Raw genomic sequence first — 115,343 nt, 5'->3', positions numbered from 1 at the left:
AAATAATTTTTGATGAAGGGATGCGCCGATATATACAAGACTATTACAAGAATGGAGATCGTGTTTACATCTTGACTTTTGCATCTCAAGAAAGTATTTATCCGGAAATTTATGAAGAAATGAATACGGTCTTAAAAAGCTTCCGTTTAAAATAAATGAGTAAATATATTCAGTTTAATAAGTTGAAATATACAAATCTCATCTTATGAACTATAAAGTTAAATTAAAAAATGAATCCATTTTTTGAAGGGATTTTTATTTTAAGTAACTTATGTAAATGCAAAAAAATGAAAAAGAAATAAGCGGGGTAAGTATTCAAATTCCCGTCAAAATAACCTTGACGGCATTAGAAAAAGTTTTAAAAGAAAAACTGGTAGGTTATCAAATACAGAAAGAAGAGGCAAAAGGACAACAATACGGAGAAATTTTAGCGATAAACCTTAGCAACGGTAAACCCGGTTTTGACGTTTGCATTAGGCAACAAGTATTAATGAAAACGGTGTTGTTTAAAAATAAAACAATAAGTTTTAGTTTTCAGTTGAAGTTTGATTTCGACGAAGAACAGCAAGAAATCATCATCAAGGATTATCAGGTGGAAGGTGAACAAAAAGCCTGGTTTACCAATCGGCTTTTAAAAGCAATGATGACGTTGCTGATGAAGAAAAAACTCTCCGGCAACTCTAAACTTTTTCTCACTCCCAAAATCTCCGAGTTTTTACAACAAATTAATCAAAAGCTCGAAAATATCATCGAAGTGAAAAAAGGCGTTCAGTTGTTTGGAACGATTAATGATTTTAAGATTCAGAATTTGTATTTTAAAGAAGATGCTGTTGTGGTTTTAGTGAAGCTTGAAGGAAATTTAGCTGCGGAAGTTTCTGAAATAGAACTCCCTAATTAGAAAAATCTACTTATATTTAAACGTGATTTAATGCTAAACTTTTGAAATTCAAACTCAACATCCCGGAACCTTGCCATGAAGACTGGCAGCAAATGTCGCCAACCCAAAAAGGGAAGTTTTGTGCGAGCTGCCAAAAAGAGGTGATTGATTTTACCAAACTATCTGCCTCAGAAATTGCCCGAAAAACAAAAAATGCAAAACAACTTTGCGGTCGATTTATATCAACACAGTTGGAGCAAGAATATATTTCGTCTACTCAAAACTCACTTTCCAGATTAGGAATTGCTTTAGGCTTAGGGTCAATAATTGCTGTGGCTCAACCAGGTTTAGCACAAGAAAAGAAAAATAATCAAGCAAAAGTTCAAACTCAAAAAGATTTTCAGCTTCAGGAGGAAATAACTCAGTCAAGTCATCAAAAAGATTCGATAATCATAAAAGGAACTGTAACCGATGAAGAAGATGTGCCACTTCCCGGTGTGAATGTAATTCAACAAAATACAGCTCACGGAACTCAAACAGACTTTGATGGTAGTTTTTTACTCAAAATTTCAGAAGAGAATTTTGAAAATGAAGAAACTATTATTTTTTCTTATGTAGGTTATGAACATTATATTTTAAAATTGGATTTAATTGATGAAAACCGATTGCAAAAAATTGATGTGATGATGGTTGAAGATTCTACTTTTATAGGCGAAATAATTGTAAGCAAACCCAACATCTTCCAACGGTTTTTAAATCTCTTCCGCAATAAAGAAAATAAACGCTATTATTAGATGCAAAAAATCTCTTGGGGAATTATAGGTTGTGGCGATGTTGCTGAAGTAAAAAGCGGACCTGCATTTCAAAAATGTGAATATTCAGAATTAGTATGCGTGATGCGCAGAAACTCTGTAAAAGCAAAAAAGTAGAGAAATGAATCATAATTCAACTCCGCTTCAAGATCGACAATTTGGAGAAGGCAGTTATTTGCGTCCGCAATTATTACAATTGGTGAATTCAGAAAACATTTTAATTGAAGATATAAGAATTGAAAATGCGCCGTTTTGGTGTGTTCATTTATTGAAGTGTAAAAGCGCCACTTTGCGCGGCTTATCATACGATTCGCACAACAGCAATAATGACGGCATCGATTTAGAATATACGAGCGATGTTTTAATCGAAGACGTTACTTTCGATAATGGCGATGACAATGTAGCTATAAAAGCCGGCAGAGATGATGAAGGAAGAGCAAATGCAGCGACACCTTCAGAAAATATTGTAATGCGTAATTGTTTGCTGAAAGGTTTACACGCTTTTGTAATTGGGAGTGAAATGAGCGCGGGCGTGCGAAACGTATTTGTACAGAATTGCAAAGCGCACGGCTACCTAAAACGCGGAATTTACTTTAAAACCAATCCCGATCGTGGTGGTTATATCAAAGATATTTACATCGATAACCTGAAATTCGATAAAACCGAAGATCTTTTTTACATCACTTCGTTCTATCACGGCGAAGGCGAGGGGCATAATTCAAAAATCTCTGATATTTACATCAATAATATTAAGTGTGAAGAAGCCACAGGAACAGCCGTAGTGATTCAAGGTTTTGAAGATAGCAAGGTCGAGAATGTTCAGCTTCAAAATATAAAAATAAAGAAAGCAAAAAACGGAACCTCGATTACCAACACTAAAAATGTGGTTGTCGATAACCTGATTATTGATAAAGAAGCGGGAGTGCCAACTGCCGCCGGGAAGGATGTTGGTGAAAAAAGTAATTAGAATAAACGACAATTGTTGGATTATTTCTAATTTCAGCACTTAAAATGTTTAGATGAAAAGATTACAAGACAAGATAGCGGTAGTAACCGGAGGAAATGGAGTTTTAGGAGGAGCAATTGCTAAAGGTTTTGCTGCGGAAGGAGCGAAGGTGGGCATTATGGGAAGAACCGAAGCTACCGTAAATCAAAAAGTTGAAGAAATAAAAGCTGATGGCGGAGATGCATTTGCTTTGGTAGCCGATGTATTAAATCGAGAAAAGCTGGAAGCTTGCAAGAAAAGTGTTCTCCAAAATTATGGAAAGGTAGATATTTTGGTAAATGCTGCGGGAGGAAATGTAAATGGAGCCGTAATTACTCCGGAGCAATCGATTTTCGATCTAAATATAGAAGACTTTGATAAGGTAAATCATTTAAATTTTAAAGGAACTTTATTACCTACGTTAGTTTTTGCTAAAGAAATGGTCGAGCAGAAAAAAGGAAGTATTATTAATATCTCTTCGATGGCTGCTCAACGAGCCTTAACGCGTGTGTTAGGCTATGCAGCAACAAAAGCTGCGGTAGATAATTTTACCAAGTGGTTAGCCGTAGAAATGAATCAGAAATATGGGGATGGCATTCGCGTAAATGCTATTGCTCCAGGATTTTTTATAGGAGAACAGAATCGTGATCTATTATTAAATAAAGACGGAAGTTTAACCGCGAGAGGAAATACAATAGTCACCCAAACACCAATGGCTCGTTTTGGTAAACCAGAAGAATTGCAAGGCGCTGCCAATTGGTTAGCCAGCGATGAAGCTTCTTTTGTTACCGGTATTGTCGTACCGATCGATGGTGGTTTTGGCGCGTTTAGTGGCGTTTAAATCTCCCGAAAAACTTTACCGAAAAACTGAAAGGTTTCTTTAGCTTTTTCGATCGCTTGCGTTTGTTCTTCCGCAGAGAAATCTTTCTTTTTTAAGTCTTTGGTAAATTTTCTCCAACTATCTACGCTTTGACGTTTTCCGTTGAAGAAATGATGCTCTTCAATACTAGAAAGTTGCTCACATTCTTTAATGTTCTTAGAGATCATCATTCCGCCCAGAGAAGAACCTTCAACCACATACCAAGCGCCTAAAGCTTCAGCATCGGTATTGATAGTGAAATCGTGTTGGTAGTTTTCAGAAATGCTAAGATCTACATTTAATTCAGCTAGATCTTTCGCTAAATTTTCTGTTTTGTCTGAAGTATAATCAGGAAGTTGAGCTTCAATTTTATCTTCAGTGATTTTATAAGCTACATAATTTTGAAGTAACAGTTTCTTGTATTGTTCAACAGAAATACTGTGCTTCATTATTAAATCTGCCGTATTCTCACCTTCAATTTTTTCGTGTAACTCTTGGGTTGCCGCTCTTAATTTTTCTAGCATTTATTTTTCTTTCTCTCCTTCTTGAAGCTTAATTAAATCGATGTTTTCTCTAATTTTATTGATGTTAATTTTCTGTTCTTCGGTATCGACATCAATTTTATCTAGGTAATTATAAATTTGATTAACAGCGATTTTATTTTTTCTTATTTTTTCTCTTAGTTCATCTTGCGTGATCATATTAAAAACAACTTGTTTGAAGAGCGGCTCTAATTTTTCAGCAAGATTATTCATGTGTTTTTTTAAGATGAAACCAGAAGCTCCAGAAAGTATGGTGTTTGCGGCCATCTCATCATCATCGATAGTTCCTGTAATAAATATAAAAGGAATATTAGGATCGTGAGCCTTAGCTTCCTCTAAGATATCTAAACCTGTACAGGTAGGTAAATTGTAATCAGATAGAATTACATCGGGCACGAAGCTTTGTAATTCTCTGGTAAAATCAGGAAGATTATCGACGATTTTAATTTCAAAATTCTCTACAAAGCTTTTGATCTGAATTTCAATTAGCTCGGCATCGGTTTTATAATCTTCGATTAATAATATTCTAAGTTTGGTTGTAATCATAGCTTTTCTTTAGTCGCAAAATTATTTTTCGCTAACATCAATATAAAAATAGAACTGCGCACCTTCATTAATTTGGGAAGTAGCCCAAATTTCTCCTTCGTGTTTGTCTATTACTTTTTTTACAGTTGCAAGCCCTATGCCAGATCCTTTAAAATCTTTGCTAGAGTTAGCACGCGAAAATACATCGAAAATTTTGTTTTTGAAACTAGGGTCGAAGCCTACACCATTATCTTTAACAAAATAAATATGCTTATTGCGTTCTGTGTGAAAACCGATAGAAACTTTAGGTTCTTTTGTTTTAGATGAATATTTAACTGCATTAGATATTAAATTGCCAAAAACCTGAGAGATCATGCGTTTATCGGCAGTAATTTCTGGTAAATTTTCATCAACCTGAATAGAAGTAAACGGATATTCTGTTTCTATGTTTTGAGAAGATATAATTCCTTCTACAAGCTTTTTTGTAGAGAAAGTAGTTAAGTTAAGGTTGTTTTGCCCAACTTTAGCATAGGTTAAAATATCTTCGATAAGTAAATCCATTTCTTCTGCAGAAGAAAGAATGGTTTTTAGTGCATTTTTCCCGTAGTCGTCTAATTTATCTAAATAGTTATTAATAAGTATTCTAGAATAACCGTCGATACCTCTTAAAGGCGCTCTTAGATCGTGAGACACACTGTAACTAAAGGTTTCTAACTCTTTATTTACTTCAACTAAACTATCGTTAAGATTTTTAATCTCGTCTTTTTGTTTTCTAACCAATACGTGAGTAATGGTGTCTTGTAAGTTGCTTGCAGCTTCTATATCGTAGCTTTCCCAAGCATTGGCGATTCCGGAAACTTTCTGCGTCCATCGCTCAAACGATTTCCTAGGATGTAAAAATTGCACGCCGTCTTTTACATAACCTTGTTTTTCTGGATTACCACCCCAATCTACAGTGGTAGATGCTTCTGGTCTAAACCAAAGTAAATAGGTTTCTTCGTTACTAATTTTAATGCTTAAAACTCCAGAAGCAGTAGCTGTGAAATTTTGTGCTTTTTCGTAATAGCGACTAATTTGCTTAGTTTGAAAAACACTACCCGATTGTTTTTTAATTACCTTGTTAATGATTTTTTTTACCTGCTTTTCAGTAGGAGTTTTACCTACTAAAGTGATTTCATTTTCATTGAATAACGCCCCGCCGCTACAGTTGATAAGATCTGTAAATTTAGGTGAAAACTTTGTTAGGGCTTGTGTGAAATTAGAAATCGAATTCATTTGAATAAGAAGTTGTTTTCTTATTTTTTCTGATGAATTGATGTTCTCTAAAAACGTATTACTTTCTTTTAACGCTAATTTATTAGAAAATACTTGCGCTAAAAACTTACAAGATTGTCTTTGGTGGTAATTGATGAATTTAGGCTGATAGTGATGACAAGCTATTAATCCCCAAAGATCACCGTTTAAAATTACAGCAACTGTAAGCGAAGCTCCCACGTTCATATTTTTTAAATATTCAATATGAATAGGAGAGACGCCACGTAATTCACTTTTTGAAAGGTTTATTTTTTCTTTTAACTCCGGAAACAAGGGTGCAGGTTGATAATTAACATCGCTAATCATTCTAACACCTTGTTTTAAGAATATTTGTCTTGCCGGTTTAGGAATATCAGTCGCCGGGTAGTGAAGACCTAACCAACTTTCTAGGTTTTCTTCTTTTACTTCAGCAATCACTTCACCGTTCCATTCTTCATCAAAATGATACATCATAACGCGATCGTAACCGTACAGATCTTTAATGAGCGAAACGGCTTGATGACACATAACTTTTACAGGATCTGTATCTTTTATTTCTTTTAGAATCTTAGTTAATTCTTCTTGAAATAAAATTGGGCTCAAGGTTTCACCAAAAGGCTCAATATCGATAACAAGTTTTTCATCTTCTGTAAGATGAGGAATTGCTAAATATTGCTGATTTTTAAAACTTACTTCTCTCGGATATAAATTTTGTTTTGCTTCAATTTTAGAGAAAAGTGTACGAACCTCTTCTTCAGAAAATAATTTTTCTAAAGGATTACCCACTAATTCTTGTGGCGAAAAACCTAACAAATTTATAGCGTTACTACTCGCTTGAAGTATTTTGTTTTCTTGGTAGTTTACCGTTAAAATTACTCCGTGTTGTTGCGATTGTTCTATAATATGTATAGGCTCACGATCACAATTGGTTATATCAACATTTTGTTGTTGAGGTGTGGGTGTGATGTTCATTAATTTGCTTTGATTTTGAAATAAAAAGTACTTCCTACACCTTTTTGTGAATCTACCCAAATTGTTCCTTCGTGTAGCTGAACAATTTTTTCGACGTGTGCTAAACCAACTCCAGTACCTTCATATTTTTCTTTAGTTCTTACTCTACTAAAAATAGTAAAAATATTTTTTTGATCTTCTTCAGAAATACCGATACCATTATCCATCACAGAGAAAACCCAATAATTACCTTCTTTAAACGAAGAAATTCTAATTTCGGGTTTACGATCTTTATCGATGTATTTTAAAGCATTGCTTAGAAGGTTTTGAAATAAAAGTCTTAATTCTATTTTGTAGGCCTTTACTTTTGGTAAATTACCAATATTCACCGTGGCATTTGTATCTTTAATTCTCTTACCAAGATCGTATTTAACTACTTCTGCTAATTCTTTGGTATCGACTGTCGATTTTTTAGTATTTCTACCAATTCTAGAATGTTCTAATAGAGCTTTAATTTGATTTGATAATCGGTCTGATGCTTCATCGATGTAAGAAATATAGTTTTTCCCTTTTTCATCTAAATTATCTGCATAGAGTTTACCTAGAACATCACTACCAAATTTAATCGTGGCCAAAGGTTCTTGTAAATCGTGAGAACAGATAGAAACAAATTGTTCTAAATCTTTATTTGCTCTTTCTAGATCTGCTTTTTGTTCTTTTAATTTTTCTTGAGCATTTTTAACTTCAGAAATATCTACACAGGTAAATCTGTTGTTAATGGCATCTCCTTTTTCATTATATTCAATGTTAGAATAAAGAATAATCGGGATTTTATCACCTTCTTTGGTAAGCATTTCCATCTCTATATTCTTTAATTCTCCATCTTCTTTAAATACCTTATTTAGTTGAACGGCTTTAAGCTTTGTTTCATCATCATAAAGTTCAAAAATAGGTTTGCCAACAACTTCTTCTTTGGTGTCGTAACCTAATCTGTAAATCGCTTCTTCGTTACATTGTACGATTTCTGAAGTATTTGGGTTAACACTAAAGTGCATGACCGGATCTTCTTCGTAGAAAGACTTATATCGCTTTTCGCTAGCAACCAGTTTTTCTTTGGCGCGTTGTAATGATTCTATATCGACAAAAGTGATCACTACACCATCAATTTTATCTTCAGAATTTACAAAAGGAGAGATTCTTCTTAAATAATGTCTGCCTTCCTTAGAAGTAATGTTTCTTTCTAAAGTTTTACCGGTTTCTATCGATTTTTTACATCGAGACACTAATCCGCGACCTTTATTTTTACCAAAGTTGGTTACAAAATTATCGATCGGTCTACCAACATCTGAATTTAATAAACTGAAATGCTTTTGAATTGCCGGTGTAAATTTTCGAATTCTTAAATCTTCATCTAAGAAAATCACCCCAATTTCTGTACTTTCAAGCAGGTTATTCATATCGGCATTTAACTCTGCCAAATCATCCATTTTTTGGATGTTCTCAGCATTTACCGTGTTAATTTCTTCATTTACACTCTGCAGCTCTTCGTTGGTGCTTTGTAATTCTTCGTTAGAAGCTAATAACTCTTCGTTGGCAGCTTGTAACTCTTCGTTACTGGTTTCAATTTCTTCTAGTGAAGTATGTAATTCTTCTTTCGTCTTTTTAAGTTCATCTTCCAGCTCGTTAATGTATTCTTGCGAGCGACTATCGACTGTAATTTTTTCTGAAACAGCGATATTATCTAGTTTTACTTCTTTTTCAATAAAAGTAACCACGAAGTTAATTTCGTTGTCTAGATTATTTTGTCTGAAAGGTTTAACGATAAGATCAAGCGCTTTTTCTTGATCGTTATCTTTAAATGTAGCACTTTTATAGAGTATCTTTCGATTCTCTTTTTTTGCTTTTTTTAAGGTAGCTTGTAAAATATGTTGCAAGCCTTCATCTAACATTTTGTTCAGGTTTGTGGTAAAACCTTTTACAGGAAGATTGGCATATTTTCTAAACTCGCCAATGGCTTCTAAAATATTAAATTGTTCGTCTATAAAAACACTTGCGCCTCCAAATTGTTCTAAGATGGCTTCACTAAGTTCTGAGGTGAATTTTCGTTTAAGAGCGGTTTCTCGGCGATCGAATTTTGTTTGTCTTTTGTTTTCTGGACGATTATAATTTTTTCTTGGTTTTAAGCTGTCGTTATTTAATCTTCTTCTAGGAGAAACATTACGGTAGATTTTCCATTTTCTACTAATTTCGTCAAAATGTTCACGATGGGAGTTTACCGTTTCGCTCGTTCCTAAAATTAAAAAGCCGTTTTCTTTTAAAGCGTAATGAAGTACATTTAAAGTTTTATGCTGAATGCTCTGCTGAAAGTAAATCAACAGGTTTCGACATAAAATCATATCCATATTACTAAATGGCGGATTTTTTATAATGTTATGCTGAGAGAAAATTACCATTCTTCTTATTTTCTCTACAACTTGATATCCATCACTATGTTTAATGAAGTATTTTTTTACTAATTCTGTGTCGATATCGGCAATCGTACTTTCAGAATAAACTCCGTTACCACCAATTTCTAAATGTTGTTTAGCAATATCTGTGGCAAAAATTTTAACTTTTAAGTCTTTGTTTTGTTTTCTTAATTCTTCGTTAATGTACATTGCCAAAGAGTAAGCTTCTTCACCGGTGCTACAAGCTACATCCCAAACTTTTAAAGTCTCCCCATCGTCTTTGCGCTCAATAATTTCTGGGATTAGATCATCAGAAAGAATTTCCCAAACTCGCGGATCTCTAAAAAACTTGGTCACCCCAATTAAAAATTCTTTAAAAAGTATAGAAACTTCGTCAGGATTAGTTTGTAGTAATCGATAATATTCTTTAAATGTTTCACATTTACAAACATTTACACGTCGCGCAACTCTTCTGGCAAGCGTAGAAAATTTATATTCACTAAAATCTAATCCGGTATTCTCGTTAATATAGTCTAGAATTTTTGTGAGTACTTGTTCGTCGTAGTTTTCAAGCTCTCCGTTTAGTTGGATAGCTTCAGAAGCTTCTATAAATCGATTAATTTCGCTACCCATTTCTTCAGCAGGTAAAATATAATCTACCATCCCGGAGTTTATCGCGCTTTTAGGCATTCCATCAAATTTTGCCTGTTCAGGATCTTGTACCATAACCATCCCGTCGGCTTCTTTAATGGCTTTAACACCACGCGTGCCGTCGCTTCCTGTTCCGCTTAAAATTACTGCGATCGCACGATCTTTTTTATAGTCTGCAAGAGAATCTAAAAATAGATCTATAGGAAGATTTAGTTTTTGGTTTTTTGGTTTTTCAGATAAATGCAGAATGCCGTCTTCAATCGTTAAATTGTTAACCGGCGGAATAAGATAGATCTTACTCGGCTCTACTTCAGAATTATCGGTGATTTGTTCAATAGGTAATTTAGCCGTTTTAGCTAACAATTCTCCCATCATACTTTTATAATCGGGAGATAAATGCTGAATAACAATATAAGAATTCTGGTCGTTATCAGGTAAATTACTAAAAAAAGCTTTTAACGCTTCTAATCCTCCGGCACTAGCTCCAACAGCAATTAATCTGGATTGAAGGTTTTTCTTTTTATTAGTTTGTATAGTTTTGTGTTCTTGTGTTTTTGTCATTGTAGCAAAAAATCGCGAAATTTTGGTCGACTAAAATAAATGAAACGTAAAAATAACGAAATAAAAAAATAAGTTAATGCAGTAGATGCTTATATTAATAACTTATTTAACATATTTTAAGATTTCTTTAACTAATGTTCAAATTAATAATTTTTATGAAGAATAAATTAATATTACCCATAATTGTTGCTGTGTTAATAAGCTGCAAAACAGATAAAACCGAAGAAAATATGCAAGAAGAAGAAAAGACAGAAAATGTTTTTTTAACTGAATGGAAAGGTGAGTATAATGGCGTTCCTGCGTTCGATAAGATGGAGCTTTCTCAGCTAAAACCGGCGATACAAAAAGCGATGGAAAATCATTTAGAAGAAATAGATCGTATAGCCAATTTAGAAAGTGAACCCACTTTTGAGAATACCATTGTAGCGATGGAAAAAGCCGGAAAAGACTTAGATCGCGTATTCACCTATTATGGTATTTATAGTAGTAATATTTCTTCAGAAGAGTTTCGCGAAATTCAACAAGAATTAGCTCCGGAAATTTCAAACTATCGTTCTCAAATTTCTCAAAATGAAAAACTTTTTCAGCGTATCAAATCGGTTTACGATAAGTCACAAGAAGAAAAACTTTCACCGCAACAACAACGCGTGATCGAGTTGGTGTACAAAAATTTTGAAATGGACGGTGCCAATTTAAATGAAGAAGATAAAAAACGTTACGCTGAAATTGAAAAGCAGTTATCTGAGTTGTATACTCAGTTTTCTTCAAATGTATTAGCAGATGAAGAAGGTTATGTTACATTTTTCTCTGAAGAAGAAGCGGAGGGTTTACCTGAATCTTATTTAAAATCGGCCAAAGTAGCAGCAAAAGAAAACGGTGGCGAAAAAATGTATGCGGTAACCAATACCCGTTCTTCGATGGATCCCTTTTTAACTTATGCCGACAATCGTGAATTACGTAAAGAAGTTTGGCAAAAATATTATGCACGTGGTAATAACGGAGATGAATATGATAATAATAAAATTATCAAAAAAATACTTAAACTAAGAGATGAGCGCGTGGCATTAATGGGGTATGAAAACTATGCGCAATGGCGTTTGCAAGATCGTATGGCTAAAAACCCTGAAAATGCTATGGATTTAATGATGAAGGTTTGGCCGGCAGCTTTAGCTAGAGTAGAAGAAGAGGTAAGTGAAATGGAAACTTTAGCAAAAAATGAAGGTGAAAATATTACTATCGAGCCTTGGGATTATCGTTATTATATGGAAAAAGTTCGTCAAGAAAAATACGATCTTGATAGCGAAGAAGTAAAGCAATATTTAGAACTCAATAATTTAAGAAAAGCTATTTTTTATGTAGCGGGAGAATTATTTAATTACGAATTCAATCCGGTGGCAGAAGGGAGTGTTCCAGTTTTTCATGAAGATGTAAAAGTTTGGGAAGTAAAAGATAAAGACTCTGGTGAGTTGGTAGGTTTATGGTATTTAGATCCTTATGCCAGAAAAGGGAAACGCTCCGGAGCTTGGGCTACTACTTACCGTAGTCGTACAGCATTAAACGGTAATCAACCGGTGTTGGCTTCTAATAATTCTAATTTTGTAGAGCCGGCCGCAGGAGAGCCAACTTTGGTTTCTTGGGACGATGCCGAAACTTTTTTCCACGAATTTGGTCACGCGCTGCACTTTCTTTCCGCAGATGTAAAATATCCGACTTTAAATGGAGGAGTTCGTGATTATACCGAGTTTCAATCGCAATTATTAGAACGTTGGTTATCGACCGATGTGGTGATCAATAAATTTTTAAAACACTACAAAACCGGAGAGCCAATGCCGGCAGAATTGGTAGCTAAGATCAAGAAAGCTTCAACATTTAATCAAGGTTTTGCCACCACAGAATATCTAGCTTCAGCCTTAATGGATATGAAATTCCATACCACCGACCCTGCTGAAATTACAGATATTCAAGAATTCGAAAAACAACAACTCGATGCTCTTGGTATGCCAAAAGAACTGCCGATGCGTCACCGTTCAACTCAATTTGGTCACGTGTTTTCTGGTGAAGGTTATGCCACCGGTTACTACGGTTATTTATGGGCAGATGTGTTGACTTCTGATGCGGCAGAAGCTTTTGCAGAAGCTCCGGGAGGTTTTTACGATAAAGAAACAGCGCATAAATTAAAACGCTTTTTATTTGCTCCAAGAAATGCAGTAGATCCGGCAGAAGCTTACCGACAATTTAGAGGTCGCGATGCCAATATCGATGCCTTAATGCGAGATCGCGGTTTTCCGGTAAAGTAAAATGTTTCTCGTTGCGCTCGAGCGGGCTATCCGTTACAAGTACGCAACTTAAAATCTTCAACTAATCAACCTCAAAAAAGCTTCTTTTAGTCGCTTCTTTGAGGTTTTTATTTGAATAGACTTCAAGTTTTACGGGCTTTTCACTTCTATCCCTAGCGCGTTTTAGGTATTAGGGAAAATAGGTTTTAGGGAGTAGGATTTAGGTAATAGGTGATATCCTGAAAAGAATTTTTTACAAATTTTATGCAGTAAAAAATTCAATAGCCGTTAAGCATCATAATAAGTTGTCGTCACCCTGAACTTGATTCAGGGTCATATCATAAATATTTTTTTTCAAATAAGTGTGAGATTCCGGATCAAGTCCGGAATGACGAAAGTATCTGTTTTTACAAATTACAGATAATTAAAATTCAAAAATTACTCTGTAATATACTTGTTTACTAATTCGATGTATTTTCGTTTGGCATCATCTCTAGATAAACCCCGTATTTGAAACATTGCATTCATTTTAAATGCTCCGATCAAACGGCTATCTAAACTTTCTTCTTGATGTATCGAGTTATCTTCTGTTGCTCTTTTATAATAAGCATAAAAATGTAAACGTACATCTGGCGGAAAACGTAATTCTGTTTTCGATGCGCGTTTATAAGCTTCTTTAAATTCTAAGTCTAGTTTGCTTTTCGCAGCACTCATTAAACTTTGGCTATTACGGTTAAACCACCTTTTACTTTCTGGTTAAGCTCTACTTCGAGTTTAGTGCCAATAGGTAAGAACACATCTACACGAGAACCAAATTTTATAAATCCGCTGTCACTACCTTGTACAACTTCTTGTCCTTCTTTAGCGTAATTCACAATACGTTTTGCTAACGCACCGGCAATTTGTCGGTATAAAATTTCACCTACAGATTCGTTTTTTACCACAACGGTAGTTCGTTCGTTCTCTTCGCTCGATTTTGGGTGCCAAGCAACCAAATATTTGCCGGGATGGTATTTACTAAAAACTACTTTACCGTTAATTGGGTGTCGAGTTACATGAACATTTATAGGTGACATAAAGACAGAAACCTGTAAACGTTTTTCTTTAAAATATTCTTTTTCAAAAACTTCTTCAATAACAACTACTTTACCATCTACTGGCGCAACAATGTTGTGATCGCTTACTAAAGTTCGTCGCTTAGGATTTCTAAAAAACTGAAGGATAAGCAAAAACATAATAATGCTAGCCGCTAAAATAAGCTGATTGAGCCAGCTAATTTCAATAAAAGCATAGGAAAGTACATTGATTAAAATGCAAATAGCGATGGTAACGCCTAAAATTTTATAACCTTCTTTATGAAACATAGTTTTTAAATAATTAATAAGTAAGCATATACAAAAGTACCGGCAAATAAAATACTATCTAATCGGTCTAAAAGTCCGCCGTGTCCTGGCATAATCGTTCCGCTGTCTTTAACGTTGGCTTGTCTTTTTAACTTAGATTGAATTAAATCACCACAAGTACCAAAAACGCTCACTAAGATAGAAATTATTAGCCAAGTTTGATAATCTAAAGTCTTCGTAAAATAAGCTACGCCAAAACTAGCAATCATTGCAAATACGAGTCCGCCTAAGAAACCTTCAACAGTTTTATTAGGAGAAATTCTTTCGTATAGTTTTATTTTTCCGAAGTTTTTACCCACTAAGTAGGCAAAAGAATCGTTAAACCATACTAAAAAGAACACTCCAATCAATATAAAAGGAGAATATGTTCCGTTTTCATACGGTATAAGAGTAAGAAAAATGATAGAGGATATAAGATAAAATAGCGTTAAAATATATTTTTTACCTTCAAAAAGCGGAATTTCATGAATGATGATTAAATCTTTCAGCAATAAAACTTTTACAAAAATAGTGATGATAAGCAGCGTGATCACTGCATAATCTTGTATTTTGAGAATACCAAAAACAACAAGCGTCACTAATAAAACGATGTAATTAAGGTAGCTGTTAAGTTTTAGTAAGTTTTGTAATTCGTAAAGGCAAATAATCCCAAATGCAAAAAATAAAGCTATAAAGCTATATTCGTGAAATAGAATAGCAGAGATTAAAATAACTACATACAAAGCACCCGAAAGAGTTCTTTTTAAAAGTTCATTCATAAAATTATAAGTCTTCTAACAGGAGTAAATATACATTTTTAGAAGTACTCCCATAACTCATAAAGTCACTTTCTTGTTTATCTTCAAAAGTTTTAATGGTGGTTATGTTGGATGGAATCTTGTTTTTACTCTTTGATTTTATACCTCGTAAACCTTCACCGATCGTATCGACCAGTTGGCTTGTAGTTGCCAAAATAATGAAGTTGTGAGGTATTTCTGCTAATTTTTTTTCTTTAATTTGGTTAGAGCTTATCAATAAAGCTCCGGTATTGGCAATTAAATATTCACAAGTGGAGAGAAAAAAAATCGCCTCGCCATTAAATGTGAAATCTAAATTAAAGTCTTTAAAAGTTTGTTTTAAGTTATTGTCAAAGCAGCAGCATTCAGCATTTTTCCAATCATTTTCATCTAAAATCTGACCGAAAACCTGTTTTACTTCATTTTGATCTTGGCAGTACAAAAATTTACCGCCGTTATTTTTAAAGTGATAGACAAAGTTCTCATCTGTCGGTAGCTCTGGCTCCGGCATATATTTGCTTCGTGCATCATCTTTTTGATCCTCTTCTTTGTCTGATTTAGATTTGGATGAAAATAATTTTCTAAATAGACTCATATATTGCTTTGGGGTAATTAACTTTTTTACTTTAGACTTAACCAAATATAAAAAATCTTGATTGTACCTAAGGCAAAATCAAGATTTTTTAAGTAATTATTAGTTTTTAGGGCTTACATTTTCTGAATTATCAGGAACATTATTTGCTTGAGAATTTTGAGACCCTTGAACCTCTTCAGGACTTTGATCTGTTAGCTTTTTTTCTTCACCGTTTGTCTTAGCAAAAGGTCTATCTCCAAAAATTCTTTGTAAATCATCTTTAAAAATAACCTCTTTGTCAAGAAGGATCTCAGCTAATTCTGTAAGCTTGTCTTTGTGTTTGGTAAGCAGATCGATCGCTCGTTGATATTGCGCTTCAATAATATTAGAAATCTCTTTATCAATTAATTCTGCTGTAGTTTCACTGTAAGGTTTTGCAAAACTGTATTCATTTTGTCCAGTAGAATCGTAATAAGTAAGGTTACCGATTTTATCATTTAAACCGTAGATGGTAACCATCGCTTTCGCTTGTTTAGTCACTTTTTCTAAGTCACTTAAAGCTCCGGTAGAAATTTTATCGAAAATTACTTTCTCAGCCGCACGACCACCCATGGTAGCACACATTTCATCTAACATTTGCTCTGTACGAACAATAAGGCGTTCTTCCGGTAAATACCAAGCCGCTCCTAATGATTGGCCTCGAGGTACAATAGTAACTTTTACTAGTGGTGCTGCGTGTTCTAGCATCCAACTTACCGTTGCGTGACCAGCTTCGTGAAAGGCAATTGCTTTTTTCTCTTCTGGAGTGATAATTTTATTTTTCTTTTCTAAACCACCAACAATTCTATCGACAGCATCTAAGAAATCTTGTTTACCAACGGCTTTATTTCCTTTACGAGCAGCAATTAAAGCAGCTTCGTTACAAACGTTAGCAATATCTGCTCCCGAGAATCCCGGTGTTTGTTTTGCTAAAAATTCAGTATCTAATTCGTCTGCCACTTTTTTTAGCGGACGCAAATGAACTTCGAATATTTCTTGACGTTCTCTCACGTCTGGTAAGTCTACGTAAATCTGACGGTCAAAACGTCCGGCACGCATTAGGGCTTTATCTAAAACATCTGCACGGTTAGTTGCAGCCAATACAATTACGTTGGTATTCGTGCCAAAACCATCCATTTCTGTAAGCAGCTGGTTAAGCGTGTTTTCTCTTTCGTCGTTAGAACCAGACATATTGTTTTTACCACGAGCTCTACCAATAGCATCGATCTCATCAATAAAAATAATAGCCGGAGATTTTTCTTTTGCTTGTTTGAATAAATCTCTTACACGAGAAGCTCCAACACCAACAAACATCTCTACGAAATCTGAACCTGAAAGTGAAAAGAATGGCACTTTTGCTTCACCGGCAACAGCTTTTGCAAGTAATGTTTTACCGGTTCCCGGAGGTCCTACTAATAAAGCTCCTTTAGGTATTTTACCACCTAATGAGGTATATTTTTCGGGTTGTTTTAAGAAATCTACAATCTCTTGAACTTCTTCTTTGGCACCTTCTAAACCGGCAACATCTTTAAAAGAAGTTTTTACGTCGGTGTTTTGGTCAAATAACTTGGCTTTAGATTTGCCGATGTTGAAGATCTGACCTCCTGCGCCACCACCGGCACCACCGCTCATTCTTCTCATAATAAAGATCCAAATACCAAATAGTAAAATAAATGGTAATAGCGTGAAAAGAATATCTGTCCAATAATTTTGATGAGTTTCAAATTCTAAATTGGCAGCGAGGTTATTTTCATTTTTAATTTCGTTGAAGTTATTCTGAAAATTTTGAAGATCACCAATCTCAAAACTATAATCGGGTTGGTCTCCCGCCGGAAGAAATTCTTTTTCCTGAGTTTTTTTATGTTCTTCTTTAGCTTCAGCAGCTTCAGTAAGGTAAACGTTGGCCGTTCTGTCGTTAATCACAACCACTCTTTTTACATCGCCATCTCTTAAATAATTTTCAAATTCAGAAATGTTACTTTTTGCCGGTTCGTTAAAACCCATTCCGCCAAAAAAATTAAGTCCTAAGAAAATTAGGACGATCCCGATGTAAATCCAATAAGAATTAAATTTAGGTTTATTATTACCCGGTTTCTTTTTATTTTGCTCTTTAGCCATTGGTATATTTTCTAATAGAAATTTTAGTAATTGGTTTCAATAGTAGTGGTTTTTGCGTCTCCCCACAAACTTTCGATATCGTAATATTCTCTAATGTGTTTTTGGAAAACGTGAACTACTATATTTACGTAGTCAATAAGTACCCATTCTGCATTCTCGGTACCTTCTACGTGCCAAGGTTTGTCTTTAATTGCCTTGCTCACGGTTTTTTGGATAGAGTTTACAATGGCGTTTACTTGTGTGTTTGAAGTACCATTGCAAATAATGAAATAGTCACAAACCGTATTATCAATTTCTCTTAAATCTAAGATCTGAATATCTTTTCCTTTAACCTCTTCAATCCCCTTCAGTATATGTGTAATCAGTTGGTCTGCGTTATTTTCTTTTTTTACCATTAAATTTTAATTATTTTACGCAAAGTTATTATTTTTTGCGCTTTTTTTGCGTGCTTATTTAAACATTATTTCAAGCGCTCTCAATTAATCTCACATGCGAAGTATCAAAGTCCTTGCCACCGATTCTACCAACTTGTTTTTAAGAGAACTTTTTAGAGACCAGCCCGACATCGAAAATTGCTATGTAGTTACCGAAGAACAAACCAAAGGCAAGGGGCAAATGGGAGCTTCTTGGACGGCCAAAAAAGGAGAAAACCTTACGTTCAGCATACTTTTAAACGATCTGCATCTAAAAATAGAAGAGCAATTTAAGTTAAGCGCAATCGTTGCTTGTAGTATTGTTGAAGTATTAAAAAAACACCAAATCCCGAAACTGAAGATAAAATGGCCAAACGACATATTGGCAGAAAACTTTAAGATCTGCGGAATTTTAATTGAAAATATCTTAATTAATGGCAGAGTAGGGAGCTCGATCATCGGGATTGGCTTAAACGTGAACCAGACCGATTACGGAAATTTAGCGCAAGCTTCTTCCTTAAAAAAACTTACCGGTGTTCATTTTGATCTAGAATATTTATTGAAGCAACTCACAACTACGGTTGAAAAAAATATCTACGATAAAAAAGATTGGAGTATTGAAGCGATCTTGGCAGAATATTACACTCATTTATTTCGGTTAGAAAAAGCTTCAACCTTCGAATTTCCCGACGGAAGAAGAAAAACAGGCATCATTAAAAAAGTCTCCAAACAAGGACGATTAGTCGTGTTGTTTGAAGACCAAGTAGAATTAGAGTTTGATATAAAAGAAATTAAATTACTCTATTAGAGCTTTCCTAAATTCTCGCTCAATGTATTTATAAATTTCTTTAGTGGCGCTTTAACCATCATCGCCATCATCGCATTAAATTCACCATCAAAAACCAGCTGAACTTTACTAGTATTTGCATCGACCTCTTGAATATCTGCTTTTAGAGTGAAAGCAAATTTATCGCTCATCGAACCTAAGGTTGCAGCATGATAAGGCGTTTTATCTTGCATTTTTAAACCAATTACCGGCATCCCTTTCAACTGAAAAAGAAAACTATCGTCTCCTTTAATTTCAAATTTTTCGATGCTTTCGGGCATAATCTTTTCGTAGTTATGCACGTTGGTTAAAAATTCAAAAACCTCTTGTTGGCTTTTATTTACCGTTGTTGTTTCGCTTTCTAAATGCATAGTTTTTATTTTGGTGACCAATTAGCAGGATCTTGTCTCCAGCTTCTTAAGGTAGAGGCTTCATCTTTATTTAAATAACTAGTTTCTACGGCTTGCTCAATAAGATGTTCGTAGTTACTCAACACATTTACGTGTAAATGTTCTTTTTCAAAATTTTCTTCAGCAACATCAAAACCGTAAGAAAAAATAGCGATCATCCCTTTTACAGTAGCATTAGCTTCTTTTAAAGCTTTTACTGCATTTAAACTACTTTTTCCGGTGCTTATTAGATCTTCAATAACCACAACGTGCTGCCCGCTTTCTAAATGACCTTCGATCTGGTTTTGTCGTCCGTGTTTTTTTGCTTCAGGTCTAACATAAACAAACGGTAAACCTAAATACTCGGCAACTAACATTCCGATCCCAATGGCTCCTGTAGCTACACCGGCAATTACATCGGGCTTTCCGTAGATCTTTTCTACTTGCTTTGCGATGTTTTCTCGAATGTAATTTCGAATTGGCGGATACGATAAAACGATACGGTTATCGCAATAGATTGGAGATTTCCATCCGCTTGCCCAAGTAAAAGGTTCTTGCGGATTTAATTTTATTGCTTTAATTTGCAATAAAAGTTCGGCTGTTTTTTTGGCTGTTTCTTTTTCTAAAATCATACTGCAAATGTATAAAGTTTTTGTGAATGACGTGCCAATAATTCTTTCAACAGAAAAAGAAATTGGAACTCAATATACATCGATTCCTATTAAAAAGGTGAAGATAAAAAAGTTAATTAAGAAAGTGGCTAAAGGCGAGTTACTTTATGTTAACCTGTATCACAAAAAGGAAGAGAAGCTTTTAAAACACTTAAAGAAAAAGCTAAAAACGATTGTTGCCGGTGGTGGTTTGGTGTATAATCCTAAAGGCGAAATTTTATTTATTTACCGTAACGATCGTTGGGATTTGCCCAAAGGAAAAGCTGAAAAGAAAGAAACTATTGAAGAAACTGCTATTCGTGAAGTAGAAGAAGAAACAATGGTGGAAGGACTAGAAATTAGTCAGTTTTTAAAAACTACCTATCATATTTTAAAACGAAAAGGGAAGTATAAGCTGAAGGAAACTTTCTGGTTTGAGATGACGACCGATTTTGATGGTGAATTAATTCCGCAGGAAAAAGAAGGCATCACCAAAGTCGAATGGAAAGACTTTGAAAAAAGCCAAGAAGCGCTCAAGCAATCTTATGAAAATATAAAACTTTTGTTCCCGAAAGAATATTTAATTCAGCATCCTAAAAATCGGGTATCGTAAATGTGACTTTTCGTAATGTTCAGAATGTTTATGGATCCAATCTAATTGGCTGTACCAATTTTTGCTGAAGTTTCGATCTGCTTTTTTAATCGAATCAAAATTGCGTTTTAATATAGAATCTGTACTCAAAATTTGCAACGCTTTATCTTCAAAAACATAAGGTGAAAAATGCTCTTTTTGCTGAAGAACGGTGTCGAAAAAATTCCAGTTGAAAAAAGAATCATTAGCGATAGGTTCTAAAGTTTCTAATAAATAACGAATTCCCTCTTGTTGAGTTGAAACAACAAAATCACCAGCTCTAAATCTCACTTTTTCTGTATAAGCTTCAACTTTGGTATCGTAATGTTGGTAATGACCTTCGTAAGCGTTTTGTCTCGTTTTATAGTCGGTTATTTTATAAGCTTCTACATTAAAAATAGTGTCTTTTTCGAGCCTTTGCATTTCAATATGATTTGCTTTTAATAAATCGATCACTTGCCACCAGCCTTGCGGAATCACATAAGCTTTCGGTACATTTACCGTGTCCTTTGGTTGAAAATAATTGTAGTACGTCACCTCTTTGGTGTAAGGTTTGTTTCGGTTGTATTGTAAACGATCTAAACCGGTTACTTCACTTTTTACAAGGGTATCTTGATAGCCTTTAAATTGTAAGGTTGAAGTTTTGCTGCTATCTATTTCATAATTCAAAAAATACTCTTTTGCAGCGGCAAATTGTGTTTTATTGTTCGCTCTCGCTTTTAAAATTTTAGTTGAATTTTTATCGATAATGCTAATGGTGGTTTTCATAAATTCATAAGTACCTTCTACACGTTGAGCGTAAGGTTTGAGCATATGCGTTTCGAGCATCATTCCTAAGCTATTAAACATGGTAGCATATCCTGTTGAATATCTTGACGAGTCGTTAAATTGAGCAAAACCAACTTCCGGACTTTCGTTAAAGACATTTACATAAGGTGTGATAGGCCAGTTTTTATTAGCTAAACTATCTTCTAAAGCCGGCATAAATTCTTGATGCAGGTAATTGCCTAATTCACCATTTAATTTATTATGTTGGGTAAGTAAATGGGTTAACGTATATTCATAATCGGCGCCGTTACTCACGTGATTATCAATAAAAACATCTGGATCTAAAGCTTGAAAAATTTTATAGAAAGCTTTGGTGTTTTTGGTATCTGCTTTTACAAAATCTCGATTAAGGTCGTAGTTTCTGGCATTGCCTCTAAAACCATAAGATGCCGGTCCGTTTTGATTGGTTCGAGTAGAGGTATTCCTATTTAAAGCACCACCAATATTATAAACAGGAATGGTAGCAATAATTGTATTTTTAGGAATTGGTATCGAATCTTGCGCTAAATCTCTAAACAATAACATCGTGGCATCGATTCCGTCACTCTCGCCAGGATGAATTCCGTTATTAATAAGTAGCACTTGTTTTTCTTCAGGAAAATATTCCGGATCAAATTCGGCATCAGGATTAAAAATGACTAAATGAAGCGGTTTTCCACTATCGGTTTCACCATATTCTATAAATGAAACACTAGAAAAAGCATCGTCTAATTCAGCATAAAAACGAATCACCTCATTATAGGTGGCAGTTTCTTTTCCTTGAGATTTCTCATAGGTTGTACTTAAATCATATTCTTTTACCAATTTATATTTAGAAAGGTCGCAACTGTAAAGTGTTATTAGTAAAATAGATAAAAGCAAATACCGCATAGATAGAATAATTGGTTGTAGATTTCAAAAATACGAAGATTATACTTCTAATTGAAAAGTTATTAAATCGTGAATTAACCAAACCTGTAAAAACCTGTTAAACATATATTAATGTGGTGCTTAGGTTTTAACTTCCTTGAGTTATCAATTATTTTAGAGCAAAATACTACAATGATGAAAAAACTACCACTAATTTTATCGAGTTTTCTTTGCTCGACTTTGCTCCTAACAAGTTGCATGGGAGAACGTAAAGTTTCTTCTGAAACAAAAAAAGAAATAGCTGAAGACAGCACTTACACGACCGTAGAAACTGCTATTGGAGAACTAATGCTTCCTCCGGCATTTAATACAGAATCTGTTCGTTTAGAAAGTAAGATTATTAATTGGGATCAGCGGGAATCACCAACTGCTCCTAACGGATTTACCGTCACTCGTTTTACCGATGATCTAGAGCATCCTCGTTGGACGTACATCGCAGATAATGGCGATTATTTTGTAGCTGAAACCAATGATGCCAGCAAAAGTGCAAACAGAATTACGATGTTTCGTGATAATGATGGCGACGGTTACCCAGATGAGAGTTTTGCATTTTTAGAAGACCTTAATCAACCCTTTGGGATGTTGATCTTAGATGGTTATTTCTATGTCGCTAATGTCGATGAGTTGGTAAAATTTCCTTATGAAGAAGGCCAAACTAAAATCACTGCAGAACCAGAAGTGGTGATCGATCTCCCTGCCGGAGGTTATAACCACCACTGGACGCGTAATATTATTACCAATAAAGACCAATCAAAAATATACATTACAGTTGGTTCTTCAAGTAACGTGGGCGAACACGGTATGGAAAAAGAGAAACGAAGAGCGAATATATTAGAAATTAATCCTGACGGAACTGGCGAAAAAGTTTATGCTGCTGGTTTAAGAAACCCGGTAGGTATCGATTGGAATCCAGTGACCGGAGAACTTTGGGCAGCGGTTAACGAACGCGATAAATTAGGCGATAATTTAGTATCCGATTATGCAACAAGCGTGAAAGAAGGTGGTTGGTATGGATGGCCATATTCTTATTATGGGCAAATAAAAGATCCGCGTTGGGAAGACGATCCGCATCAAGATATGGTTGATAAAGCCATCGTTCCAGATGTTCCTTTAGGTTCGCATACAGCTTCTTTAGGTATTGAATTTTATACAAAAGATAAATTTCCGCAGAAATATAAAAACGGAGCATTTATCGGTCAGCACGGTTCTTGGAACAGGTCTAAACTTGCCGGTTATAAAGTAGTTTTTATTCCTTTCGATGCTGAAGGAAATCCACAAGAGCCAGAAGATTTCTTAACCGGTTTTATCGCCAATGAAGATGGTTCTGAGGTTCACGGTCGGCCCGTAGGCGTTACGCAAACTCCAGACGGTTCGTTGTTAGTGAACGATGATGATGCCGGAATCATTTGGAAAGTTTCATACGAATAAACATTAATTCAATTCCCAAATAAATTTGAAATATTACGCAATTACCGCTCTAATTTTAGGTATTTGCTCTATTAACTTACAGGCTCAAGAAGAAAATCTTGAGCCTGTTTTAGATAGTACAGCATTGCCGCAAGTTATTTTAAAAGGAACCAGCATACAAGCTGAACTCAAACAAACTCCCGCCGCTGTCAATCAACTTCAACAAGAAGAACTTAACAGAAATTCTCCAACGCTTTTAAGTGCTTCATTTAATCGTGTTCCCGGAGTTTACACGCAAGAAGGAGCTTTAAATACCAATCGAATTACTATTCGCGGTATCGGTGCTCGCGCGCAATACGGCACTAATCGACTCAAAGCTTATTTTAACGAAATTCCGATTACCACAGGCGATGGGCAAACTGCCATCAACGACATAGATTTAGAAGCTATCGAAAGTGTAGAAATTATTAAAGGACCAAATTCTAGTTTATATGGTTCCGGTTTAGGTGGTGTTTTGCATCTTTTTGCTTACGAGCCGGGTAAAGAACGATCTTTCGCAAAAATTTCCAGTAGCTTCGGAAGTTATCAAATGCAAAAAAACACGCTGAGCGTAGGTTATACAGATGAAAAAAAATCACTTTTTGCGACTTATAATCATTTGCAAAGTGAAGGTTATCGCGACAATTCTGATTACGATCGAAAATCGTTCCATTTTAACGGAACGATCTATTCAGGCGAGCATTCCGCTTTAAGTTTCCTCGGAAATTTTACACGTTTAAAAGCTTTTATCCCTAGTTCTATTGGCAAAACTGCATTTGAAGAAAATCCTGAATCTGCCGCTTTTACTTGGCGTTCTGCGCAAGGTTACGAATCTTACGATCGTTTTGTGATGGGTCTTTCGTACACGCAGCATTTTACTGAGAATTTTGAAAATACGACTAGTGTTTTTATCAATAGCAGAGATGCTTACGAGCCGAGACCCTTCGATATTTTAAAAGAAAATAGTTTTGGTTTAGGCGCAAGAACTCGTTTTAATTATAGCACCAAATTGTTTTCTTTTCCTGCGGAAGCAAGTCTGGGCGCAGAATTTTTAAGTGAAAATTACGACGGAAGCAATTATGAAAATTTATATGAAGATTTTCCCGATCAAGGAAGTGTTCGTGGCAATCAAATAACCAATTTTGAACAAGATAGAAATTACTATAATCTATTTGCGCAGTTGAATTTACAAGTTCTTCCGAAGTTAAAATTAGTAGGAGGTTTAAATGCGAATGTAACCGATTATAGTTTAACCGATTTTTATGCGGAAGATGACATCGACCAAACCGGCGATTACCAGTTTGAAACGATTTGGTCACCAAGAGTCGCCGCTTTATATGAATTAACTTCCACTAAAAATTTGTATGTAAATGTTTCAAAAGGATTTTCAACTCCAACGGTCGATGAAACTCTAACTCCGCAAGGTTTAATTAATACCACGCTAAAACCTGAAATCGGTTGGAATTATGAAGTTGGGTTTAAAGGGAATTGGTTTAAAAATTTATATTCAGAAATTGCTATTTATTCTATTCAGGTGAATGATCTCTTGGTTGCAGAACGCGTGGCAGAAGATCAATATGTAGGAGCTAATGCCGGGAAAACCGATCATAACGGTATTGAAGTTTTGCTGAAATATAACTGGCAACTTTCTCCAAAAATCAGCCTACAGCCTTACGCATCGGCAAATTTCAATTTCTATAAGTTTGATGAATTTGTAGATGAAGGAGAAGATTACAGTGGCAACGACCTCACCGGAGTTCCCGATCAAAAAATAAATCTAGGAATCGATCTCGTCACCGAAAGCGGATTCCGATTTTTTAGCAATGCTTTATTCGTTTCAGAAATACCTCTGAATGACGCGAATTCTTTATTCAGCGAAAATTATCAGCTCATCAATTTAAAAGCTGCTTATGATTTTAAGCTGTTTCAAGATTTTGAAATTAATCTAAATGTCGGAGTCAATAATTTGTTAGACGAACATTATGCGGTAAGCATTTTACCCAATGCGGTAGGTTTTGGTAATAGCGAACCACGCTACTATTATCCTGGGAACGATCGCAATTTTTACGGCGGAGTAGGAGTGAAGTATTTGTTTTAAGTTAACATTTATAAAGCGTCACCCCAAAACTGATTTGGGGTCTCATCCAGATTTTTTAAAGAATTATGTTGATGCGATGCTGAATCGAGTTCAGCATGACGTACAGTTGAATATATATTTAATAGAGTGCAATACGTCACCCTAAACTTGATTTAGGGTCTCATCCAGATATTTCAGAATTATATTTTTGTAATTTAGAAATCGAAGAGTCAACGGAGTTAATTAAGTTCAACCTCTAATTTTCAATCAGTATATTTATTTAATAATCCGAAATCGAAAGGCGTCCATAAGCAAGCTTTTAGCTTAGCTTCTTTGAATGCAGAATTTACCCAAGTATTACAAGTGAAAAAACAATTGTAACTTCCGTTAGCTTGGTGAAAGTAAAATAAAATATTTTTTTTATATTTTATTCAATTTAATTATATATTAGCAGCAGTTGTTTTCCGAGTAGATCGGACAACATAAAATTTAGCTTGTTTATTATGAATATTCAAATAATATATACATTACTATCAATTTTGTTTTTTAATTTAGGGTTTTCTCAAGTTGATTCAGAAATTAATTTTATTTCATCAGATTCAATCGAAAATTACATTAAAGTCAAAAATCTTTCTTTTGAGAATCAAGATATTTACGTTCTGAAAAACTTAGAAAGTTTTAAAACTTATAGTCAAGGTTACTTAAAATCTCCAGTAATTTATGTATTTAACTCTAAAGGTAATTATCTAGATTTTATCCATAATGCAAACGCAGAAAAAAAACTTTCAAATTTTAAAAAGATAAATCGTAAACCGAATAAAGATTATCCTGATTTAAAATTTTGGAGAGAAAAATTGATTCACTTCAATTCAAAACAAATATTAGAAGAGCGTAATTCTGATTTTTATTTCGTACTTAATTGGGGTTTTCTACATAATGATGAAGAAAGTATAGAATTGATAAACCATTGGTATGATGTATTAAAAAGACATCAAGATAATGGTGAAAATATTAAAGTAGTTTTGTTGAATATCGATTTACAGGATCAATGGGATTTGTCACAAGAATCTCGTGAAAACGTATTGAAGATTGTTAACGCCTGGAAAAAGAAATGAAAAAAATCATCTTATTATTTTATCTAATAGCATTACCAATTTTTGCTCAAGAAGAATACACCTACAATTTTAAAAATTCAGATTCTTTAGATGCTTATATTGAAAGGTACGAACTTCCATTTCAAGAAGAAGATATTTATATCACTAAAGATTTTGAAAATAGTTTTAGACCTTATTCTGAATCTAAATTTCTTCGTTCGCCTAGAATTTACGTATTTAATGCGGAAGGGCAGTTTTTAGAGTCTATAAACAATATAACTTCAGAAAAGAAATTAGCGAATTTTAAAAAAATTAGAAAAAGGCCAGAGAAAAATGAGCCTAGCCTAGATTTTTGGACCTCAAAAATTGTTCACTATAAAACTGGAAATGATTACGAAGATCCCAAAAATTACGATTATACATTTGTAGTGAATTGGGATCTGATTGAAAGTGAACAAACAGAACAACTTATAGAAATTTATAGTGAATGGTACAATGTGCTTTTGCGACAAAAAGCAAAAGGAGAAAATATTCAAATCATCTTGTTGAATATCGATTTGCAAGAGCGTTGGGAGCTTTCACCTTATATGCGAAAATTTGTGCTAGAAAATGTGAATCGAAGTTGGGGTGAATAAATTCTAAAGTGATGAAGTATTTATTTATCATTAGTTTTTTATTTACTGCTTGTTATTCTATAACTGCTCAAAATGCGGTGTTTAAAACCAATATTCAGCTTATGGAGCTGGAAGAATTAAAAGCAGAAATTTTTGAGAGCGAAAAAGAATACAAAATAGCTTTTATATTCGATCAATTTTGTCTGGCAAGTAGAGATATTTTTCCGGATTTAGATAAATTGTATAAAAATTCAACTCAAAAAAACTTTGATCTATTTGTTGTTACAAATAACAAAGAAAAAAAACAGCAAGATTTAGAAGACCATCTTTTTTATTATGGTTATGAAGAGCCATTTTATATTATAAAAGATAAGCCGTTGTTGGGGTTTTTTAAAAAGACGATTCTAAATATTTGTGATAGTTGTGATTATAAAGAAATGGGATATTCAGATTTTATTGTATTTAATGAAAATAATGAAGTTCTCGTACAAACCAATTACAACCAAACTAAAGAAGAGCACATTTCGATTTTGAAAAAGTATATGCAGTAATTTTTAATCGCTTAATATAACCGTCACCTTAAACTTGATTTGTGGTCTCATCCAGATATTTGAGAATTATATTGATGCGATGCTGAATCAAGTTCAGCATGACGAAGAGTTGAATTTATATTTAATGGAATACAATACGTCACCCTAAACTTGATTTAGGATCTCATCCAGATTTTTAAGAATTATATTGATATGATGCTGAAATCGAGTTCAGCATAATGTATTTTTCTAACCTCTAACCTCTAACCTCTAACCACTAACCACTTTCCTAAACCCTAACTGCATCGGGAACCAGTAAGGTGTAATCCCCATTATTTCGAATCACATCTCGAACAATGGAAGAAGAAATATAACTTTTACCGCTAGAAGTAAGTAAGAAAACGGTTTCAATTTTTTGAAGTTTTCGATTGGTGTGTGCGATGGCTTTTTCAAACTCGAAATCGGCAGGGTTTCGAAGTCCACGTAAGATGAAATCTGCATTTTCTTTCATACAGAAATCTACGGTTAAGCCCTCATAAGTTTTTACTTTAATTTTCGGTTCATCTTTAAAAGTCTCTTCTAAAAACTGAAGACGTCGTTCCAGCGAAAACATATATTTTTTGTCGGCATTTACACCGATAGCCAAGATAATTTCATCAAAAAGTTTGAGTCCGCGTTCAATGATATCGTAATGTCCTAAGGTTAAAGGGTCAAAAGAACCCGGGAAAACCGCTCGTTTCATAATTTTTATTTTAGTGATGTGATGCTGAAATTAGTTTCAACACAACGTTACTTTTTTCTTTAGTTGGAATTTTAAAAATAATTTCAACCAAACATTTTTAGTGAAGATAAGCAATTCTTAAGAATGCGAAGCTTCGATCACATTGGTAAATAAATCTTTAAGGCTAATGCCGGCTGCTTTGGCTTGCTGCGGTAAAATACTCGCTTCACTTAAACCGGGATTAGTATTTACTTCTAAAAAGTGAGGTTCTCCTTCGTGAAAAATAAATTCAGCTCTCGTAAGGCCTTTTAACTTCAACACCTGAAAAATACGCTTGGCTTGGTTTTGTACTTTTATACGATCTTCTTCAGAAATATTCGCCGGGGTAATTTCTTTCGACATTCCTAAATATTTCGCTTCATAATCGAAAAATTCATTTTCAGAAATAATCTCGGTCACCGGTAATGGTAAAACTTCTCCTTTATATTGGATCACTCCTACAGAAACTTCGGTTCCATCTAGAAATGATTCAATAATTACTTCTTCATCTTCTTCAAAAGAAAAATTAATCGCTGCTGCGAGGTCTTCTTTTTTCTTCACTTTAGAAATTCCGAAGCTACTTCCGGCTTTATTCGCTTTTACAAAACAAGGTAAACCAACTCGATCAATAATTTCATCTTCGTGGTATTCATCACCTTTATTTAAAAAATAATTTTTTGCCGTTTTAATACCATAAGCGCGAAGAATACTTATACAATCACGTTTATTAAACGTAAGTGCCGCTTGATAATAATCGCAAGCCGTTTGCGGGATATTGAGCATTTCTAGATAACCCTGAAAAATTCCGTCTTCTCCCGGCGTACCGTGAATAATGTTAAAAACGCTATCGAAAGTGATTTTTTCATTATCAATTTCAACAGAAAAATCGGCTTTATTAATCTGCAATTTCTCACCATTATCGAGCACGATAAACCAACCCTCTTCTAAAATATGAGCGCGGTAAGGCTCAAATAAATCTCGATCGGTATGTTTATAAACCAACTCACCGCTATTTAGAGAAATTTTGTATTCGCTAGAATAGCCGCCCATGGCGATGGCAATTTTTCTTTTCATCATAAACTTTTTATCTGCTCGTTACGTTTGTAAAATAAGCCGTGTATTATTTATCACAAAAATACAGGTGTTTTTATATCTTTGTGCAATAATTTATCAATAATAATGAGCTTTTTTAAATTCATTTTCAGCAAGACATTTCTAATTCAAATTGGTATCGCTATTGTTGTGATCGTTGTGTTAGTTTTGGGAGCCATGCAATGGCTAGACAGTACCACTAATCACGACCAACGAATAGAAGTGCCCGATTTATCGAGATTGTCGTTAGATATCGTCGATAAAAAATTAGAAGAGATGGATTTAAGAAAAGTGATCTTAGATTCTGCTAATTATAATCCAGATTTTCCTAAATATTCGGTGATCGAGCAAACGCCTGAAGCCGGACAATATGTAAAAGAAAATCGAAAAATTTATATTAAGCTCAATCCTTCAGACTATCCAAAACTGGAGATTCCCGAATTTGAAAGAATTACCAAACGCCAGATCGAATCGAAATTATTATCCTTAGGTTTTGAAATTGGCGAAATTTCTTTTAAACCCGATTTTGCAGAAAATGTAGTATTAGAATTATCTTATAAAGGCAAACCTCTAAAAGCCGGTGATAAAGTGAGAAAAACTGCTAAGATCGATATGGTTTTAGGAGACGGAACTCAAAATTATAATAGTGTAGAGTAGTTGAATATATGATCGAAGAAGGAAAAATAGAAGAAGATAACGGCAGCGACGATTTATACGAACATTATAGTTTTACCGCATCTAAAGGACAAGAACCTTTAAGAGTAGATAAATTTTTAATGAATTTTGTGGAGAATGCGACTCGAAATAAAGTTCAGCAAGCCGCTAAAAACGGAAATGTATTTGTAAACGGAAACACCGTAAAACAAAACTACCGCGTAAAAGCCGGCGATGAGGTAAAGGTGCTTTTTGAGCATCCGCCGTATGAATATTTGTTGACGCCAGAAGATATTCCGTTAGATGTAGTTTACGAAGATGATGCGCTTTTAGTCGTTAATAAACCGGCAGGAATGGTGGTGCATCCCGGTCACGGTAATTATTCGGGAACGCTAATTAATGCGTTAGTTTATCATTTTGAGAATTTACCGAATAACAGTAGCGAACGTCCCGGTTTGGTACATCGAATCGATAAAGATACCAGCGGACTCCTAGTTGTCGCCAAAACCGAAAACGCGATGACGCACCTTACGCAGCAATTTTTTCATAAAACCAGCGAGCGTGAATATGTCGCTTTGGTTTGGGGAAATGTAGAAGATGATGAAGGCACGATCGAAGGCAATATTGGTAGGAACCCAAAAAATCGTTTGCAAAATATCGTGTTTGAAGGTGATGAAGCCGAAAACGGAAAACCTGCCGTTACGCACTACAAAGTTTTAGAACGATTTGGATATGTTACTTTGGTTTCTTGTAAGTTAGAAACAGGGAGAACGCACCAAATTCGTGTGCATATGAAATATATTGGCCATACGCTTTTTAATGATGAACGTTATGGCGGTGAAAAAATCTTAAAAGGAACCTCTTTTACCAAGTACAAACAATTTGTAGATAATTGTTTTAAAGTATTGCCGCGTCAAGCATTACACGCAAAAACATTAGGTTTTGAACACCCAACCACCAAAAAATGGATGAGCTTTAATACCGATATTCCAGATGATATTCAGCAGTGTATCGAGAAGTGGCGCAACTATGCAAAAAACCAAAAAGAAGTATTGTAAAATGCTTCTTTTTTAATTTTACTAACCACTAACCACTAACCACTAACCACTAACCACTAACCACTAACCACTAACCACTAATCTGGGCAATACCCTCCGTAAACTTCGGGTCGGGCTATTCGCGCTACACGGTAGCTTGCTACTATCCCTATTGCAAAAAAATTCAGCGAAAATTAATGTGATAGTTTTTGATAATGATTTGATTGTTAAAAATCACGAAAATCGATAGGCTTTTGCTATCAATAATTTTATTTTTACTTCAAAATTAAATTGATGAAAATAGTAGTTTCACCTGCAAAATCTTTAGATCAAGAAAGTAAATTACCAACTACTCGTGGTACACAACCTAAGTTTGTAGAACAGGCTGCAAAAATAAATCGAAAATTAGCCAGAATGTCGAAGAAAGAGATTTTTGAGCTTATGGGAATCAGCGATAAGTTAGCCGATTTAAATTACACTCGTTACCAAGAATTTGAAGAAGAGCATACTAAGAAAAATTCACGCCCCGCAGCTTACATGTTTGCAGGTGATGTTTATACCGGTTTAGACGCTTATACTATCGAAGAAAGCAAGATCGATTTATTACAAAATACACTAAGAATTTTATCGGGAATGTATGGTATTTTGCGTCCGTTAGATTTAATTCAACCCTATCGATTAGAAATGGGAACCAAGCTTTCTATCGAAACTCATGAAAATCTCTATGAAGTTTGGCAAGAGCAAGTAACTCAATCATTAAATGATGAGCTAGAAGATGATGAACTTTTTATAAACCTTGCCAGTAACGAATATTTTAAAGCGGTCAATAAAAAGAATTTAAAAGCAGAAGTGATTTCTCCGGTATTTAAAGACTTTAAAAATGGTAAATTAAAAATTATCAGTTTTTATGCTAAAAAAGCAAGAGGTTCAATGTCTAGATATATTATCGATACCAATGCTAAAACCTTAAATGATCTTAAAGGTTTCGATTATGATGGTTATAAATTTAGTGAAGAACATACTCAAAAAGAAAACGAACCTGTTTTTATTAGGTAGTTGTAAGTTAGATTAATAATTTAAGGTAGGTCCTATAGATCTATTAGAAATTAAAGGCTTTTATTCTTTGTATGAAATTCAGAAAGGCTATCCGTTAACAGTTTATGTACATAAAGATGATGAAGATATTAGTTTTTGCGGTCCAATAGGATTAGTTGATGAATTAAATAAGAAAGAAAAGCAATTTCTAGAGAAACACTTTCAAGAGGAAATGAATAAATAAAAATAGAGTTAGCAAACATATCCTAATATCCTAACTCTTTTTTATTAGATAATGCATTGGCCTTATTCACGAAGAAGGAAGCACGATCTTCATAATAATCTGAATGTAATGCTTCATTCAATACATCGATGGCTTCATCATTTTTATCATTATTTAATAAGAAGTAAGATTTGGTTACACTCAATGCGTGGTATAATGAATCGTTTTTGTTGACTTTATTAAACAATTCAAGCGCTTCATCAACATTGCCTTCTTCAGCTAAAACAAAGCCTTCGGTAATAATTTCTTCTGTATCAATATATTCAACCTTTTCTTGACTAAAGGTGTAAAGTGAAGACAATAAAATTGTCGACGCAAGTAGAGTTTTTCTCATAAGTAGTAGTTGAGGTTAACGGCTACTAATATATTAAAATGTTATAGAATTCTTAATTTTTTAAAGATTTTTTTAATACGTTACAGATCTAAAAAAAAGCGATGCTGAATTCAGCATCGCTTTTTTAGTTTATAATAAAGACCAGATTTATAGGTTACCTGTAAGTGTAAGTTACTTCAGTAACATCGGTACTTTCTGTAGAAGTGGCTGTAATTATAGCAGCGATAGGATAATTATCACTATTATATGTATAATCTATGTGGACTTCGTATTGAGTTAATCCTTCGGCATTCTCAAAGATCATACTAGTAATGTTGTTATAAGGAAGAAGGTTTCTTGCTTTGATAATTTCTTCAGCTTGCAAACCGAAATTCAAGTCAACACTGTCTAAAACATCTAAAATTCCGGCAGCCTTCAATGTATAAAAATAAGCGCTTGGGTTAGTGTCGTAAGTAATTGTTCCATATAAAGTTTGTTCAGGATAGCTGGTGTCATCAATAACTTCAATATTTTCAACATTTCCGTTGTCGTAGTAAGATATAATTTGCCCTACTTCAAATGCATCGTAAGGAGCCTGGTACAATTCACTCATACTTATGGTTTCGTTATTATCGGTATAAGAATTTAGATCTCCAGATTCTTGGTAATTTAAAAAGACCGCACCATCAGAATTATTTCCGCTAGTAACTTTGCCATCTTGGTCATAATTAATATTTACGGTTTCTGTACCTTCGTTATTAGGTAATTCAATTACAATCTTTTCTAAGTAAAGTTCTGCAGCGTCTTCATTTACTTCTTCAAATTCATCTTCAGTAGAGTCTGAACAAGAAAAGAATAGCATCGAAAAGCTTAAAAGGTAAATTGTGTAAAATTTTTTCATAATAAATCTTGTTAAAAAATGATGCCAAATATATTATAAGTATTTGTATTTATCTTACGGTTACCCGTAAATATTTTATAGAACTCTCAATGAATAATAAATCACTAAAATGAAAATTTTAGGCTTATCATTAATCAAAAACAAAAACCGCCATTTTTCGTGAGAAAAATGGCGGTTATATCTAAAATTTTTTTCAATCGAATATTAAGTCTGGATCACTCCTAAATTAAAATCTTTAGTGATCGGAGCGTGGTTGGCAGCTTCTATTCCGGTTGAAATCCATTTCCGGGTATCCAATGGGTCGATCACGGCATCGGTCCAAATACGTGCTGCTGCGTAATACGGACTTATTTGCTTATCGTAATCTGCTTTAATTTTATCGTAAAGTTCTTTTTCTTTCTCTTCCGTAATTTCTTCTCCTTTTTTCTTCAAAGCCGCAGTTTCAATCTGGAGTAAAACTTTTGCAGCAGAATTTCCGCTCATTACCGCTAATTCAGCGGTTGGCCAAGCCACAATTAATCTCGGGTCGTAGGCTTTTCCGCACATCGCATAATTTCCGGCTCCGTAAGAATTCCCTACCACAACTGTGAATTTAGGAACAACTGAATTACTCACCGCATTCACCATTTTTGCACCATCTTTAATAATACCACCGTGTTCACTTTTACTTCCTACCATAAAACCAGTCACATCTTGTAAAAACACTAACGGAATTTTCTTTTGGTTACAATTGGCAATAAATCGAGTAGCTTTATCTGCCGAATCAGAATAAATTACTCCGCCAAACTGCATTTCAGTAGGTTTAGTTTTTGCAGCGGTGGTTTTTACGATTTTACGTTGGTTGGCAACAATCCCGACAGCCCAACCATCAATTCTGGCATAACCTGTAATTATAGTTTGCCCATAACCGGCTTTATACTCTTCAAATTCAGAATTATCAATCAAACGATTAATAATTTCCATCATATCGTATTGGTCACTTCTTTTAGCGGGTAAATGACCAAAAATCTCTTTCGGATCTAATTTTGGTTTCGCCGTCTTTTTTCGGTTAAAACCGGCAGTATCTGCATCACCGATTTTATCCATAATATTTTTAATCTTGGTGAGCGCATCTTTATCATCTTCGGCCTTATAATCGGTTACGCCGCTTACTTCACAATGCGTTGTGGCTCCGCCCAAAGATTCATTATCAATACTTTCTCCAATGGCAGCTTTTACCAAATAACTTCCTGCCAAGAAAATACTTCCTGTTTTTTCAACGATCAAAGCCTCGTCGCTCATGATCGGTAAATACGCACCGCCGGCAACACAACTTCCCATCACGGCAGCAATTTGAGTGATTCCCATGCTGCTCATTACCGCGTTATTTCTAAAAATTCTTCCGAAATGCTCTTTGTCCGGAAAAATTTCATCTTGCATTGGCAGGTAAACACCGGCGCTATCTACCAAGTAAATAATCGGTAATTTATTTTCGATCGAGATTTCTTGCGCACGTAGATTTTTCTTTCCGGTAATCGGGAACCAAGCTCCGGCTTTTACCGTAGCATCATTCGCCACCACGATTACCTGTTTACCAGAAACCTTACCAATTTTTACCACCACGCCCCCACTAGGGCAACCGCCGTGTTCTTGGTACATTCCGTCGCCGGCAAAAGCACCAATTTCTACAGCATCTTCAGGATTGTCCAGTAAGAAATTAATACGCTCGCGTGCGGTCATTTTGCCTTTTGCGTGGTGTTTTTCAATGCGTTTTTCGCCACCGCCTAATTTTACTTTGGCGAGCCTGCTGCGCAAATCTGAAACTAATAATTTATTATGATCTTCGTTTTTGTTGAATTTTAAATCCATTCACTAATATTTTTAGGGCGTGTCCCTAACGGGTCGGGCTTTCGCTACTCGCTTTTTTATTTTATTTAAAATAAAAAGAGCTTAAACATGCCGCTCAATCCCTCACGCTTTTCTATTTTTGGTAACGAAAATACAAAAAGCTTATCATTTTTATAACTAAATTTTAAAGCAAAAAGTGAGAAATTTATAAAAATGAAGAGTAAAAGCTGAGATTTAATTTCAATTTCTTAATAAAGAAGAAAACTATTAATAATATTATAAATTTGTAATTGCTTTTTGTAAGACCTTAAACAAGATAAATATGAGTATGAATAAAAACACAGTGTTGGCTTGGGCCACATTTATAATGATAATTGTAGGTTTAGGTTTAATTGCACTTGCGGCATTTAAATATAGAGAAATAGCCGGTTATGGTTTTGGTGCGGTAGGTGTTGGTTTTTTAGCAGTCGCTTGGGTTTTTAACGCCTTAAAAGGAAGAGTATAATCATATAGCGTTTATTACTAAATAATAACTATAAATCGATCACCCAGAATTATATATATGAAAGAACAACTCATTAGACACTTAGAAGGAGGAGAGGCTTTTACACCTTTAGATCAAATTCTAGAAGAAGTAGAATACGATCAACTAGGAGTGAGGCCCGATGGATTACCTTATTCGTTTTACGAGTTGTTTTATCACATAGTTTTTGCCCAACAAGATATTCTAAATTACATTTTAGATGAAGATTACTTGGCACCACAATGGCCAGATGGTTATTGGTGTAAAGTACAATGCCCAAAAAATGAGCAAGCTTGGCAAGATTTAAAAAATAAGTTTTTTAAAGAACGAAAGGAGCTTATCGAGCTCATCGAAAGACCGGAAACTAATTTAAATACCACGATTAAAAATAGTAAAGAGCATACGCTTTTTAGAGAAATTATGCTTATTGTAGAGCATAATGCTTACCATACCGGTCAGTTATTAGTAGTGCTTAGACTACTAGATCTATATTCTTAAGAAAATAGAATTTCGGTTATTCTAAATTTGTATTTTTGCGTTAGCGATAGTAGCGGCATCCTTTTTTTGCTTTTATAAGTCGCAAAAAAAGATATAGCGAATAGCGCGGTGCGCAGCAAACGCCATTTAAAATTTTATAAACTAACAGAAGAAAAGAAATATGTCAGACGATAAGAAAGTGATTTTCTCGATGTCGGGAGTGACAAAAACGTATAAAAACGCAAATACTCCTGTTTTAAAGAACATTTATTTAAGCTTTTTTTACGGAGCTAAAATTGGAATTTTAGGTCTAAATGGTTCCGGTAAATCGACTTTATTAAGAATTATTGCCGGAGAAGAAAAAAACTATCAAGGTGATGTGGTTTTTTCTCAAGGGTATTCGGTAGGTTATTTAGAGCAAGAACCAAAACTTGACGAAGAAAAAACGGTTTTAGAAGTAGTTAAAGAAGGTGTTGCCGGAACGGTTGCTATTTTGGATGAATACAACTCGATCAACGATCAATTTGGCTTACCAGAAGTTTACGAAGATGCCGATAAGATGCAAAAGTTAATGGATCGTCAGGCGCAATTGCAAGATGAGATCGATGCTTCTAATGCTTGGGAAATCGATACTAAATTAGAGATTGCTATGGATGCGTTGCGTACTCCGGAAGCCGATAAGAAAATAGGGGTACTTTCTGGTGGTGAGCGTCGTCGTGTGGCACTTTGCCGTTTGTTATTACAAGAACCGGATATTTTATTACTTGATGAGCCTACCAACCACTTAGATGCTGAGTCGGTACATTGGTTAGAGCATCATTTACAACAATATAAAGGAACGGTGATCGCGGTAACGCACGACCGTTATTTCTTAGATAATGTAGCGGGCTGGATTTTAGAATTAGATCGTGGAGAAGGAATCCCATGGAAAGGAAATTACTCTTCTTGGTTAGATCAAAAATCTAAGCGTATGGCGCAAGAGCAAAAAGCAGCTTCTAAACGCCAAAAAACTTTAGAGCGAGAGTTAGAATGGGTTAAAATGGCGCCGAAAGGAAGACAAGCTAAACAAAAAGCACGTTTAAATAATTATGATAAGTTAGCGAGCCAAGACCAAAAACAAATGGATGAAAAGCTAGAAATTTTCATCCCGAATGGTCCGCGTTTAGGTACGAATGTGATCGAGGCGAATGGCGTAAGTAAAGCTTTTGGCGATAAATTATTATATGAAGATTTAAACTTTAAACTTCCGCAAGCAGGTATTGTTGGAATTATTGGTCCGAATGGTGCCGGTAAAACCACTATTTTTAAAATGATCATGGGAGAAGAGCAACCCGATCAAGGAGATTTTAAAGTAGGAGAGACGGCAAAGATCGCGTATGTAGATCAAAGTCATTCAAATATCGATCCTGAAAAAACGATCTGGCAAAACTTTAGCGATGAGCAAGAATTAATTATGATGGGCGGTCGAGAAGTAAATTCTAGAGCTTACTTAAGTAGATTTAACTTTAGCGGTAGCGAGCAGAATAAAAAGGTGAATATGCTTTCTGGTGGTGAGCGTAACCGTCTTCACTTAGCGATGACATTAAAGGAAGAAGGTAACGTTTTATTATTAGATGAGCCTACCAACGATTTAGATGTAAATACGCTTCGAGCTTTAGAAGAAGGTTTAGAGAATTTTGCCGGTTGTGCGGTAGTTATTTCTCACGACCGTTGGTTCTTAGATCGTATTTGTACGCACATTTTAGCTTTTGAAGGTGATTCTCAGGTATATTTCTTTGAAGGTAGCTTCTCTGATTATGAAGAGAATAAAAAGAAACGTTTAGGTGGCGATGTGATGCCAAAACGTATTAAGTATAAAAAGCTTACGAGATAGTTTTAAAATAGAATTCAAACAAAAAATCCCGATCATTTCGATCGGGATTTTTTTATTCGTTTGAAACACTTTCGCCATCTTCAACAAAAGCTTTAAAATCTTTCATATATTTTAGTGATTGCTTTTTAAAAGCCCCGGGCATTAGAAAACCCATCACTTTCATGGCGAAGCTATTAAATAAAAACTCGCATTCAACAATCCATCGTGTTTGGTAAGCGTTGAGTTCTTGAAAATAATTTTGTTGAGTGTTTTGTATACCTTTTGTGTCGTAGGTAGCGTGAAATTCGGTAGGCAATTTCTTTTTAATTACCGTCTGTATCATCGTCATCTCCCGTTTTCCCATCTTGTAATGAAGCTCAATTTTCGAGCCTTCTTCACCGGTATCACCAGAGATAGGAATTGCACCTAATAGTCCGTTTTGCCAATGTTTTAAATTATGGATGTTGTCTAGTTTTTCCAACACCTCTTCTCTAGGTTTATCGATAATTATTTCTGTGGAGTACTTCATTTGTTTACTAGCAGTTGGTCGCTAAAATTAGTAAAAACCACGAGAAATGCTACAATAATTCAAAATCTTACATAAGAACAATATCTATATTACTCTAGAAAAGTGGTTTGTTATACTTAAACTTTCGATATAGCGTTAATTAATTGCTTGTAAAACCTTTATTATTTTTTATTTTTGACCTCTTTTTAAGAAGAAATCACATGAAAAAAATTTCACTTCTTTTATTTTGCTTATTCGCAGTTGGTTTAATTACCGCGCAGCAATCACAAGATGTTTTGTTAACTATCGACGGAAAGCCCGTTTATGCCAAAGAGTTTAAACGCGTGTTCTCTAAAAATCTATCGATTATTGAAGAAGATGAAAAACAAGATGTCGATGAATATTTAGATCTTTTTATCGATTATAAATTAAAGGTGATTGAGGCTGAAGATTTAAAACTCGATACACTTCCTACATTTACCGGAGAATATAATATCTACAAAAAACAATTGGCAAGAAAGTTTATTAACCAAAGTGAAGTTTCTAGTCAGTTGTTAGAAGAAGCTTACGATCGCCTTCAGCAAGAAGTGAACGCTAGTCACATTTTATTCAACCTAGCTGCAGACGCTTCCCCGGAAGATACATTAAAAGTTTATGAGCAAGCGCTAAAAGTTAGAAATGAGATTTTAGCATCAGACAAAGATTTTTCAAGCTTTGCTAAAAAGTACAGTGAAGATCCTTCAGCAAGACAAAATGGTGGCGATTTAGGATGGTTTGGTGTTTTTAATATGGTTTATCCTTTTGAAAGTGGCGCTTACGAAACTGAAGTTGGAGAAATATCTATGCCGGTAAGAAGTAAGTTTGGTTACCATTTAGTAAAAGTGAATGATAAGCGTAAGAATGAAGGAGAAGTAACTGTAGCGCATATTATGATCGAATCTGGTAAAGACGATGAAGCTGCAAAAGAACAGATCGAAAAATTATATACACAACTACAAGAAGGTGCTCAATTTGAAGATTTAGCCAAGCAATACAGCGACGATAAGAACACGGCTGTAAACGGAGGAAAATTAAATACTTTTAAGCGAGGACGATTAAATTCTGAAAAATTTGAAGATGCTGCCTTTTCTTTGAGTGGAGAAGGAGAAATCTCGAAACCTATTCAATCAAAATACGGTTGGCATATTATCAAGTTATTAAAGAAAGATGCTGTTGGTACTTTTGAGCAAGAAAAATTTATCTTAGAAAGAAACATCAAGAAAGATAGTCGTGCACAACTTATTGCTTCAGAAGTGTTGGCGAAAATTAAATCGACTTATAATTTAAAAGAAGACGATTCAGATTTATCGTATTTCAAAAAGAACATCGAGAAAAATATTACTGCAGAACCTTGGGAAGACAGAGAGCTAACTTCTATTCCGCAGAAAGATCTAATCAGCATTAAACAAGAAGGAAAAACATATGCAGATTTTGCCAAATATGTAGCCTCAAGACAAAAACAATCTACAAAATTTAAAAATACAAATGATGCTTTAGAAGCTTGGTACGAAGATTTTAAAGATGGTTTTTATAGAGAGTACCATCGTGAACATTTAGAAGAAGTAGATCAAGAATATGCACACGTGATTGAAGAATATAAAAACGGTCTGTTATTATTCGATTTAATGGAAAAGAAAGTTTGGAATGCCGCTAAAGAAGATTCTATAGCGCTTCAAAACTATTACCAAAAGCATCAATCAGATTTTGTGAGTTCTCCTAAAATTGAAGGAGTAATTGCTTCAGCTTCTAATAAATCGCTACTTAAAAAAGCGCGTAAAGCTTTGAAGAAAAATGAGCTTGAAGAGGTGAAAGAGAACTTTGAAGAGGTGATTTTCAATTCAGGTGAATTTGGTATTAACGATAGCTCATTACCCGAAAATTTTAAAGTGAAAGAAGGAGTTAGTAAGATCTACCAAAATAATGGTACGTATGTTGTTGTGAAGGTGAATGAAGTTGAAAAAGCAGAAACTTTAACTTTTGAAGAATCTAAAGGTCAAGTAATTTCGGCTTATCAAAACGAGTTAGAAGATCGTTGGATTGCTTCTTTACGAGCAAAACATAAGGTAGATGTAAATAAAGCTACGTTAGCAAAACTGAAGAAAGAATTTGAATAAGCTTCACAGCTACATATTAGGAGTTTTTATTACGACAATATTAGTGGGGTGCGATTACTTTCAACCGGAAGATCCGCGAACCCCATTGGCTAGGGTTAATCAAAACTTTTTGTATCAAGAAGATATTAAAAGTATGTTGCCTAGCGATATCTCTTCAGAAGATAGTGCGGTTTTTGTAAATAATTACATTAAAAACTGGGCGACCGAGCAATTATTACTAGATCAAGCCAAACTTAATTTGCCTAACCAGAAGCAAAAAGAATTTGATGCTTTAGTAAAAGATTATCGAAATGAGTTGTATATAGAAGCCTATAAAGATCTAATACTTTCGGGCAAGATCGATACTGTTTTTCAAGAAGAAGAACTTCAAAAATATTATGAAGAGAATACCAATAACTTCAAACTAAATCAAGATCTACTCAAATTTAGATACATCTATTTGAATAAAAAATTTCCGGAGTTCGATAAAATAAAAGCACAGTTTACACGCTTTGATAAAGAAGATCAAATACAATTAGACAAAGAGACTTTAAAATTTAAAGCCTATTCGTTAAACGATTCGGTTTGGGTAAGCGGTAGAGATTTTTTCCGTCAGTTACCTATTCTTAAAGATGAAGAGAGCAAAGATATTTTAAAAGAAGATAAGTTTTTGCAACAAGCAGATTCTTTAGGCGTATATTTGATTAAAATTGAAGAAGTGTTGCTAAGAAATGAAAATGCTCCGTTCGAATATGCAAAGCCAACCATAAAACAAATACTTCTCAATAGAAAGAAAATAAAATTGTCGAAAGATTTTGAAAAAGAGATTACTAAAGATGCACTTAAAAACAATAAATTTGAAATTTACAACTAAATTATACTTACTCGCATTTACATTGGTAACGTTTGTTCAGGCAAATGCCCAAACTACAGAGCAAGATTCAACCTTAACCATTACCGATAAAGATAATATCTCACGTGTTAGCGTTAAGAAAATAGATTCTGTAAAGCCTTTTTCAAGAAGAAAAGCAGATGGTATTGCCGCAGTAATTGGCGATTATCTAATTTTAGATAGTGATATTACCAAAATGCGTGAAGACGCCGAAACTCAAGGTGTTTCTGCTTCAGAAATTACCAATTGCCAGTTAGCCGGTCGTTTAATGGAAAATAAACTTTATGCGCATCATGCTATGCAAGATTCTACCATTGTGGTGAGCGATGCAGAAATTAGTAACATGACAGACCAACAAGTTTCTAGAATGGTAAGCCAGATAGGAAGTATGGAAAAGTTACTTGATTTCTACAGAAAAGAAGATGAGCAAGGCTTACGTGATGAGTTATTCAAGATCAATAAAGAAAGAAGATTAGCCAGCGTGATGCAGGATAAAATTATTGAAGAAGTAGAAATTACTCCGGAAGAAGTGAGAGAATTTTTCAATAGAATTCCTGAAGATGAGCGTCCTAAATTTGGAGACGAAGTAGAAATCGCTCAATTAGTTATTAAGCCGGAAGTTCCTAAAGAAGAAGAAGACAAAGTAGTAGAGCGTTTAAATGAAATGCGAGCAGATATTTTAGACGGAGCTAGTTTTGCAACCAAAGCGGTTCTTTATTCTGAAGACGCTACCAGTTCTCGCGGTGGGCAAATGACGATCACTAGAGAAGACCCACTTGATAAAGATTTTAAACAAGTAGCCTTTAGTTTACGTGCCGGTGAAGTAAGTAAACCTTTTAAGTCTGAATTTGGTTACCATATTATTCAGCTAGATAAAGTACGCGGACAAAAATTAGATATTCGTCATATTATCATAATTCCTAAAGTAACTGAAAAAACAGTTCAAGAGGCAAAAGAAAAAATTGAAGGTATTCGTGAAGAAATTGTAAGCGGAGAAATTACTTTCGATGCTGCTGCTCGTAAATATTCAGATGAAAAAGAAACACGTGGTGACGGTGGTCAATTAATTAATCCGAAATCTGGCGATACTCGTTTTGAATTAACCGATGTAGATCCTTTAATTTATGAGAAAGTGAACAATCTTGAAGAAGATGAAGTTTCCCTAGTTTTAATGGATCAAAACAGAACCGGTCAAAAGTTCTTTAAAATTATTACTTTAACGCAACGTTACCCAGAGCATATCGCAGATTATTCTAAAGATTATACAAAAATTAAAGAATTAGCTTTACGTGAAAAGCAGTTTGAAGCGATAGAGAAGTGGCAAAACGAAAAAATTAAAGAGACTTACATTAAGATCAACGGAGATTATAAAAACTGTGAGTTTAACAGTAACTGGTTAAAAAACTAAACAAAACAATTGTATGTCAGACGTTAAAGCGGTAGAACAATTTGTAAATAAATACGCCGACCTAAAAACCGAAATTTCAAAGAAAATTATTGGTCAAGAAAAAGTAGTAAACGAGATTTTACTATCAATTTTTGCCGGTGGTCACGCGTTACTAATAGGAGTTCCCGGTTTAGCAAAGACATTAATGGTAAATACCATTTCGCAAGCTTTAGGCTTAGATTTTAAGCGTATACAATTTACGCCAGATTTAATGCCGAGTGATATTTTAGGTTCAGAAATTTTAGATGAAAGCAGAAACTTTAAATTTATTAAAGGTCCTGTTTTTTCTAACATCATTTTAGCCGATGAGATTAACCGTACGCCACCAAAAACGCAAGCTGCTTTATTAGAGGCAATGCAAGAAAAATCGGTTACGGTTGCCGGTACCAATTATCAATTGGCGAAACCTTATTTTGTTTTGGCAACACAAAACCCAATTGAGCAAGAAGGTACATATCCGTTACCAGAAGCACAATTAGACCGTTTTATGTTCTCTATCTTTTTACAGTATCCTACGTTTCAAGAGGAAATAGATGTGGTAAAAAGTACAACGGCCGATAAAAATGTGACCATAAATCCTTTATTTACTGCGGAAGAAATCGTGAACTTTCAACAACTTATTAGAAAAATCCCGGTAGCAGATAATGTGATTGAATATGCAGTGAAGTTGGTAGCGAAAACCCGTCCTAATGGTGAATACGCGCCAAATATCGTAAAAGAATTTGTCGATTGGGGAGCAGGGCCAAGAGCTTCTCAAAACTTAATTTTGGCAGCAAAAGCGAACGCAGCTACAAAGGGTAAATTTTCTCCCGATATTGAAGATGTTCAAGCAGTAGCAGAAGGTATTTTGCGCCACCGTATGATTAAAAACTACAAAGCTGAAGCAGAAGGCTTAACCGAAGAGAAAATTATAGCAGAACTTCTGTAATTTTATTTAGACTCAAATCAAATTATATTATTTTTCTATAACGTTATAGATGATTTGTTTAATTACGAATTTTATGAACTATTACGTTTTATGAATATGATAATTTAAATTGTTTAAATTATCAATATGTTAATGTAATTCGCTGTAATCTTATTTTTTCTGAATATAATTAATGAATTTACAATTTCACTGGTTTTTTTTAGGTGTTTATTCCTAAAACGTGATTATTTTCAAAATTCATTAAAAATCTGTATTTTCGCAGACGTTCAAAAAATTAATAAGACCTATGGCATACGATATTGATATGATCAAAAAGGTTTATGCTCAAATGGCAGAGCGTGTAGAAAAAGCACGTGAAGTTGTTGGTAAACCTTTAACCCTTTCAGAAAAAATCCTTTATTCTCACCTTTGGGATGTTGAAGCAGAAAAAGCTTACGAGCGTGGCGCAGACTACGTGAATTTCTCTCCAGACAGAATTGCTTGTCAAGATGCTACCGCACAGATGGCATTACTTCAATTTATGCAAGCCGGTAAACCAAAAGTAGAAGTACCTACAACGGTTCACTGTGATCACTTAATTCAAGCAAAACAAGGAGCTGCAAAAGATTTAAAAAGAGCTAACGAAACCAGTAACGAGGTTTTCGATTTCTTAGGTTCTGTTTCTAACAAATATGGTATTGGTTTCTGGAAACCGGGAGCTGGTATTATTCACCAAGTAGTTTTAGAAAACTATGCTTTCCCAGGAGGAATGATGATTGGTACCGATTCTCACACGGTAAACGCCGGTGGTTTAGGTATGGTTGCAGTAGGTGTTGGTGGTGCAGATGCTGTAGATGTAATGGCAGGAATGCCTTGGGAGCTTAAATTCCCTAAATTAATAGGTGTAAAATTAACCGGAAAACTTAATGGTTGGACGGCTGCAAAAGATGTGATCTTAAAAGTAGCTGGTATTTTAACTGTAAAAGGTGGTACCGGAGCAATTATAGAATATTTTGGCGAAGGCGCAAGATCGATGTCTTGTACCGGTAAAGGAACCATTTGTAATATGGGAGCAGAAGTTGGAGCAACCACTTCTACTTTTGGTTACGATGATTCTATGGAGCGTTTCTTAAGAGCAACAGATCGTAACGATGTGGCAGACGCTGCTAACGAAGTACGTGAGCACTTAACAGGAGACGATGAGGTTTACGCTAACCCAGAGCAATATTTTGATGAGGTAATTGAAATTAACCTTTCAGAATTACGTCCGCACTTAAACGGACCGTTTACTCCAGATTTAGCGACGCCAATTTCAGAAATGCAAGAAAAAGCAAAAGAAAACGATTGGCCAATTAAAGTAGATTGGGGTCTAATTGGTTCTTGTACGAACTCTTCTTACGAAGATTTAACAAGAGCAGCTTCTATTGCGCAACAAGCATTAGACAAAAAATTAAAACCAAAATCAGATTTCGGTATTAACCCGGGTTCTGAGCAAATTCGATTTACTGCAGAGCGTGACGGTTTATTACAGATTTTTGAAGATCTTGACGCAACTGTATTTACAAACGCTTGTGGTCCTTGTATTGGTCAATGGGATCGTAGCGACCGTAAAGATGAAGAGAAAAATACAATTGTACACTCATTTAACCGTAACTTTTCTAAACGTGCAGATGGTAACCCAAATACACACGCATTTGTAGGTTCTCCAGAAATGGTTGCAGCAATCGCAATTTCTGGTCGTTTAGATTTCGATCCTACTCGTGATAAGTTAATGAACGAAGATGGTGAAGAAGTAATGTTAGACGAGCCACAAGGTATCGAATTACCAACTAACGGTTTCGAAGTAGAAGATGCAGGTTATGTAGCTCCTATGGAAGATGGTAGTAGTGTAGAAGTAAAAGTAGCAGAAGACAGTGAACGTTTAGAGTTACTTACACCTTTTGAGCCTTGGGATGGTGAAAATTTATTAGGAGCTAAATTATTAATTAAAGCTCACGGTAAATGTACGACCGACCATATTTCTATGGCCGGACCATGGTTACGTTACAGAGGTCACTTAGATAATATCTCTAACAACTGTTTAATTGGAGCGGTAAACGCTTTCAATATGAAAACAAACTTTGTAAAAAGTCAGTTAACAGGAGAATACGGTGGTGTGCCAGATACACAACGAGAGTATAAAGAAAAAGGAATCCCAACAGTAGTTGTAGGAGATCATAACTACGGTGAAGGATCTTCTCGTGAGCACGCAGCGATGGAGCCAAGACATTTAGGTGTTAAGGTGGTGATCGTAAAATCTTTTGCTCGTATTCACGAAACGAACTTGAAAAAACAAGGAATGTTAGGTTTAACTTTTGCAAATGAAAGCGATTACGATCTAATCCAAGAAGACGATACGTTCAACTTTATCGATCTTGAAGATTTTGCTGAAGGAAAACAACTTACTGTTGAAGTAGTTCACGCAGATGGTACAAAAGATGTGATCAAAACAAATCACACGTACAACTCTAACCAAATTGAATGGTACAAAGAAGGTTCTGCACTTAACTTAATTAAAAAGTTAAACGCATAAGCTATTCTTTTTAGATAAATAAAAACTCCTGCTGAAAAGCAGGAGTTTTTTGTTTATAGTTAAAAATTAAGTTTTAATGAAATTCAACTTCTAGAATGTTAGGTTTTCCTTTTTTACCTTCGTTGGAAATAAAAATTCTATTGTCAGGACTTATGGTAATTCCTTCAGGCTGATAAAACTCGTTTTCATTTAATTGATAAAGCTTTCTAAGGTTTCCTTCTTTATCTGAAATTAAAAACTTAGGTTGAGCCCCGTCTAAGTAATAAATTTCTTCTGCATTATTGGTAAAGGTGAGTGCAGAAGGTCTCATCAGTTTATGAGTTTTCTTTACCGCTAAGTTTTTAAATATTTCATCTTTCAAATCAATTTTATATTTCGGTAAAAATTGAAATTTTTTTGTGACTAGGTCAAAAGCATAGATTCCTTTAAAGGCTTTTTCTTTGTGTTTTTCATCTTTTACCGCAAGTAATAACCGATTATAATCCTTATCTAAGGTTAGGCCTTCTACATTTCGTGAATCGTCGTTAAATGTGGCGTATTCTGTTACAGTGGGAGAAGTAAGATAATTTTCTACTCTAAATAAAATTCCATCACTTCTTAATACATAAGCGTCATTTTCAAAAACAACAATATCTTCATAGTCGCCTTTATTTGCAAAATCTATTTTATTTTCTAGTTGAGAGGTTTTCAGGTTGTAAATAAAAATCGTCCCGTCTTCATCTTGAATGCAGGCAATTTTATTGTTTCCTATCCAAGATATACCGGAAACTTCTTCTAAAATTTCTGGAAGTTCCCAACGATTAACAATGGTATATTCATAATTTTTCTTAGGTTGCTCCCACGTTTTACTGTTAAATGCAAATACCGTTAATCCGATAAGTAAAAAAAGTCCTAGAATAATTTTTAATTCAGTTTTCATAGCTGTTGTTTTTTAATCCCAAACTGGGATATTATTTATTAGATTTCCGTTTTCGTCAAAAAGCTTTTTTACTTCTGTAAAGCTCTGTTCTATTTCTAATTGGTAGTAAGTTTTTTTATTGATGTGTATTTGTTCTATTTTATCTAGCTGATGTAATTCAAAATTATCACTTAGTTTTTTTTGTATTTTTTTTGGAAGTTGGCAATACGAACACTCTTTTTTATACTTTAAAAGTTCTCCTTTTTTATTGAAGACAGCAGTGTGTTCTATAGAAGCCAGTTCAAACTCTGCTTCAAAGTTTTCATTTTTCATTTCCCATTCTAAGGCTTTTGTGCTTTGAAAGTTAGATTGAAAAGTGCTTGCAACAATAGAAGGTACTGTAGTAAAAGCGTGATCATCTTCTTCTTTACAGGATACTAGAAGTAAGAATATGCTTAAGCAATAGAATAATTTCATCGTTTCTGTTTTTAAATCTGATGCTAAATTGCGAAACGAATCTGGAAACAATTTGGAAAAGTAATTTGTAGGACTTTAAAAATTGTTTTAAAACGACACTGTAAATATGTGTTTGTTTTGATATGCGTAGGTAAGCTTCAAGTCATATTTTTCAGCAATTGCTTTGGCGATGGCTAAACCTAACCCTGTTGAGTTTTTACGGGTATTAACTTTATAAAATCTGGAAAATAATTGTTGCTCGTCTAATTTACCAGTTTCAGCTATATTTTCGATATTTATTTTTTCGCCTTCAATAGAAATTTTTACAATTGAATTTAAAGTAGCGTGAACTATCGCATTTTTGATAAGATTGGTAAACAAAATAATAGCCAAATCTTTATTAATGTGTTTTTGAATAAGGTTTTTTCCGACTATACTAATTTCAATATTTCTATGTTTTGCAAAGTCTAAAAAATCATTTACAATTTGATGTATAGTTTCAGTAATATTTAAATTTTCTTCTTCTACAAATTGTTTATTATCGATTTTAGAGAGTAAAAGTAAGGCTTGGTTTAAACGCGTCATTCGCTCCAGATTTTCTAAGACTGAAGCTAATAATTCTATATTTTTTGGTGAAAGTTCCTCTTTTTCTGCAAGTAATTCTAATTTATTCAGGCTAATGGCGAGCGGAGTTTGCAATTCATGAGAAGCATTTTCTATAAATTGCTTTTGAGCCTTATAACTATCTATAGATTTTTGTAATAATTTTTTTATTTGATGGTTGAGTAGTTGAAATTCTTCAATGTTGGTATTTTCGAAATCAATGCCTTGTTCTTTTTCAATATTAAAGTTTTTTAGTTTAGTTAAAACTGAATAAAATGGTTGCCATAAACGCCTTAGAACCCAATTGTTTAACAATAATATACCGACAACTAATCCAATGTAAAGCCATAAAATAGAGTAAAAAAGATCCTCAATCAAATCATCTTCTTCTACCATTGAGGTGATTACTTTTAATTTATAATATTTGCCATCTTGTCTAAATGCTGTTTCTAGAAGTCTAACGGGTTCGTAGTCTTTCTCATTCAGCATATACATTAACGTATCTCGATAAGAATCTTTTACTTCTTTAATTTGTGAGTAGGAGGTTGGATGAATAGTGTAATATCCATCTTCAAAACTAGTTTTATGAAGAATAGATGGTTCTTTTTTGGCTTTATTAATGACAAGAATTTTTTGATTTTCAAGCCCATCGTCTAAGCTATCGTAAATTTCGTCCAGCATCTGAAAATAGAAAATCACGGTAAATATTAAAAGGGCGAATAATAAAATCGCCGCAAAATATTTGGTGGTATAATTCAGTAGTTTCATAAACTTACTAACTTATAGCCAATCCCATAAATAGCTTTTACCTCTATTTGCGCTTGATGATCTTTTAATTTTTTTCTCAGGTTTTTAATTTGAGAATAAATAAAATCAAAACTATCGGTTTGATCAATATGATCGCCCCAAACGTGTTCAGCTAAAGCAGTTTTATTCACCAAGCGGTTTCTGTTAGAAGTAAGGTAAAAAAGAATATCAAATTCTTTTCTATTCAACAATAATTCTTCTCCCTCAATAAAAGCTATTCTGTCTTCTATATTTATCTTTAGGTTTTCAATTTGTATAAAGGTATTGCCTTTCAAATTTCTTCTTCTAAAAACAGCTTTGATTCGTGCATTTAGTTCAGCCATATGAAAAGGTTTTGGCAGATAGTCGTCGGCACCTAAATGAAGCCCTTCCAATTTATCATCTAAAGAGTTTTTGGCAGAAACGATAATTACACCATCTGAAATCCTTCTCTTTTTAAGCTCCTTTAAAATTTCTAATCCGTTTTTACCGGGAAGTGAAATATCTAACAAAATGCAATCATATTCGTAGACACCAATTTTTAGAAATGCCGAATCATAATCGGTAGCAGTTTCTACTAAATAGTCTTCTTTTTCTAAGGTTTGCTTCATATTCTGAAGCATTTCTTCTTCATCTTCTATAATTAAAACTTTCATAGAAATTAAATTTCATACAAAGATACTTTCAAAACTGGAAAGAAATGGGAAAAGTAAACCGATAAAATTATTCCCAATTTATTTCAGATTTGTGTTTTTCTTTTGAAACGAATTAAAAAATATTATACTATGAAAATTTTAAAAAGTTTTATCGTTTTATTAATGGTTGGTTTTACTATGAATGCTCAAGACATAAGTTCTTCTGAAGTACCAACTGCGATTCAATCCCATTTCAACAAAGCATATAAAAACGCAACCGATATTGAATGGGAAAAAGAAATGGATCATTACCAAGTAGAATTTGAAATTGATCGAATGGATTATGAAGTTTGGTACACATCTGATGGGAAGCAAGTAAAACTAGAAAAAGAATTACAACCCAATGAATTACCTAACGTTATAACAACTGCAGTTAAAAAGAAGTATAGCGATTACAGTATTGACGATTGTGAACTTCGTGAAGAAAACGGAAATGTTATTTATTTGTTAGAGTTAGAAAAATGGTTTGATGAAATTGAGGTGATCTACGACGCCAACGCCAAATTACTGAAAGAAATAAAATAGCAATTTAAACTGAAAAAACTCATTGGTAAATAATATCAATGAGTTTTTTTATGATTTAAACTGAAGTTAAACACGATCCGGCCAATGGTTAGGTAACTCACCACTAAAGCCCATTTGCGGTAAGTTATCGATTGTTTTGATGTCTTCAGCATTTAATTGAAAATCAAAAATGTCAAAATTATGTTCGATGCGTTCTGGTGTTGAAGATTTTGGGATTACTAATGCGTTGTGTTCTAAAATCCAGCGTAAGCAAATTTGCGCTACAGATTTGTTGTATTTCTTCGCAATGGCTTTTATTTCTTCACTTTCAAAAACCTTTCCTCGAGCTAAAGGAGACCAAGCTTCAATTAAAATGTTTTTTTCTTTACAATAGCGAGTTAATTCAGGTTGCCAGTATCCGGGATGAAATTCAATTTGATTAATCACTGGTTTAATTTCTGCAGCTTCAAGCAAAGGTTCTAAATGTTCTGGCCAAAAATTGCTAACACCAATATTTTTGATCTTTCCTTCTTTTACTAACTCTTCCATTGCACGCCAGCTATCGTTGTTTGCTTTTTGCCAATTTTCATAGTTTTTAGCGTTTGCCGGCCAGTGGATTAAGTATAAATCGATATAATCGAGATCAAGCTTTGCTAAAGATGTTTCAAAAGCTTTCTTAGTACTTTCATAACCTAAATTTTCTCGCCAAAGCTTAGTAGTGATCATCAGTTCTTCTCGAGCGATGCCACTTTGCTTAATGGCCTTACCGACAGCTTCTTCATTTTCATATTTTGCTGCCGTGTCGATTAAACGATAACCGGTTTCAATGGCTTTTTTTACCGCAGCAATACCTTCATCTTCTTGAGCTTTATAAGTACCAAAGCCAATAGCGGGTATTTTGTTTCCGTTGTTGAGTTGATAATATTTCATAGTTTAATTTTTTCAACTTTATATTACTAAAATTTTTTGGTTTATGGTTAAAATAACATCAGACTTAATAAATAATTAAGACTTAAAATTTACCTAAGTTTTATTACTTTGTATAGATGAAGTTTGTACGAAAACATTGGAGCAATATTTTAATTATTTTGGTAATTATTTTGCTTACCATTCCCCAGACCAGGACAGAAATTCAGATTTTTGTAAATCGATTGTTAGCTTCAACCCCTGCAAAAATTGAAGAGAATAATCAGAAAGAATTAACTTCCTATTATTGGCCTTTAGAAGATCCTTACGGTCGTCGAAAAAATCTTGAGAGTTCTAAAAACAAGGTGATTTTTATGAATTATTGGGCAACTTGGTGTCCGCCGTGTATCGCAGAAATGCCAGATCTAGAAAGGCTTTATCAAAAATACCAAGATCAAGTCGATTTTTATTTTGTGACGAATGATGATCCCGAAAAAGTAAGAAGCTTTATGAAAAAATACGAGTATACTTTTCCGGTATATTTTTCTACCGGTAAAAAACCAGAAAACCTATCTTCTAATTCGTTACCTACAACTTATGTGATCGCTAAAAACGGAAAAATCGTATTTGATAAAACAGGAACGGCCAATTGGAACAGCGACCGTTTTACAAGCGTTTTAGATCATTTAATTGCTGAATAAGTGAAATTTTATAGCGATTTAAAAAATGCTTTGATAAAAGCTGAAGAAAATAGACTGCCCATAATTTTTAGATCTTGAGCCATCGTGGTTTCTTCATCTAAATATTGAAATACGTGCTGAATAGAATTTTTTGCGTAAAAATTCTCGAAAATCCATTCGCCCTTTGCATTTTCTTCTTCTAATACTTTTAAAAATATCTTGTCGAAATATTGAAATTTCGCATTATATAAATTATGATGAAAAACTTTATCTTCTTTGATATTCTTTAATAGCTTTTCAATTTTTTTTTCGGTGTGTTTAAATGAATATCCTGTAGAAGCTTTTACCCAACCTCCGGCGGTTCCTATTTTGGTGATTCGGTTGGAGTGATATTTATGAAACGGAAAATTGGTCATCGGGATAATTCCTTTTTCGGTTTCCGTAATTTTATAGTGGTTTAGCTGAAGATATTTTTCGATATACCTTTTCAGTTGTTTATCATAGACATTTTCATCGGTAGTAAATGGAGTGAAAAATGTGTATTCAACAAAAGCTTTGGAAGGAGAGATAGGTAAGACATAAGTAAAACTTGTTGAATATTTCCATTTTAAACGATAATCCATCATCGTGAATTTATCGGTAGAAAAAACGGGTTCTTCAGTTTCGATCATCCAACCTTTAAAATGCTGAAAAATATTGATATAGTCTTTTTGATTACTGAAATATTCTTCGGGAATACGACTATCAAAAACATGGGAAGCTTGATAAGTTTGAGATGGAGTAGAAACCTTAACAGTGTTTTCTTTTTCTTCCGCAGCAATTACTTCTTCGTGAATAAATTCAACAGTAGAAATTTTCTTTAATTCCGCTAAAACATAATTATAGAAATCGATTGACCTGATCATTTTGTAACGATAAGGTTCAAGCTGAAAATCGATTTGTTTACTCGAGGTAATTACTTCTCCAGCCGACCAAGATTTATGAATAATAGATTCCCATTTTCCTTCGCCTTGCTCCCAAAAACACCAAGTTTTGTCGTTTTTGGTTTTTGAAGATAAATCGAGAAGTGCAATTTTTTTATTCTGAAAATATTCATCTCTAGAAAGCGATAAAGCCAATTGTAAACCGGCTAAACCACTGCCAATAATGATATAATTAAATTGATTAGAAATCATTCAAAACAAACTACTTCTTGAAATATTTAAAAGGTACGATTAGCATCCCAAAGTTTTCACCGTGGTCTTTACCTAAATGTTTATGATGCATTTTGTGCGCACGTCTAATACCGCGAGCATACCAGTTATTGGCATTTCTAAACATTTTAAAACGCTGATGTATAAAAATATCGTGCACGGTAAAATAAGCAATACCGTAAGCAAGAATGCCTAAACCAATGGGTAAGGTAAACCAAACATCTTCGTAACGCCAAAGTAAAAAGCAACCAATACTTACCAATGCATAAAACACAAAAAATAAGTCGTTACGCTCCCACCAACTGCCGTGATCTTTATGATGATGATCTTTGTGTAAAGACCATAAAAAACCGTGCATAATGTATTTATGCGTAAACCACGCCATAAATTCCATAAAGAAGAAGGTTCCTAAGAAAATAAGTATCCAATATACAGTTTGCATAGTGTACGTTTATAATTTGGGGTGTTTTCTTTTTTGCACTCGAACTCGTTCAGCTTTAACTTTTGGAGTTGAAAAAGTGAATCTTGCCATAGCGATGATGCAAGCAACAACAAAAAGTGAAAATATAATAGTCATAATTTTTATATTAAGTTTAATCGGCAAGACACGTAACACTGTGCTAAAAGTCCTGCTTTTTGATAGTTAGGAACGCGAACTCTTCTTTTTCTAATTTCTAAAGAAGGTACGGCTTTAAGTTTTTTTAATAATTTAGAAAAATACACATAAGCAGTATAAACTCCAAGTTTTGCTTCTACAGGAAGTTTCACAATTCCACGCAAAGCTTGAGCGAAGTCTTCTTCAATTTCTTGAATTATTTTTTGTTTAGAAGTTTCGTCTAATTGTTCTAGGTTGGTGTTGGGGAAATAACTTCTGCTTAGATCTTCAAAATCTGCTTTTAAGTCTCTTAAAAAGTTCACTTTTTGGAAAGCAGAACCCAATTTCATCGCGTCATTTTTTAATTCGTCATATTTTTGTTGATCGCCTTTTACAAAAACTTTCAAACACATAAGGCCAACAACGTCGGCGCTTCCGTAGATATATTTTTCATATTCTTCTGTTGTGAGGTAAGTAGATTTATGTAAATCCATTCGCATACTGTTCATAAAAGCTTCATACAATTCTGCAGGAATATTGTATTTGTGCACCGTTTCTTGAAAAGCGTTTAAAATTGGATTTAGACTAATTTTATCTGCAATAGCTTTATACATTTCAACTTCAAAATCATTGAAAAGTTTTTCTTTATCGTAGTCGTGAAAAGTATCTACAATCTCATCGGCAAAACGTACAAAACCGTAAATATTATACACGTCTTGACGAATAGACGGTGCTAATAATTTAGTAGCTACAGAAAATGAAGTACTGTAAGAGTTCGTAACGGTTTGGCTGCATTGCCTCGAAACGGAATCAAAAATAGATTTCATAGGGTTATTCGTATTTTTTAATAAGGTCCGAAACTAATTTTCCTGAGATTAAAGCAGGAGGAACGCCCGGTCCCGGTACGGTTAGCTGTCCTGTAAAATACAGACCTTTTACTTTTTTGCTTTTTAATTTTGGTCTTAAAAAAGCCGTTTGTAAAAGGGTGTTGGCTAAGCCATAAGCATTTCCTTTGTAAGAGTTATATTCTTCAATAAAATCGTTAACACAGAAGCTTTTTTTGAATATAATATTTTTTTTAATGTTTTGCTGAGTTATTTTTTCAAATCGATCGATTATTTTATCAAAATAACGTTCTCTTAACGCTTGTTCATCTTTTATTCCCGGAGCTAGCGGAATTAAAAATATACCGGCTTCTTTACCAACAGGAGCCGAATTTTTATCGGTTTTAGAAGGGAAACTCGCGTAGAATAAAGGATCTTCTGGCCATTCATTTACATCATAGATCGCGTGGGCGTGTTTTTCAAAATCGACATCAAAAAATAAGGTGTGGTGTTCTACATTTTCTAATTTTTTATCGAAACCTACATAAAATAAAAGGGAAGAAGGCGCAAAGGTTTTCTTTTCCCAGAATTTTTCTGAATACTGTCTGTATTTCTGATCTAATAAAGTTTCTGAATGATGATAATCGGCACCACTTAACACAATGTCGGCATCGTGTTTTTTTCCGTTAGCGATAATTCTGCAGGCTTTATTATTTTCAACTAAAATCTTTTCGACGTTTTGTTGCGTGTTAAGTTTTACTCCTAACGATTCTGCCAAACGCTGAATACCCAAGATCACTTGATACATCCCGCCTTGCGGATGCCACGTACCTAAACCAAAATCGGCAAAGTTCATAAAATTATAAAATGCCGGAGTGTCACTAGGTTTTGCTCCTAAAAATAGAACCGGAAATTCTAATACCTGAACTAACTTTTTATTTTTAAATTCTTTACGAACCTCTCTAGCAATAGTGCTAAAAAATTTTCCTAATTTTTTAGCGGTTTCTACAGTTACCAGTTCTAACGGTGATTCGCCCGGGCGATAGACTAAATCTTTTATGGCGATATCGTAATTTTCTTTGGCTTGATCGATAAATTTTTTCAACTTTTTTGAACTACCGGGTTCGATACGATCAAATTCTGAATAAATTTTTTCTAAAGTGTCGCCAATGGTAATTTCATCTTCTTTTCCGAAGAAAACTTTGTACGCAGGACTCAGTTTTAAAAGTTGGTAATAATCGGAAGGCTGTTTATTGAAGTCAGCAAAAAAACGTTCAAAAACATCGGGCATCCAATACCAAGTTGGTCCAATATCGAAAGTGAATCCTTCTTTTTTGTATTGCCGTGCTCTCCCGCCAATGGTGTCGTTTTTTTCGAAAATCTCTACTTCGTAGCCTTGTTTTGCCAAGTAGCAAGAGGAAGCCAGTGAGGAGAAGCCGGAGCCGATGATGATGATTTTTTTCATTTATAATTTTCTTACTAATTCTTCTAAAGATTTTAGGGGTTTTATTCTATCTGAAGGGGTTTCTGTAATCGCTTCAGATTTTTTGCCTAACACCCATAATTCAGCATCGATAGTAGAAAGTATTTCGTTATTAAATTGTTCTAAATACTTAGCTTCGTTTACCGGTTTTACAGTAAAATAGCTGATAAATCGAATATTATCGTAAACTTTATTCAGAAATTTTAGATCTTCCATCGGTAAACTTTGTCCTAAATAAATAGCTTGATAACCGTGCAATAAAATCTCGTAATTGGTGTACAAAATGCCTAGATCGTGCACTTCATTTTCTGGCAAGAAAAGCACAAAATTAAGATGTGTTTTTTGCGGTTTTTGCTGCTGAAGATTTTCAATATTTAATAATAACTTCTGCTTAATTAAATTTGAAATAAAATGCTCGTGCACGGGATGAATAGAGTTGGTCTGCCATAAAAGCCCGATGCTTTCTAACAAAGGAATAAATACTTGATGAAAGATCTCGCGAAACGTTTTCGTTTTTAGAAGGCTATTATAAGTGTCGAAAAACAAGTTTTGATCAAAATTGTACATCGACAGCGTAAACGATTTGATAGCGCGATCATTACTGTGATTAGTTGAAGAAATACTCTTTACAAGCTCATTAATTTCTTCATCTTTAAGTTTAGAAATACGCGAGATCTTATAGCCATTTTCATTTAAAAAAGAAATATTTAGTAGTTTTTGAAGATCGTCTAAGCCGTACGTTCGAATATTGGTGTCGGTACGTTGGGGCGTTAAAATGCTATAACGTTTTTCCCACATTCTTAAGGTATGCGCTTTAATACCGCTAAGAACTTCAAGATCTTTTATACTAAATTGTTTCTTTATGTAGGCCATTTTCAGTTATTGTAAAATCAAACCTACTACAAAGAAATTATTTTTGTTTAAAAATTAAGTTAAATAGTTAAACAAAGATTTTTGTTGTTGAATTTAAACTGAAATTTACCTCAATTTTTCAGCAATTAAAGAGGAGAAATATTGAACTCCAGTTTTAATGCAATTTTCATCTACATTGAAATTTGGCGAATGCGGCATCGAAATGATTCCTTTTTTATAACTAGAACCATTAATTAGAAAAATAAGCTCTGAAAAGGTTTTTTAAATATAACTGAAAAATAAAATGTAGTAAGTGAAAATAAATGTGCCCAGGATGGGAGTCGAACCCATACGCCCTAATGGACACATGGCCCTCAACCATGCCTGTCTACCAATTCCAGCACCTGGGCTCAATAAAATAGGGAAATCTTATAGAATAAGAAGAAGTGATCTGGCTGGGGCTCGAACCCAGGACCCTCTCCTTAAAAGGGAGATGCTCTACCAACTGAGCTACCAGATCGTTATTAAAAAGAACTATAATTTTTCAACTAAAAATTATAAAAAATAAAAGTGATCTGGCTGGGGCTCGAACCCAGGACCCTCTCCTTAAAAGGGAGATGCTCTACCAACTGAGCTACCAGATCTCTCCAACATTCTTTTTGCGAATGCGGGTGCAAATATAATGTGTTTTATCAATTTAACAAGGCTATTTTTAGATAAATTTGATAATTCTTAAAAAAAGTTGATTTTTGAATTAAAATTGAAATATGAAAATAGCAGTTTGTGGTTATATGGGTTCTGGTAAAAGTACTGTTAGTCAGTTATTAGCAGAAAAGTTGAAGTGGGATTTTATAGAATTAGATAAAGAAATAGAAAAAAAAGAAAATTTTTCAATTTCTGAGATTTTTGCTCACAAAGGAGAAATTTACTTCAGAAAAAAGGAAACTTTAGTGCTTGAAGAAATTTTATCTCATACCAAAAAAGCTATAATTTCTTTAGGAGGAGGAACGCCTTGCTACGGAAATAATTTAGAGCTTTTAAAAAACGATGAAGAATTAAAGTTGGTTTATTTAAAAGTAACACCACAAAATTTAACGCAGCGTTTATTTAAAGAAAGAGCTAAAAGACCTTTAATTGCTAATTTGGAGAAAGAGAAATTAGAAGAATATGTAAGAAAACATTTATTTGAAAGACAGTTTTATTACCTGCAAAGCGATGTTATAATCGATGCAAATAATAAAACTGTTGAAGATTTAGTGGCAGAGATTAGTAAATTACTCGACTAATACTGCTTTATTGGTTTTTCCGAAGCTCACTTTTATAGTTTCATTAAGCGAAGTAGACAAAGAGAGACCTTTTACATCGGCCTTAACCGGAAATTTTTTATGACTACGATCTACCAAAACGGCAGTTTGAAATTTCTTTAATGGTACTTCTAAGAAATGTTTTACACCGTAGATCAAAGTAGAACCGGAGTTAAGTACATCATCAACTAAAATGAGTGATTTGTTTTGGTAATCTTCAATGGTTAAACTTGTAGAAACACCTTTTAACGGATTTTTCTTATCCATTTTAACCTCACAAAGGCTAAGATTTAAACCTGAGATTTCTTTAAGTTTGTTTGCTAATTTTTCGGCTAAAATGTAACCGTTTTTTGCAATTCCGGCAATGATAATTTCAGATTCGTTAACGTTGCTTTCATAGATTTGAAAAGCCATGCGAGTAACTTTTCGCTCTATTTCTTCGTGATTTAATATGAGTGTATGCTTAGTTGTTACCATCTTCTTTGTTTTGTTCTGTTTGTTCTTCTTCGTTGTCGATATCGAACCAATCGTCTAGTTCTCTTCGGTCTTTTTTAGTAGGCCTTCCTGTACCTTTTTTACGGTAATAATCTTGAGAATATTTAAGTAGATCTAATTTTTCTAAATTCTCTTTCGGAGTAATATCTGTTAAATAAATATTTACCAATTTCGCCCCTACACGAGATGGTGGTAAATCTAGTACTTCTATAATATAGTTAATTTGGTTTTTACGAACTTCAATTTTGTCGGTTGGGTAAACATCTCTCGAAGGCTTTACAATATCTCCATTTACACGAACGTGACCTTTTTTACAAGCATTGGTAGCAATACTTCGGGTTTTAAAATAGCGCACGCACCATAAATATTTATCAATTCGCATATAAAACACTTTTTTTATTCGTTATACAAAAATATAAGAAAATTGTATCTTGCGAGCTAAAATTAAAGCAATGATGAAATACTGGAAATTTTTAATACTTACCGCCTTGGTGATTTTTGTAAGTTGTGGTTCAGATGATGAAGACAACGATACAATTACTGTTGAATTAAGAGAGCCTTCTGAAGTTTATCTTGAAAATATGGATGAGATCGAAACTTATCTTTCTACACACTTTTATAGAGTAGAAGAAACTACCTCTAATCCTATTTTTAAACAAATTGTTTTCGATACGATTGCAGGTGAAAATGAAAACGAAGTTTCTATTATGGATTCTGAAGAATTGATGATGAAAACCGTAGACTATGGTGATCTTACCTACAATTTATATTACCTTAAAATAAGAGAAGGTAATGAAAATGAATATCAGCCAACTTTTGCAGATCGTGCAATTTTAACCTATCGAGGTGAAAATATAGATAGTTTATCTACTCATTTATTTGATGAAACTACAGTGCCGGTTAGTTTTGATTTTCCGGGAACCGGAAGTGGTGGTGTAATTCCTGGTTTTCACGAAGGATTATCTGAATTTAGAGGAGCTAGTGGTTATACAGATAATGGTGATGGAACTTATAATTATAATGATGATTATGGTATTGGAGCAGTTTTTATTCCATCAGGTTTAGGGTATTATTATTCTGCACCAACGGGTTCTGGTATTAATCCTTATGATCCGTTAATTTTTACATTTCAATTATATAGAGGTATTCAGATGGACCACGATGAAGATGGCATTCCTTCTTACATGGAAGATTTAGATAACGATAAAGATTTATACGAAGAAGATGATGATTTTGATGGAGATGGATCTCCAAATTATTTAGATACCGATGATGACGGTGATGGAGTTTTAACTGCTGATGAAATTGAAGTAAACGACGCAAATGGCGACGGAATTATCACAGAAGATGAAATTATTTTTACCGATACTAATAATGACGGTACACCCGATTATTTAGATCCCGATATTGCTATTGAGCCGGAAGAGGAAGAATAAATATTTTTTTGGAAACAAAAAAAGCCTTGCTCGATCGAGCAAGGCTTTTTTATGAATAAAATTTGAGGTAGAATTATTCAACACTTTCACCGTGTTGAGACAAATCTAAACCTTCTAATTCTTTTTCTTCAATTACTCGAATAGGAGTAATTAAATCTACGATCTTGTATAATAGTAAACTTCCGAAGAAAGTAAATACACTTACACAAATAAGCGCGATCATATGATGGGTGAAAACAGTTGTTTCTCCATAAACCAATCCAACATCTTTTGCGAAAACAGCGGTTAAGATCATCCCTGAAACTCCACCAATTCCGTGGCAAGGGAAAACGTCTAGCGTATCATCTAATCCCGATTTATTTTTAATCTGTACGGCATACCAACTAATTACTGCAGAGATAAATCCAATGAAAATACTTTGCCCAATCGTTACAAAACCGGCAGCCGGCGTAATGGCGACTAATCCGACAACTGCACCAATACAGGCTCCGGTAGCCGACATTTTTTTCTTGTTGAACATATCAAAAAAGATCCAAGCGATCATTGCAGCAGCAGAGGCGAAGTTGGTATTCGCAAAAGCACTCACTGCATCTAAATTTGCTCCTAAAGCAGAACCGGCATTAAAACCAAACCATCCAAACCAAAGTAAAGCAGTACCCAAAATAATATAAGGTACTTGCGATGGACTGTGCACATTTTTACGACGCTTACCTAAATAAACAGCTCCTGCTAATGCAGCAAAACCTGCAGACATATGTACCACGGTTCCTCCGGCAAAATCTAATACATCCCAATTTCTTAATAAACCGTCAGGATGCCAGGTCATATGTGCTAAAGGGGTGTAAATAAAGAGAACGAAAAACACCATGAATAAAATATAGCTTCTAAATCGAACGCGCTCAGCGAAACTTCCGGTAATTAATGCGGGAGTGATAATTGCAAATTTCAATTGAAATAAAGCAAATAATAAAAACGGAATCGTTTCAGAAAATTTAGGGTTGGGTGATAATGAAACTCCGTTAAAGTTAAAATAAGTAGTTGGGTCTCCAATAATACCGCCAATACTATCACCAAATGCTAAGCTAAAACCAACGGTTACCCAAAGAATACTTACAACACCTAGCGCCACAAAACTTTGCAGCATGGTCGAGATAATATTCTTTTTATTTACCATTCCGCCGTAGAAGAAGGCAAGACCGGGCGTCATTAATAAAACTAAAGCGGCAGAAACCAACATCCAGGCGGTATCTCCTGTATCGATATTGTTCGCCTCTTCAACAGAACCGGGGATATTAAACAAATTAATAATCACTAAAATTGCAAGTACAATAAAGTAGATCTTTTTTTTCATGGATTAAGTTTTTGTTGTTCTATATGTTAAAAAATCAAGAAAGCAAGATAATAATTAATTGTAAGCATTTGAAATATAGTTGTTCAGGAAAAATTTGTGATTAATAAATTCTGATTTATTTATTCTTTTAGCGAGAATATTTCAGTAATGAAATTTTAAAATGATGATTCTTTATTTTCAGTTTTATTTTTAAAGCACTTTTTATTGAAAAAAATTTTCATCGTCATCTTAATAAGAAAGCATTATTTAGATCTAGCCGTTAAAAATAAATTCTAAACATTTCCGTTTAAGTAGCGTAAATAATTACTTTTGCGGGTATGCCGAAAATTTGGACTTGCATATTTCTATTTTTTCTTTCGCTTCAATCTTTTGCACAGATAGGAGGGAGAAGTACTTATCAGTTTTTAAATCTGGTGGCGAGTCCGCGTCAAGCTGCTTTGGGTGGTAAAAACATTACGATCTACGATTACGATCCGACTTCAGCAATCTATAATCCTTCAACGATCAATCCGGAAATGGATAATAACCTTTCTGTGAACTATGTAAATTATTTAGGCGATGTAAATTATGGTACGGCATCTTACGCTTATTTAATCGATCGGCATACGCAAGTGGTTCATGCCGGCGTAACTTATGTAAACTACGGAAGTTTTAACGGTTATAACGAATTTGGCGAACCTACAGGAGATTTTAGCGGTGGTGAAGTGGCTTTTTCATTGGGTTATGCCTATAATATTCCGTGGACAGATTTCTACATCGGCGCCAATGCAAAATTAATTTCATCTAAACTGGAGCAATACACTTCTTTGGGTGGCGCGCTAGATCTTGGAGTAACTTACTTTTATGAAGATTGGGATTTGGTGGTTTCTGGAGTGGTAAGAAATATTGGTACGCAGTTTACACCTTATAATGAAATTTATGAACGTATACCGCTAGAAGTAGATTTTGGAATTTCCCAATTGGCAGATGGTGTTCCTATTCGTTGGCATATTACCTTAGAAAACATGCAACAATGGAATTTAGCCTTTCGTAATTCTGCCAGAGATGAAACAGATCTTGAAGGTAACGTGATTGCCGATGATCCCGGTTTCTTTAATAATCTTCTTCGCCATACGGTTTTAGGAGCAGAACTCTTTCCTGAAGGTGGTTTTAACCTTCGTTTAGGCTTTAGTTTTAGACGTAGCGAAGAATTAAGAATTCTCGATCAGCGTTCTTTTGCCGGATTAAGTGGTGGTTTTTCGGTGAAGTTTAATAAACTCCGTCTAAGTTATACCTACGCTCGCTATCACGCGGCTTCAAGCTCTAGCTTTTTTGGATTGAATTTAGACCTGAATTAATTAAAACTGAAACCTATATTCATTTTAAAAGCAATATTGTCGTCAAAATCTTCTAATTGATAATTTCCGTAGCGGTAAAAGGCGCCGGCACCAAAAGTAATATAGCCTATATCGAAGTAATTTATTTTTAAAATTCGCGCTAATTCTAAACCTCCTTCCAAGTAAATATCTTCTTTCGTTTTAAAATTGTAAAGCGTATAATCTTTATTTAAATCTCCCCAACCTAAATTGTGATGCACAATAATTTCAGGATTAAATTTTCCGGCTTTAAAAAGTAGCGAACCAAAATTATGACTCAAAAATACATCAACATAACGGTCGCTTAAAAACTCATAAGGCAACATGGTTTGAAAGGTATTTTCGATCACGATCGGGATATCTTCATCATTACTTCCTTCACCGGTAAATAATAAATTTCTAGGCAAAACTTCATCAACATAACCGGCTTGAATGCGGTAAGAAGTTTTTCCTAAGTTCTTTAAAAATACATCTTGTTCAATTCTAGCTTCAATTTTTTGATAGCTGAAATCACCTTCGAGTATATCATCAAAACCTCGCGTATATTGTAAAGTGAGAATAGGGAAATGAGTACCTAAACTGGTTTTTTGAAATGGCGTTTGCACAAAATGTTCGCCATAAGCATAGCGTAATTTGATGGATGCGCTAGTATGGTAAAACGGACTAAAATTGTAATCTGGTGCTTCAAAAATATAATTGTTAAGCGGAGTGATTTTAGCGTGATTCAACTCAATTTCAGTAGTTAAATATTTGAAGCTCCTAAAACCTCCAGTGAAACTGTATTTTTGAATATGATCTACTTTTTCGATTATAAAATCGCGCCAGCCATTAAAGAATTCATCAGAAATTGGTAATCCATAGCTTCCTATTTCTTGAATATCGTCTTGATAAGCCGCTTTTATAAAAATATCGTCGTCTTTAGAAATGGTATATTTTCCGCTAAAACCGTATTTCCATTCGTGATCTTTAAAACCGTAGCCAAAATAACCGCCTAATTCTACATCTTTAATTAATTTTTCGTTCGTGTAAATTCCTAAACCTAAACGATAACCTTCGTGTTTGTTGTAGCCAAAAAGATGCTTAAGGTCGAGATCAAACTTTCCTATAGGTATTTTTCCCTGCGGAAGTTTATTCATATAAGAAATGGCTTTATCAAATTTAAATTCTTCTCCTAAACTATCGACCACGCGATAAGTGATGTTTTCTTGCTCGTTTAAAGGAACAATTCTGTGATTTTCCCAATACAAGCTATCTTTTTTAGGAGCTTGCTCATCTATTTTTAAAACCGTAGCAGAAAAATCTTTGTTGGTTAAGTTAGGTTGAAGGTTAACATTGCGAATGTAACTTTTACCTTCAGCAATAATAAAATCGTTATTTCCGCCAGCATTGGTAGAGAGTTTTAAAGAGTAGTTTAATTGTTCAGGAAACCAAACCTCTTCTGGTAAATATTGATATTGTTGCTGAATTTTTAAATCGATTTTCATCTCTTCAAATGGACTCGCAATTACATTTTGGATCGCGTAATTTTTGGTGTTTATGTAAAGCAAACCTTTTAGACCTTCGATATTTTTACCTTCCTGTGGCTTGAACGATATAAGATGAATGGTATCTTGATGTTGAATAATGGTTTCTTTTAATTCATAATCATATTTGTTTAAAGCGCCATCACTTATCGGGTTTAAAAAATGCATATCGAGTAAATCGATCACTTCATCATAAAAAGAAAAGGGTTGCATATTCGTTGCTAAAGCAGTAAACATCGGGTTTTTAAATCCTGAAACTTTATTGGCAATTACCGTTTCGTTGGTAAGTCTGGGATATTTAAATTCTTTTTTAGTGATCGATTCCATCACTAAAATATGTCCGCCTTTAAAAACTGCATTAAAAGCAGAATCTACCCTTTTTCCGTCGCTTTGTAGATCAAAAATAACTTTGTTGTAATAGTCGTGAGAAAATTCAGGTAAATTTTCAGGATGGTTTTCCCTTCTGTTGGCGATAGCTTTTTCAATAATTGATAATGCAGGATTTCCGCTAGTTAAAATAACTTCATCTAATTGCTCTTCTAAAGGTTTTAAGGTGATCGTCATGGGAGAATCACTTCGATTAACATCAATAATTTTAGTTTCAAAACCAATATAACTTAGCTGAAGAGTGGTTTTATTTTCTTCAGTCACCAAAGAAAATTTCCCGTCAATATCGCTAATCGTTCCTTGCGTGGGTTGATCTTTAAAAATTACATTCACAAAAGCAAGTGGTTCTTGCGTTTCTTCGTTAATTATAAGACCGGTAATTTTTTGTTGCGCAAAACTCGAACATGCAGCTAAGAACAATAGGAGTGAGAGTAGTTTTTTTGCCATAAGAATAAGGAAAAGTTTAACGGAATAATTGATTGGTTTTTTTATATTTTCGCAAGGCTAAGCTATTAAAGCAATAACGTTTTTGATTATAGGTTAGTATGTTTAAAATTTCGTAACGCAAAAATTCAGCCAAAAAAAAACAGGCTAAAAAGCCTGTTCGATCAATTTTTAAGGTTATCGTTAGCAACTTGTACTATGGTTACAATAAGAAGCACCTCCATTTATACTTCCTATTTTATCACATTTACAGCCACCGTCTTTGGTAAAAGAACATTTTGAGCAATTAACACCGCTACAAGTATCGGCACTCATTGAAAGGGAAATCATAAATCTAGAGCTTGCAGATTGACTTTCTACTTCTTGACTTTGTACTTCAACTCTTAAGGTTGTCAACCCGCTTTCTTCATTATCAGCAATAGCTTCAATAAATTCTTTTCCATTAGTATCATTGTAAACGTAAATTATTTCACTATAATTACTTAATCCATCAAATAATGCATTTCTGTTGAAATGCTCTATAATTGTACTTTCTTCTGCTGATAAGTCCCCTAAATCTGAAACAGTTATATCGGTAACATAGTCACAAGAAGCAAATCTATCGCTAGATGGTGATGGGTCTGAAGATTCGAGGTCAAGATTCTTTTCAATAGATTGCTTTTGCAAGGTATCTGCATTATCTTCGCTGCAAGAAAAGAACACTAAAAATCCCATTAATAATAACATAATTTTTTTCATAATAAATAAGTTTTTAGGGTTAATTCCCTTAAAAATAAAAATAAAAATAAAAATATCCAAATAATTATTTGATTTTGAGCAATTTATCAAAAATAATCATTGCTATTGACGGTTATTCATCTACAGGTAAAAGTACCATCGCAAAACAACTCGCAAAAGTTTTAGGTTATGTTTATGTAGATACCGGCGCGATGTATCGTGCAGTCACTTTATATGCCTTGCAACACGATTTAATTTCTAAAGATGAATTTCTAAAAGAAAAATTAATTGAAAGTCTACCCGATATTCAACTTCAATTTCATTTTAATGCTGAAAAAGGTTTTGCTGAAATTTATTTGAATGGTAAAAATGTTGAAGAAAAGATTAGAACCCTAGAAGTTTCTAATTATGTAAGTCAGGTAGCTGCCGTTCCTGAAGTTCGAAAAAAACAAGTCGAGCAACAACATAAATTTGGAAAAGAAAAAGGAATCGTAATGGATGGCCGCGATATTGGTACCGTTGTTTTTCCGGAAGCCGAATTAAAACTATTTATGACCGCTTCTGCCGAAACTCGTGCGCAACGCAGGTATGATGAGCTACTACAAAAAGGAGAGAAAGTTACTTTCGAAGAAGTGTTAGAAAATGTAAAATCTCGAGACCACATTGATTCTACGCGTAAAGACTCACCTTTATTACAAGCCCCAGATGCAGTGGTGATCGATAATTCTGAAATGAGTTTAAACGAGCAATTTGAAAAAATTCTTGCCTTAGCTAAAAACGCGATCGAAAACGCTTAAGATGGCAGAGCAAAAACTCTCCAATTCTTTATTATACGTGATGGCAGTTGGCGCCGGTTTGGTGGTCGCTAATAACTATTACAACCAGCCACTATTAAATTTAATGGCAAAAAGCTTTCAGGTTTCAGAAGCGGCCGTGAGTAATATTCCGTTGTTTACGCAGTTGGGTTATGCGTTTGGTTTGCTGTTTATTATTCCGTTAGGAGATAAATTCAACCGCAAAAAACTTATTCTTTTCGATTTTATTGCGATCATTTCTTCCTTATTAATAGCTGCAATTTCCCCTTCATTATTGGTGTTAACGATCGCTAGTTTCTGTATTGGTTTTTCTTCGGTCGTGCCACAATTGTTTGTGCCAATGGCTGCGCAATTAGCCAATCCTAAAGATAAAGGTCGTGCAATTGGTATTGTGATGAGCGGTTTATTAATAGGTATTTTAGGTAGTCGCTCGATTAGTGGTTATGTAGGTGAATATCTAGGTTGGCGAAGTATGTATTTTATTGCCAGCGGAATCATGCTTTTGTATGCGTTGGTCTTGGTATTTAAACTCCCTTCATTAACTTCAGATTTTAAAGGAAGTTATGCTAAACTCATGCAATCCTTATGGAAATATTTTAAAGCTGAACCTTCGGTACGATTGGCTGCTTTGCGTGGTGGTTTGGGGTTTGCCGGTTTTAGTGCGTTTTGGACCACTTTGGTTTTTCTAATGGAAGATAATTTTAACTATGGAAGCGGGATTGCCGGTATGTTTGGTATTTTAGGAATTGGCGGAGCTTTAGCCGCAACTTGGGCTGGTAAACTTAGCGATAAAATGAATAAAAATCGACTCATTACTATTGCTACTTTGGTGATGGTTTTAGCTTGGGGTGTTTTTGAATTTTCAGGAAATTCGATCATCGGTTTGGTGATCGGCGTTATTTTTATCGATATGGGCTTGCAATCACTTCATATAACCAATCAAAACATCATCTTTTCTAAAAATCCTGAAGCCCGAAATCGAATCAATACCATTTATATGGTGGGGTATTTTATAGGCGGAGCTTTGGGGACAACTACTGGAGCTTATGCTTGGCAATGGTTCCAATGGTCTGGCGTTGCAAGTTTGGGTTTAATTTATACTATTTTAATACTTCTAGTGCATTTAATTTTTAAGCAAAAGACAGTTTGAAGTCTAATATTTTGATAGTCTGTAAGTTAAATTGAATTGGCTTTATTTCGAAAATTAAATTTTATCTCTTTCTAATTGTTTGAATATCAAAAAATAAATTGTACTTTTGCAACCCTTTTCGTGGCATTATTGGAAAGAGAAAAGGAATCTATAAAATTTTTACTAAAACTTCTATGTTTTAGCCGCTTAAATCTTCCGAAGAATATAGAATACAAATTTTTTAATCAGCACTATGGCTGAAGAAACAAAAAATCAAGAAGTTCAGGAAGTAGCAGGTATGGCTACCTCTTCTCAACCTAACGTAGAGAAGCAACAAGAAAATCCTGAAAAGTTTTTAGCAGAGTTTAACTGGCACAATTACGAAGAAGGAATCGATCCTATCGACGATGAAAAGCTAGAAGAATTCGAAAAATTAGTAGCAGAAAATTTCGTAGACACTTTAGATGATGAAGTAGTAGAAGGTACGGTAATCAACATTACAGATCGTGATGCTATTATCGATATCAATGCGAAAAGTGAAGGAGTTATTTCTCTTAACGAATTTCGTTACAACCCAGATTTAAAAGTAGGAGACAAAGTAGAAGTTCTTATCGATGTGCGTGAAGATGCAACAGGACAATTAGTACTTTCTCACCGTAAAGCTCGTGTAATCAAAGCTTGGGATCGCGTTAACGCGGCTCACGAAGAAGGAACAATCGTTAACGGATTCGTTAAATGTCGTACTAAAGGTGGTATGATCGTAGACGTATTTGGTATCGAAGCTTTCTTACCAGGTTCACAGATCGATGTGAAGCCAATTAGAGATTACGATGCTTACGTTGGTAAAACTATGGAATTTAAAGTGGTGAAGATCAACCACGAATTTAAGAACGTAGTTGTTTCTCACAAAGCGCTTATCGAAGCAGATATCGAAGAGCAGAAGAAAGAAATTATCGGTCAATTAGAAAAAGGTCAAGTATTAGAAGGTACTGTGAAGAATATCACTTCTTACGGTGTGTTTGTTGATCTTGGTGGAGTTGACGGATTAGTTCACATTACAGATCTTTCTTGGTCTAGAATCAACCATCCAAACGAGATCGTTGAGTTAGATCAGAAATTGAATGTGGTAATCTTAGACTTCGATGAGGCTAAGACAAGAATTCAATTAGGTCTTAAGCAGTTGAACAAGCATCCTTGGGAAGCTCTTGACGAAGAATTAAAAGTTGGAGATAAAGTAAAAGGTAAAGTAGTTGTAATCGCAGATTACGGTGCATTTATCGAAGTTGCTGAAGGTGTAGAAGGATTAATCCACGTTTCAGAAATGTCTTGGAGCACGCACTTACGTTCAGCTCAAGATTTCGTAAATGTTGGTGATGAGGTAGAAGCGCAAATCTTAACTTTAGATAGAGAAGAGCGTAAAATGTCTCTTGGTATTAAGCAATTAACTCCAGACCCTTGGACAGATATTACTTCTAAATACCCAGTTGGTTCTCGTCACACAGGAGTAGTAAGAAACTTTACTAACTTTGGTGTATTCGTAGAATTAGAAGAAGGTATCGATGGTTTAATTTACATCTCAGACCTTTCTTGGACTAAGAAAATTAAGCACCCATCAGAATTCTGTAACGTAGGAGATAAGTTAGACGTTGTAGTTCTTGAACTTGATGTTGAAGGACGTAAACTAAGCTTAGGTCACAAACAAACAGAAGATAACCCTTGGGATAAATACGAAACTGAATTCGCAGTAGGTACGAAGCACACAGCAACTATCGACGAGATGGTAGATAAAGGTGCAACGATCGAATTTAACGAAGACATTACTGCATTCGTTCCTACACGTCACTTAGAAAAAGAAGACGGTTCTAAATTAGGAAAAGGAGACGAAGCAGAATTCGTAATTATCGAGTTCAATAAAGAATTCAAAAGAGTTGTAGCTTCACATATGTCTATTCACAAGGAAGAAGAGGCAAAAATCGTTAAGCAAGCAGCTAAAAAAGCACAAGAAGATAACAAGCCTACATTAGGTGATGCTAACGCAGATCTTCAAGCTTTAAAAGATAAAATGGAAGGGAAATAATTTTCCCAACATTTAATCCTCAAAATCCCTTTCGTTAATTCGGAAGGGATTTTTTTATGAACTTTGTTTTAAAATAGAAAAATGAAACTTGAGTTTAAACAAATTCAAATAAGCGATAAAGCTAACGTCTTAGTATTATTTAAAGAAGCAGCCGAAAAAATTAGTAAGAAGAACGTCGATCATTGGCAGTATTGGAAAAATCCGCCACAAGAAAAAATAGCTTGGGTAGAAGAAGGGATTCAGAATAAAGAATTTTTCTTCATCACCAATAAAAATGAAGATTTAATAGGAATGGTGAGAATTTTAAATGAAGATCAATTGTATTGGGGAGCACAACAAGAAAAAGCTAAATATGTACATTCGCTAGTCGTCAAAGAAGAGTTTAATGGTAAAGGAATCGGCGCAAAAATTCTTCAAAAGATCGAGACGAAGGCTAAAAAAGATGATTGTAATTATTTAAGACTCGATGCAGATACCAAAAACCCTAAGCTTTGCCATTATTACGAAAATTTAGGATTCAAAAAAGTTGGCGTTAAAGAATTACCCTTATCTACCTACCAGCTCTATCAAAAAGAATTATAACACGTCAACCATCAACTGTCAACTGTAAACTGTAAACTGTATACTGTAAACTTAAAACTGGTCACTATTTTTCTGTTCGAGCCGGGCTTTCCGTTACAAGTACGCAGCAAAAGCCTCAAAAAAATAAAGCCTTTTAAAAAGCTTCTGTCGTCGCTTTCTAAAAGGCAAATTTTTTAAAAAGTTTTGCTTTACGGGCTTTTCACTACAATCCCTAACAGGATTAATAATAAGAAAAACAAACAATTTTTTAATGTTCTCCATTCCTGCAAGGTTTGTATAACCTTGTAGGTTTATAATGTTCAAAATTTATAATCAATACCTACAAGGTCGAAAAGAGACCTTGCAGGATATTTTTTATGTTAGAATTAGAATTCAACTCTGAAAAAATTAAATCTGCTGTGAAGAAGTTGTGAACCTTGTTTTTTCAGTTTCAACTTCATTTTCAGCAGATCTTTCAGAAGTAGATTCTTCTACATCTTCAAAACCTTCCGAGAAGTTTTGGTCGCCAAAAAACTGTGCTTGCATTTGTTGCATGCGTTGCATCATTTTCTTTCTCATTTCCGAAGGATTCATATTTAGCATCGATTCCCCAAAGAAATCATCAAAAGAATTCTCGAAACCAGTACTATTAAAATTTTGCATATGTGCTTGCATCATTTTACGAGCGTTTGCCATTAAGCTATCCATTTCTTGCGGGTTCACTTGACGACCGTTTACCGACGACCAAGAATAGGAGTAGGTCGAGTCTTTTCTAATCAAGTTTCCGTGTTCATCAAATTCTTTATGAACTTCCCAATTACCTTGCGGACTTTTACCTTTTATTTCTTCGTAATTCTTAGAAGATGTTGCTTTTTCAGTTTGTGAAGAACAAGACCAGAAAAAGCCTAAACTCAAAACAACTAATGCTAACTTTTTCATGATATTTACTGTTTTTTTGTAAAATTATTTATCAAAAAAAATACCAAATTAAATTACTGTCAGCTTTTAAAAGATGTAGAACTTCAGAAAAGTTTTAAACCTTAATTAGTGAAAGATTTCTTTAATTTGAGAAATAGTTGAACAACTAAAAATGCAGCAAAACCAAAGATGAGCCCCACAACAAATTCAGCAATTATAGAAGGAATCGCTTCCGGAATTAAATGATGAATAAATTCAACATTATGTACAAAAATTCCTCCCGAAACAAGTATCAACGCGATTGTACCGATAAAAGTTAAACCTTTAATTACTTTGGGAAGTGCAGCTACTAAAAACTTACCTAAATTAAATTTAAGTCCAGATTCTTTATCGCTACTTTCGATAAGTGCATAACCTGCTTCATCCATTCTTACGATTAAGGCTACAATACCATAAACGCCAATAGTAGCAATGATAGCGATGATGCTTACCACAATAATTTGTTCTAAAATAGGCTCACCAACAACAGTACCTAACGTAATGATCACAATTTCTACCGATAAAATAAAATCGGTTAAAATTGCAGATTTTACACGTTCTTTCTCTAAGGCAAGAATCTCTTCTTTGGTTTCTACTTGTTTGAGTTCTTCTTTTTTAGAATCACCGTGATGAGGCACAAAATAATGAAATATTTTCTCGGCACCTTCAAAACCTAAGTAGCAACCGCCAAGCAATAAAATAATGGTAATTGCAATGGGTAAAAACGCGCTTAATAAAAACGCGATAGGTAAAATAATGAGTTTATTTAATAGCGAACCTTTGGTTATTGCCCAAAGCACCGGTATTTCTCTTGAAGAAACAAAACCCGATGCTTTTTCTGCATTTACCGCTAAGTCGTCTCCTAAAATACCGGCTGTTTTTTTTGCCGCTACTTTACTCATCGTAGCGACATCGTCCATTAAAGCAGCAATATCATCTAATATTGCAAAAATTCCTGATGCCATAAAAATGTGTTGATCTAGATTAGTTGATTAAAGCGATCTTACTTTTTTCAATTTAGCTTTCCAGGTTTCTAATTGAACTTTATGTCGTTCTATATTTTTAAGCACGTCGCGCACCATTGGGTTGCTTTCGTCTACATTAGCGAAAAATTGCATGTTATTTTCTAACTGCGTGATCTCTGCTTTTGTTTCTGAAATTTTCTTACGTAAAAAGCTTTCCTCACGCTCAATTTGTCTAGAATCGTCGGCTTCATCTAAGGCTTGTACGCGGTTTTCGTACTTCATCATTTCAGCTTCTTTTCTACCAATGTCTAATTGACTAAATAGCTGATCTAATACTTTGTTGAATTTACCTTCGATGTAACGCTTGTTAAAAGGTACGCGCCCAATTTCTTTCCACTCAGCGATCTTAGCTTTGATTAATTTTAAATCTTCTTCAGGGTTGCCTTGAAGTTCTAAAGATTTTGCAGCATCTAATAATTCTTTCTTTTTATCGAAGGCTTCATTTTCTTCTTTGTTCTCTTCGTTTCTAACGGCGTGAAGTCTATCGAAATAATGATTACAGGCACTTTTAAAACGCTTCCAGATCTTATCGCTGTCTTTTCTAGGGACGTGACCAATTTGCTTCCAGTTAGACTGGATTTTCTTCATAATTGGTGTCGTTGCTTTAAAATCTTCGTTGTCTTTATTGTCTTCAGCAATTTCAACAAGTTCAAGCTTTTTCTCTAGATTTTTGTATTGTTCTTTTTTGAGATTCTTGTAATAAGCGTTTTTCTTTCTGTTAAACGTTCTTACATTTTCTTTAAAAGCCTGCCAAGTTTCTTCATTTACTTTTAAAGGTACTTTTCCTGCTTTAAAGAATTGATCTCTAAGCGCTTCAATTTTTTTAATTTGTTGCTGCGCTTGGTTGTGTGAAGTAATGTCTTTATCAGCAATTTCTTTAATATCGTTGATGATTTGCTGCTTTACTTTTAAATTTTTCTCTTTTACTTTATCAAGATCGGCAAAATGTGCTTGGCGATTTTCATGAATTTTTTTGGTCGCTTCGCTAAATTTCTCCCAAATATCTTCACGGTATTCTTTAGCGACCGGCCCAACATCTTCTTTCCACATTTTATGGAGCATTTGCAATTCTCTAAATGCTCTATTAATGTTGGTTTCTTCTGCTAACTCTTCTGCACGAGCGATCATTTTTAATTTTTGCTCTAGGTTGTGCTTAAAGTCCATATCTCTAAACTCACGATCTAGGTGCAAGAAATCATAAAAGTTTTCTACGTGATGGTGATAAGTGTTCCATACCATTTTGTATTGCTCTCGTGGTACGGGACCGGCTTTTTTCCAACGTTCTTGAAGTTCTTTAAACTGGCTAAAGTTAGCACCCATATCGGCACCGGCACCAATCATCCCTTTTAATTCTTCAATAATCGCTAAACGTTCTTCTAAGTTTTTTTGAAGGTTGTTTTTTAGCTGTTGGTAATGATTATTTCTTTTTTCTTTATAATCGAAATAGATCGAGTTGAATTCTTTCTTGATCGGACTCGAATAATGGAAATCGATAATGTTACCACCTTCTTCTAAGAAATCTTCTTTTTTCTGCTCCATTTCTTCTTCAAACTTCGCATCAAACTCTGTTTTAATTTCTTGAACGTGGTCTCTAATATGCTGAACTTTTTCATTTTTCACTAAAGAAGAAAGTTCTCTCACAAGCTCCGGCATCGACATAGCGTGGTAATCTTTCATTTCGATCCCGTGGCGTTCGTGCGCATCTTCATCTTCGCTATCTTCCGCAATAGCGTTGTCTAGCTCATCTTGGTGAGCATTATCTTCGTTGCTTGCTTTTTCTTCTTTCTCTGCTGAAGTTTCTTGTGCCGTAGCTTCATCTTTTGCTTCTTTGCTGGTAGAATTTAGCTCTTCGTTGGTCGTGTTGGACGGTTCTTTTTGAGACTCGTCGATCATCGATTGTTCTACTTCAGAATGTGTTTCAGGCGTTTTTGCTTCTTCATTTGCAGGTAAAGAAGTTTGCTTTTTGGTATTCTCTTCTTGTGATGGAGATTTTTCTTTATCAGACATATCTTTCAATGTTTAAGTTCATCTTAAATTAGTCTTGAAAGATAGTAACTCCTAAGTTAGTCTGCAAAAAAAAGTATAAATCTTAAAAAAACTCTTGATTAATCTTCGTTCCAAATTTCCCAAGAACGTTCTGCTTGATATTCTAGCATTTTTTGACCATTATAAATTTTACAGCCTTTTACTTTTCCGTTGGCTAAAAAGGTAGTTAGCGGCGGGTTGTACACCAAGTCGTACAATAAGTGACGATGATCTAAAAACTCATACGGTAGTGCGGGAGCTTCATCTAAATTAGGATGCGTTCCTAAGGGCGTACAATTCACAATTAAAAAATGCTTTTCTAACACTTCTTTCGTGATTTGATCGTAAGATAAGTCGTTTTTACTAGGGTTTCGAGAGACAAATTTATATTCGATGCCCAACGATCTTAGTGCGTGAGCAACTGCTTTTGAAGCGCCGCCGGTTCCTAAAATTAAAGCTTCGGTATGTTGTTTTTCGAGTAACGGAAAAAGCGATTTCATAAAGCCAAAACAATCGGTGTTATAACCTACTAGCTTTTTATTTTTTACCTGAATGGTATTTACCGCGCCAATTTTTGCAGCTTGTTCGTCTAATTGATCTAAAAACGGAAGAATAGCTTGTTTGTAGGGGATCGTTACATTTAAACCTTTTAAGTTTTTTTCGTGCGCAACAATCTCTCGAAAATCTGCTAAACTCGGTAAGTCGAAGTTTTGATAGCGAGCGTGAATTTCTTCCGCAGCAAATTTTTTTTCAAAATAACTTTTAGAAAATGAATAAGAAATATTTTTCCCTACTAATCCGTATTTATCCATTTGTATTGGTATTGGCGTTTTTATTTCCGTAGCGTTCTAGACCTAACACTATTAATATTCCCAAAATTATAAAAAATATCGCGATCCAAGTGGTCATATCGGTCAAATGCGGTAAATATCGATCATAGTTATCTAAAACTAGATTTCCGTTAGCGTCTTTTAATAATTCTCCGTTGGCTCGGGTTTTAAAGACTTTTTCTTTCCAAGGCCAAACAACGCCTAACGAACCGGTAATAAAACCAATAATCACCGCATAAGTAATATTTTTGTAATGCTTTAAAACATAACCTAATGCGTGCGATAAGGTAACTAAACCAACTACAGAACCTAAAGTGAATGAGGTTAAAACCTTAAGTAAGTTAGTTCTTTCTTGGTTATCTACAAAAGAAAAATCGAATTTTGCGATATCGGTAAGCGTATCGAAAAGCGCATTTACAGAATCTACGAGTAGTAAAACGTAATTGCCGATAAGAATTAAGATGAAAGAACCTGAAAGTCCCGGAAGCGTCATCCCGGAAACACCTATAATTCCGCAGACAAATACAAACCAGAGATTATCATTCTCGGTAGCGGGTTCCATGAGGCTAATGCCGACGCCGGCTACAATTCCGAAGAAAATAAAGAGCAGATTGTTGAAAGATTTCAATTTAAAATCTTTAGAAATATAATAGATCGAACCGATGATCATCCCGAAGAAAGCCGACCAAACGTATAGCTCAAAATGTTCAATAAGAAAATCGAGTAATTTAGAAACGCTAAAGTAACTAATCACCATTCCTAAAATAAGTAAGCCTAAAAATTTACCATTTACATAATGGTATAAACTTTTAAACCGACCATTGATCAACAACAAAAAAGCTTTGTAATTTACTTTTTGAAGCGAATAAATAAACTCCTCGTAAAAACCGGCCACAAAAGCAACCACACCACCAGAAACGCCGGGAACTTTATTGGCGGCTCCCATGGCTAAACCTTTTAAAACTAAGAATATTTTGTCTTTAAGTGTTCGGGTTTGCTGCATCTTCGTCTGGCTTCTGTTCTGCTAATTTCTCTAAAATAATGATTAAAAAGAAACCGGCAAGCATTAAAAGAATGGCGAATAAAAGTTGAGCATCACCTTCAAAATTAGAAGGTAATACTGATTTATCTTTAAGAACGATCACTTTTTCTTCTATTTGTGTGCTTTCTAAAACTTTTTTCCAAGGCCAGATTTTGTTGAGTGAACCCGTGATAAAACCAGTTAACACAGCTAAAGTGATGTTTCTGTAATGCGCAAAAAGCCATTTTAAAATTTTAGAAAAAGTAAGTAATCCCACAATAGCGCCTAAGCCAACTAACGCAATTTTTTTGAAATCGAAATCGTGAACGGCTTGAGTGATATTTCGGTAAGCGCCCATTAAAACCAAAATAAACGCACCCGATATTCCCGGTAAGATCATCGCACAAACTGCAACCGCGCCACAGATTAATAAATACATATAACTGTCTGAAGAAGCCGCGGGTGGGAGCGAGGTAATGTAATACGCAACTGCAGCTCCGATGATCGCGGCAATAAATGTTGAAATTTTCCATTTATCGATTTGTTTGGCAACAAACCAAATACTGGCTACTACTAACCCAAAAAAGAACGACCAAATAAGTACGGGATGCTCTTTAAGTAAATAATTGGCTAAACGCATAAACGTGAAAACACTAAACAAAATACCAATTAGCAGCGAAACGATAAAACCACCGTTAAGCTGATTCCAGAATGCTTTAAAACCTTGAGATTTCCAGGTTTTAAAAAGTGAAATATCTACATTGCCAATCGTGGTGATTAATTCTTCGTAAATCCCTGAAATAAAAGCTATTGTTCCACCGGAAACTCCCGGGACGGTATCTGCAGCACCCATCGCTACTCCTTTAAGCGCAATAGTGAAGTAATCTTTAAAATTTCGTTGCATATGCTCGTTTAAAAAGTAAAAGTACTAAAATTACTTTTGAAAGGAAGCAGGAATACTTGTTTATGTTACGAATTATGCGTGTTTATCGATCAAGGTTTTTACGCTGTTTCTTTTGAAGATCTCCGGAAATAATTCTTCAATAATAATTGAATATTCTGCATCGATCTTTAGCGCATTTTTTAAATGGTAATAACCACGATCTCCTTGATTTAAACAGAAATATAAACCGGCCAAACGATATTCGATCTCTGCTGTTTCAGGATAAAATTCGATGGCTTGATACATCGTGTCTAAAGCGGTTTCAAATTCACCTAAATTAATAAGTAAATCGCAACGAGTAATCCAGGTTTCTAATTCGTAATTCCCTAATTCGATCGCTTTTTGGTAGCCTTTTTCTGCTTCTTCAACATAATTTAAACGATTGTTGATTTTTGCAAAACGCTTCCAATACAATACATTTTCGCTATCGATACTAATAGCTTTGTTGATGTAATATAGCGCTTTCGGGTAGTTAAGTTTTCTTGAATAAAAATCGGTAATCGCGATCCAGGCTTTGTCTAAAAGCGGATCTTCATCGACTGCTTTAGAATAGAAATCTAAAGCTAACTTCGATTTTTTTAATTTCTCGTAGCATTTACCAATTCTTAAATAAGCAAAAGCAGTAGGATCGTCAAGTTCTAGAGTGATATGATAATTTTCGATCGCTTCTTTTAAACGCCCCATTTTTTCTAGCACTTTTCCTTTTTCCATATAAGCGCCGACAAAATAATCGTCAGAAATAATGGCAAAATCGAAGGCAGCTAAGGCTTTATCGTATTCTTTTAAATCGAAATACTGTTTTCCAACTTGGTGCCAAGCAACTTCAGAATAAGGATGTTTGTCTAAAAATAAATTAAGGTAATCGATCGCTTCTCGGCGTTGCTCTAAAAAGTCGAAACAGTAAATTATATTGTAAAGCGCGGCATAATCGTCGTTTTCTAATTCTAAGCAACGCATAAAATTAAGTTTCGCGTTTTCGTAATCTTCAAGAAACATATATTCCATCGCCATGAGCGAATAGATCTCGGCTTCTTCCGCAGTAAATTCTAAAGCGGTTTCTAGCGTATTGATCGCCATTTCGTGATTATCTTGTTTTGAGAAGATGTTGGCTTTCTGTATATAAATTTCGTCGTTAGAAGGTTCTAACTCGTGCAATTCATTCAATAATAAATCGGCTTCAGTAAGTTTATTCTCGAAGATCAAGATCTCTACCTTAAATAATTTTAAGACGCTCGCATCGGGATGTTGTTCTAAACCAAGCTTCACCGCTTTTTTAGCTAAAGCGAATTTTCCGGTTTCTAAATAGTGAAAAATAATTCCTTCGAACTCATTAGAATCAAAGAATAAAACGTCGTTAGTTTTAAGCATCGATTCGAATTTGGAAAGAGAGAAATTGTGATCTTCGTTTTGACTTAACTGCATACACGAAATTTTACTGATTTCTACTGTATTAAATTTACTTAGTATAACGCTGAATTCTAAAAAAACATGCGTTTGTTGTTAACAAAGTAATTAACAGCCTAATTTTTATAAATTTTATCTAAAATGGCAAGGATGATTTTACAGCCTTTTTCGATCTCTTCTTTTGAAATTGTTAATGGAGGAGTAATTCTTACCGCACGTTTTTCAAATAATAACCAAAAGAGAATGAGTTCGTTATCTTTAGCTTCTAAAATTACTTGATTAGCAATCTCTTCTGAAGAAACGATAGCGGCTAACATTAAACCTTTACCGCGAACTTCTTCGATTAACGGATGCACCAATAGAGTTTTAAACAGCTTTTCTTTTTCAAGTGTTTCTTCAATTAATGAAGTTGAAGTAATTTCTTCTAAGGTGGCTAAGGCTGAAGCTGCGATCAACGGATTGCCGCCAAATGTGGTAATATGTCCCATTTTAGGATTATCGCTGAGAGAATCCATCAACTTTTCGGAAGCAACAAAAGCGCCAACCGGTAAACCACCGGCCATTCCCTTACCGATTACTAAAATGTCGGGAATAATCCCAAAATGTTCGTAAGCAAATAGTTTACCTGTTCTACCAAAACCAGGCTGAATTTCATCTAAGATCAATAACGCACCAACTTCTTCACAACGTTGCTTTACTTTTTTTAGAAAATCATCTTTTGGCTGAATAAATCCGGCGCCACCTTGAATGGTTTCTAAAATAACCGCTGCCGTTTTCTTAGTGATCGTATCTAAACTCGTTTCATCATTAAAATTCAAAAACGAAATTTCCGGTAATAAAGGCTCAAAAGGTTTTTTGCGTTCTTCAAAGTCCATTAAACTTAAAGAACCCATGGTGTTTCCGTGGTAAGCGCGATGTGCTGCAATAATTTCTTGCCTTCCCGTATATCGACGCGCTAATTTTAGAGCGCCTTCGATGGCTTCGGTTCCGCTGTTCACTAAGTAGGTTTTCGCGTTCGGAATATCGACTTTTTTACTTAAAAGCTTTGTGTAATTTACAGCAGGAGATTGCGCATATTCTCCATAAACCATGACGTGCAAATACTTTTCACTTTGCTCTTTGATGGCTTTCACGATTTTTGGGTGTGAATGCCCTAAGCTACAGGCAGAAACTCCGGCAACAAAATCTAAATGTGCTTTACCGTCGGTTGTGTAAATATAACTTCCTTTTGCGCTTGAAACCTCTAAACCTAATGGGTGAGGCGTAGTTTGCGCTTGATATGTTAGAAAATCTTTATTCAATTACTTGCTTTCTTTTTTCTTTTTAAGCGGAATATTTTTCATCTTTTTTTGCTGCGGAATGCTGTCTTTTACGATCTCATCGGTTTCTCGATGCTGAAGCATTTCCGGACTTAAGCGCGAATTTTCATTCAGCAATTCGCCGTCTTCTTCATCGCGTTCTTCAAAGAAATATTCTTCTTCCTTAGGAAGCGGAATGCCTTTGATCTTTGGAAGATTTAGCGGAGCTTCATCTGAAAATAAATCTTGTTTACTTTTTATTTGTTCGTCGCCGCGCCAATTAAAACCTCTCAGTCTACGAGCATTTTCAGGGAAATCACTTTCTTGGTAAAGTATGTTTTCTGCATCGGTATTGTAATAGATGTCAGAAACATTTTTTTCATCAAAAAGAATTTTAATGGAAGAAGAGATCGCTTTGTTAATACCGATCAATGTGCCTTCATCATCAAAACTATAATAAATGGTTTCTGTATTTTTAATGAAATTGGCTTCAGAAAGTTGATTTTCATCATCAAAAAGCCCGTACATTTCTTTTCCTTTTACTTGATTATAACCTTCAATCGAATCTTTTTGGATCATAAAAGCATTATAAAACACTTTTAGCGTATCCATTTTTTCGGTTTTTCGATCGTTAATTAAATGAATGCTATCACCCGTCATTTGGCTGTTTCCCGACCAAACGACCGGTTTGCCGATCATTTGAGTGAGCCCTGTTTTTTCGTTTATATGAATAGAATCACATTTCCCATTCATATCGCTTTTATACATTTTAGAATGATAGAAGCCGCGAATAATTCTGTTTTCCGGTTTACCGGTGATCATTAAAGTGTCGCTATGAATATGAATAGAATCGAGTTCCTGCTTCATCGAGGCGATGGCTCGTTTAGTGATGAATAATGAATCTTTATCCCGAAAAACTTCCGCATAATGACCTCGAATAATCGATTGATTAGCGGTATCGGTAACTTTTATATTATTGGTTGCCGAAGCAAAACTTTCTGCTTGATTAAAATAAATACTGTCACCCTGAAGCTTTCGGTTATCGTAATAAACCGTTGAATTCTTTACAAAATAACCTTTATCATTTCTAGTATCGTAATAACCGCGTTCGCAGTAAATTTTATTGTTTTCGCTAGTAATGGTCGAAGGCCCGTAAAGATAAGCATTACCGGTAGCTGAATAAAAATCGAGCTGTTGCGAGTTGATCACATAATCGGGATTGGTCACCACCACATCTCTTTTGAAGGAATATTTCTCTTGTTCCATAAAATACCTTCCTACAACACTGGTAATCGTACTTGCAGTATCTTTTACTTTACCGCCACTACGGTAAAAAGATTCTTGTTTAATACGGTCGAAAAATAAAGTATCGGTTGTTAGCGTATTGCTTGGTGTGGTGAGTTTTACATCGGTACTGGCAAAAGCAAATTTGGTTTGACCATTATATTCGGCGTAATCACTCGTCATATTAATGGTATCGCCTTGCTTCATTTTTACATTTCCGTAGGCTTTAAAAAAATCTGATTCTTTATAAAAAATGGCTTGATCACACCACACCTCGATCCCTTCGTGATTAAAATAAACCTGATTATCGATCTTGGCTAAAATAAAAGCTCCGGGATATTTCTCTTCGTCTTTATAAGAGCGATCACTGGTATAATCTATTTTTTTAGGTTCAGTTTTTTGAGCGAAACTTATTGCTGAAGTTAGCAATAAGAAACTGAAAAGTATATAGGTAATGAAATTTTTCAACAGCAAAAATTTTATTCAAAAATAAGAATTTGTTTGTTTTGAACTTGTGTTAATCAAAAAACGCTCCAAAATAATTTTTGAAGCGTTTTTTTATATCTTAAATTCAAGAAATTATCTCATAATCGTTTGTTTTCTGTCTGGACCAACAGAAACGATCTTGATCGGCACTTCTAATTCTTTTTCGATAAAAGTGATGTAATCTTTAAATTCTTGAGGAAATTCTGACTCTTCTGTCATTTTAGTTAAGTCTTCTTTCCAACCTTTGATCTCTTTGTAAATAGGAGTAAGGTTTTCTTCTTCAATATTGTAAGGTAAATGTTCTATTTCTTCACCTTTATATTTGTAACCGGTACAAACTTTAAGCGTTTCAAAACCACTTAAAACGTCACCTTTCATCATCATTAATTGCGTCACACCGTTTACTTGAACTGCGTATTTTAAAGCAACTAAATCTAACCAACCGCATCTTCTTGGTCTTCCGGTGGTGGCTCCAAACTCGTTACCAACTTTTGCCATAGTTTTCCCATCTTCATCGAATAATTCAGTAGGGAAAGGTCCGCTTCCTACACGAGTGGTATATGCTTTAAAAATACCAAACACTTCGTTGATCTGGTTTGGTGCTATCCCTAAACCTGTACAAGCTCCGGCAGCTGTAGTGTTACTAGAAGTTACAAACGGGTAGGTACCAAAATCGATATCTAGTAAAGAACCTTGAGCTCCTTCAGCTAAGATCGTTTTGTTTTCTTTTTGTGCGCGGTGCAAATATTCTTCAGAATCGATAAAAGGTAATTTTTTTAAGACTTTAATCGCCTCGAAAAACTCTTTTTCTAATTCTTTTAAGTTATACTGAATATCTACGCCATAGTGAGAGATCATCGACTCGTGCTTATCTGCCAAGTTTCTATATTTCTCTTTCCAATCGTTCATTTCTAAATCACCAATACGTAAACCGTTACGTCCGGTTTTGTCCATATACGTTGGGCCAATACCTTTTAAAGTTGAACCAATTTTAGCTTTACCTTTAGCAGCTTCTGATGCAGCATCTAAAAGTCTGTGTGTCGGTAAGATGATGTGAGCTTTTCTAGAAATTAGCAATTTAGAAACGTAATCTAGATCGAATTTTTCTAAATTGTCTAATTCTTTTTTGAAAATTACAGGATCGATTACTACTCCGTTCCCCACTAAATTAATGGCATCTTTATGAAAAATACCTGAAGGAATCGTGTGTAATACGTGTTTAATGCCGTCAAATTCTAAGGTATGACCAGCGTTAGGACCTCCTTGAAATCTTGCAATAATATTGTAATTAGCGGTGAGTACGTCTACAATTTTACCTTTTCCTTCGTCTCCCCACTGTAGCCCAAGTAGCAAATCTACTGCCATAAATAAAGTTTATTTGGATGTTTTTTTGGTTCCGTAAAAGTATAATGAGTGGTTATTGATGTCGATATCAAAAACCTCCTCTATGGTTTGTTTGATCGATTGAATTCTAGGATCACAAAATTCGATAACTTCACCGGTATCGGTTAAAATTACGTGATCGTGTTGTCTGTCGAAATAAGATTTTTCGTACTGCGCTTGGTTTTTACCAAATTGATGTTTTCTAACCAAACCACACTCCAATAGTAATTCTATCGTGTTGTATAAAGTAGCACGACTTACGCGATAATTTTTATTCTTCATCGTAATGTAAAGCGATTCGATGTCGAAATGCTCGTCACTATCATATATTTCTTGAAGAATAGCAAAACGTTCGGGTGTTTTACGGTGTTTTTTTTCTTCTAAAAACTTCGTAAATACGTTTTTAACTACGGCTTGGTCGTTTTTTTGTTTTTCTGTTTCTTCCATAATTCTGCCTGCAAATTTAAACTTTATTCACGGGTAACCTTATCAATTCCGTTTATTTTTTTCAGACGGTCCATTAATTTTTTCAGAATCGATTTGTTTTTCACAACAACCGTGATCTTTCCTTGGAAAACACTATCGTGACTTTCAAAAGAAATTTTTCGCATATCTACGTGAAGATTGTTAGAAATCTCTTTAGTCACCTCGCTTACCAAGCCTAAATTATCTAAACCATTTAATTTGATCACCGCAGAGAATTCTTGTTGAGAAGAATCGATCCATTTAGCCTGAATAATTCTGTAAGCATAATTACTTTGAAGCTGAATGGCATTAGGACAATCTTTTTTATGCACTTTAATACCTTCGTTCACCGTAATAAAACCAAAAACAGGATCTCCCGGAATCGGGTTACAGCAATTGGCAAGCTTATATTCTAGTTTTTCTTCTTCTGCACCAAAAACTAATTGGTCGTAATTATGAGTGATCTCTTCACGATCGATATCTTGAGGAACACTCGGTTTTCTAATTTTATTTTTGAAAAAAGAAACAAAAGCGTTACTTCTCGATGCCGCAAATTCTTTTAATTTGGTGTTATCGATCGTACCAATACCCACACGATAAAACAGATCTAAACTGGTTTTAAGTTTGAAGTATTTTACCAGTTGCGCAATGGTTTTATCGTTAAACGGAATTTTTTGCGCTTTTAATTTTCTCGTTAAAATCGCTTTCCCGTCTTCTGCAATTAATTTCTTTTCATCTTTTAAAGAAGATTTAATTTTAGAGCGAGCTCTTGCCGTATTAGCAAAATCTAACCAGTTATTGGTCGGTTTCGATTTTTCTGAAGTAATTATATCTACCTGGTCGCCACTTTTTAATTCGTGACTTAAAGGTACAAGTTTCCCATTTACACGAGCTCCACGTGTTTTTAACCCAATTTCGGTATGAATACTAAAAGCAAAATCTAACGGAGTAGCGCCTTTCGGTAACGACTTTAAATCTCCTTTTGGGGTGAATACAAAAATCTCTTTCGAGTAAAGATTCAGTTTAAATTGTTCAACAAAATCTACGGCATTCACCTCGTTGTTTTCTAAAGCTTCCTGTAGTTTATTGAGCCACTGATCTAAATTTTGATCTTCTTGCTCTCCTTCATTTTTGTATTTGTAGTGCGCTGCATAACCTTTTTCAGCAATTTCATTCATGCGTTCACTACGAATTTGTACTTCAACCCAGCGGCCTTTTGGCCCCATTACGGTAATGTGAAGCGCTTCGTAACCGGTAGATTTGGGTGAAGAGATCCAATCGCGTAATCGAGTAGGGTTAGGGCGGAAGTGATCGGTAACGATGGAATAAATTTTCCAAGCGAGAAACTTTTCATCTTCCGGTGTGCTTTTATAAATAATTCTAATCGCAAACTTGTCGTACACTTCGTCGAAAGTGATGTTTTGCTTCAGAATTTTTTTCCGAATAGAAAAAACCGATTTTGGTCTACCTTTTATCTCGTAAGCTAGCTTTTCTTTGTCTAAAGAATCTGAAATGATTTTGCTGAAATCTTGAATGTAAAGATCTTGATCTTCTTTACTTTCTTTCATTTTGGTTAAAATATCTTGATACACTTCTGGTTCAGTATATTTTAAACTTAGATCTTCTAATTCGGTTTTTATATTATAAAGACCGATTCTGTGAGCGAGCGGAGCGTAAATGTAAAGCGTTTCTGAAGCGATCTTTACCTGCTTATCGGCGCGCATCGAATCCATCGTTTGCATATTATGAAGACGATCGGCAATTTTGATGATAATTACCCGAACATCATCATTAAGCGTAAGCAACATCTTCCGGAAGTTTTCTGCTTGTAGAGAAACATCTCGTTCCGGTTTTAGATGACTTATTTTTGTGAGTCCGTCAACAATTCTTGCCACCGTATCACCAAACATTTGTTCAATGTCATTAAGCGTATAATCGGTATCTTCAACAACATCGTGCAACAAAGCCGCTGCAATAGAAGTAGCGTCTAGCCCAATTTCTGAAGCAACGATCTTAGCCACTGCGATCGGGTGAAAAATATAAGCTTCACCAGATTTTCTGCGTTGCTCTTTATGCGCATCTACTGCGGTTTCAAAAGCTTGCCGAATAAGCGTTTTATCGTCATCGGTTAAGGTGCGATAACTTATGCGTAGCAATTCTTTGTATTGCTTGGCAATTCTTTTGTTTTCTTTTTCTATTTCTTCTTCCGTCAAAACCATACGACTAATATACTAAAGTATGCGATTATTTCAGCTTTAAATTCTGAATTCGTTGTAAAAGTGTTGGGTGCGAATAATGAAAGAAAACGTACGCTCGATGTGGCGTAAGGTTACTTAAACTATTACTCGATAACTTTTTAAGACTACTAATTAACGGAGCGCTGCCAAAAGTTTCTTTTGCATAATTATCGGCTTGGTATTCAAACTTTCGGCTTAATAAATTCATTAATAATCCGGTGATTTCTGAAATTGGCGAATATAAAATTCCGAAGGCAATTAAACCGATATGAAAACTCACTTCTTCGACGCCCAAAGCTTTCGAAAGTAGCGGACTACTTACAAATAAAGATAATAACCAAAGTGTGAAGCCGGTAGTAATTATACTGGCAAAAAGGTTGAAGATGATGTGTTTCTTTTTATAATGACCAACTTCGTGGGCAAGAACAGCAACAATTTCATCTTCTTCAAGATCGTTAACTAAGGTATCGAAAAGCGTAATTCTTTTTTCGCTTCCAAAACCTGAAAAATAAGCATTGGCTTTTGTACTTCGTTTAGAACCGTCGATAATAAAAATTTTATCTAGCGTAAAACCAACTGTTTTGGCGTAAGCTTCAATTTTAGTGCGTAAACTGCCATCTTCTAACGGAGTTTGTTTGTTGAAAAGCGGCACGATAAGCTTGCTGTAAAACATATTCATCACCACAGAAAATACGGTAACCAGCGCCCAAGCATAGATCCAAAAATCTTTCCCGGCAAATTGATAGAACCAAATGATCAAAGCTAAAATTCCGCCGCCAAGAACCGCCATCATTAACCAACCTTTAATTTTATCGAAGAAAAAAGTCTTTCTAGTGGTTTTGTTGAAACCGAATTTCTCTTCGATCACGAACGTACTGTAATATGAAAATGGAGTCGTGAGAATATCACTACCGATCATGATAATTCCGAAGAAAATAAGCGCGATCAAAATATCATTATCTGTAATCGATCGAGCAATACCATCAACCCAAGCAAAACCATCTAAAAAGAAAAAAGCCAGCGTTAAAAGCAAAGAAAACCCCGAAGTGAGCATCCCAAATTTATAGCGGGTTTTCTTATAAGCTTGCGAGCGTTCGTATTCGGCTTCATCGTAAACATCCTGAAGTTCTAGAGGCAAATCATCTCCAAAATGCTTGGCGTTTAATGCATCTAAAACTTGATCGACGATAAAATCGAAAAGTAAAATGGCAATAATGATATAAAATACGGTTTGTGCAGTCATATTTTTATAATGAATAATGAATAATGAATAATGAATAATGAATAATGAATAATGAATAATGAATAATGAATAATTCTTTATTTAGAGGACTCGATAATTTTGAATAGAATTTTAAGTATTTCTAAAAGGTCATTATTTAAACCATTAAATTTTTCTTCAGTAATATAATGGGTGTCTTTAAGAAGTCGCAGCCAATAATTTGTTTCTCTAGCTTCTTTATAAGAAATACTCATTTTAGCTCTAAAGTCTTTTTTAGAAATACCTCCAATGGCTTCTTCTACATTTGCTCCAATAGAGGTTCCCGATTTTAAAATTTGCTTAGATAATACATATTCATTTTTCTGAATTAATATTTTATTCAATTCAATTATCTTGATAGCAAAGGCATAACTCTTTTTTGCAATTATATTTTCTTTCATAATTATGAATTTTAATCAATTACAATTTATTAATAATTAAATATTACTAATCACTAATTGAATTTCCGTTGTCTTTTCGCTTCAAAAATGAGAATTCCGGCAGCTACAGAAACATTCATCGAATCGATCTCGCCTTGCATCGGGATATGAATATTTTGAGTTGAATTTACTCGCCATTCTTCACTTAAACCATCAGCTTCCGTTCCCACCACAATCGCTGTGGCTTTTGTAAAATCTTGCTCGGTATAAATTTCAGATTCCTGTAAAATCGCTGAATAAATAGCAATCTCTTTTTCTTTTAAAAACTGAATAATTTCTGAAGTAGTTCCCGTGGCAATTTGATTAGTAAACACACAACCCACGCTCGATCGAATAATATTCGGGTTGTACAAATCTGTTTTTGGGTTAGCAATAATTACCGCATCTACCTTGGCAGCATCGGCGGTACGTAAAATTGCTCCGATATTTCCCGGTTTTTCAGGAGCTTCCGCAATGAGAATTAAAGGTTTTTCAGTTTCAAACTGAATGGCTTCTAAATTGTGCGTTTTAGTTTTTGCTACGGCTAAAATTCCTTCGGTACTGCTTCGGTAGGCGATTTTTTGGTAAACTTCCGCAGTAATTTCGGTAAGTAAATGTTCAGCAAAAGAGAAATTTTTTAGATCATCTTCCGCAAAAACTTCCGGACAAATAAAAACAGCTTCAAATTCATAGTTCGCTTTTAGAGCTAATTGAATTTCCCGAATGCCTTCCACCATAAAAAGTCCTTCTTTCTTTCGGTTTCTCGACTTTTCTTGAAGCTGTAAAAGTTGCTTAATGGTTTTATTTTGAGTACTACTTATTTGCTTGCGCATAGCTTGATTTTCTAGCCGGTAAAGGTAGTGATTTTAGAAAATATAACAGAATAAGCTCTTTTTGAGAATAGCTTATAGTTGATGCTCGCCTTCAAAATAATTTACCAAAAGCGCAACTACATAATTATAACTTTCGATGCCTTGTGGCTGATTGTTGGCTTTTAAATAACCACCATAGAAAATCTTAAAAAAAGGCTCGAGAGGATTTTCGTGTTCTTCCCAAAATTTATTTACTTCCCGGTAGTTTTTTATAATTCCTAAATTCAGCATCCCTATAATATTCTGCGCTTCACAAGGATCTGTCTGGTTTACTTCCCCTAAGCAATACTTCAATGCAAACGTATAACCGACATATTTAAAATAAGGATTCGGGTGATTCATCGTCGTTAAACACGCCATAAAATTAGCTTCATTTTCTTTTGCAAAACCAATTTGATGTCCCATTTCGTGACTCGTAGTACTGGGTAATTTAAACTTCGGAATTTGATTATTGACTTGCGCTTCACCGGTTAGCGGATTCAAATAACCATTAAATCCCATATAAGTTAGCGGAATACTGAATAAGGAAGGTTTTATGCTTCGACCTTGATAAGTTAATTCAGGATAATCATTTTCAATATTATGGTAACCTTCTACCGCAATTTTCCTGATTTCTGAATTTTTAAACTGAAAATCAACTTTTACGGTATCATTACCTACTAAATTTAGATGAAGTTCATTTGCTCTTTGCGCAAGTTGTTTTGTGAAATTTATCAATTCTTCTTGTGAATATTCGTGATCAATTTCTAACGATTGATGTAAAGGAAGTCGGTAATAATTTAACCCCCAAAATGCGTGAAAACAAAAATAGAGAATAGAAAGTGCAGCGAGACCTTCTAACATCCAATGTTTAGGTTTTTTAAAACGTGTTTTTATGCGGAAATAAATCCACCTTATTAAACCAATCACTAAAATACTATATAAAAAGTCACCTAATGAGAAAGGCAGCCAACCTAACGCATATCGCTCTGATTTCGAGATAAACGGATAAATCCCATTACTGTAATAGGTTTCTATCAACCGCGGAAATTTAGCCAAGATCGAAACCAAAGCCACCTGAATTGGCAATAAAAGCGCAAGTATAAAATGATGTCGTTGTTTCACAAGCTAAAAATACAAACTAAAGCTTGGGCGACAAATTTTATAATTGCTTCGAGAAACAATACCTTTGCGAAAATTGAAAATATTATGGTTTAAGCGTCATGCTGAACTTGATTAACTACGTTGAATCTTTGATTTCAGCATCTCATCATATATTTTAAAATTTGTTATGAGACCTTGAATCAAGTTCAAGGTGACGATAATTTACATTAATCATATTTTTAAAATATTATAAAAAACAGAAAAATGAGTCAAGAAATAAGAAATTTAGAACCAAAAGCGGTTTGGAACAAGTTTGCAGATTTAAATGCGGTGCCAAGACCTTCAAAACAAGAAGAGCGTGTAATTGCGTTTATGAAAGAATTTGGAGAGAATTTAGGTTTAGAAACGATCGTCGATCAAGCGGGAAATATAATTATCAAAAAACCGGCTACAGCAGGAATGGAAGACCGTGCGATGATCGTTTTGCAATCGCATTTAGATATGGTTCATCAAAAAAATAACGATACTAATTTCGATTTTGCTACACAAGGTATCGAGATGTATGTCGATGGCGATTGGGTTCGTGCCAATGGAACCACTTTAGGTGCCGATAATGGTTTAGGCGCTGCCGCAGCGATGGCGGTTTTAGAAAGTACGGATATTGCGCATCCGGCGATCGAAGCTTTATTTACGATTGATGAAGAAACAGGAATGACTGGAGCTAAAAATCTCGATAATTCGGTGTTAGAAGGTGAAATCTTATTGAATTTAGATACCGAAGAAGACGATGAAATTGGTATTGGTTGCGCCGGTGGTGTCGATATTACCGCTACTAGAACTTATGCAGAAGAGCAGGTAAGTGGTGAGGTTGAAGCTTTTCAACTTACCGTAAAAGGATTAAATGGCGGTCACTCGGGGATGGATATTATCAAAGGTCTGGGGAATGCCAATAAATTGATGAATCGAATTCTTTACAACTGTTTTGTAGAAGCCGATATTCGTATTGCTGAAGTAAATGGTGGCGGACTAAGAAATGCAATTCCGCGCGAAAGTGTAGCAACGATTGTGGTTGAAAAAGCCAGCAAACCTGCTTTCAAGAAGGCTTTTGAATTGATAAAAACTTCTATTGAAACAGAATTTAAATCGCTAGAAAAAAATCTTACTATTACTGCTGAAGCAACTTCAACTCCGGAAAAAGTGATGGAAAAAGAAGCGCAAGCAGAAATTTTAAAAGCACTCTATGCAGCGCACAATGGCGTTTTTAGAATGAGTCCCGATATTGATGGTTTAGTAGAAACTTCTAACAATGTGGCTAAAGTAAGTATCGCCAATGGTGAAGCTGAAGTTTCTTGTTTAACACGATCTTCTGTAGAATCCGGAAAATGGGATTTAGCTTACAGTCTGCGTGCCGGTTTTGAGTTGGCTGGTTTTAAAGCTCATTTTAGTGGTGATTATCCGGGTTGGGCACCAAATCCAGATTCAGCGATCCTGAAAGTTTTAGATGAATTATACCAAAAACAAACCGGAGAAAAAGCACATATCGCTGCTTGCCATGCCGGCTTGGAATGCGGGATTATCGGAAGCCATTACCCAAAAATGGATATGATCTCTTTCGGACCAACGATTCGTGGAGCGCATTCTCCAGATGAAAGAGCAAGTATTTCTTCTACTCAGAAATTCTGGAAGTTCTTAAAAGAAGTGCTTCAAAACATTCCGAAGAAATAATGTTTTAACTTTCATTGATGTGATGCTGAAATCAAAGATTCAACGTAGTTAATCAAGTTCAGCATTACGAATAAAAAAACTCCCGATCATTTCGGGAGTTTTTTTATAATTATCTTTTGTCACGCTGAGCGGAGTCGAAGTGTTTGCTTGGGTTTTATAATGAATATTTTGGTTTTCTTAGCAGGATGAGATTCCGGATCAAGTCCGGAGTGATGAGCTTTATAATTAAGACTAATCTGAAATAAAATCAATAATTCGAAATTAGATTAGGATTTTGCCTGCTATCCCAAATCCTTAAAATGATAATTTAATTTTTTGTTGTATCGTATTCATAAACAATTAAATAGTCGCGAACAATTTTTGTTCGAGCAGTTTTATGAGTAGTAGGTTTACCAATTTAAGGAAATTCAGCTATTAATTGAATTGCTTCTATAAATAACTTGTTCAATTTCTTACTGTAGGTACGTGATTTATTTCTGTTTATCCAATATAGGAGAATTTCTTTACGATCAAGTTGTGCTGTTAAAGACCAAATTATTTGTTTAGCCATTCTTCAATTTCTTGATTTGCTTTTTGATGAGTTAAAAATTTTCCATCTTTTACTTCTTTTCTAGATTTTTCTATGGAATGATGTTGAGCTTCATTTAATTCAAAAATCTCTTGAGTTTCATTTTCTCGATTCAGGTATTCATATAATTCTTTCAAAAGCGTTTTATCAGATGATAAATTTATCTGTTGAATTAATTTCTTTTTTATCTCTATCGTATTCATAACACAAGCTTTTTCTCTTACTAAGAGAGTTAAAATTAATTTAGAATAGTTAAGTATGCAAATATTAAATAAGCTCCAATGAATTGTTCTTTGGAGCTTTGTATAAATAATCAAAATCTCACCACTCAACTCTCACCACTCAAGTCTACTCAACTATTCATCAAAAATATTCTCGTAAGAATTTCCTTCGGTGGCAAATTGCGCATCACCTTTTACATAGCGATAATGTTTGTCAAGTTTTGCGATCTCTTGAAAATCTTCTTTGTCTAACTCATAACCTACACTTTGTAAATTTTGTTCGATTCTACCTTCATTGGTTGATTTTGGGATCACTGCCGTTCCGCGTAATTCTGCCCATTTAATTAAAATTTGTGCCGGACTTGCATTGTGCTTTTTAGCAATTTTTTGAATGACTTCATTCTCTAATAAAATCGGTTCATCATCAGCTTTCATATCTTCGGTTCTGTCGCCACTTCCTAATGGAGAATATGCGGTAAGGTTGATGCCGTGTTCACTGCAATATTCTAAAAGATCGTTTTGCTGTAAATACGGATGCAATTCAACCTGATTCATTTCCGGCATTTCTGTGGTTTCTTTTCTAAGGTTTTCTAGTTTGGTTGAACTAAAATTAGAAACCCCAACGTGTTTTACCAATCCTTGTTTTTTGGCTTCAAGCATCGCTTCCCAAGTTTCACTTAATGGCACTTCTTCTAACGATAAGAATTGTTCATCTTTTTCAGGAAATTTTACTTCCGGACTAAAAGCAACCGGCCAATGCATTAAATAAAGATCGAGGTAATCTAATTGCAAATCTTTCAAGGTTTGTTTTAATGCAGGGATTACATCTTCTTTTTTGTGTGCATTATTCCATAGTTTAGAAGTTACCCAAACGTCTTCACGTTTTACTTCACCGCTATCAAAAACTTTTTTAAAAGCATTTCCTACTTCATTTTCATTACCGTAAATAGCAGCGCAATCTATATGTCGATACCCATTTTTTAAGGCGTGTTCTACAGCATTTTCAACCATTTTAGGTTCAGATTTCCAAGTTCCTAAACCTACGGCTGGCATTTGATCTCCGTTCTTAAATTTTAAAGTTCTCATTTTTTTGTTTTTGTTTGAAGATAATAGGAAAGCTTAAAACTTCAAAAGCTACGGAAGAGTTTAGCACAACTTTAATAGCGAAACTTAACTAAGGTTAAATTTATTTTCTAGGATGAAATTTCTCTAACACTTCTTTTAAATGTGTACGATCTAAATGCATGTAAATTTCGGTAGTAATAATACTTTCGTGACCTAACATTTGCTGAATGCTTCGCAGATCGGCGCCATTTTCTAATAAATGAGTTGCAAAAGAATGTCGAAACGTATGCGGACTTATTTTCTTTTTCACTCCCGCTTTTACCGCAGTTTGTTTCACAATGGTAAAGATCATGGCGCGCGTGAGCTGTTTGCCTCTTCGGTTTAAAAATAAGGTGTCTTCAAAACCTTTTTGAATAGGAAGATGCACTCGAATTTGATCGATATATAAATTGATGTATTTTACCGTAAGCGGACTTATTGGCACCAACCTTTGCTTGTCGCCCTTCCCAACTACACGAATAAAACCTTCATCAAAATAAAGATCAGAAAGCTTTAGCTTTATTAATTCTGAAACCCGTAAACCACAGCTATACAGAGTTTCTAAAATACAGCGATTCCGTTCACCTTGCGGATGGCTTAAATCGATACTTTTAATTAATCGATCTATTTCTTCTGTAGAAAGTGTATCGGGTAATTTTCTGCCGATCTTTGGGGACTCTATTAATTCTAACGGATTGTCTTTGCGGTAATCTTCGAAAACCAAATAATCAAAAAAGCTGCGTAAGCCCGAAATTATTCTCGATTGTGATCGCGCACTCATCGATTTGGAAACTTCATAAATAAACTCCTGAATTTTTTCTTCGGAAATTTTTAAAGGAGAAATCTGTATTTCGTGCTCTTCAAGATAATTAATGAGTTTAACAATATCGTAGCGATAATTTTCGATAGAATTGGCAGATAAGCCTCTCTCTATGCGCAAGTAATGTTGATAATCGGTAAGTGCATGTTGCCATTTCACGCGTTAAAAATAGAGATTTACAGCTGAATATTTAAGTATATTTTAGTTTTTGCTTCAGAATTTTTTGTGAAATGCTAAGTTACATTTGCATTAAACAAAAAAACAAAAACTATGAAAAAAGTAATTTTAAGTTCGTTATTAGGTTTATTTGCTATTATAGGAGCAAAAGCACAAGCAGACTCAGACTTAGTACAAATTGGAGTAAAAGGTGGAGTAAACTTTGCTAATCTCACCGGAGATGATATTGGTGATACCAAAACAAGAACAAGTTTTAATGCAGGTTTTGTGGCGGAAATACCTTTTAGTGAGCGTTTTTCTATTCAGCCAGAGGTTTTATATTCTGGACAAGGTTTTGATATTGAGGAAATTGACCAAAACAATGAGTTTGATACCGATGACAACGTGGAAGCTCAATTAGATTATATTCAAATACCTTTATTAGCAAAAATCTATTTAGTGAAAGGTTTGAATATCCAAGCAGGTCCTCAAATTGGATTTTTAATTAATGAAGAGATTGATTATCAACCTACCGATGATGCCGGTGATATAGATACTGATGTGGCAGAAGATATCGATTTTAGTTTAGCAGCTGGGGTAGAGTACAAGTTTGATGGTGGTTTCTTTGTTCAAGGAAGATATAATTATGGATTCACTAATGTATTTAAGGAATCAGATCTTTTTGGAGACCCAGATATTAAAAATTCAGTATTTCAAGTAGGAGTAGGGTTTATGTTCTAAACATCCATAAAATATAACTAACCAAAAAAATCAAAAAAAGCCGATTTCTTATGAGATCGGCTTTTTTTTGTTTAAAATGAATTAATAAAGAGTTTAATTTATCAAATTTTTATAAAAATGTGGTTTTCCGTAAAATATCAATAATGTTAAAATTTTTGGTTTAAGTAGTTATAAATTAAACCGTTAATAAGTAAAATGTTAATTAAATTTAAAATTTGTTAATTTTAACTTAACGGTATTCAGTAAAAACGATATATATTTGCTTTGAAATTAAAAACAAATCAAATTTATTATGAAAAAATTTTTACTTATCGCAGCAATCGCTGTTTGTGGAATGACATCTGTAAATGCTCAAACTGAAAAAGGTAATTGGACTTTTGGAGGTAGTAGTACATTCTCATTTAACTCAAATACTCAAAAATCGGAATTTGATGGTGATGAGTTAGAAGGAGAGACTAAAATTTCAAATATTAATTTCTCAGCCGATGCTGGTTATTTCGTGATTGACAACTTATCTGTTGGATTAGAATTTATGGTTTCTAGTAGTAAAGAGACTTATGAAGAGTCTGGTGACGAATCTGAGTTTAAATCTTCTAGTTTTGCTGTATTACCTCAGGCTACTTATTTTTTTAGAAGTGATTCTGATATAGCTCCTTTTGTTGGTGCTAAAGTAGGATATATGTCTGCCGGTGGAGAAGAAGATATCAATAAATATAGTGGTTTAGCTTTTGGAGCTAATGCTGGTTTAGCCTACTTTATTAATAGCAACGTTTCCATTGATTTAATGGTTGAATATCTTAATGCTTCTCTTTCTAATAAAGAAGAAAGTGATTTTGTTCAAAAAAATAGTGCTATCGGAGCAGGTATAGGTTTTTCGATTTATTTCTAATCAATCATCAATTATATTTTTAAAGCGAGAACTTCGGTTCTCGCTTTTTTTATGCTTTAAATGGAAAAAATTGGTAATTAATAAATTGAATGTCCGTAATGCATCATAAAATGTTTCGTCTCCCTGAACTTGATTCAGGGTCTCATCTGATAAGCTTTGATTTTTAGCATTATATGAGATTCTGAAATAAATTCAGAATGACGCAGAAATTAATTATTACAAATAACGGATAATCAATTAATAAAAATGAAATTTCAGCAATTCAGTGAGGCATGATCTAAATTTCACCTAAAAAGATTCTATTTTAAATTTATAATATCTAGAAGCTTATAATGGTCGAATTCAAGTGAAGTAAAATAAATTTCGATTTACAAGTGATCGATTGGTTTTGAAGATTTTATATAGAATAAAAAAAGGGACTTTTTACAGTCCCTCATCCAATTTCTTATAGAATTATATATTTAAAACTTATAGATAAGTCCTAAATTAATATCGTCCATATTTAAACCTACGTTGAAAGAATCTGTAGATTCTGCACCATCAATATCAGGTTTAGCACTTGAGTAACCTAAAATACCAAAAGTAGCTTCTAATGCAAAATGCTCTGAAATGAAATAGTTGATCCCAGGCATAATATCGGCATTGATACCGTTCACTTTGTTATCTGCAATATCTTTAGTATGTCCGTAACCTAAACCTAATTGTCCAAATAAATTAAACTTTTGGTCACTTAAAAAATAATACCTCCCAAATACTCCGATATTGAATGTACTGTTATCTAAAATATCATTACCTGAAGAGTCTTCTGCTTTTTGCTTGCTATAACCAATTTCTGCACCTACAGCAATTTTTTCAGAAATAAAATAACCGAAACGTGGAATAACATTAAATTGATTTTGCTTAGAATCGTCAGGAAGTTTTGTCGTACCAAAACCTACAGAACCAGAAATAAACATATCACCTTCGTTAAAACCGAAGTTTTCAGTTTCTTCTTGAGCTTGTGCTACTGTAAATGCAGCAAAAGCAAATAGAGATAAAATAAATTTTTTCATTTTTATGTTTTTTAAATTTTCGACAAATTTATTCTTTTAAGAAGAAAATAAAAAAATGAAATTTAGCGTGTAATCTTTTAGATTGTTGTTTTTTAAGGATTTAGTGTTATTGTGTTTTGATTATTTAACACGGTTGTTGATTTTTTTTTATATAATAAAGGGTTGATTTTTTATTTCATTTAAATTTTAAGAAAAATGCTAAACCATATGTTATGGTATATTGTAATTGATTTTACGGAAACAACCCATTATCTATTCGAATTAAGTAATAATCCATTAATTTTTAAGTCGGTTATTTATTTTAGTCGATATTAAGATATTTGTTAAGTTTGTAGAAAACACTTTTAACGAACTTATTTTATGAAAAAATTACTTCTACTCTCTATTCTATTGTTAGGCTTTCAATCTGTATTTTCTCAAGCAGAATTTGGTATTTCCGGAGGTTATTTAAATGTTACTGCAGATGGTGCCGACGAAGGTGAATCTGGTTTTTATGCCGGGTTGTATGCAGAGTTGTCATTTAGCAATTCCTTAAAACTTCAGCCCGAATTATTATATGGTAATGTAAGCGACAATAACTTACTTTATTTACCGGTAATGCTTAAATATTATGTAGCCGGTTCAGATTTGAACATTCAGGCAGGGCCGCAGGCTACTTATCTTTTTAACGATTCTGATGATGATAATATTGAGTTTAAAGATCAGTTAGGTTTAGATTTAGGTGTTGGCGTTGGTTACGATATTTTTCATAATATTTATGTTCACGCTCGTTACGGATTTAAAATAGCTCAAGGAAGTGATACATTTTCTTCAGCAGATTTTAATAGCTTTATGGTAGGTCTTTCTGTAGGACTTTAATATCTAAACGCTATGAAAATTTTAATCATTAACGGTCCCAATCTTAATTTACTGGGAGAACGTGAACCGGAGGTTTATGGTAAGCAAACCTTCAACGATTATTTTACTTCGCTTCAATTTAAGTTGAGAGAAGTAGAATTGTCACACTTTCAGTCGAATCACGAGGGAAAAATTATCGATAAATTGCACGAAGCGCGTTTGCATTTTGATGGAGTGGTACTTAACGCTGCTGCTTACACACATACTTCTGTAGCGATTGCCGATGCGGTAAAAGCAATTAACATTCCGGTGGTTGAGGTTCATATTTCTAATACTTCAGCCAGAGAAAATTTCAGAAAACATTCGTATATCGCTCCTTATGCAAGTGGAGTGATTACCGGTTTTGGTATGAAGAGCTACGAACTCGCTGTGTTGAGTTTTGTAGAATTGCCCGAAAAAAATGACTAAAGCTTACTTAAATTGGAGTAGTGGAAAGGATGCAATGTTGGCGTTGCATCAGCTTCAGCAATCACAAGAAATTTCAATTCAAAAATTGGTCACTACCGTAAATGCTGATTTTAATCGGGTTTCGATGCACGGTTTGCCGCTAGAATTATTAGAAAAGCAGGCCGAAAGTTTGCAATTACCGCTGCATCAAATTCCGTTAAGTGGTCAAGTTTCGATGCAAACTTATAACAAAGCGATGCAAGAGCATATCGAGTTGTTAAAAGCTGAGGGGTTTACGCATGCTGTTTTTGGTGATATTTTTCTGGAAGATCTAAAAACCTATCGCGAAGAGCAACTTCAAAAAGTAGAAATACAAGCTGTTTTTCCGCTTTGGAAAAAAGACACCAAAAGTCTGCTTAAAGAATTTATCGATCTCGGTTATAAAGCAATTGTAGTTTGCACTAATGCGAATTATTTAGATGAATCTTTCTGCGGAAGAATGATCGATCACGATTTTGTAAACGATTTACCTCCAAATGTAGATGCTTGCGGTGAAAATGGGGAGTTTCATACGTTTGTTTTCGACGGACCTTTATTTTCTTTTCCTGTTGAATTTGAATTAGGTGAAAAAGTGCTTCGGGATTATGCTCCTTCAGATGAAGATGATTGTCACCAAGAACCACAATCTTGGGATCACAAATTTTGGTATGTAGACTTGTTAGAGTTGAATTAACAATAATTTGCCAATGTTTCAATAAATTAATTTTTTCTTATATCTTTTTAGTTTCCTTTTAACGGTAGATTATTTAGGTTTTTATTTCATTTGTCAAAAATAAAAACTATGATTATGAAGAACAAGAAATTTTTTTTATTACCAATTTTATTTGTAAGTCTATTTTTGGGATCATGTAGCGATGATGATGTAGAAGAAGTTGTAGATAGAATTAGAACGATAGATGATATTCCAGTTAGTGAAACAGCTAGTGTAGACTATTTACCCATAAATATTTTTGAAATCCCTATTGAAACAGATGTGAATTTACGTCAAGCTCTTGAAGATGAAACGGGAACCGATGAAACTATTGAACAAGTTGAAGAAATTCAATTAGACGATTTAGATATTACATTGGTAAGTGCCGATGATCAGGAAAATTTTGATTTTGTAAACTCTGTTACTTTGGGAGTACGAACAGATGATTTAGAATATATGGAAATCGCACATTTAGATGAAGTACCTTCTGGACAAACAATGATTGAACTTTCTACCACAGACGAGTATGTGGATGATTATGCAAAATCTGAAAGTTTGAAGTTAGTGGTCCAATTTGAAAGTGTCGAGGATGCTAATAATTTAGAGATTCGTTTAGATATGGAATTTGATGCAAAAGTAAATCCTTCCTTGTAAGCTAATTAAGGTTATAAAAAATCCCGATGAAAGAAATTTCATCGGGATTTTTTATTGAAAATTATCTGATTTTTAAATATGAATCACTTCATCGTATGCGGCAGCAGTGGCTTCCATAACGGCTTCACTCATGGTTGGGTGTGGGTGAACTGCTTTTAAGATCTCGTGACCGGTAGTTTCTAGTTTTCTAGCGACAACCGCTTCAGCGATCATATCGGTTACGCCGGCACCAATCATATGGCAACCTAACCATTCACCGTATTTTGCATCGTAAATTACTTTTACAAAACCTTCTTTTTTACCGGCAGCACTTGCTTTACCAGAAGCAGAGAACGGGAACTTACCAACTTTAATTTCGTAGCCTTGTTCTTTGGCTTGCTTTTCGGTTAAACCAACGCTTGCAATTTCTGGAGTGGCATAAGTACAACCAGGAATGTTACCGTAGTCTAAAGCTTCGACTTTCATTCCTTTAATTTTTTCAACACAAATAATTCCTTCCGCAGAAGCAACGTGTGCTAAGGCGGGTCCGGCAACTACATCTCCGATAGCATAAACTCCAGGAACGTTAGTTTGGTACCATTCGTTTACAACAATTTTATCTTTATCGGTTTTAATACCAAGATCTTCTAGACCAATATTTTCGATATTTGTTTTAATACCTACTGCAGAAAGTACAACATCTGCTTCAAGAGTTTCTTCTCCTTTTTTGGTTTTTACTTTCGCTTTTACACCATCGCCAGAAGTATCTACACTTTCTACGGCAGAATTAGTCATTACTTTAATTCCTGATTTTTTGAAAGATTTTTCGAATTGCTTAGAAACCTCTTCATCTTCTAACGGAACCAAGTTTGGTAAATATTCAACAATAGTCACTTCAGTTCCCATAGAATTATAGAAATGAGCAAACTCAACACCGATCGCTCCAGAACCAACCACGATCATTTTCTTTGGTTGTTTTTTAAGGTTCATCGCTTCACGGTAACCAATAACCTTTTCACCGTCTTGAGGAAGATTAGGTAATTCTCTAGATTTTGCTCCTGTTGCAACAATAATATGATCTGCTTCGTAATCTTTGGTATTTCCGTCGCTATCTTTAACCGCTACTTTTTTACCCGATTTTAATTTTCCGAAACCGTCAATGACATCAATTTTATTCTTCTTCATTAAGAATTGAACACCTTTGCTCATTCCACCGGCAACATCGCGACTTCTTTTAATTACGGCATCAAAATCTTTATCTACATTATCTGCTTTCAAACCGTAATCTTCAGCATGATTTAAGTAATTAAAAACTTCTGCACTTTTAAGTAAAGCTTTGGTAGGAATACAACCCCAGTTTAAACAAACTCCGCCTAAGTTCTCTTTTTCGATCACTGCGGTTTTAAAACCTAATTGTGAAGCACGAATGGCTGTAACATAGCCTCCCGGGCCACTACCTAAAACTATAATATCGTATTTACTCATATCATTTTTATTTTTAGCTGAATTTAGAATTGCGAATTTAAACAATAATCCCCATAACCAAAAGTATAGACTTAGTTAAGTAGTACTTTTAATTATGGGAATGGAAAATAAAGTAGGTCACTCTGTTATTTCATCTGTTCAATTTGATAACCTTGATCTTGAGCAGAATTAAGCAAATCTTGGTATGTTTCTAGATTATTGTTAGGATCGTTAGCAAAATCTGAAGGTACCACAACTACTCTAAATAATTGATTTTGATAATATTCTGGTGCTAAGGTCGACAAGTCAAAGTTAGAATCTAAGAAAATTCTTACATCAAAAAATGTATGATCAAAATTGTAGACTAATTCTTCACCTGTATTAAAATAGATGGTTTGAGGCATGGGTGTCCAAACATCTACAGGTCCCGAAGGATCAGAAACTGTTGCTTCAGATCTGTAAACCAAAACAGCATCAGATTCAAAAACTTCAATGCCATCATTCTCGAATTCATAAGTAAATTCATTACTGTTGTTAAAGTCTACAGTAAACTCGGTAGTGTATCCTAAAATATTGGTTCCTGGAGGTCCTTGAGGACCACGATCTCCTTCACAACTCGCAAGACCAATGATCGCTATAAAAGCGATGGCTAAAATTTGTATTTTTTTCATCTTTTATATTTATTGGTTAAACTCTATACTTGCAGAATTTACGCAGTAACGTTGCCCGGTTTCTGTAGGACCGTCATCAAAAACGTGACCCACGTGTCCGCCGCAATTACTACATAAAATCTCTGTTCTTATCATCCCAAAGCTGGTGTCTTGTATATATTCTATACTTCCTTCAACCGACTGGTCAAAACTTGGCCAGCCACAATTACTGTTAAATTTTGCTTCACTTTCAAAAAGTACATTTCCGCAGCCGGCACATTTATATTTTCCGTCTTCAAAATGAAGATTATATTTTCCGGTATGTGGAGCTTCAGTTCCTTTTTGTCTTAAAATTCTAAATTGCTCTTCAGAAAGTTGTTCTTTCCATTCTTGTTCAGATTTCTCTACTGAATATTTTTTCATCTTTTCTTATTTAGTTTCCGGTATAAAATCCATTGCATCACCATTCATACAAAAGCGTTTCCCGGTGGTTTCTTTCGGACCATCATTAAAAATGTGTCCTAAATGTCCGCCACATTTTGCGCAAAGTACTTCATTTCTAGTGTAACCTAATTTATTATCGGTAGAATAAAAAATACCGCCGTCAATAGGTCTGTCAAAACTAGGCCATCCGGTTCCGCTTTCAAATTTATGTTTGGTTTTATAAAGCGGATTTTCACAAGCGGCGCAAACAAAAGTACCTGGTTCTTTGATATTATTTAATTTACTAGAGTGAGGTTTTTCAGTCCCAGCTTGTCTTAATATATAATATTCTTCAGAAGATAATTCTTTTTTCCATTCAGCTTCAGTTTTTTGAATTTCAAACTGCTCGGCTTTCGGTTTTTTTTGAGCATTACTTTGGCAGCTGTTAAGGATGAAGGCGAATATTATAAGTAAATATGATAACTTTTTCATCTTTATTTTTAGATAAAACTACAAAGTTTGTGCCGTTTTTGAAATTTAATATTTGTTAAAGCGATGATAAACTTTATTTTTTCAGACGGTCAATTTCGTAGTTTTAACTACCAAAAATTATCAATTATGAATTTTAGAAATCTTAGTGTAGCCGTAGGAATGCTTCTCGTGTTCTTATCGTGTAACCAAAATCCTTTTACAGGAAAGAAAACTTTAGCGGTAGTTCCTAACTCTCAAATTTTGCCAATGGCTTTTCAGCAATACGATCAATTTTTGCAAGAAAACCAAGTTGTAACCGGTACTTCTGAAGCAAGAATGGTAAAAGATGTTGGGCAGAAGATCGCAACCGCTGCAGAGCGTTATTTAAACGCCAACGGTTATCAAGGTTATTTAGAAGATTATCGATGGGAATATAATTTAGTAAATGATGAAGCGGTAAATGCGTGGTGTATGCCCGGAGGTAAAATTGTAGTTTATACCGGTATTTTACCAATTACTCAAGATGAAACCGGTTTGGCGGTGGTTATGGGGCACGAAGTTGCACACGCATTAGCAAATCACGGTCAGCAGCGTATGAGTGCTTCTCAATTGCAACAAGTAGGGGCTGCAGTTGGAGCAGTTGCGGTAAACGAAGAAAATCAACAAATGTTTCAAACCGCTTACGGTTTAGGTACACAGGTAGGAGTGATGTTACCATTTAGTAGAAGTCACGAAACTGAAGCAGATAAAATAGGTTTAACCTTAATGGCAATTGCCGGTTATGATCCTGATGAAGCGGCAGAACTTTGGAGAAGAATGAAAGCCAATAGCGGTGGATCTGCACAGCCTGAGTTTTTAAGTACACACCCTTCTAACGATACCCGAATTAATAATTTAGAAGCTTGGTCTGATGAAGCAAAAGCAGAAGCTCGCAAATATGGAGTGACTAACTTTAAAAGTTAGTAGCTATAAAATTAGCGTAAACAAAAACCCCCGCTAATATTTTAGCGGGGGTTTTGTTTTAATCAAATAAAGCTTTCATTAAAGTGCTGATACCTTTGAAAATTAAAAATATGGCAAGAGCGCAAACAACAATCCCTAAAATGAGAACAGCAATATATAAAGGATGTTCTTTATTATGGAATGCCGAATATAAAATTGAAGGTCCGATAAAAATTGTAGGTAATGCACCGGCTAAATAACGTATTCCTTTTCCTAAAACTTCTTTGTTGGTTCTTTTAGTCATTTTTATTTAAGTTTTTAATCGCTTCACGAACGCTTCCATATTTTTGTAAGGTTTTTTTTGCATCATCGTAATCTATAGAAATTACTTCTTGAATCATTTTGGTACCGCGATCTACCAGTTTCTGATTGCTCAATTGCATATCGACCATTCGATTGCCTTTTACTCTTCCTAATTGGATCATCGTTGTGGTAGTAAGCATATTCAGTACCATTTTTTGAGCGGTTCCTGCCTTCATTCGAGAACTTCCAGTGACAAACTCTGGTCCTACTACAACTTCTACGGGAAATTGAGCAGTTCTTGCTAGCGGACTGTTTTTATTACATGTGATCGCTCCTGTGGCAATTTCATGTTGGTTACACTTTTCTAGCGCCTTTATTACATAAGGTGTAGTGCCTGAAGCCGCAATACCAACAACAACATCTTTTGAAGAAATATTATGTTTCTTTAAATCTTCCCAACCTTGTAGTTCGTGATCTTCAGCATTTTCAACAGCATTTCTAATAGCTTGATCTCCGCCGGCGATAATACCAATCACTAGATCTGCAGAAACTCCAAATGTTGGTGGGCATTCGCTGGCGTCTAGAATACCTAATCTTCCACTAGTTCCCGCGCCAATATAAAATAAGCGACCGCCATTTTTAAGTTGATCTACAATTTTTTGTGTCAAAACTTCAATTTGAGGAAGTTGTTTTTCTACGGCTAAAGCCACTTTTTGATCTTCCGTATTTATATGAGATAAGAGTGATTTTACATCCATTTCTTCTAAATGATCGTAAAGCGACGCTTGTTCGGTGGTTTTAATAAACTCTTCACTCATAATTTAAAATTTAAATTATTTCAAAGTTAAAACTTCCCTTACTATTGAAGTTATTTTTTCTTAAAATTTTATTGAATCTAAGCTTAAAAATTAGACCTGAAATTGACTGTTTTTTTCTGCTGAATCATAAAGTTTAGCTAAAAAAATTGATGCTTTTACCACTTCATTTGACGTTATTGAGCTTTCATTAACATCAAAATCTATCGTGTTTGCTCAGTTTTATGAAAATATTAAGTATTGAAATACAGTGTTTTAAAGGTGTTTTTGAGCTTGGGAATATTTTAACAGTGAATTTGTTTGCGCATTTAAAAATAGTCTATCTTTGCCCCGCGAATTTAAAGACCTAAGCTTTGTTAAAAAGTGTCTTTTAAACTTAGTGTATTGAGAAGAAGTTTTACGAAAATATTAGCTGTGCCGATCTTAACGGGAATTTTCCTTCTATCAGGTTTCTCGAACAAAGAAGAAGCAATTATCGCAAGTGTAACGACCGATAATTTACCGGAATACTATAGCGTAAAAACTGAAGATAGTTTATTGATAGACGATGTTGTCTATCCTGTTCTTAAAAATAGCTACTTAGGATTTAAAGAAGCGATCGCTTTTAAAGAGTCTGGTGGTGATTATAATGTGATCAATCAATTTGGTTATTTAGGAAAATATCAATTTGGTCGAGGTACATTAAAATTAATCGGTATTTACGATACCAAAGATTTTTTAAATAATCCTGCATTACAAGAAGCTGCTTTTTATGCAAATGCTTCTCGAAATAAGTGGATTCTTCGTCGCGATATTAAATGGTACGTTGGTCACACTATTGGCGGAGTAAAAATTACCGAGTCTGGTATTTTAGCAGCAGCACATTTAGCAGGACCGGGAAGTGTAAAGAAATTTTTACGCAGTGGCGGAACTGAAACTTTTTCTGATGCTTTTGGTACAAGTATAAAATATTACTTGAAAAGATTTAAAGGTTACGATACCTCTTTTGTCGAGCCTAACCGTAAAGCCAAAGCCAAAGTGCCAAAATTAAACAATTATTTTACTGCTCTTTCTGAAAAATAAAAATACACGGCTTTTTATGTAAGTCGGTTTTTATTTTTTTCCATTCTTGTACGGTTCGAGTTAAAATTGCTTCAGAAGCTTGGGTAACTTCACAACCAATGCAAAGCGTCGTTTTCGGGTGTAGGGTTTGTAGTAAATCTTCTAAGAATTTCTCGTTACGATAAGGGGTTTCAATAAAAATCTGTGCTTGATTAAGTTCTAAAGAAGTACGTTCTAATTTTTTAATCGCATTTTTACGTTCAGCTTTATCGATAGGCAAATAACCGTTAAAAGCAAAATTTTGACCATTAAGTCCGCTGCTCATCAAGGTAAGAAAAATAGAAGAAGGTCCCACAAGCGGAATTACTCTAATATTTTTTGAATGCGCTAATTTTACAACATCGGCACCGGGATCTGCAATGCCCGGGCAACCGGCTTCACTAATCACGCCCATATCCTTACCTTCTAAACAAGCTGCTAAAAATTCAGGTAGATCTTCAGGTTTCGTGTATTTATTAATAATGCTGAAGTTTAAAGAGGGTTGCGATTTACCGGGAACCATTTTTTTGATAAACCGTCTCGCCGTTTTTTCATTTTCAACAATATAATCGTTTATATCTTCAATTTTCTTTTTTACGCTTAGCGGTAAAACTTCAAGTGGAGCAGAACCTCCTAAATCGTTAGGAATGAGGTATAATTTGCCGGTTTTAAATTCTTGCTGAATGCTATTAGACATGAAACTTAATGATTATTGAATAATTAATCGCTTAATAGTAGCTTGTTCACTTAGGTTTGTCAATTTTACTAAATAAATACCAGCAGTCAAAGTTTGAAGATTAATTTTTCCTGTAGAAGTATGAACTGAAATTTTTTTAATTAATTGCCCTTGTAGCGAGAAAATTTCTATTTGTTGAATAATCTCTTACGCAGTAAAATTAATTATATTTTCTTCGGAAGGATTCGAGAATATTGTAACCGAATTTTTACTGAAATATTCAGTAGCTACATTACTATCCACCACTTTATAAATGTTTCCACTAGAAATACCGGCAACATATAGATTGTTTTGATTGTCTATTCCGAAGGAAGAAAAATTATTTCCGTTGAAAGGTTCAAAATACGTGATATTTCCGGAAGCACCGACCAAGCCGATTTCATCACTGCAAAAATCTGCAAATACATATTGTCCTACCAAATTAGAAAATTCTGAACCTCGATATACAAAACCGCCTGTTACTGAGCATTTAGAAATGCCCGAAGAATTATGCGTATATTCTGCAAACGGAAAAACCAAATCGTTAGTTGGTGGGCAATTGCCAGAATTGTTATAAACGCTACTGCCTTCGTAACAACGCCAGCCATAATTTAAACCTGCTGTGTTATTCGTGTTATTAATTTCTTCAATAGCGTTTTGACCAACATCGGCAATCCAAATATTTCCGGTGGTGTTGTCAAACGAAAACTTCCAAGGGTTTCTTAATCCGTAAGCCCAAATTTCATCTAACGCATTCGCATCGTTTATATATGGATTATCTGTAGGAATGTAAGGTGCAGCAAGATCTACATCTAAGCGTAATAACTTCCCTAAAAGTGAATTTAAATTTTGGGCATTATCGTTCGGGTCGCCACCGCTGCCGCCATCACCAGTTGCGACATAAAGCATTCCGTCTGGTCCAAAAGCAATACAACCACCATTGTGATTGCTGAAGGGTTGCGAAATAGTTAATAAAACCGTTTCAGAAGTCGCATCGGCAATATTTGTATCATTGCTCACTTCAAATTCAGATAAAACTGAATCTCCGTTGTTATCTGAATGATACACGAAAAACCTTCCGTTAGTCGTATAATCAGGATGAAATGCTAAACCTAATAAACCGCGTTAACCGGTGCTGGAAACTTGTGATGAAATATCTAAAAATGGAGTAGGGAGTGTAGTATTGTTCTCAATGATTTTGATGATTCCGCCTTGTTCAACAATAAATTATCGATCGTCACCAGCGTTTTGAATATTTAACGGAGCCGAAAAACCGGTTGCAATTTGTTGAATATCGATTTGTTGAGAAAAACCGAGATAAAAAGAAAATAAAAATTGGAGTAAGGCTAACTTTTTCATAACTAAGAGATTGGTTCTCTTAAAGGTAAGAAAAAATAAGTTAGCTTTTTAATTCTTCAGCAATGATAGTGGTGGCTTCATCAAGCATGTTATACGCATTTTCGAAACCTTGGTAACCGCCTTGGTATGGGTCTGGAACTGCGGCATCTTCCCCGGGAAAAATTTTATCTAAGATCAACGAAACTTTCTGTTCGTCTTTTTCATCTCTGGCGAGCGCAACGACATTTCTGTAATTAGAATTATCCATCACATAGATGTGATCGAACGTATCAAAATCTTTTATTTTAAATTGTCGTCCTAATTGATCGGTAATATCGATACCATATTTATGTGCTACAGAAACCGATCTTGGGTCGGGCGCATCGCCAATATGATAATTAGAGGTTCCTGCAGAATCTACAAAAACCTCTTCTGGATTAACTTTAGACTTAAGAAGACCTTCTGCCAATGGTGATCGGCAAATATTACCTAAGCAAACCATTAACACTTTTGTCTTCATAATTATAGGGTAAGTTTTTTGTTAAGATCTTCTACAAACTTTTTAAACTGCTTATCGGTGGTCGATAGATTATTTACCGTTTTGCAAGCGTGTAAAACCGTTGCGTGATCGCGTTTACCAATTTGTGTGCCGATACTGGCTAAAGAAGCCTTAGTTAATTTTTTAGCAAAGAACATAGCTAATTGTCTCGCTTGAACAATGTGGCGTTTTCTGGTCTTCGATTGTAAAGTTTCCACATCCATCTGGAAGTAATCACTTACAACTTTTTGAATGTATTCTATAGAAACTTCTTTCTTGGTATTCTTAACGTAATTTTCAACGATCTTTTTCGCTAGATCTAACGTAATGTCTTTTTTGTTGAAAGAAGAATGTGCGATTAACGAAATAATGGCACCTTCTAATTCACGAATATTTGTTTTAATGTTATTTGCTAAATATTCAATGATCTCTTCCGGCATTTCGACACCGTCTCTATACAATTTGTTTTTGATAATAGAGATGCGTGTTTCAAAATCTGGATGTTGTAATTCGGCAGAAAGTCCCCATTTAAAACGAGATAATAAACGCTGCTCGATATCTTGCATATCTACCGGCGCTTTATCACTGGTTAAAATCACTTGCTTTCCGTTTTGGTGTAAATGATTGAAAATATGGAAGAATACATCTTGCGTTCCTGCCTTCCCTGATAATAACTGAATATCATCAACGATCAATACATCTATAATTTGATAGAAATGAATAAAATCGTTTCTATTATTTTTCTTAACCGATTCAATATATTGTTGCGTAAATTTTTCAGCAGAAATATAAAGAACTGTTTTTTCAGGATATTTGTCTTTAATCTCTACACCGATCGCATGGGCAAGGTGTGTTTTACCTAAACCAACACCACCAAAAACCAATAACGGGTTGAAAGATGTACCGCCGGGACGGTTAGAAACTGCTAAACCTGCAGATCTTGCCAATCGGTTAGAGTCGCCTTCTAAGAAATTATCGAAACTATAATTAGGGTTAAGTTGAGAATCGATCTTTACATTTCGAATACCGGGAATAATGAACGGATTTTTTAACTCCGGACTTTTATTCTTCAACGGCACATCTACTTCTTGCGAAGAGACATTGCTGCGTTGTGAACTTGGTATTTTTTCGGTAAAAGGTTGCTTGTTACCATAGGTGTTTTCCATCTTGATAACATACACTAATTTTGCCTTTTCTCCTAATTCTTTAGTTAAAGATACCTTTAACAATTTAACGTAGTGTTCTTCTAACCATTCATAGAAAAATTTAGAAGGCACTTGTATACTTAAAGCGTTATCGGTGAGTTTAACTGCTTTGATGGGTTCAAACCAAGTTTTGTAGGCTTGGGGAGTAATGTTATCTTGAATGAAAGACAGACAATTTTCCCAAACTGATTCAGCAGTTCTACTCATAGTTTCTTGTTAAATTTTGTGTTAGATGTTGTATTCAAATGGAAATGAATAGCTTAAAATAAATAAGCGGTTTTTCATTTCAGAGGAACAAATATGTGAACAAAAAAAGTAAAAAAAAAACTCAATAGGTATTGAATTTATTCTTTTTTTTTCTCATACTTAAATTCTCTATAAACATACAAAATCTAATTCATAAAACTTCAGTAAAATTCATGAAATCTTACCAAACTAAAATAAGAGTACGTTACGCAGAAACCGATCAAATGGGCGTGGTACATCACGGTAATTACGCTCAGTATCTGGAAATTGCAAGAATAGAATGGTTAGAACAGTTTGGAGTTTCTTATAAATCGATGGAAGAAGATGGCGTAATGTTACCGGTTTACGAAATGAATTTTAAATACAAAAGACCGGCTCATTTTGATGAACAATTAACCGTAGAAACAAAGCTGGAAGAGAAGCCCGATGTTCGTATAAAATTTAGCTATAAAATCTATCGAGGAGCTGAGTTATTAACAATTGCGAAAACAACCTTGGTTTTTATGGATGCTGAAACTAAAAAGCCAATTTCTTGCCCGGATCATATATTAAAAGCTATCGGATTTTAAACTTTTTCGAAGTTGAAATTGAATTTGAAATTGAATTTGAAAATGAAGTTGAAATCGAATTTGAAGTTGAATTTGAAAATGAAACTGACGTTGAAGTTGAAAAATTTCCGTTCGTCATTCCGGACTTGATCCGGAATCGCATCTTAGTAAGTTCTATAAATTTTTCAGTGTGTTGAAGCTGAAAATTTTCATTTGACAAAAGAAATAAATTCTTTCTAACCTCTAACGACTAATTCATTCTACTTCTTCAATTTTTACGCCGTAGATGCCTTCAAACTTATCGAAGATATTTTCGGCTTCATTTTCACGTACCGAAATAAAAATCTGGCAATCGAGTTCTAGAATTTGATTGGTGACATTAAGGTTCTTTTCCTTGATCACGCGCATTACTTTGTTCATGTCAGGATATTCGCAAGTCACCTTATATTCTGTATTGATCGTCTTGGTTTTAATATCTGAAGCTTCTAAAGCCAGTTGCGCGGTGGTTTTGTAAGCATTGATTAAACCGCCAACTCCTAATTTTACTCCGCCAAAATAGCGAACCACGACTACCAAAATATTGGTAACTTCAAAAGATTGTAACTGACCGTAAATGGGCATACCTGCCGAGTTAGAAGGTTCGCCATCATCATTAGCACGGTAATGATCATAGCGTTTACCAAGTTGCCAAGCATAACACCAATGCCTTGCTTTGTGGTGCTTACTCTTCATTTCTTCTAAAGCTAAATTGATTTCATCTTCATTTTTTACCGGAAAAGCATATCCAAAAAACTTACTGCCTTTATCTTTAAATAAGACTTCTTCGCCGGGTTTAAAAATGGTTTTATAGAGATCTTCTGCTTCCAAAATTATCGAGTTGTGAATGCGACTAAAATAATACTTACCACGGCCAATGCAATACCGATCCAGTTTTTTCTGAGTAATTTTTCTCGAAAAAGAAAAATACCTAATAAAGTAGAAAGTAAAACGATCGCCACATTATTTAGAATAAAAACCGTAGTGCTTGGCATTCCGCTGCGAAGCGCTTGTATAAAAAAGTAAATCGAATAATAATTAGGGACGCCCAATGCAATACCGCCTAAAATTTCTTTATAAGTAAACTTGATCTTCTTTTTGGTAAACTGAATAATCCCGGCAACCGTCCCGATGGTCGCCGCACAAATAAATATGGAAGTAGAAAATAACGCCACATCTTCTTTGGCGACATAATTTTGTTCTAAAAATTTGATGAGCGTTTCTATGATTCCGCTGCCCAAAAAGACGAGTAACGGAAAAATAAGCGTGTTTTTTTCTAGCTTGATCCCGCTTTTTGTTTTTACAGAAGAAAGGTAAACGGCGATGAGGGCTAGAATAATTCCGAAGATCTTTAGAAAACCGGTCGGTTCATCGTAATAAAAAATAACAAATAATATAGGAAGCGCAACACTCATTTTGCTTGCTACAGAAACCGCTGAAAGTCCGCTTTTTTGTGTGGTAATTGCCATTAAATTGAAAACGGTAATAAAAAGCACTCCTAATAGTATAGCACCAAAAATCCAATCTTGCCCAAGCGTATCGTCTATAGAAAATGCACGTTCTAAACCAAAATAACCCGCTACGCAAGCCGTAAAATAATTCACCACAATGGCGTAAAGCGAATTAATACGGAAGCGATCAAGCAATTTGAAAACGACATAAATTGCAGAAGAAGATAATATGCTTAACAGAAGAAAAATCAAAAGAGTGCTGCTTTAACGCTGAATAAATTCACGATATCTTCTTGGCTCGGATCTATGTTCCAAGTATGTATTCCTAAGCTTTTTGCCGCTTCAGTATTTTCTTGTGTGTCGTCGATAAACAAAACTTCATTAGGTTGAAGTTGGTGTTTTTCTAACACAAACTCATAAATATCGGCATTTGGTTTTCTGAAATTGATTTCGTGAGAAAGATAGAATGCATCAAAGCAAGCTTTAAATTCAGCAAAATCTACAATGTTTTCTTTTACCCAAGAAATATGTAAATCGTTGGTGTTGCTAAGTAAAATTAACTGATACTTGTTTTCTTCTTTTAATTGCTGAAGAAACTCCAATCGATGTTTGGGTAAATCGAGTAAGATCGAGTTCCACGCCTTAACTAAAGCTTCAGAATTACTTTTAGGAATTGCATTTGCGTAGAACCCCACAAAATCTTCCGAAGAAATTTTTCCCATTTCGTAAAGTTGGTTTTGTTCGATCATTTCCGAAGAAAAATCGGTCAATCCCAATTGATTCAATTCTCGAAACGTGGCGGCTTTATCTAAGTTGAGAAACACATCGCCAAAGTCGAATAAAAGCGTTTTGATCATTTTTTATTTTTATAAATTTCTAGCAAATCGGTTGCAATTTCTTGTTTTTCGATGAGTTTTCCGGTTAAGGTTGGAGCTTTAATTCCGGTTTTAAAAAAAGAATTTCCGGTAAATACACGCGCTTCATCCCAAAGATTGGCATCGATAAATGTTTGTAAGGTTTGCTTGCCGCCTTCAATAATGACCGATTGCAATTCGTGTCGATAAAGTATTTTACAGATTTCTTCAGCAAGATTTAAACTGAAATCAACCTTTTCCACATCAATATTTTCTTTTTTTAAGACTGAAGGAATTTCTGTATTTAAGTCGGAAATCACGATCGTTTTAATCGTATTATCAAATAAATATGAATCCTGCGGAATGCGTAAACTTCGATCTAAAACCACACGCACCGGACTTTCACCTTCCCAAAGTCTGGTGTTTAGTTTTGGGTTGTCTTTTATCGCAGTTTCTGTGCCTACCAAAATACTTTGTTCTTCGCTTCGCCATTTGTGCACCAATTGTTTTGAACTAGCATTGGTGATCCAAACCGGTTCACGATCTTTCTGAGTTTCTGGAGCCAGAAAACCGTCTTTGGTTTGCGCCCATTTTAAAATAATATAAGAACGCTGGTGTTGATGAAAAGTAAAAAAACGCTTGTTAAGTTGCTGACTTTCTTTTTCTAAAACTCCTATAATCACATCGCATCCGGCACTCATTAATTTTTGAATTCCACGCCCTTGTACTTTTGCAAACGGATCTATCGTGCCGATCACCACTCGTTTTATTTTATGCGCGATAATTAAATCGCTGCACGGAGGCGTTTTGCCAAAATGCGAGCAAGGTTCTAAACTTACGTAGATGGTCGATTTTTTTAAAAGTGATTTATCTTTTACTGAATTAATAGCGTTTACTTCTGCGTGAGCTTCACCGGCTTTTTGGTGCCAACCTTCCCCGATAATTTGATCGTTATACACAATTACGCTACCCACCAAAGGATTTGGGTAGGTTTTTCCCGTAGCATTTTTTGCTAATTGAATGCAGCGCTGTAAGTAGAATTCGTGTTTTTTCACTTCCTTGATTTTCTAAGTCGAAATCTTAAAATTATTGCGAACTTTGTAAGCCAAAAATAGCATGAAAAATTTACAATGAAGAACCCCATTATACGTCCAATTCAGCAAGAAGATAATCCGTTTGTTGCACAAATGATTCGGGAAGTTTTGGTTGAATCTGGCGCGCCAAAAGTTGGTACAGCTTACGAAGATAAAACCTTAGACCAAATGTTTGAGTTTTATGCAACACCCCGCTCCGAATATTTCGTATTGGTTGAAAACGATAAAATTATTGGTAGCGCCGGTATCGCTCCGTTAGCTGGAGAAAATGAACATATTTGTGAATTGCAAAAAATGTATTTTTCTGCGGAAGCTCGTGGTCGCGGTTTAGGAAGAGAAATGATGGATGTCTGCTTAAAATTTGCCAAAGAGCAAGGTTTTACCCAATGCTATCTAGAGACCTTGCCGTATATGAAGGCGGCCCAAAAATTATATAAACGAACCGGTTTTCGCGAGATCGATCACCGAATGGGAAGCACCGGTCATTATTCTTGCGACGTTTGGATGCTGAAAGAACTAAGTTAGGGATTAGAAGTTAGGTGATAGGTTATAGGATTGTCACTTCGATTTCTATGACAATTGCAAACGATTTTTATAATTTGTTTGATTTTTAATTAATGCCATAGCGATGTGTATTAACTTGTTCCTGACCGCATTTAAAACACTCATCTTATTTTTGCCTTCTTCGACTTTTCTTAGGTAATAAATTCGTAAATCATTTTGCATTCTTACCGCCCTCATAGCAGCCATCTGAAGTACGGACTTTAATGTCATATCTGCCATTTTAGATACTCTGGGTTTGGTTCTCAGGCTGGTGCCGCTCTGTTGTTCAAATGGTACCACTCCAGCAAAACAA

Annotated in this window: 116 protein-coding genes, 3 tRNA genes and 1 pseudogene (1 of these 120 running past the window's edge); 45 read left to right on the top strand and 75 right to left on the bottom strand. The window is 34.5% G+C overall.

Annotated features, from left to right (window positions below; translation table 11 throughout):
- From G551_RS0103175 to G551_RS0103150, 6 genes are all read left to right on the top strand, one after another.
- On the top strand, positions 1-155 hold the end of the coding sequence (locus tag G551_RS0103175; protein WP_027884209.1) for a PsbP-related protein. 340 nt of this gene lie to the left of the window's left edge; only the last 155 of its 495 coding nucleotides appear in the window; its start codon lies off the left edge, out of view; it ends in the stop codon at positions 153-155.
- Positions 156-277: 122 nt separating this feature from the next.
- Positions 278-898 carry a DUF4403 family protein gene (locus tag G551_RS0103170; protein ID WP_027884208.1) on the top strand — a complete coding sequence of 207 codons (621 nt, stop codon included), beginning with the start codon at positions 278-280 and terminating at the stop codon, positions 896-898.
- Between the two features lie 41 nt (positions 899-939).
- Positions 940-1,671, top strand: a complete 732-nt coding sequence (locus G551_RS0103165) for a carboxypeptidase-like regulatory domain-containing protein (RefSeq protein ID WP_156876747.1) — start codon at positions 940-942, stop codon at positions 1,669-1,671.
- Positions 1,672-1,806 (top strand): hypothetical protein, encoded by a 135-nt coding sequence (locus tag G551_RS16780; protein WP_308426727.1) that lies wholly within the window; start codon positions 1,672-1,674, stop codon positions 1,804-1,806.
- A gap of 4 nt (positions 1,807-1,810) precedes the next feature.
- On the top strand, positions 1,811-2,656 hold the full coding sequence (locus tag G551_RS15305; RefSeq protein WP_051191214.1) for a glycoside hydrolase family 28 protein: 846 nt from the start codon (positions 1,811-1,813) through the stop codon (positions 2,654-2,656).
- A gap of 52 nt (positions 2,657-2,708) precedes the next feature.
- Complete coding sequence (locus G551_RS0103150) at positions 2,709-3,515, top strand: SDR family oxidoreductase (protein WP_027884206.1); 807 nt, start codon at positions 2,709-2,711, stop codon at positions 3,513-3,515.
- On the opposite strand, the gene G551_RS0103145 is transcribed toward G551_RS0103150, so the two are convergent.
- The 4 genes from G551_RS0103145 to G551_RS0103130 are packed head-to-tail and all read right to left on the bottom strand — an operon-like array spanning position 3,512 to position 10,503.
- Entirely contained in the window at positions 3,512-4,057 is a 546-nt protein-coding gene (locus G551_RS0103145) for a biliverdin-producing heme oxygenase (RefSeq protein WP_027884205.1), read from the bottom strand. The two genes, G551_RS0103150 and G551_RS0103145, sit on opposite strands and share 4 nt — an antisense overlap.
- On the bottom strand, positions 4,058-4,621 hold the full coding sequence (locus tag G551_RS0103140) for a response regulator (RefSeq protein ID WP_027884204.1): 564 nt from the start codon (positions 4,619-4,621) through the stop codon (positions 4,058-4,060).
- Between the two features lie 21 nt (positions 4,622-4,642).
- Positions 4,643-6,865, bottom strand: coding sequence for an ATP-binding protein (locus G551_RS0103135; RefSeq protein WP_027884203.1), 2,223 nt, complete (start codon positions 6,863-6,865; stop codon positions 4,643-4,645).
- On the bottom strand, positions 6,865-10,503 hold the full coding sequence (locus G551_RS0103130; RefSeq protein WP_027884202.1) for a CheR family methyltransferase: 3,639 nt from the start codon (positions 10,501-10,503) through the stop codon (positions 6,865-6,867). The genes G551_RS0103135 and G551_RS0103130 overlap by 1 nt, the downstream gene beginning before the upstream one ends.
- A gap of 155 nt (positions 10,504-10,658) precedes the next feature.
- Between G551_RS0103130 and G551_RS0103125 the strand changes: the two genes are divergently transcribed.
- A complete protein-coding gene (locus tag G551_RS0103125) occupies positions 10,659-12,800 on the top strand; it encodes a M3 family metallopeptidase (RefSeq protein WP_027884201.1) in 2,142 nt (713 codons plus the stop codon).
- A 417-nt stretch (positions 12,801-13,217) separates the two neighbouring features.
- On the opposite strand, the gene G551_RS0103120 is transcribed toward G551_RS0103125, so the two are convergent.
- The 6 genes from G551_RS0103120 to rsfS form a co-directional block, all read right to left on the bottom strand.
- Positions 13,218-13,493 (bottom strand): acyl-CoA-binding protein, encoded by a 276-nt coding sequence (locus tag G551_RS0103120; RefSeq protein ID WP_027884200.1) that lies wholly within the window; start codon positions 13,491-13,493, stop codon positions 13,218-13,220.
- Positions 13,493-14,143 (bottom strand): phosphatidylserine decarboxylase family protein, encoded by a 651-nt coding sequence (locus G551_RS0103115; RefSeq protein WP_027884199.1) that lies wholly within the window; start codon positions 14,141-14,143, stop codon positions 13,493-13,495. Before G551_RS0103115 ends, G551_RS0103120 begins: the two co-directional genes overlap by 1 nt.
- 5 nt (positions 14,144-14,148) lie before the next feature.
- Positions 14,149-14,940 (bottom strand): phosphatidate cytidylyltransferase, encoded by a 792-nt coding sequence (locus G551_RS0103110; RefSeq protein ID WP_027884198.1) that lies wholly within the window; start codon positions 14,938-14,940, stop codon positions 14,149-14,151.
- 4 nt (positions 14,941-14,944) lie between these two features.
- Positions 14,945-15,553, bottom strand: coding sequence for an LUD domain-containing protein (locus G551_RS0103105; protein ID WP_027884197.1), 609 nt, complete (start codon positions 15,551-15,553; stop codon positions 14,945-14,947).
- Positions 15,554-15,652: 99 nt separating this feature from the next.
- A complete protein-coding gene (ftsH, locus tag G551_RS0103100; protein WP_027884196.1) occupies positions 15,653-17,689 on the bottom strand; it encodes an ATP-dependent zinc metalloprotease FtsH in 2,037 nt (678 codons plus the stop codon).
- Positions 17,690-17,712: 23 nt separating this feature from the next.
- Positions 17,713-18,084, bottom strand: coding sequence for a ribosome silencing factor (gene rsfS / locus G551_RS0103095; RefSeq protein WP_027884195.1), 372 nt, complete (start codon positions 18,082-18,084; stop codon positions 17,713-17,715).
- Between the two features lie 94 nt (positions 18,085-18,178).
- On the opposite strand from rsfS, the gene G551_RS0103090 reads away from it, so the two are divergent.
- Positions 18,179-18,910: a biotin--[acetyl-CoA-carboxylase] ligase gene (locus tag G551_RS0103090; RefSeq protein WP_027884194.1), complete on the top strand. Its 732-nt coding sequence runs from the start codon at positions 18,179-18,181 to the stop codon at positions 18,908-18,910.
- Here the strand turns inward: G551_RS0103090 and G551_RS0103085 are convergent.
- On the bottom strand, positions 18,907-19,299 hold the full coding sequence (locus tag G551_RS0103085; RefSeq protein WP_027884193.1) for an orotate phosphoribosyltransferase: 393 nt from the start codon (positions 19,297-19,299) through the stop codon (positions 18,907-18,909). The two genes, G551_RS0103090 and G551_RS0103085, sit on opposite strands and share 4 nt — an antisense overlap.
- A 5-nt stretch (positions 19,300-19,304) precedes the next feature.
- Positions 19,305-19,949, bottom strand: coding sequence for an orotate phosphoribosyltransferase (gene pyrE / locus G551_RS0103080; RefSeq protein ID WP_027884192.1), 645 nt, complete (start codon positions 19,947-19,949; stop codon positions 19,305-19,307).
- Between the two features lie 7 nt (positions 19,950-19,956).
- Here pyrE and G551_RS0103075 point away from each other — a divergent pair, with 7 nt between their 5' ends.
- Complete coding sequence (locus G551_RS0103075; RefSeq protein ID WP_027884191.1) at positions 19,957-20,580, top strand: NUDIX hydrolase; 624 nt, start codon at positions 19,957-19,959, stop codon at positions 20,578-20,580.
- On the opposite strand, the gene G551_RS0103070 is transcribed toward G551_RS0103075, so the two are convergent.
- Positions 20,548-22,296 carry a M14 family metallopeptidase gene (locus tag G551_RS0103070; protein ID WP_027884190.1) on the bottom strand — a complete coding sequence of 583 codons (1,749 nt, stop codon included), beginning with the start codon at positions 22,294-22,296 and terminating at the stop codon, positions 20,548-20,550. The genes G551_RS0103075 and G551_RS0103070 overlap by 33 nt on opposite strands.
- Positions 22,297-22,470: 174 nt before the next feature.
- On the opposite strand from G551_RS0103070, the gene G551_RS0103065 reads away from it, so the two are divergent.
- Entirely contained in the window at positions 22,471-23,763 is a 1,293-nt protein-coding gene (locus G551_RS0103065; RefSeq protein ID WP_027884189.1) for a PQQ-dependent sugar dehydrogenase, read from the top strand.
- Between the two features lie 25 nt (positions 23,764-23,788).
- Positions 23,789-25,879, top strand: coding sequence for a TonB-dependent receptor family protein (locus G551_RS0103060; RefSeq protein WP_027884188.1), 2,091 nt, complete (start codon positions 23,789-23,791; stop codon positions 25,877-25,879).
- 242 nt (positions 25,880-26,121) lie between these two features.
- Here the strand turns inward: G551_RS0103060 and G551_RS16360 are convergent, their stop codons facing one another.
- Positions 26,122-26,271 (bottom strand): DUF2459 domain-containing protein, encoded by a 150-nt coding sequence (locus tag G551_RS16360; RefSeq protein WP_229797307.1) that lies wholly within the window; start codon positions 26,269-26,271, stop codon positions 26,122-26,124.
- Positions 26,272-26,361: 90 nt separating this feature from the next.
- On the opposite strand from G551_RS16360, the gene G551_RS0103055 reads away from it, so the two are divergent.
- From G551_RS0103055 to G551_RS0103045, 3 genes are read left to right on the top strand one after another with little or no spacing between them, the layout of a single operon-like run.
- Positions 26,362-26,973: a hypothetical protein gene (locus tag G551_RS0103055; RefSeq protein ID WP_027884187.1), complete on the top strand. Its 612-nt coding sequence runs from the start codon at positions 26,362-26,364 to the stop codon at positions 26,971-26,973.
- Entirely contained in the window at positions 26,970-27,587 is a 618-nt protein-coding gene (locus G551_RS0103050; protein WP_027884186.1) for a hypothetical protein, read from the top strand. The genes G551_RS0103055 and G551_RS0103050 overlap by 4 nt, the downstream gene beginning before the upstream one ends.
- An 11-nt stretch (positions 27,588-27,598) precedes the next feature.
- Positions 27,599-28,117, top strand: coding sequence for a hypothetical protein (locus G551_RS0103045; protein WP_027884185.1), 519 nt, complete (start codon positions 27,599-27,601; stop codon positions 28,115-28,117).
- A 268-nt stretch (positions 28,118-28,385) separates the two neighbouring features.
- On the opposite strand, the gene coaD is transcribed toward G551_RS0103045, so the two are convergent.
- Positions 28,386-28,838 carry a pantetheine-phosphate adenylyltransferase gene (coaD, locus tag G551_RS0103040; RefSeq protein WP_027884184.1) on the bottom strand — a complete coding sequence of 151 codons (453 nt, stop codon included), beginning with the start codon at positions 28,836-28,838 and terminating at the stop codon, positions 28,386-28,388.
- 117 nt (positions 28,839-28,955) lie between these two features.
- Positions 28,956-29,930 carry a D-alanine--D-alanine ligase gene (locus tag G551_RS0103035; protein ID WP_027884183.1) on the bottom strand — a complete coding sequence of 325 codons (975 nt, stop codon included), beginning with the start codon at positions 29,928-29,930 and terminating at the stop codon, positions 28,956-28,958.
- 105 nt (positions 29,931-30,035) lie between these two features.
- Here G551_RS0103035 and G551_RS0103030 point away from each other — a divergent pair, with 105 nt between their 5' ends.
- The 3 genes from G551_RS0103030 (at position 30,036) to yaaA (ending at position 32,695) form a co-directional block, all read left to right on the top strand.
- Positions 30,036-30,605, top strand: a complete 570-nt coding sequence (locus G551_RS0103030) for a PASTA domain-containing protein (RefSeq protein ID WP_027884182.1) — start codon at positions 30,036-30,038, stop codon at positions 30,603-30,605.
- 8 nt (positions 30,606-30,613) lie between these two features.
- Positions 30,614-31,660, top strand: coding sequence for an RluA family pseudouridine synthase (locus G551_RS0103025; protein ID WP_027884181.1), 1,047 nt, complete (start codon positions 30,614-30,616; stop codon positions 31,658-31,660).
- Between the two features lie 273 nt (positions 31,661-31,933).
- The gene (gene yaaA / locus G551_RS0103020; protein ID WP_027884180.1) at positions 31,934-32,695 is read left to right on the top strand and encodes a peroxide stress protein YaaA; all 762 of its coding nucleotides are present in this window, start codon (positions 31,934-31,936) and stop codon (positions 32,693-32,695) included.
- 245 nt (positions 32,696-32,940) lie between these two features.
- On the opposite strand, the gene G551_RS0103010 is transcribed toward yaaA, so the two are convergent.
- From G551_RS0103010 to G551_RS0103000, 3 genes are all read right to left on the bottom strand, one after another.
- Positions 32,941-33,291 (bottom strand): hypothetical protein, encoded by a 351-nt coding sequence (locus G551_RS0103010; RefSeq protein WP_027884179.1) that lies wholly within the window; start codon positions 33,289-33,291, stop codon positions 32,941-32,943.
- 154 nt (positions 33,292-33,445) lie between these two features.
- Positions 33,446-34,171 (bottom strand): hypothetical protein, encoded by a 726-nt coding sequence (locus G551_RS0103005; RefSeq protein ID WP_027884178.1) that lies wholly within the window; start codon positions 34,169-34,171, stop codon positions 33,446-33,448.
- A gap of 204 nt (positions 34,172-34,375) precedes the next feature.
- Positions 34,376-36,019 carry an acyl-CoA carboxylase subunit beta gene (locus G551_RS0103000; RefSeq protein WP_027884177.1) on the bottom strand — a complete coding sequence of 548 codons (1,644 nt, stop codon included), beginning with the start codon at positions 36,017-36,019 and terminating at the stop codon, positions 34,376-34,378.
- Between the two features lie 307 nt (positions 36,020-36,326).
- Here G551_RS0103000 and G551_RS16640 point away from each other — a divergent pair, with 307 nt between their 5' ends.
- The 3 genes from G551_RS16640 to ettA all read left to right on the top strand — a co-directional run bounded on the left by G551_RS16640 (position 36,327) and on the right by ettA (position 38,871).
- The gene (locus tag G551_RS16640) at positions 36,327-36,503 is read left to right on the top strand and encodes a CAL67264 family membrane protein (RefSeq protein ID WP_169558806.1); all 177 of its coding nucleotides are present in this window, start codon (positions 36,327-36,329) and stop codon (positions 36,501-36,503) included.
- 57 nt (positions 36,504-36,560) lie between these two features.
- Positions 36,561-37,019, top strand: a complete 459-nt coding sequence (locus G551_RS0102990) for a DinB family protein (protein ID WP_036243216.1) — start codon at positions 36,561-36,563, stop codon at positions 37,017-37,019.
- A 160-nt stretch (positions 37,020-37,179) separates the two neighbouring features.
- Positions 37,180-38,871 (top strand): energy-dependent translational throttle protein EttA, encoded by a 1,692-nt coding sequence (gene ettA, locus G551_RS0102985; RefSeq protein ID WP_027884175.1) that lies wholly within the window; start codon positions 37,180-37,182, stop codon positions 38,869-38,871.
- A 52-nt stretch (positions 38,872-38,923) separates the two neighbouring features.
- Here ettA and G551_RS0102980 read toward each other — a convergent pair whose 3' ends face one another.
- Positions 38,924-39,379 (bottom strand): SRPBCC family protein, encoded by a 456-nt coding sequence (locus tag G551_RS0102980; RefSeq protein ID WP_027884174.1) that lies wholly within the window; start codon positions 39,377-39,379, stop codon positions 38,924-38,926.
- Between the two features lie 200 nt (positions 39,380-39,579).
- Between G551_RS0102980 and G551_RS0102975 the strand changes: the two genes are divergently transcribed.
- The 5 genes from G551_RS0102975 (at position 39,580) to G551_RS0102955 (ending at position 47,308) form a co-directional block, all read left to right on the top strand.
- Positions 39,580-41,511, top strand: a complete 1,932-nt coding sequence (locus G551_RS0102975) for a peptidylprolyl isomerase (protein WP_027884173.1) — start codon at positions 39,580-39,582, stop codon at positions 41,509-41,511.
- A complete protein-coding gene (locus G551_RS0102970) occupies positions 41,504-42,364 on the top strand; it encodes a peptidyl-prolyl cis-trans isomerase (protein WP_156876746.1) in 861 nt (286 codons plus the stop codon). Before G551_RS0102975 ends, G551_RS0102970 begins: the two co-directional genes overlap by 8 nt.
- Positions 42,348-43,790 carry a peptidylprolyl isomerase gene (locus tag G551_RS0102965; RefSeq protein WP_229797302.1) on the top strand — a complete coding sequence of 481 codons (1,443 nt, stop codon included), beginning with the start codon at positions 42,348-42,350 and terminating at the stop codon, positions 43,788-43,790. The genes G551_RS0102970 and G551_RS0102965 overlap by 17 nt, the downstream gene beginning before the upstream one ends.
- A gap of 13 nt (positions 43,791-43,803) precedes the next feature.
- Positions 43,804-44,757 (top strand): AAA family ATPase, encoded by a 954-nt coding sequence (locus G551_RS0102960; protein ID WP_027884170.1) that lies wholly within the window; start codon positions 43,804-43,806, stop codon positions 44,755-44,757.
- 286 nt (positions 44,758-45,043) lie between these two features.
- Positions 45,044-47,308: an aconitate hydratase gene (locus G551_RS0102955; RefSeq protein WP_027884169.1), complete on the top strand. Its 2,265-nt coding sequence runs from the start codon at positions 45,044-45,046 to the stop codon at positions 47,306-47,308.
- Between the two features lie 73 nt (positions 47,309-47,381).
- Here G551_RS0102955 and G551_RS0102950 read toward each other — a convergent pair whose 3' ends face one another.
- The 4 genes from G551_RS0102950 to G551_RS0102935 form a co-directional block, all read right to left on the bottom strand.
- Positions 47,382-48,227 carry an SdiA-regulated domain-containing protein gene (locus G551_RS0102950; protein ID WP_027884168.1) on the bottom strand — a complete coding sequence of 282 codons (846 nt, stop codon included), beginning with the start codon at positions 48,225-48,227 and terminating at the stop codon, positions 47,382-47,384.
- Positions 48,228-48,239: 12 nt separating this feature from the next.
- Positions 48,240-48,683, bottom strand: a complete 444-nt coding sequence (locus tag G551_RS0102945) for a PepSY-like domain-containing protein (RefSeq protein ID WP_156876745.1) — start codon at positions 48,681-48,683, stop codon at positions 48,240-48,242.
- A gap of 87 nt (positions 48,684-48,770) precedes the next feature.
- Positions 48,771-50,033: a sensor histidine kinase gene (locus G551_RS0102940; protein ID WP_027884166.1), complete on the bottom strand. Its 1,263-nt coding sequence runs from the start codon at positions 50,031-50,033 to the stop codon at positions 48,771-48,773.
- Complete coding sequence (locus tag G551_RS0102935; protein WP_027884165.1) at positions 50,030-50,707, bottom strand: response regulator transcription factor; 678 nt, start codon at positions 50,705-50,707, stop codon at positions 50,030-50,032. The genes G551_RS0102940 and G551_RS0102935 overlap by 4 nt, the downstream gene beginning before the upstream one ends.
- Positions 50,708-50,836: 129 nt before the next feature.
- Between G551_RS0102935 and G551_RS0102930 the strand changes: the two genes are divergently transcribed.
- Entirely contained in the window at positions 50,837-51,271 is a 435-nt protein-coding gene (locus G551_RS0102930) for a PepSY-like domain-containing protein (protein WP_027884164.1), read from the top strand.
- Between the two features lie 66 nt (positions 51,272-51,337).
- Here the strand turns inward: G551_RS0102930 and G551_RS0102925 are convergent, their stop codons facing one another.
- Positions 51,338-52,180: an aldo/keto reductase gene (locus G551_RS0102925; RefSeq protein WP_027884163.1), complete on the bottom strand. Its 843-nt coding sequence runs from the start codon at positions 52,178-52,180 to the stop codon at positions 51,338-51,340.
- 116 nt (positions 52,181-52,296) lie between these two features.
- Between G551_RS0102925 and G551_RS0102920 the strand changes: the two genes are divergently transcribed.
- On the top strand, positions 52,297-52,857 hold the full coding sequence (locus G551_RS0102920; protein ID WP_027884162.1) for a TlpA family protein disulfide reductase: 561 nt from the start codon (positions 52,297-52,299) through the stop codon (positions 52,855-52,857).
- Between the two features lie 8 nt (positions 52,858-52,865).
- Here the strand turns inward: G551_RS0102920 and G551_RS0102915 are convergent, their stop codons facing one another.
- The 8 genes from G551_RS0102915 to G551_RS0102880 form a co-directional block, all read right to left on the bottom strand.
- Entirely contained in the window at positions 52,866-54,011 is a 1,146-nt protein-coding gene (locus G551_RS0102915; RefSeq protein WP_027884161.1) for a lycopene cyclase family protein, read from the bottom strand.
- Positions 54,012-54,021: 10 nt separating this feature from the next.
- A complete protein-coding gene (locus tag G551_RS0102910) occupies positions 54,022-54,471 on the bottom strand; it encodes a sterol desaturase family protein (RefSeq protein ID WP_027884160.1) in 450 nt (149 codons plus the stop codon).
- A 140-nt stretch (positions 54,472-54,611) separates the two neighbouring features.
- A complete protein-coding gene (locus G551_RS0102905; RefSeq protein WP_027884159.1) occupies positions 54,612-55,451 on the bottom strand; it encodes a phytoene/squalene synthase family protein in 840 nt (279 codons plus the stop codon).
- Between the two features lie 4 nt (positions 55,452-55,455).
- A complete protein-coding gene (locus G551_RS0102900) occupies positions 55,456-56,913 on the bottom strand; it encodes a phytoene desaturase family protein (protein ID WP_027884158.1) in 1,458 nt (485 codons plus the stop codon).
- A complete protein-coding gene (locus G551_RS0102895; protein ID WP_027884157.1) occupies positions 56,914-57,804 on the bottom strand; it encodes a MerR family transcriptional regulator in 891 nt (296 codons plus the stop codon). It abuts the gene before it with no gap.
- Positions 57,805-58,109: 305 nt separating this feature from the next.
- A tRNA-Leu gene (locus tag G551_RS0102890) sits at positions 58,110-58,193 on the bottom strand.
- Between the two features lie 37 nt (positions 58,194-58,230).
- Positions 58,231-58,303 (bottom strand) — tRNA-Lys (locus tag G551_RS0102885).
- A gap of 51 nt (positions 58,304-58,354) precedes the next feature.
- Positions 58,355-58,427: transfer RNA gene (locus G551_RS0102880), tRNA-Lys, on the bottom strand.
- Positions 58,428-58,550: 123 nt separating this feature from the next.
- Between G551_RS0102880 and G551_RS0102875 the strand changes: the two genes are divergently transcribed.
- A complete protein-coding gene (locus G551_RS0102875; protein ID WP_027884156.1) occupies positions 58,551-59,069 on the top strand; it encodes a shikimate kinase in 519 nt (172 codons plus the stop codon).
- Here G551_RS0102875 and G551_RS0102870 read toward each other — a convergent pair.
- Positions 59,058-59,564: a phosphoribosyltransferase family protein gene (locus G551_RS0102870; RefSeq protein WP_027884155.1), complete on the bottom strand. Its 507-nt coding sequence runs from the start codon at positions 59,562-59,564 to the stop codon at positions 59,058-59,060. The genes G551_RS0102875 and G551_RS0102870 overlap by 12 nt on opposite strands.
- Positions 59,551-59,964 (bottom strand): RNA-binding S4 domain-containing protein, encoded by a 414-nt coding sequence (locus G551_RS0102865; protein ID WP_027884154.1) that lies wholly within the window; start codon positions 59,962-59,964, stop codon positions 59,551-59,553. The genes G551_RS0102870 and G551_RS0102865 overlap by 14 nt, the downstream gene beginning before the upstream one ends.
- Positions 59,965-60,037: 73 nt before the next feature.
- On the opposite strand from G551_RS0102865, the gene G551_RS0102860 reads away from it, so the two are divergent.
- Positions 60,038-61,018 (top strand): FKBP-type peptidyl-prolyl cis-trans isomerase, encoded by a 981-nt coding sequence (locus tag G551_RS0102860; protein ID WP_027884153.1) that lies wholly within the window; start codon positions 60,038-60,040, stop codon positions 61,016-61,018.
- Between the two features lie 73 nt (positions 61,019-61,091).
- On the opposite strand, the gene G551_RS0102855 is transcribed toward G551_RS0102860, so the two are convergent.
- Positions 61,092-62,369, bottom strand: a complete 1,278-nt coding sequence (locus tag G551_RS0102855; RefSeq protein WP_027884152.1) for an ammonium transporter — start codon at positions 62,367-62,369, stop codon at positions 61,092-61,094.
- Positions 62,370-62,686: 317 nt separating this feature from the next.
- Here G551_RS0102855 and porQ point away from each other — a divergent pair, with 317 nt between their 5' ends.
- Positions 62,687-63,706, top strand: coding sequence for a type IX secretion system protein PorQ (porQ, locus tag G551_RS0102850; protein WP_036243212.1), 1,020 nt, complete (start codon positions 62,687-62,689; stop codon positions 63,704-63,706).
- On the opposite strand, the gene G551_RS0102845 is transcribed toward porQ, so the two are convergent.
- Positions 63,703-66,081, bottom strand: coding sequence for a DUF5686 family protein (locus G551_RS0102845; protein WP_027884150.1), 2,379 nt, complete (start codon positions 66,079-66,081; stop codon positions 63,703-63,705). The two genes, porQ and G551_RS0102845, sit on opposite strands and share 4 nt — an antisense overlap.
- 180 nt (positions 66,082-66,261) lie before the next feature.
- Positions 66,262-66,876, bottom strand: a complete 615-nt coding sequence (locus tag G551_RS0102840; RefSeq protein WP_027884149.1) for a hypothetical protein — start codon at positions 66,874-66,876, stop codon at positions 66,262-66,264.
- 14 nt (positions 66,877-66,890) lie between these two features.
- Between G551_RS0102840 and cmk the strand changes: the two genes are divergently transcribed.
- From cmk to G551_RS0102820, 4 genes are all read left to right on the top strand, one after another.
- Positions 66,891-67,592 (top strand): (d)CMP kinase, encoded by a 702-nt coding sequence (cmk, locus tag G551_RS0102835; protein WP_036243209.1) that lies wholly within the window; start codon positions 66,891-66,893, stop codon positions 67,590-67,592.
- Between the two features lies 1 nt (position 67,593).
- Positions 67,594-68,760 (top strand): MFS transporter, encoded by a 1,167-nt coding sequence (locus tag G551_RS0102830; RefSeq protein WP_027884147.1) that lies wholly within the window; start codon positions 67,594-67,596, stop codon positions 68,758-68,760.
- A gap of 232 nt (positions 68,761-68,992) precedes the next feature.
- Positions 68,993-70,816: a 30S ribosomal protein S1 gene (gene rpsA, locus G551_RS0102825; protein ID WP_027884146.1), complete on the top strand. Its 1,824-nt coding sequence runs from the start codon at positions 68,993-68,995 to the stop codon at positions 70,814-70,816.
- 81 nt (positions 70,817-70,897) lie between these two features.
- The gene (locus G551_RS0102820) at positions 70,898-71,398 is read left to right on the top strand and encodes a GNAT family N-acetyltransferase (protein WP_027884145.1); all 501 of its coding nucleotides are present in this window, start codon (positions 70,898-70,900) and stop codon (positions 71,396-71,398) included.
- Positions 71,399-71,785: 387 nt separating this feature from the next.
- Here G551_RS0102820 and G551_RS0102810 read toward each other — a convergent pair whose 3' ends face one another.
- The 16 genes from G551_RS0102810 to G551_RS0102735 all read right to left on the bottom strand — a co-directional run bounded on the left by G551_RS0102810 (position 71,786) and on the right by G551_RS0102735 (position 90,391).
- The gene (locus tag G551_RS0102810) at positions 71,786-72,316 is read right to left on the bottom strand and encodes a hypothetical protein (protein ID WP_027884143.1); all 531 of its coding nucleotides are present in this window, start codon (positions 72,314-72,316) and stop codon (positions 71,786-71,788) included.
- Positions 72,317-72,417: 101 nt separating this feature from the next.
- Positions 72,418-73,299, bottom strand: a complete 882-nt coding sequence (locus tag G551_RS0102805; protein ID WP_027884142.1) for a DUF808 domain-containing protein — start codon at positions 73,297-73,299, stop codon at positions 72,418-72,420.
- 27 nt (positions 73,300-73,326) lie between these two features.
- Complete coding sequence (locus tag G551_RS0102800; RefSeq protein ID WP_027884141.1) at positions 73,327-75,366, bottom strand: DUF349 domain-containing protein; 2,040 nt, start codon at positions 75,364-75,366, stop codon at positions 73,327-73,329.
- A 98-nt stretch (positions 75,367-75,464) separates the two neighbouring features.
- Positions 75,465-76,196, bottom strand: coding sequence for a shikimate dehydrogenase family protein (locus tag G551_RS0102795; protein WP_027884140.1), 732 nt, complete (start codon positions 76,194-76,196; stop codon positions 75,465-75,467).
- Positions 76,189-77,217 carry a DUF368 domain-containing protein gene (locus tag G551_RS0102790; protein ID WP_027884139.1) on the bottom strand — a complete coding sequence of 343 codons (1,029 nt, stop codon included), beginning with the start codon at positions 77,215-77,217 and terminating at the stop codon, positions 76,189-76,191. The genes G551_RS0102795 and G551_RS0102790 overlap by 8 nt, the downstream gene beginning before the upstream one ends.
- Complete coding sequence (locus tag G551_RS0102785; RefSeq protein WP_027884138.1) at positions 77,195-78,139, bottom strand: DUF368 domain-containing protein; 945 nt, start codon at positions 78,137-78,139, stop codon at positions 77,195-77,197. Before G551_RS0102785 ends, G551_RS0102790 begins: the two co-directional genes overlap by 23 nt.
- A gap of 72 nt (positions 78,140-78,211) precedes the next feature.
- The gene (locus tag G551_RS0102780) at positions 78,212-79,600 is read right to left on the bottom strand and encodes a tetratricopeptide repeat protein (protein WP_027884137.1); all 1,389 of its coding nucleotides are present in this window, start codon (positions 79,598-79,600) and stop codon (positions 78,212-78,214) included.
- Positions 79,601-79,698: 98 nt separating this feature from the next.
- On the bottom strand, positions 79,699-80,883 hold the full coding sequence (locus tag G551_RS0102775) for an aspartate aminotransferase family protein (RefSeq protein ID WP_027884136.1): 1,185 nt from the start codon (positions 80,881-80,883) through the stop codon (positions 79,699-79,701).
- Complete coding sequence (locus tag G551_RS0102770) at positions 80,884-82,632, bottom strand: OstA-like protein (RefSeq protein ID WP_229797300.1); 1,749 nt, start codon at positions 82,630-82,632, stop codon at positions 80,884-80,886.
- Between the two features lie 111 nt (positions 82,633-82,743).
- Entirely contained in the window at positions 82,744-84,015 is a 1,272-nt protein-coding gene (locus G551_RS0102765) for an adenylosuccinate synthase (protein WP_027884134.1), read from the bottom strand.
- A 9-nt stretch (positions 84,016-84,024) separates the two neighbouring features.
- Positions 84,025-84,480: a Fur family transcriptional regulator gene (locus G551_RS0102760; RefSeq protein ID WP_027884133.1), complete on the bottom strand. Its 456-nt coding sequence runs from the start codon at positions 84,478-84,480 to the stop codon at positions 84,025-84,027.
- A 23-nt stretch (positions 84,481-84,503) separates the two neighbouring features.
- Positions 84,504-86,711, bottom strand: a complete 2,208-nt coding sequence (locus tag G551_RS0102755) for a RelA/SpoT family protein (protein WP_027884132.1) — start codon at positions 86,709-86,711, stop codon at positions 84,504-84,506.
- Between the two features lie 31 nt (positions 86,712-86,742).
- Positions 86,743-87,978 (bottom strand): M48 family metallopeptidase, encoded by a 1,236-nt coding sequence (locus G551_RS0102750; RefSeq protein ID WP_027884131.1) that lies wholly within the window; start codon positions 87,976-87,978, stop codon positions 86,743-86,745.
- A gap of 77 nt (positions 87,979-88,055) precedes the next feature.
- Complete coding sequence (locus G551_RS0102745) at positions 88,056-88,397, bottom strand: four helix bundle protein (protein WP_027884130.1); 342 nt, start codon at positions 88,395-88,397, stop codon at positions 88,056-88,058.
- A 53-nt stretch (positions 88,398-88,450) separates the two neighbouring features.
- The gene (locus G551_RS0102740; protein WP_027884129.1) at positions 88,451-89,248 is read right to left on the bottom strand and encodes a TrmH family RNA methyltransferase; all 798 of its coding nucleotides are present in this window, start codon (positions 89,246-89,248) and stop codon (positions 88,451-88,453) included.
- 72 nt (positions 89,249-89,320) lie between these two features.
- Positions 89,321-90,391: a DUF3810 domain-containing protein gene (locus G551_RS0102735; protein ID WP_027884128.1), complete on the bottom strand. Its 1,071-nt coding sequence runs from the start codon at positions 90,389-90,391 to the stop codon at positions 89,321-89,323.
- Positions 90,392-90,634: 243 nt separating this feature from the next.
- Here G551_RS0102735 and G551_RS0102730 point away from each other — a divergent pair, with 243 nt between their 5' ends.
- Positions 90,635-92,095, top strand: coding sequence for an aminoacyl-histidine dipeptidase (locus G551_RS0102730; RefSeq protein WP_027884127.1), 1,461 nt, complete (start codon positions 90,635-90,637; stop codon positions 92,093-92,095).
- A gap of 534 nt (positions 92,096-92,629) precedes the next feature.
- Here the strand turns inward: G551_RS0102730 and G551_RS16525 are convergent.
- The 3 genes from G551_RS16525 to xerD all read right to left on the bottom strand — a co-directional run bounded on the left by G551_RS16525 (position 92,630) and on the right by xerD (position 94,967).
- A complete protein-coding gene (locus G551_RS16525; protein ID WP_027884126.1) occupies positions 92,630-92,866 on the bottom strand; it encodes a hypothetical protein in 237 nt (78 codons plus the stop codon).
- 153 nt (positions 92,867-93,019) lie between these two features.
- Positions 93,020-93,970: an aldo/keto reductase gene (locus G551_RS0102715; RefSeq protein ID WP_027884125.1), complete on the bottom strand. Its 951-nt coding sequence runs from the start codon at positions 93,968-93,970 to the stop codon at positions 93,020-93,022.
- A 100-nt stretch (positions 93,971-94,070) separates the two neighbouring features.
- Entirely contained in the window at positions 94,071-94,967 is an 897-nt protein-coding gene (xerD, locus tag G551_RS0102710) for a site-specific tyrosine recombinase XerD (protein WP_027884124.1), read from the bottom strand.
- Between the two features lie 111 nt (positions 94,968-95,078).
- Between xerD and G551_RS0102705 the strand changes: the two genes are divergently transcribed.
- Both G551_RS0102705 and G551_RS0102700 read left to right on the top strand, forming a co-directional pair.
- Positions 95,079-95,705: a porin family protein gene (locus G551_RS0102705; protein ID WP_027884123.1), complete on the top strand. Its 627-nt coding sequence runs from the start codon at positions 95,079-95,081 to the stop codon at positions 95,703-95,705.
- A gap of 292 nt (positions 95,706-95,997) precedes the next feature.
- Positions 95,998-96,594 (top strand): outer membrane beta-barrel protein, encoded by a 597-nt coding sequence (locus G551_RS0102700; protein WP_027884122.1) that lies wholly within the window; start codon positions 95,998-96,000, stop codon positions 96,592-96,594.
- Between the two features lie 461 nt (positions 96,595-97,055).
- Here G551_RS0102700 and G551_RS0102695 read toward each other — a convergent pair whose 3' ends face one another.
- Positions 97,056-97,646 carry an outer membrane beta-barrel protein gene (locus G551_RS0102695; RefSeq protein ID WP_027884121.1) on the bottom strand — a complete coding sequence of 197 codons (591 nt, stop codon included), beginning with the start codon at positions 97,644-97,646 and terminating at the stop codon, positions 97,056-97,058.
- Between the two features lie 360 nt (positions 97,647-98,006).
- Here G551_RS0102695 and G551_RS15295 point away from each other — a divergent pair, with 360 nt between their 5' ends.
- The 4 genes from G551_RS15295 (at position 98,007) to G551_RS0102675 (ending at position 100,335) form a co-directional block, all read left to right on the top strand.
- Positions 98,007-98,504, top strand: a complete 498-nt coding sequence (locus tag G551_RS15295; protein WP_051191208.1) for an outer membrane beta-barrel protein — start codon at positions 98,007-98,009, stop codon at positions 98,502-98,504.
- Between the two features lie 12 nt (positions 98,505-98,516).
- The gene (aroQ, locus tag G551_RS0102685; RefSeq protein WP_027884120.1) at positions 98,517-98,951 is read left to right on the top strand and encodes a type II 3-dehydroquinate dehydratase; all 435 of its coding nucleotides are present in this window, start codon (positions 98,517-98,519) and stop codon (positions 98,949-98,951) included.
- Positions 98,944-99,663, top strand: coding sequence for a Dph6-related ATP pyrophosphatase (locus tag G551_RS0102680; RefSeq protein ID WP_027884119.1), 720 nt, complete (start codon positions 98,944-98,946; stop codon positions 99,661-99,663). The genes aroQ and G551_RS0102680 overlap by 8 nt, the downstream gene beginning before the upstream one ends.
- A 165-nt stretch (positions 99,664-99,828) precedes the next feature.
- Positions 99,829-100,335, top strand: a complete 507-nt coding sequence (locus G551_RS0102675; RefSeq protein ID WP_156876744.1) for a hypothetical protein — start codon at positions 99,829-99,831, stop codon at positions 100,333-100,335.
- Between the two features lie 72 nt (positions 100,336-100,407).
- Here G551_RS0102675 and lpdA read toward each other — a convergent pair whose 3' ends face one another.
- The 4 genes from lpdA to msrB (G551_RS0102655) form a co-directional block, all read right to left on the bottom strand.
- The gene (gene lpdA / locus G551_RS0102670) at positions 100,408-101,799 is read right to left on the bottom strand and encodes a dihydrolipoyl dehydrogenase (RefSeq protein ID WP_027884117.1); all 1,392 of its coding nucleotides are present in this window, start codon (positions 101,797-101,799) and stop codon (positions 100,408-100,410) included.
- Positions 101,800-101,924: 125 nt separating this feature from the next.
- Positions 101,925-102,449 (bottom strand): hypothetical protein, encoded by a 525-nt coding sequence (locus G551_RS0102665; protein ID WP_027884116.1) that lies wholly within the window; start codon positions 102,447-102,449, stop codon positions 101,925-101,927.
- A gap of 9 nt (positions 102,450-102,458) precedes the next feature.
- Positions 102,459-102,851 carry a peptide-methionine (R)-S-oxide reductase MsrB gene (gene msrB / locus G551_RS0102660; protein ID WP_027884115.1) on the bottom strand — a complete coding sequence of 131 codons (393 nt, stop codon included), beginning with the start codon at positions 102,849-102,851 and terminating at the stop codon, positions 102,459-102,461.
- Positions 102,852-102,857: 6 nt separating this feature from the next.
- Positions 102,858-103,343: a peptide-methionine (R)-S-oxide reductase MsrB gene (gene msrB, locus G551_RS0102655; RefSeq protein ID WP_027884114.1), complete on the bottom strand. Its 486-nt coding sequence runs from the start codon at positions 103,341-103,343 to the stop codon at positions 102,858-102,860.
- Between the two features lie 126 nt (positions 103,344-103,469).
- Between msrB (G551_RS0102655) and G551_RS0102650 the strand changes: the two genes are divergently transcribed.
- A complete protein-coding gene (locus G551_RS0102650) occupies positions 103,470-104,285 on the top strand; it encodes a M48 family metallopeptidase (protein ID WP_027884113.1) in 816 nt (271 codons plus the stop codon).
- A gap of 58 nt (positions 104,286-104,343) precedes the next feature.
- On the opposite strand, the gene G551_RS0102645 is transcribed toward G551_RS0102650, so the two are convergent.
- Positions 104,344-104,568, bottom strand: coding sequence for a DUF6095 family protein (locus G551_RS0102645; RefSeq protein ID WP_036243205.1), 225 nt, complete (start codon positions 104,566-104,568; stop codon positions 104,344-104,346).
- On the bottom strand, positions 104,561-105,385 hold the full coding sequence (gene murQ, locus G551_RS0102640; protein ID WP_036243204.1) for an N-acetylmuramic acid 6-phosphate etherase: 825 nt from the start codon (positions 105,383-105,385) through the stop codon (positions 104,561-104,563). Before murQ ends, G551_RS0102645 begins: the two co-directional genes overlap by 8 nt.
- A 411-nt stretch (positions 105,386-105,796) precedes the next feature.
- On the opposite strand from murQ, the gene G551_RS0102635 reads away from it, so the two are divergent.
- Positions 105,797-106,444, top strand: coding sequence for a lysozyme family protein (locus tag G551_RS0102635; protein ID WP_229797299.1), 648 nt, complete (start codon positions 105,797-105,799; stop codon positions 106,442-106,444).
- Here G551_RS0102635 and G551_RS0102630 read toward each other — a convergent pair.
- From G551_RS0102630 to dnaA, 6 genes and pseudogenes are all read right to left on the bottom strand, one after another.
- Positions 106,422-107,159, bottom strand: a complete 738-nt coding sequence (locus tag G551_RS0102630) for an SAM-dependent methyltransferase (protein ID WP_027884109.1) — start codon at positions 107,157-107,159, stop codon at positions 106,422-106,424. The genes G551_RS0102635 and G551_RS0102630 overlap by 23 nt on opposite strands.
- Before the next feature lie 12 nt (positions 107,160-107,171).
- Complete coding sequence (locus G551_RS16775; protein WP_262492849.1) at positions 107,172-107,324, bottom strand: T9SS type A sorting domain-containing protein; 153 nt, start codon at positions 107,322-107,324, stop codon at positions 107,172-107,174.
- 21 nt (positions 107,325-107,345) lie between these two features.
- Positions 107,346-108,287, bottom strand: a pseudogene (locus G551_RS15290) (PQQ-dependent sugar dehydrogenase); the annotation flags it as partial.
- A gap of 117 nt (positions 108,288-108,404) precedes the next feature.
- On the bottom strand, positions 108,405-108,536 hold the full coding sequence (locus G551_RS16870; protein WP_262492846.1) for a hypothetical protein: 132 nt from the start codon (positions 108,534-108,536) through the stop codon (positions 108,405-108,407).
- Between the two features lie 40 nt (positions 108,537-108,576).
- Positions 108,577-109,035 (bottom strand): low molecular weight protein-tyrosine-phosphatase, encoded by a 459-nt coding sequence (locus tag G551_RS0102620; RefSeq protein ID WP_027884108.1) that lies wholly within the window; start codon positions 109,033-109,035, stop codon positions 108,577-108,579.
- 2 nt (positions 109,036-109,037) lie between these two features.
- Positions 109,038-110,465, bottom strand: coding sequence for a chromosomal replication initiator protein DnaA (dnaA, locus tag G551_RS0102615; RefSeq protein WP_027884107.1), 1,428 nt, complete (start codon positions 110,463-110,465; stop codon positions 109,038-109,040).
- A 212-nt stretch (positions 110,466-110,677) separates the two neighbouring features.
- Between dnaA and G551_RS0102610 the strand changes: the two genes are divergently transcribed.
- The gene (locus G551_RS0102610; protein WP_027884106.1) at positions 110,678-111,073 is read left to right on the top strand and encodes an acyl-CoA thioesterase; all 396 of its coding nucleotides are present in this window, start codon (positions 110,678-110,680) and stop codon (positions 111,071-111,073) included.
- Positions 111,074-111,307: 234 nt separating this feature from the next.
- Here the strand turns inward: G551_RS0102610 and G551_RS0102600 are convergent, their stop codons facing one another.
- From G551_RS0102600 to ribD, 4 genes are read right to left on the bottom strand one after another with little or no spacing between them, the layout of a single operon-like run.
- Positions 111,308-111,919 carry an IMPACT family protein gene (locus G551_RS0102600; RefSeq protein WP_027884104.1) on the bottom strand — a complete coding sequence of 204 codons (612 nt, stop codon included), beginning with the start codon at positions 111,917-111,919 and terminating at the stop codon, positions 111,308-111,310.
- A gap of 2 nt (positions 111,920-111,921) precedes the next feature.
- Positions 111,922-112,791: an EamA family transporter gene (locus G551_RS0102595; protein ID WP_027884103.1), complete on the bottom strand. Its 870-nt coding sequence runs from the start codon at positions 112,789-112,791 to the stop codon at positions 111,922-111,924.
- On the bottom strand, positions 112,788-113,396 hold the full coding sequence (locus G551_RS0102590) for an HAD family hydrolase (RefSeq protein ID WP_027884102.1): 609 nt from the start codon (positions 113,394-113,396) through the stop codon (positions 112,788-112,790). Before G551_RS0102590 ends, G551_RS0102595 begins: the two co-directional genes overlap by 4 nt.
- Positions 113,393-114,448, bottom strand: coding sequence for a bifunctional diaminohydroxyphosphoribosylaminopyrimidine deaminase/5-amino-6-(5-phosphoribosylamino)uracil reductase RibD (ribD, locus tag G551_RS0102585; RefSeq protein WP_027884101.1), 1,056 nt, complete (start codon positions 114,446-114,448; stop codon positions 113,393-113,395). Before ribD ends, G551_RS0102590 begins: the two co-directional genes overlap by 4 nt.
- A gap of 75 nt (positions 114,449-114,523) precedes the next feature.
- Here ribD and G551_RS0102580 point away from each other — a divergent pair, with 75 nt between their 5' ends.
- A complete protein-coding gene (locus G551_RS0102580) occupies positions 114,524-115,012 on the top strand; it encodes a GNAT family N-acetyltransferase (RefSeq protein WP_027884100.1) in 489 nt (162 codons plus the stop codon).
- A gap of 45 nt (positions 115,013-115,057) precedes the next feature.
- Here the strand turns inward: G551_RS0102580 and G551_RS0102575 are convergent.
- Positions 115,058-115,343: transposase (locus tag G551_RS0102575; RefSeq protein WP_027884099.1), on the bottom strand; the 286-nt coding region annotated here is incomplete at its 5' end.

This window comes from Mesonia mobilis DSM 19841 (assembly GCF_000423405.1).
In the GTDB taxonomy this organism is placed as follows: Bacteria; Bacteroidota; Bacteroidia; order Flavobacteriales; family Flavobacteriaceae; genus Mesonia; species Mesonia mobilis.
Note: the sequence above shows the minus strand (reverse complement) of the source record. Positions and strands in the feature narration are given on the sequence as shown.

Excerpts from the sequence above, each read along its gene's own strand:
- G551_RS0102820 (WP_027884145.1), top strand. The coding sequence starts at position 70,898 with ATGAAACTTGAGTTTAAACAAATTCAAATAAGCGATAAAGCTAACGTC.
- G551_RS15295 (WP_051191208.1), top strand. The coding sequence starts at position 98,007 with ATGAAAAAATTACTTCTACTCTCTATTCTATTGTTAGGCTTTCAATCT.
- G551_RS0103130 (WP_027884202.1), bottom strand. The coding sequence starts at position 10,503 with ATGACAAAAACACAAGAACACAAAACTATACAAACTAATAAAAAGAAA.
- G551_RS0102795 (WP_027884140.1), bottom strand. The coding sequence starts at position 76,196 with ATGGATAAATACGGATTAGTAGGGAAAAATATTTCTTATTCATTTTCT.
- G551_RS0102830 (WP_027884147.1), top strand. The coding sequence starts at position 67,594 with ATGGCAGAGCAAAAACTCTCCAATTCTTTATTATACGTGATGGCAGTT.
- G551_RS0102760 (WP_027884133.1), bottom strand. The coding sequence starts at position 84,480 with ATGGAAGAAACAGAAAAACAAAAAAACGACCAAGCCGTAGTTAAAAAC.
- G551_RS0103140 (WP_027884204.1), bottom strand. The coding sequence starts at position 4,621 with ATGATTACAACCAAACTTAGAATATTATTAATCGAAGATTATAAAACC.
- G551_RS0102940 (WP_027884166.1), bottom strand. The coding sequence starts at position 50,033 with ATGAAACTACTGAATTATACCACCAAATATTTTGCGGCGATTTTATTA.
- G551_RS0103070 (WP_027884190.1), bottom strand. The coding sequence starts at position 22,296 with ATGCGGTATTTGCTTTTATCTATTTTACTAATAACACTTTACAGTTGC.
- G551_RS0102645 (WP_036243205.1), bottom strand. The coding sequence starts at position 104,568 with ATGACTAAAAGAACCAACAAAGAAGTTTTAGGAAAAGGAATACGTTAT.
- G551_RS16870 (WP_262492846.1), bottom strand. The coding sequence starts at position 108,536 with ATGAAAAAGTTAGCCTTACTCCAATTTTTATTTTCTTTTTATCTCGGT.
- G551_RS0102990 (WP_036243216.1), top strand. The coding sequence starts at position 36,561 with ATGAAAGAACAACTCATTAGACACTTAGAAGGAGGAGAGGCTTTTACA.
- G551_RS0102915 (WP_027884161.1), bottom strand. The coding sequence starts at position 54,011 with ATGATTTCTAATCAATTTAATTATATCATTATTGGCAGTGGTTTAGCC.
- aroQ (WP_027884120.1), top strand. The coding sequence starts at position 98,517 with ATGAAAATTTTAATCATTAACGGTCCCAATCTTAATTTACTGGGAGAA.
- G551_RS0102805 (WP_027884142.1), bottom strand. The coding sequence starts at position 73,299 with ATGGCATCAGGAATTTTTGCAATATTAGATGATATTGCTGCTTTAATG.
- G551_RS0103085 (WP_027884193.1), bottom strand. The coding sequence starts at position 19,299 with ATGCATTTAGAAAGCGAAACAACAACGGTAAATAAAAGCCAACAAGAG.
- G551_RS0102945 (WP_156876745.1), bottom strand. The coding sequence starts at position 48,683 with ATGAAATTATTCTATTGCTTAAGCATATTCTTACTTCTAGTATCCTGT.
- G551_RS0103055 (WP_027884187.1), top strand. The coding sequence starts at position 26,362 with ATGAATATTCAAATAATATATACATTACTATCAATTTTGTTTTTTAAT.
- G551_RS0102790 (WP_027884139.1), bottom strand. The coding sequence starts at position 77,217 with ATGCAGCAAACCCGAACACTTAAAGACAAAATATTCTTAGTTTTAAAA.
- G551_RS0103125 (WP_027884201.1), top strand. The coding sequence starts at position 10,659 with ATGAAGAATAAATTAATATTACCCATAATTGTTGCTGTGTTAATAAGC.
- coaD (WP_027884184.1), bottom strand. The coding sequence starts at position 28,838 with ATGAAACGAGCGGTTTTCCCGGGTTCTTTTGACCCTTTAACCTTAGGA.
- G551_RS16525 (WP_027884126.1), bottom strand. The coding sequence starts at position 92,866 with ATGAATACGATAGAGATAAAAAAGAAATTAATTCAACAGATAAATTTA.
- G551_RS15305 (WP_051191214.1), top strand. The coding sequence starts at position 1,811 with ATGAATCATAATTCAACTCCGCTTCAAGATCGACAATTTGGAGAAGGC.
- G551_RS0102900 (WP_027884158.1), bottom strand. The coding sequence starts at position 56,913 with ATGAAAAAAATCATCATCATCGGCTCCGGCTTCTCCTCACTGGCTTCC.
- G551_RS0103145 (WP_027884205.1), bottom strand. The coding sequence starts at position 4,057 with ATGCTAGAAAAATTAAGAGCGGCAACCCAAGAGTTACACGAAAAAATT.
- G551_RS0102590 (WP_027884102.1), bottom strand. The coding sequence starts at position 113,396 with ATGATCAAAACGCTTTTATTCGACTTTGGCGATGTGTTTCTCAACTTA.
- lpdA (WP_027884117.1), bottom strand. The coding sequence starts at position 101,799 with ATGAGTAAATACGATATTATAGTTTTAGGTAGTGGCCCGGGAGGCTAT.
- G551_RS0103035 (WP_027884183.1), bottom strand. The coding sequence starts at position 29,930 with ATGAAAAGAAAAATTGCCATCGCCATGGGCGGCTATTCTAGCGAATAC.
- G551_RS0102700 (WP_027884122.1), top strand. The coding sequence starts at position 95,998 with ATGAAAAAATTTTTACTTATCGCAGCAATCGCTGTTTGTGGAATGACA.
- G551_RS0102785 (WP_027884138.1), bottom strand. The coding sequence starts at position 78,139 with ATGCAACGAAATTTTAAAGATTACTTCACTATTGCGCTTAAAGGAGTA.
- G551_RS0103045 (WP_027884185.1), top strand. The coding sequence starts at position 27,599 with ATGAAGTATTTATTTATCATTAGTTTTTTATTTACTGCTTGTTATTCT.
- G551_RS0103120 (WP_027884200.1), bottom strand. The coding sequence starts at position 13,493 with ATGAGTGCTGCGAAAAGCAAACTAGACTTAGAATTTAAAGAAGCTTAT.
- G551_RS0103170 (WP_027884208.1), top strand. The coding sequence starts at position 278 with ATGCAAAAAAATGAAAAAGAAATAAGCGGGGTAAGTATTCAAATTCCC.
- G551_RS0103075 (WP_027884191.1), top strand. The coding sequence starts at position 19,957 with ATGTATAAAGTTTTTGTGAATGACGTGCCAATAATTCTTTCAACAGAA.
- msrB (WP_027884114.1), bottom strand. The coding sequence starts at position 103,343 with ATGAAAAAGTTATCATATTTACTTATAATATTCGCCTTCATCCTTAAC.
- G551_RS0102695 (WP_027884121.1), bottom strand. The coding sequence starts at position 97,646 with ATGAAAAAATTTATTTTATCTCTATTTGCTTTTGCTGCATTTACAGTA.
- G551_RS0102845 (WP_027884150.1), bottom strand. The coding sequence starts at position 66,081 with ATGGCAAAAAAACTACTCTCACTCCTATTGTTCTTAGCTGCATGTTCG.
- G551_RS0103000 (WP_027884177.1), bottom strand. The coding sequence starts at position 36,019 with ATGGATTTAAAATTCAACAAAAACGAAGATCATAATAAATTATTAGTT.
- G551_RS0102740 (WP_027884129.1), bottom strand. The coding sequence starts at position 89,248 with ATGCGCAAGCAAATAAGTAGTACTCAAAATAAAACCATTAAGCAACTT.
- G551_RS0102920 (WP_027884162.1), top strand. The coding sequence starts at position 52,297 with ATGAAGTTTGTACGAAAACATTGGAGCAATATTTTAATTATTTTGGTA.
- G551_RS0102860 (WP_027884153.1), top strand. The coding sequence starts at position 60,038 with ATGAAATACTGGAAATTTTTAATACTTACCGCCTTGGTGATTTTTGTA.
- G551_RS0102975 (WP_027884173.1), top strand. The coding sequence starts at position 39,580 with ATGAAAAAAATTTCACTTCTTTTATTTTGCTTATTCGCAGTTGGTTTA.
- G551_RS0102630 (WP_027884109.1), bottom strand. The coding sequence starts at position 107,159 with ATGTCTAATAGCATTCAGCAAGAATTTAAAACCGGCAAATTATACCTC.
- pyrE (WP_027884192.1), bottom strand. The coding sequence starts at position 19,949 with ATGATTTTAGAAAAAGAAACAGCCAAAAAAACAGCCGAACTTTTATTG.
- G551_RS0102905 (WP_027884159.1), bottom strand. The coding sequence starts at position 55,451 with ATGAAATCTATTTTTGATTCCGTTTCGAGGCAATGCAGCCAAACCGTT.
- G551_RS0102955 (WP_027884169.1), top strand. The coding sequence starts at position 45,044 with ATGGCATACGATATTGATATGATCAAAAAGGTTTATGCTCAAATGGCA.
- G551_RS0102855 (WP_027884152.1), bottom strand. The coding sequence starts at position 62,369 with ATGAAAAAAAAGATCTACTTTATTGTACTTGCAATTTTAGTGATTATT.
- ettA (WP_027884175.1), top strand. The coding sequence starts at position 37,180 with ATGTCAGACGATAAGAAAGTGATTTTCTCGATGTCGGGAGTGACAAAA.
- G551_RS0103065 (WP_027884189.1), top strand. The coding sequence starts at position 22,471 with ATGAAAAAACTACCACTAATTTTATCGAGTTTTCTTTGCTCGACTTTG.
- yaaA (WP_027884180.1), top strand. The coding sequence starts at position 31,934 with ATGAAAATAGTAGTTTCACCTGCAAAATCTTTAGATCAAGAAAGTAAA.
- G551_RS0102950 (WP_027884168.1), bottom strand. The coding sequence starts at position 48,227 with ATGAAAACTGAATTAAAAATTATTCTAGGACTTTTTTTACTTATCGGA.
- G551_RS0102800 (WP_027884141.1), bottom strand. The coding sequence starts at position 75,366 with ATGTCTGATAAAGAAAAATCTCCATCACAAGAAGAGAATACCAAAAAG.
- G551_RS0102730 (WP_027884127.1), top strand. The coding sequence starts at position 90,635 with ATGAGTCAAGAAATAAGAAATTTAGAACCAAAAGCGGTTTGGAACAAG.
- G551_RS0102580 (WP_027884100.1), top strand. The coding sequence starts at position 114,524 with ATGAAGAACCCCATTATACGTCCAATTCAGCAAGAAGATAATCCGTTT.
- dnaA (WP_027884107.1), bottom strand. The coding sequence starts at position 110,465 with ATGAGTAGAACTGCTGAATCAGTTTGGGAAAATTGTCTGTCTTTCATT.
- porQ (WP_036243212.1), top strand. The coding sequence starts at position 62,687 with ATGCCGAAAATTTGGACTTGCATATTTCTATTTTTTCTTTCGCTTCAA.
- G551_RS0102875 (WP_027884156.1), top strand. The coding sequence starts at position 58,551 with ATGAAAATAGCAGTTTGTGGTTATATGGGTTCTGGTAAAAGTACTGTT.
- G551_RS0103115 (WP_027884199.1), bottom strand. The coding sequence starts at position 14,143 with ATGTTTCATAAAGAAGGTTATAAAATTTTAGGCGTTACCATCGCTATT.
- G551_RS0102665 (WP_027884116.1), bottom strand. The coding sequence starts at position 102,449 with ATGAAAAAAATACAAATTTTAGCCATCGCTTTTATAGCGATCATTGGT.
- G551_RS0103090 (WP_027884194.1), top strand. The coding sequence starts at position 18,179 with ATGCGAAGTATCAAAGTCCTTGCCACCGATTCTACCAACTTGTTTTTA.
- G551_RS0103150 (WP_027884206.1), top strand. The coding sequence starts at position 2,709 with ATGAAAAGATTACAAGACAAGATAGCGGTAGTAACCGGAGGAAATGGA.
- G551_RS0102980 (WP_027884174.1), bottom strand. The coding sequence starts at position 39,379 with ATGAAGTACTCCACAGAAATAATTATCGATAAACCTAGAGAAGAGGTG.
- G551_RS16640 (WP_169558806.1), top strand. The coding sequence starts at position 36,327 with ATGAATAAAAACACAGTGTTGGCTTGGGCCACATTTATAATGATAATT.
- G551_RS0103010 (WP_027884179.1), bottom strand. The coding sequence starts at position 33,291 with ATGAGAAAAACTCTACTTGCGTCGACAATTTTATTGTCTTCACTTTAC.
- G551_RS0103105 (WP_027884197.1), bottom strand. The coding sequence starts at position 15,553 with ATGAGTCTATTTAGAAAATTATTTTCATCCAAATCTAAATCAGACAAA.
- G551_RS0103030 (WP_027884182.1), top strand. The coding sequence starts at position 30,036 with ATGAGCTTTTTTAAATTCATTTTCAGCAAGACATTTCTAATTCAAATT.
- murQ (WP_036243204.1), bottom strand. The coding sequence starts at position 105,385 with ATGAGTGAAGAGTTTATTAAAACCACCGAACAAGCGTCGCTTTACGAT.
- G551_RS0102960 (WP_027884170.1), top strand. The coding sequence starts at position 43,804 with ATGTCAGACGTTAAAGCGGTAGAACAATTTGTAAATAAATACGCCGAC.
- G551_RS0102780 (WP_027884137.1), bottom strand. The coding sequence starts at position 79,600 with ATGCAGTTAAGTCAAAACGAAGATCACAATTTCTCTCTTTCCAAATTC.
- G551_RS0102910 (WP_027884160.1), bottom strand. The coding sequence starts at position 54,471 with ATGCAAACTGTATATTGGATACTTATTTTCTTAGGAACCTTCTTCTTT.
- G551_RS0102865 (WP_027884154.1), bottom strand. The coding sequence starts at position 59,964 with ATGCGAATTGATAAATATTTATGGTGCGTGCGCTATTTTAAAACCCGA.
- G551_RS0102620 (WP_027884108.1), bottom strand. The coding sequence starts at position 109,035 with ATGAAGACAAAAGTGTTAATGGTTTGCTTAGGTAATATTTGCCGATCA.
- G551_RS0102715 (WP_027884125.1), bottom strand. The coding sequence starts at position 93,970 with ATGAGAACTTTAAAATTTAAGAACGGAGATCAAATGCCAGCCGTAGGT.
- G551_RS0102610 (WP_027884106.1), top strand. The coding sequence starts at position 110,678 with ATGAAATCTTACCAAACTAAAATAAGAGTACGTTACGCAGAAACCGAT.
- G551_RS0102680 (WP_027884119.1), top strand. The coding sequence starts at position 98,944 with ATGACTAAAGCTTACTTAAATTGGAGTAGTGGAAAGGATGCAATGTTG.
- ftsH (WP_027884196.1), bottom strand. The coding sequence starts at position 17,689 with ATGGCTAAAGAGCAAAATAAAAAGAAACCGGGTAATAATAAACCTAAA.
- msrB (WP_027884115.1), bottom strand. The coding sequence starts at position 102,851 with ATGAAAAAATATTCAGTAGAGAAATCTGAACAAGAATGGAAAGAACAA.
- G551_RS0102650 (WP_027884113.1), top strand. The coding sequence starts at position 103,470 with ATGAATTTTAGAAATCTTAGTGTAGCCGTAGGAATGCTTCTCGTGTTC.
- rpsA (WP_027884146.1), top strand. The coding sequence starts at position 68,993 with ATGGCTGAAGAAACAAAAAATCAAGAAGTTCAGGAAGTAGCAGGTATG.
- G551_RS0103025 (WP_027884181.1), top strand. The coding sequence starts at position 30,614 with ATGATCGAAGAAGGAAAAATAGAAGAAGATAACGGCAGCGACGATTTA.
- G551_RS0103005 (WP_027884178.1), bottom strand. The coding sequence starts at position 34,171 with ATGAAAAAATTTTACACAATTTACCTTTTAAGCTTTTCGATGCTATTC.
- G551_RS0103135 (WP_027884203.1), bottom strand. The coding sequence starts at position 6,865 with ATGAACATCACACCCACACCTCAACAACAAAATGTTGATATAACCAAT.
- G551_RS0103110 (WP_027884198.1), bottom strand. The coding sequence starts at position 14,940 with ATGAATGAACTTTTAAAAAGAACTCTTTCGGGTGCTTTGTATGTAGTT.
- G551_RS0102870 (WP_027884155.1), bottom strand. The coding sequence starts at position 59,564 with ATGGTAACAACTAAGCATACACTCATATTAAATCACGAAGAAATAGAG.
- G551_RS0102745 (WP_027884130.1), bottom strand. The coding sequence starts at position 88,397 with ATGAAAGAAAATATAATTGCAAAAAAGAGTTATGCCTTTGCTATCAAG.
- G551_RS0102925 (WP_027884163.1), bottom strand. The coding sequence starts at position 52,180 with ATGAAATATTATCAACTCAACAACGGAAACAAAATACCCGCTATTGGC.
- G551_RS0102935 (WP_027884165.1), bottom strand. The coding sequence starts at position 50,707 with ATGAAAGTTTTAATTATAGAAGATGAAGAAGAAATGCTTCAGAATATG.
- G551_RS0102930 (WP_027884164.1), top strand. The coding sequence starts at position 50,837 with ATGAAAATTTTAAAAAGTTTTATCGTTTTATTAATGGTTGGTTTTACT.
- G551_RS16780 (WP_308426727.1), top strand. The coding sequence starts at position 1,672 with ATGCAAAAAATCTCTTGGGGAATTATAGGTTGTGGCGATGTTGCTGAA.
- G551_RS0102895 (WP_027884157.1), bottom strand. The coding sequence starts at position 57,804 with ATGGCCTACATAAAGAAACAATTTAGTATAAAAGATCTTGAAGTTCTT.
- G551_RS0102810 (WP_027884143.1), bottom strand. The coding sequence starts at position 72,316 with ATGAAAAAGTTAGCATTAGTTGTTTTGAGTTTAGGCTTTTTCTGGTCT.
- G551_RS0102705 (WP_027884123.1), top strand. The coding sequence starts at position 95,079 with ATGAAAAAAGTAATTTTAAGTTCGTTATTAGGTTTATTTGCTATTATA.
- G551_RS0102765 (WP_027884134.1), bottom strand. The coding sequence starts at position 84,015 with ATGGCAGTAGATTTGCTACTTGGGCTACAGTGGGGAGACGAAGGAAAA.
- G551_RS0102750 (WP_027884131.1), bottom strand. The coding sequence starts at position 87,978 with ATGACTGCACAAACCGTATTTTATATCATTATTGCCATTTTACTTTTC.
- rsfS (WP_027884195.1), bottom strand. The coding sequence starts at position 18,084 with ATGGTAAAAAAAGAAAATAACGCAGACCAACTGATTACACATATACTG.
- G551_RS0103050 (WP_027884186.1), top strand. The coding sequence starts at position 26,970 with ATGAAAAAAATCATCTTATTATTTTATCTAATAGCATTACCAATTTTT.